This is a genomic window from Pseudactinotalea sp. Z1732 (assembly GCF_049724975.1).
In the GTDB taxonomy this organism is placed as follows: Bacteria; Actinomycetota; Actinomycetes; order Actinomycetales; family Beutenbergiaceae; genus CALKWS01.
On the sequence record NZ_JBMPQC010000001.1, the window covers coordinates 225,206 to 339,076 of the forward strand.

106 protein-coding genes (2 of these 106 only partly in view) are annotated in these 113,871 nt (G+C 69.3%); 40 read left to right on the forward strand and 66 right to left on the reverse strand.

Translation table 11 applies throughout. The annotated features are described in order from the left end of the window. From cas7e to rsgA, 6 genes are all read right to left on the reverse strand, one after another. Positions 1–244 carry the 5' end (the start) of a type I-E CRISPR-associated protein Cas7/Cse4/CasC gene (gene cas7e / locus ACPL7H_RS01110; RefSeq protein ID WP_424795327.1) on the reverse strand. 917 nt of this gene lie to the left of the window's left edge, so only the first 244 of its 1,161 coding nucleotides appear in the window; it begins with the start codon at positions 242–244; its stop codon lies beyond the left edge, outside the window. Continuing rightward, positions 241–942 (reverse strand): type I-E CRISPR-associated protein Cse2/CasB, encoded by a 702-nt coding sequence (gene casB / locus ACPL7H_RS01115; RefSeq protein WP_424795328.1) that lies wholly within the window; start codon positions 940–942, stop codon positions 241–243. Before casB ends, cas7e begins: the two co-directional genes overlap by 4 nt. Further along, positions 939–2,630 carry a type I-E CRISPR-associated protein Cse1/CasA gene (casA, locus tag ACPL7H_RS01120; RefSeq protein ID WP_424795329.1) on the reverse strand — a complete coding sequence of 564 codons (1,692 nt, stop codon included), beginning with the start codon at positions 2,628–2,630 and terminating at the stop codon, positions 939–941. The genes casB and casA overlap by 4 nt, the downstream gene beginning before the upstream one ends. Continuing rightward, on the reverse strand, positions 2,617–5,523 hold the full coding sequence (gene cas3 / locus ACPL7H_RS01125) for a CRISPR-associated helicase Cas3' (RefSeq protein ID WP_424795330.1): 2,907 nt from the start codon (positions 5,521–5,523) through the stop codon (positions 2,617–2,619). Before cas3 ends, casA begins: the two co-directional genes overlap by 14 nt. 326 nt (positions 5,524–5,849) lie before the next feature. Further along, entirely contained in the window at positions 5,850–6,761 is a 912-nt protein-coding gene (locus tag ACPL7H_RS01130) for a cation diffusion facilitator family transporter (RefSeq protein ID WP_424795331.1), read from the reverse strand. Positions 6,762–6,914: 153 nt separating this feature from the next. Continuing rightward, entirely contained in the window at positions 6,915–8,009 is a 1,095-nt protein-coding gene (rsgA, locus tag ACPL7H_RS01135) for a ribosome small subunit-dependent GTPase A (protein ID WP_424795332.1), read from the reverse strand. Positions 8,010–8,537: 528 nt separating this feature from the next. On the opposite strand from rsgA, the gene ACPL7H_RS01140 reads away from it, so the two are divergent. Further along, positions 8,538–10,493: an endo-1,4-beta-xylanase gene (locus ACPL7H_RS01140; RefSeq protein ID WP_424795333.1), complete on the forward strand. Its 1,956-nt coding sequence runs from the start codon at positions 8,538–8,540 to the stop codon at positions 10,491–10,493. Between the two features lie 368 nt (positions 10,494–10,861). On the opposite strand, the gene ACPL7H_RS01145 is transcribed toward ACPL7H_RS01140, so the two are convergent. From ACPL7H_RS01145 to ACPL7H_RS01165, 5 genes are all read right to left on the reverse strand, one after another. After that, positions 10,862–11,560 carry a glycosyltransferase gene (locus ACPL7H_RS01145; protein ID WP_424795334.1) on the reverse strand — a complete coding sequence of 233 codons (699 nt, stop codon included), beginning with the start codon at positions 11,558–11,560 and terminating at the stop codon, positions 10,862–10,864. A gap of 132 nt (positions 11,561–11,692) precedes the next feature. Beyond that, complete coding sequence (locus tag ACPL7H_RS01150) at positions 11,693–13,369, reverse strand: extracellular solute-binding protein (RefSeq protein WP_424795335.1); 1,677 nt, start codon at positions 13,367–13,369, stop codon at positions 11,693–11,695. 67 nt (positions 13,370–13,436) lie between these two features. After that, a complete protein-coding gene (locus tag ACPL7H_RS01155; RefSeq protein WP_424795781.1) occupies positions 13,437–14,327 on the reverse strand; it encodes a carbohydrate ABC transporter permease in 891 nt (296 codons plus the stop codon). A 41-nt stretch (positions 14,328–14,368) separates the two neighbouring features. After that, complete coding sequence (locus ACPL7H_RS01160; protein ID WP_424795782.1) at positions 14,369–15,403, reverse strand: ABC transporter permease; 1,035 nt, start codon at positions 15,401–15,403, stop codon at positions 14,369–14,371. A 14-nt stretch (positions 15,404–15,417) separates the two neighbouring features. Further along, positions 15,418–17,784 carry a glycoside hydrolase family 3 N-terminal domain-containing protein gene (locus ACPL7H_RS01165; RefSeq protein WP_424795336.1) on the reverse strand — a complete coding sequence of 789 codons (2,367 nt, stop codon included), beginning with the start codon at positions 17,782–17,784 and terminating at the stop codon, positions 15,418–15,420. Between the two features lie 179 nt (positions 17,785–17,963). Between ACPL7H_RS01165 and ACPL7H_RS01170 the strand changes: the two genes are divergently transcribed. Both ACPL7H_RS01170 and ACPL7H_RS01175 read left to right on the forward strand, forming a co-directional pair. After that, on the forward strand, positions 17,964–18,995 hold the full coding sequence (locus ACPL7H_RS01170) for a LacI family DNA-binding transcriptional regulator (RefSeq protein WP_424795337.1): 1,032 nt from the start codon (positions 17,964–17,966) through the stop codon (positions 18,993–18,995). Positions 18,996–19,216: 221 nt separating this feature from the next. Next, positions 19,217–20,665, forward strand: a complete 1,449-nt coding sequence (locus ACPL7H_RS01175) for an NAD-dependent malic enzyme (protein ID WP_424795338.1) — start codon at positions 19,217–19,219, stop codon at positions 20,663–20,665. Between the two features lie 78 nt (positions 20,666–20,743). Here ACPL7H_RS01175 and ACPL7H_RS01180 read toward each other — a convergent pair whose 3' ends face one another. Then, positions 20,744–21,160, reverse strand: coding sequence for a hypothetical protein (locus ACPL7H_RS01180; protein ID WP_424795339.1), 417 nt, complete (start codon positions 21,158–21,160; stop codon positions 20,744–20,746). A 168-nt stretch (positions 21,161–21,328) separates the two neighbouring features. Between ACPL7H_RS01180 and ACPL7H_RS01185 the strand changes: the two genes are divergently transcribed. Both ACPL7H_RS01185 and ACPL7H_RS01190 read left to right on the forward strand, forming a co-directional pair. Further along, positions 21,329–22,102, forward strand: a complete 774-nt coding sequence (locus tag ACPL7H_RS01185) for a hypothetical protein (protein ID WP_424795340.1) — start codon at positions 21,329–21,331, stop codon at positions 22,100–22,102. 338 nt (positions 22,103–22,440) lie between these two features. Next, positions 22,441–23,424 (forward strand): hypothetical protein, encoded by a 984-nt coding sequence (locus ACPL7H_RS01190; RefSeq protein WP_424795341.1) that lies wholly within the window; start codon positions 22,441–22,443, stop codon positions 23,422–23,424. A gap of 124 nt (positions 23,425–23,548) precedes the next feature. On the opposite strand, the gene purL is transcribed toward ACPL7H_RS01190, so the two are convergent. Continuing rightward, positions 23,549–25,849: a phosphoribosylformylglycinamidine synthase subunit PurL gene (gene purL, locus ACPL7H_RS01195; protein WP_424795342.1), complete on the reverse strand. Its 2,301-nt coding sequence runs from the start codon at positions 25,847–25,849 to the stop codon at positions 23,549–23,551. A gap of 194 nt (positions 25,850–26,043) precedes the next feature. Between purL and ACPL7H_RS01200 the strand changes: the two genes are divergently transcribed. Together ACPL7H_RS01200 and ACPL7H_RS01205 are read left to right on the forward strand one after the other, a co-directional pair. Then, complete coding sequence (locus ACPL7H_RS01200) at positions 26,044–26,442, forward strand: DUF3054 domain-containing protein (protein WP_424795343.1); 399 nt, start codon at positions 26,044–26,046, stop codon at positions 26,440–26,442. After that, positions 26,439–26,891, forward strand: coding sequence for a spore germination protein GerW family protein (locus ACPL7H_RS01205; protein WP_424795344.1), 453 nt, complete (start codon positions 26,439–26,441; stop codon positions 26,889–26,891). Before ACPL7H_RS01200 ends, ACPL7H_RS01205 begins: the two co-directional genes overlap by 4 nt. 123 nt (positions 26,892–27,014) lie before the next feature. Here the strand turns inward: ACPL7H_RS01205 and ACPL7H_RS01210 are convergent, their stop codons facing one another. The 3 genes from ACPL7H_RS01210 to ACPL7H_RS01220 form a co-directional block, all read right to left on the reverse strand. Further along, a complete protein-coding gene (locus ACPL7H_RS01210; protein ID WP_424795345.1) occupies positions 27,015–28,025 on the reverse strand; it encodes a GDSL-type esterase/lipase family protein in 1,011 nt (336 codons plus the stop codon). Positions 28,026–28,088: 63 nt separating this feature from the next. Next, on the reverse strand, positions 28,089–28,517 hold the full coding sequence (locus ACPL7H_RS01215; protein ID WP_424786902.1) for a VOC family protein: 429 nt from the start codon (positions 28,515–28,517) through the stop codon (positions 28,089–28,091). Between the two features lie 78 nt (positions 28,518–28,595). Further along, positions 28,596–29,783 (reverse strand): pyridoxal phosphate-dependent aminotransferase, encoded by a 1,188-nt coding sequence (locus ACPL7H_RS01220; protein ID WP_424795346.1) that lies wholly within the window; start codon positions 29,781–29,783, stop codon positions 28,596–28,598. A 143-nt stretch (positions 29,784–29,926) separates the two neighbouring features. Between ACPL7H_RS01220 and ACPL7H_RS01225 the strand changes: the two genes are divergently transcribed. Beyond that, positions 29,927–30,802 carry a hypothetical protein gene (locus ACPL7H_RS01225; RefSeq protein WP_424795347.1) on the forward strand — a complete coding sequence of 292 codons (876 nt, stop codon included), beginning with the start codon at positions 29,927–29,929 and terminating at the stop codon, positions 30,800–30,802. Between the two features lie 3 nt (positions 30,803–30,805). Here the strand turns inward: ACPL7H_RS01225 and ACPL7H_RS01230 are convergent, their stop codons facing one another. Continuing rightward, positions 30,806–31,264: a hypothetical protein gene (locus tag ACPL7H_RS01230; protein WP_424795348.1), complete on the reverse strand. Its 459-nt coding sequence runs from the start codon at positions 31,262–31,264 to the stop codon at positions 30,806–30,808. Positions 31,265–31,319: 55 nt separating this feature from the next. Continuing rightward, on the reverse strand, positions 31,320–32,165 hold the full coding sequence (locus ACPL7H_RS01235) for an aldo/keto reductase (protein ID WP_424795349.1): 846 nt from the start codon (positions 32,163–32,165) through the stop codon (positions 31,320–31,322). A gap of 154 nt (positions 32,166–32,319) precedes the next feature. On the opposite strand from ACPL7H_RS01235, the gene ACPL7H_RS01240 reads away from it, so the two are divergent. Then, positions 32,320–33,006, forward strand: coding sequence for a hypothetical protein (locus ACPL7H_RS01240; protein WP_424795350.1), 687 nt, complete (start codon positions 32,320–32,322; stop codon positions 33,004–33,006). A 70-nt stretch (positions 33,007–33,076) separates the two neighbouring features. Beyond that, a complete protein-coding gene (locus ACPL7H_RS01245) occupies positions 33,077–34,099 on the forward strand; it encodes an LLM class flavin-dependent oxidoreductase (protein ID WP_424795351.1) in 1,023 nt (340 codons plus the stop codon). A 342-nt stretch (positions 34,100–34,441) separates the two neighbouring features. Here ACPL7H_RS01245 and ACPL7H_RS01250 read toward each other — a convergent pair whose 3' ends face one another. The 3 genes from ACPL7H_RS01250 to ACPL7H_RS01260 form a co-directional block, all read right to left on the reverse strand. Then, complete coding sequence (locus ACPL7H_RS01250; protein ID WP_424795352.1) at positions 34,442–34,864, reverse strand: hypothetical protein; 423 nt, start codon at positions 34,862–34,864, stop codon at positions 34,442–34,444. 116 nt (positions 34,865–34,980) lie between these two features. After that, complete coding sequence (locus tag ACPL7H_RS01255) at positions 34,981–36,222, reverse strand: NAD(P)H-binding protein (RefSeq protein WP_424795353.1); 1,242 nt, start codon at positions 36,220–36,222, stop codon at positions 34,981–34,983. Further along, the gene (locus ACPL7H_RS01260; protein ID WP_424795354.1) at positions 36,219–37,181 is read right to left on the reverse strand and encodes a zinc-binding dehydrogenase; all 963 of its coding nucleotides are present in this window, start codon (positions 37,179–37,181) and stop codon (positions 36,219–36,221) included. Before ACPL7H_RS01260 ends, ACPL7H_RS01255 begins: the two co-directional genes overlap by 4 nt. A gap of 91 nt (positions 37,182–37,272) precedes the next feature. On the opposite strand from ACPL7H_RS01260, the gene ACPL7H_RS01265 reads away from it, so the two are divergent. Then, entirely contained in the window at positions 37,273–37,896 is a 624-nt protein-coding gene (locus ACPL7H_RS01265; protein ID WP_424795355.1) for a TetR/AcrR family transcriptional regulator, read from the forward strand. A gap of 38 nt (positions 37,897–37,934) precedes the next feature. Here the strand turns inward: ACPL7H_RS01265 and ACPL7H_RS01270 are convergent, their stop codons facing one another. The 12 genes from ACPL7H_RS01270 to ACPL7H_RS01325 are packed head-to-tail and all read right to left on the reverse strand — an operon-like array spanning position 37,935 to position 48,264. Then, entirely contained in the window at positions 37,935–38,657 is a 723-nt protein-coding gene (locus ACPL7H_RS01270) for a DNA alkylation repair protein (protein ID WP_424795356.1), read from the reverse strand. Next, positions 38,650–39,450, reverse strand: coding sequence for a glycosyltransferase family 2 protein (locus ACPL7H_RS01275; RefSeq protein WP_424795357.1), 801 nt, complete (start codon positions 39,448–39,450; stop codon positions 38,650–38,652). The genes ACPL7H_RS01270 and ACPL7H_RS01275 overlap by 8 nt, the downstream gene beginning before the upstream one ends. Then, a complete protein-coding gene (locus tag ACPL7H_RS01280) occupies positions 39,447–40,100 on the reverse strand; it encodes a hypothetical protein (protein ID WP_424795358.1) in 654 nt (217 codons plus the stop codon). The genes ACPL7H_RS01275 and ACPL7H_RS01280 overlap by 4 nt, the downstream gene beginning before the upstream one ends. Continuing rightward, positions 40,093–40,968 carry a prenyltransferase gene (locus tag ACPL7H_RS01285; RefSeq protein WP_424795359.1) on the reverse strand — a complete coding sequence of 292 codons (876 nt, stop codon included), beginning with the start codon at positions 40,966–40,968 and terminating at the stop codon, positions 40,093–40,095. The genes ACPL7H_RS01280 and ACPL7H_RS01285 overlap by 8 nt, the downstream gene beginning before the upstream one ends. A 2-nt stretch (positions 40,969–40,970) precedes the next feature. Further along, on the reverse strand, positions 40,971–41,312 hold the full coding sequence (locus tag ACPL7H_RS01290) for a lycopene cyclase domain-containing protein (RefSeq protein ID WP_424795360.1): 342 nt from the start codon (positions 41,310–41,312) through the stop codon (positions 40,971–40,973). Beyond that, entirely contained in the window at positions 41,309–41,635 is a 327-nt protein-coding gene (locus ACPL7H_RS01295; RefSeq protein ID WP_424786914.1) for a lycopene cyclase domain-containing protein, read from the reverse strand. The genes ACPL7H_RS01290 and ACPL7H_RS01295 overlap by 4 nt, the downstream gene beginning before the upstream one ends. Next, positions 41,632–43,236 (reverse strand): phytoene desaturase family protein, encoded by a 1,605-nt coding sequence (gene crtI / locus ACPL7H_RS01300; RefSeq protein WP_424795361.1) that lies wholly within the window; start codon positions 43,234–43,236, stop codon positions 41,632–41,634. Before crtI ends, ACPL7H_RS01295 begins: the two co-directional genes overlap by 4 nt. Next, positions 43,233–44,102 (reverse strand): phytoene/squalene synthase family protein, encoded by an 870-nt coding sequence (locus tag ACPL7H_RS01305; protein WP_424795362.1) that lies wholly within the window; start codon positions 44,100–44,102, stop codon positions 43,233–43,235. Before ACPL7H_RS01305 ends, crtI begins: the two co-directional genes overlap by 4 nt. Beyond that, positions 44,102–45,298 carry a polyprenyl synthetase family protein gene (locus ACPL7H_RS01310; RefSeq protein ID WP_424795363.1) on the reverse strand — a complete coding sequence of 399 codons (1,197 nt, stop codon included), beginning with the start codon at positions 45,296–45,298 and terminating at the stop codon, positions 44,102–44,104. Before ACPL7H_RS01310 ends, ACPL7H_RS01305 begins: the two co-directional genes overlap by 1 nt. Then, positions 45,295–45,879, reverse strand: a complete 585-nt coding sequence (locus ACPL7H_RS01315; RefSeq protein ID WP_424795364.1) for a tryptophan-rich sensory protein — start codon at positions 45,877–45,879, stop codon at positions 45,295–45,297. The genes ACPL7H_RS01310 and ACPL7H_RS01315 overlap by 4 nt, the downstream gene beginning before the upstream one ends. Further along, complete coding sequence (locus ACPL7H_RS01320; protein ID WP_424795365.1) at positions 45,827–46,081, reverse strand: hypothetical protein; 255 nt, start codon at positions 46,079–46,081, stop codon at positions 45,827–45,829. The genes ACPL7H_RS01315 and ACPL7H_RS01320 overlap by 53 nt, the downstream gene beginning before the upstream one ends. Beyond that, positions 46,078–48,264, reverse strand: coding sequence for an MMPL family transporter (locus tag ACPL7H_RS01325; RefSeq protein WP_424795366.1), 2,187 nt, complete (start codon positions 48,262–48,264; stop codon positions 46,078–46,080). Before ACPL7H_RS01325 ends, ACPL7H_RS01320 begins: the two co-directional genes overlap by 4 nt. A 214-nt stretch (positions 48,265–48,478) precedes the next feature. Between ACPL7H_RS01325 and ACPL7H_RS01330 the strand changes: the two genes are divergently transcribed. The 3 genes from ACPL7H_RS01330 to ACPL7H_RS01340 all read left to right on the forward strand — a co-directional run bounded on the left by ACPL7H_RS01330 (position 48,479) and on the right by ACPL7H_RS01340 (position 51,571). Then, complete coding sequence (locus tag ACPL7H_RS01330; RefSeq protein ID WP_424795367.1) at positions 48,479–48,973, forward strand: MarR family winged helix-turn-helix transcriptional regulator; 495 nt, start codon at positions 48,479–48,481, stop codon at positions 48,971–48,973. Positions 48,974–49,014: 41 nt separating this feature from the next. Then, a complete protein-coding gene (locus ACPL7H_RS01335) occupies positions 49,015–51,048 on the forward strand; it encodes a M13 family metallopeptidase (protein ID WP_424795368.1) in 2,034 nt (677 codons plus the stop codon). Positions 51,049–51,127: 79 nt separating this feature from the next. After that, positions 51,128–51,571, forward strand: a complete 444-nt coding sequence (locus tag ACPL7H_RS01340) for an SRPBCC family protein (RefSeq protein WP_424795783.1) — start codon at positions 51,128–51,130, stop codon at positions 51,569–51,571. 34 nt (positions 51,572–51,605) lie between these two features. Here the strand turns inward: ACPL7H_RS01340 and ACPL7H_RS01345 are convergent, their stop codons facing one another. Further along, positions 51,606–52,739 (reverse strand): winged helix DNA-binding domain-containing protein, encoded by a 1,134-nt coding sequence (locus ACPL7H_RS01345; RefSeq protein ID WP_424795369.1) that lies wholly within the window; start codon positions 52,737–52,739, stop codon positions 51,606–51,608. 140 nt (positions 52,740–52,879) lie between these two features. Between ACPL7H_RS01345 and ACPL7H_RS01350 the strand changes: the two genes are divergently transcribed. Continuing rightward, positions 52,880–54,103, forward strand: coding sequence for a PQQ-dependent sugar dehydrogenase (locus ACPL7H_RS01350; RefSeq protein ID WP_424795370.1), 1,224 nt, complete (start codon positions 52,880–52,882; stop codon positions 54,101–54,103). 87 nt (positions 54,104–54,190) lie between these two features. Here the strand turns inward: ACPL7H_RS01350 and ACPL7H_RS01355 are convergent, their stop codons facing one another. Then, positions 54,191–55,057: an LLM class flavin-dependent oxidoreductase gene (locus tag ACPL7H_RS01355; protein ID WP_424795371.1), complete on the reverse strand. Its 867-nt coding sequence runs from the start codon at positions 55,055–55,057 to the stop codon at positions 54,191–54,193. 360 nt (positions 55,058–55,417) lie between these two features. Here ACPL7H_RS01355 and ACPL7H_RS01360 point away from each other — a divergent pair, with 360 nt between their 5' ends. Next, the gene (locus tag ACPL7H_RS01360; RefSeq protein ID WP_424795372.1) at positions 55,418–56,824 is read left to right on the forward strand and encodes a DUF222 domain-containing protein; all 1,407 of its coding nucleotides are present in this window, start codon (positions 55,418–55,420) and stop codon (positions 56,822–56,824) included. A 22-nt stretch (positions 56,825–56,846) separates the two neighbouring features. Here ACPL7H_RS01360 and ACPL7H_RS01365 read toward each other — a convergent pair whose 3' ends face one another. The 5 genes from ACPL7H_RS01365 to ACPL7H_RS01385 all read right to left on the reverse strand — a co-directional run bounded on the left by ACPL7H_RS01365 (position 56,847) and on the right by ACPL7H_RS01385 (position 62,829). Then, entirely contained in the window at positions 56,847–58,106 is a 1,260-nt protein-coding gene (locus tag ACPL7H_RS01365) for an RNA polymerase sigma factor (RefSeq protein ID WP_424795373.1), read from the reverse strand. Between the two features lie 3 nt (positions 58,107–58,109). Further along, the gene (locus ACPL7H_RS01370) at positions 58,110–58,466 is read right to left on the reverse strand and encodes a YciI family protein (protein WP_424795374.1); all 357 of its coding nucleotides are present in this window, start codon (positions 58,464–58,466) and stop codon (positions 58,110–58,112) included. Between the two features lie 223 nt (positions 58,467–58,689). Then, positions 58,690–59,583: an LLM class flavin-dependent oxidoreductase gene (locus tag ACPL7H_RS01375; protein WP_424795375.1), complete on the reverse strand. Its 894-nt coding sequence runs from the start codon at positions 59,581–59,583 to the stop codon at positions 58,690–58,692. Further along, positions 59,576–62,362: an LLM class flavin-dependent oxidoreductase gene (locus tag ACPL7H_RS01380; protein WP_424795376.1), complete on the reverse strand. Its 2,787-nt coding sequence runs from the start codon at positions 62,360–62,362 to the stop codon at positions 59,576–59,578. The genes ACPL7H_RS01375 and ACPL7H_RS01380 overlap by 8 nt, the downstream gene beginning before the upstream one ends. Positions 62,363–62,406: 44 nt before the next feature. Continuing rightward, positions 62,407–62,829 carry a winged helix-turn-helix transcriptional regulator gene (locus ACPL7H_RS01385; RefSeq protein WP_424795377.1) on the reverse strand — a complete coding sequence of 141 codons (423 nt, stop codon included), beginning with the start codon at positions 62,827–62,829 and terminating at the stop codon, positions 62,407–62,409. 125 nt (positions 62,830–62,954) lie between these two features. Between ACPL7H_RS01385 and ACPL7H_RS01390 the strand changes: the two genes are divergently transcribed. Further along, positions 62,955–63,356 (forward strand): hypothetical protein, encoded by a 402-nt coding sequence (locus ACPL7H_RS01390; protein WP_424795378.1) that lies wholly within the window; start codon positions 62,955–62,957, stop codon positions 63,354–63,356. Further along, positions 63,353–63,745, forward strand: a complete 393-nt coding sequence (locus ACPL7H_RS01395; protein ID WP_424795379.1) for a PPOX class F420-dependent oxidoreductase — start codon at positions 63,353–63,355, stop codon at positions 63,743–63,745. The genes ACPL7H_RS01390 and ACPL7H_RS01395 overlap by 4 nt, the downstream gene beginning before the upstream one ends. A gap of 52 nt (positions 63,746–63,797) precedes the next feature. On the opposite strand, the gene ACPL7H_RS01400 is transcribed toward ACPL7H_RS01395, so the two are convergent. Beyond that, on the reverse strand, positions 63,798–64,043 hold the full coding sequence (locus tag ACPL7H_RS01400) for a WYL domain-containing protein (RefSeq protein WP_424795380.1): 246 nt from the start codon (positions 64,041–64,043) through the stop codon (positions 63,798–63,800). Between ACPL7H_RS01400 and ACPL7H_RS01405 the strand changes: the two genes are divergently transcribed. Together ACPL7H_RS01405 and ACPL7H_RS01410 are read left to right on the forward strand one after the other, a co-directional pair. Further along, positions 64,036–65,004: an HAD family hydrolase gene (locus ACPL7H_RS01405; RefSeq protein ID WP_424795381.1), complete on the forward strand. Its 969-nt coding sequence runs from the start codon at positions 64,036–64,038 to the stop codon at positions 65,002–65,004. The two genes, ACPL7H_RS01400 and ACPL7H_RS01405, sit on opposite strands and share 8 nt — an antisense overlap. Beyond that, on the forward strand, positions 65,001–65,582 hold the full coding sequence (locus ACPL7H_RS01410) for an N-acetyltransferase family protein (protein WP_424795382.1): 582 nt from the start codon (positions 65,001–65,003) through the stop codon (positions 65,580–65,582). The genes ACPL7H_RS01405 and ACPL7H_RS01410 overlap by 4 nt, the downstream gene beginning before the upstream one ends. Positions 65,583–65,705: 123 nt before the next feature. Here ACPL7H_RS01410 and ACPL7H_RS01415 read toward each other — a convergent pair whose 3' ends face one another. The 4 genes from ACPL7H_RS01415 to ACPL7H_RS01430 form a co-directional block, all read right to left on the reverse strand. After that, positions 65,706–67,811, reverse strand: a complete 2,106-nt coding sequence (locus ACPL7H_RS01415) for a RecQ family ATP-dependent DNA helicase (protein ID WP_424795383.1) — start codon at positions 67,809–67,811, stop codon at positions 65,706–65,708. Positions 67,812–67,984: 173 nt separating this feature from the next. Then, positions 67,985–68,446 (reverse strand): VOC family protein, encoded by a 462-nt coding sequence (locus ACPL7H_RS01420; protein ID WP_424795384.1) that lies wholly within the window; start codon positions 68,444–68,446, stop codon positions 67,985–67,987. Between the two features lie 5 nt (positions 68,447–68,451). Then, positions 68,452–69,312: a helix-turn-helix domain-containing protein gene (locus ACPL7H_RS01425; protein ID WP_424795385.1), complete on the reverse strand. Its 861-nt coding sequence runs from the start codon at positions 69,310–69,312 to the stop codon at positions 68,452–68,454. A gap of 89 nt (positions 69,313–69,401) precedes the next feature. Then, positions 69,402–70,133, reverse strand: a complete 732-nt coding sequence (locus ACPL7H_RS01430) for a CDP-alcohol phosphatidyltransferase family protein (RefSeq protein WP_424795386.1) — start codon at positions 70,131–70,133, stop codon at positions 69,402–69,404. 132 nt (positions 70,134–70,265) lie between these two features. On the opposite strand from ACPL7H_RS01430, the gene ACPL7H_RS01435 reads away from it, so the two are divergent. Beyond that, a complete protein-coding gene (locus tag ACPL7H_RS01435; RefSeq protein ID WP_424795387.1) occupies positions 70,266–71,012 on the forward strand; it encodes a class I SAM-dependent methyltransferase in 747 nt (248 codons plus the stop codon). A gap of 191 nt (positions 71,013–71,203) precedes the next feature. Further along, positions 71,204–72,208 (forward strand): DUF2804 domain-containing protein, encoded by a 1,005-nt coding sequence (locus tag ACPL7H_RS01440; RefSeq protein WP_424795388.1) that lies wholly within the window; start codon positions 71,204–71,206, stop codon positions 72,206–72,208. Between the two features lie 29 nt (positions 72,209–72,237). On the opposite strand, the gene ACPL7H_RS01445 is transcribed toward ACPL7H_RS01440, so the two are convergent. The 4 genes from ACPL7H_RS01445 to ACPL7H_RS01460 all read right to left on the reverse strand — a co-directional run bounded on the left by ACPL7H_RS01445 (position 72,238) and on the right by ACPL7H_RS01460 (position 76,827). Next, the gene (locus ACPL7H_RS01445; protein ID WP_424795389.1) at positions 72,238–73,083 is read right to left on the reverse strand and encodes a siderophore-interacting protein; all 846 of its coding nucleotides are present in this window, start codon (positions 73,081–73,083) and stop codon (positions 72,238–72,240) included. 137 nt (positions 73,084–73,220) lie between these two features. Next, positions 73,221–73,790 (reverse strand): DUF4870 domain-containing protein, encoded by a 570-nt coding sequence (locus ACPL7H_RS01450; RefSeq protein WP_424795390.1) that lies wholly within the window; start codon positions 73,788–73,790, stop codon positions 73,221–73,223. A 133-nt stretch (positions 73,791–73,923) separates the two neighbouring features. Continuing rightward, positions 73,924–76,011, reverse strand: coding sequence for an acyl-CoA dehydrogenase (locus ACPL7H_RS01455; RefSeq protein ID WP_424795391.1), 2,088 nt, complete (start codon positions 76,009–76,011; stop codon positions 73,924–73,926). Positions 76,012–76,152: 141 nt separating this feature from the next. Further along, entirely contained in the window at positions 76,153–76,827 is a 675-nt protein-coding gene (locus tag ACPL7H_RS01460) for a TetR/AcrR family transcriptional regulator (protein ID WP_424795392.1), read from the reverse strand. Positions 76,828–76,902: 75 nt separating this feature from the next. Here ACPL7H_RS01460 and ACPL7H_RS01465 point away from each other — a divergent pair, with 75 nt between their 5' ends. The 5 genes from ACPL7H_RS01465 to ACPL7H_RS01485 all read left to right on the forward strand — a co-directional run bounded on the left by ACPL7H_RS01465 (position 76,903) and on the right by ACPL7H_RS01485 (position 82,672). Beyond that, positions 76,903–78,294: an acetyl-CoA C-acetyltransferase gene (locus ACPL7H_RS01465; protein ID WP_424795393.1), complete on the forward strand. Its 1,392-nt coding sequence runs from the start codon at positions 76,903–76,905 to the stop codon at positions 78,292–78,294. Then, positions 78,291–79,640, forward strand: a complete 1,350-nt coding sequence (locus ACPL7H_RS01470) for a 3-oxoacyl-ACP reductase (RefSeq protein ID WP_424795394.1) — start codon at positions 78,291–78,293, stop codon at positions 79,638–79,640. The genes ACPL7H_RS01465 and ACPL7H_RS01470 overlap by 4 nt, the downstream gene beginning before the upstream one ends. Further along, positions 79,613–80,644, forward strand: coding sequence for a MaoC/PaaZ C-terminal domain-containing protein (locus ACPL7H_RS01475; protein ID WP_424795395.1), 1,032 nt, complete (start codon positions 79,613–79,615; stop codon positions 80,642–80,644). The genes ACPL7H_RS01470 and ACPL7H_RS01475 overlap by 28 nt, the downstream gene beginning before the upstream one ends. Before the next feature lie 227 nt (positions 80,645–80,871). Next, complete coding sequence (locus ACPL7H_RS01480) at positions 80,872–81,318, forward strand: META domain-containing protein (protein WP_424795396.1); 447 nt, start codon at positions 80,872–80,874, stop codon at positions 81,316–81,318. Between the two features lie 187 nt (positions 81,319–81,505). After that, on the forward strand, positions 81,506–82,672 hold the full coding sequence (locus ACPL7H_RS01485) for a mandelate racemase/muconate lactonizing enzyme family protein (RefSeq protein WP_424795397.1): 1,167 nt from the start codon (positions 81,506–81,508) through the stop codon (positions 82,670–82,672). 27 nt (positions 82,673–82,699) lie between these two features. Here ACPL7H_RS01485 and ACPL7H_RS01490 read toward each other — a convergent pair whose 3' ends face one another. The 3 genes from ACPL7H_RS01490 to ACPL7H_RS01500 form a co-directional block, all read right to left on the reverse strand. Next, positions 82,700–83,965, reverse strand: coding sequence for an MFS transporter (locus ACPL7H_RS01490; protein ID WP_424795398.1), 1,266 nt, complete (start codon positions 83,963–83,965; stop codon positions 82,700–82,702). A 72-nt stretch (positions 83,966–84,037) separates the two neighbouring features. Further along, a complete protein-coding gene (locus ACPL7H_RS01495) occupies positions 84,038–85,003 on the reverse strand; it encodes a TIGR03885 family FMN-dependent LLM class oxidoreductase (protein WP_424795399.1) in 966 nt (321 codons plus the stop codon). Then, the gene (locus ACPL7H_RS01500) at positions 85,000–86,874 is read right to left on the reverse strand and encodes a glycoside hydrolase family 15 protein (RefSeq protein ID WP_424795400.1); all 1,875 of its coding nucleotides are present in this window, start codon (positions 86,872–86,874) and stop codon (positions 85,000–85,002) included. The genes ACPL7H_RS01495 and ACPL7H_RS01500 overlap by 4 nt, the downstream gene beginning before the upstream one ends. Before the next feature lie 203 nt (positions 86,875–87,077). On the opposite strand from ACPL7H_RS01500, the gene ACPL7H_RS01505 reads away from it, so the two are divergent. From ACPL7H_RS01505 to ACPL7H_RS01525, 5 genes are all read left to right on the forward strand, one after another. Next, a complete protein-coding gene (locus tag ACPL7H_RS01505) occupies positions 87,078–87,509 on the forward strand; it encodes a hypothetical protein (protein ID WP_424795401.1) in 432 nt (143 codons plus the stop codon). Further along, complete coding sequence (locus ACPL7H_RS01510) at positions 87,506–87,817, forward strand: hypothetical protein (protein ID WP_424795402.1); 312 nt, start codon at positions 87,506–87,508, stop codon at positions 87,815–87,817. Before ACPL7H_RS01505 ends, ACPL7H_RS01510 begins: the two co-directional genes overlap by 4 nt. Positions 87,818–87,956: 139 nt before the next feature. After that, complete coding sequence (locus ACPL7H_RS01515) at positions 87,957–88,655, forward strand: GAF and ANTAR domain-containing protein (protein ID WP_424795403.1); 699 nt, start codon at positions 87,957–87,959, stop codon at positions 88,653–88,655. 46 nt (positions 88,656–88,701) lie between these two features. Next, a complete protein-coding gene (locus tag ACPL7H_RS01520; protein WP_424795784.1) occupies positions 88,702–91,701 on the forward strand; it encodes a glycine--tRNA ligase in 3,000 nt (999 codons plus the stop codon). A 24-nt stretch (positions 91,702–91,725) separates the two neighbouring features. Then, entirely contained in the window at positions 91,726–92,451 is a 726-nt protein-coding gene (locus ACPL7H_RS01525; protein WP_424795404.1) for a metal-dependent transcriptional regulator, read from the forward strand. 40 nt (positions 92,452–92,491) lie between these two features. Here ACPL7H_RS01525 and rnhA read toward each other — a convergent pair whose 3' ends face one another. The 4 genes from rnhA to ACPL7H_RS01545 form a co-directional block, all read right to left on the reverse strand. Beyond that, positions 92,492–92,926 carry a ribonuclease HI gene (rnhA, locus tag ACPL7H_RS01530; RefSeq protein ID WP_424795785.1) on the reverse strand — a complete coding sequence of 145 codons (435 nt, stop codon included), beginning with the start codon at positions 92,924–92,926 and terminating at the stop codon, positions 92,492–92,494. An 81-nt stretch (positions 92,927–93,007) separates the two neighbouring features. Continuing rightward, complete coding sequence (purQ, locus tag ACPL7H_RS01535) at positions 93,008–93,682, reverse strand: phosphoribosylformylglycinamidine synthase subunit PurQ (RefSeq protein ID WP_424795405.1); 675 nt, start codon at positions 93,680–93,682, stop codon at positions 93,008–93,010. Further along, positions 93,682–93,936 carry a phosphoribosylformylglycinamidine synthase subunit PurS gene (gene purS / locus ACPL7H_RS01540; RefSeq protein ID WP_424789409.1) on the reverse strand — a complete coding sequence of 85 codons (255 nt, stop codon included), beginning with the start codon at positions 93,934–93,936 and terminating at the stop codon, positions 93,682–93,684. The genes purQ and purS overlap by 1 nt, the downstream gene beginning before the upstream one ends. 37 nt (positions 93,937–93,973) lie before the next feature. Then, positions 93,974–94,867: a phosphoribosylaminoimidazolesuccinocarboxamide synthase gene (locus tag ACPL7H_RS01545; RefSeq protein WP_424795406.1), complete on the reverse strand. Its 894-nt coding sequence runs from the start codon at positions 94,865–94,867 to the stop codon at positions 93,974–93,976. 60 nt (positions 94,868–94,927) lie between these two features. Between ACPL7H_RS01545 and ACPL7H_RS01550 the strand changes: the two genes are divergently transcribed. Further along, a complete protein-coding gene (locus tag ACPL7H_RS01550) occupies positions 94,928–96,097 on the forward strand; it encodes a TNT domain-containing protein (RefSeq protein WP_424795407.1) in 1,170 nt (389 codons plus the stop codon). Positions 96,098–96,103: 6 nt separating this feature from the next. Here the strand turns inward: ACPL7H_RS01550 and purD are convergent, their stop codons facing one another. Then, on the reverse strand, positions 96,104–97,372 hold the full coding sequence (gene purD / locus ACPL7H_RS01555) for a phosphoribosylamine--glycine ligase (RefSeq protein WP_424795408.1): 1,269 nt from the start codon (positions 97,370–97,372) through the stop codon (positions 96,104–96,106). 138 nt (positions 97,373–97,510) lie between these two features. On the opposite strand from purD, the gene ACPL7H_RS01560 reads away from it, so the two are divergent. Next, positions 97,511–99,280: a BCCT family transporter gene (locus ACPL7H_RS01560; RefSeq protein WP_424795409.1), complete on the forward strand. Its 1,770-nt coding sequence runs from the start codon at positions 97,511–97,513 to the stop codon at positions 99,278–99,280. A gap of 47 nt (positions 99,281–99,327) precedes the next feature. On the opposite strand, the gene ACPL7H_RS01565 is transcribed toward ACPL7H_RS01560, so the two are convergent. Together ACPL7H_RS01565 and ACPL7H_RS01570 are read right to left on the reverse strand one after the other, a co-directional pair. Then, positions 99,328–100,614: an adenylosuccinate synthase gene (locus tag ACPL7H_RS01565; protein WP_424795410.1), complete on the reverse strand. Its 1,287-nt coding sequence runs from the start codon at positions 100,612–100,614 to the stop codon at positions 99,328–99,330. Positions 100,615–100,699: 85 nt separating this feature from the next. Further along, positions 100,700–101,110, reverse strand: coding sequence for a DUF3151 domain-containing protein (locus tag ACPL7H_RS01570; protein WP_424795411.1), 411 nt, complete (start codon positions 101,108–101,110; stop codon positions 100,700–100,702). A gap of 68 nt (positions 101,111–101,178) precedes the next feature. On the opposite strand from ACPL7H_RS01570, the gene ACPL7H_RS01575 reads away from it, so the two are divergent. Next, positions 101,179–101,508: an STAS domain-containing protein gene (locus ACPL7H_RS01575; protein ID WP_424795412.1), complete on the forward strand. Its 330-nt coding sequence runs from the start codon at positions 101,179–101,181 to the stop codon at positions 101,506–101,508. A gap of 121 nt (positions 101,509–101,629) precedes the next feature. Here ACPL7H_RS01575 and ACPL7H_RS01580 read toward each other — a convergent pair whose 3' ends face one another. After that, entirely contained in the window at positions 101,630–103,717 is a 2,088-nt protein-coding gene (locus ACPL7H_RS01580) for a SpoIIE family protein phosphatase (protein ID WP_424795413.1), read from the reverse strand. Between the two features lie 108 nt (positions 103,718–103,825). Here ACPL7H_RS01580 and ACPL7H_RS01585 point away from each other — a divergent pair, with 108 nt between their 5' ends. Next, entirely contained in the window at positions 103,826–104,239 is a 414-nt protein-coding gene (locus tag ACPL7H_RS01585) for an STAS domain-containing protein (protein ID WP_424795414.1), read from the forward strand. A 220-nt stretch (positions 104,240–104,459) separates the two neighbouring features. Here ACPL7H_RS01585 and fbaA read toward each other — a convergent pair whose 3' ends face one another. Both fbaA and ACPL7H_RS01595 read right to left on the reverse strand, forming a co-directional pair. Further along, a complete protein-coding gene (fbaA, locus tag ACPL7H_RS01590; RefSeq protein ID WP_424795786.1) occupies positions 104,460–105,482 on the reverse strand; it encodes a class II fructose-bisphosphate aldolase in 1,023 nt (340 codons plus the stop codon). 315 nt (positions 105,483–105,797) lie between these two features. Further along, positions 105,798–106,529: a TrmH family RNA methyltransferase gene (locus ACPL7H_RS01595; protein WP_424795415.1), complete on the reverse strand. Its 732-nt coding sequence runs from the start codon at positions 106,527–106,529 to the stop codon at positions 105,798–105,800. Between the two features lie 582 nt (positions 106,530–107,111). On the opposite strand from ACPL7H_RS01595, the gene ACPL7H_RS01600 reads away from it, so the two are divergent. After that, positions 107,112–107,855 (forward strand): HAD-IIA family hydrolase, encoded by a 744-nt coding sequence (locus tag ACPL7H_RS01600; RefSeq protein WP_424795787.1) that lies wholly within the window; start codon positions 107,112–107,114, stop codon positions 107,853–107,855. Positions 107,856–107,960: 105 nt separating this feature from the next. On the opposite strand, the gene ACPL7H_RS01605 is transcribed toward ACPL7H_RS01600, so the two are convergent. Then, on the reverse strand, positions 107,961–108,887 hold the full coding sequence (locus ACPL7H_RS01605; protein WP_424795416.1) for a LemA family protein: 927 nt from the start codon (positions 108,885–108,887) through the stop codon (positions 107,961–107,963). Between the two features lie 89 nt (positions 108,888–108,976). Then, positions 108,977–109,546 carry an orotate phosphoribosyltransferase gene (gene pyrE, locus ACPL7H_RS01610; protein ID WP_424795417.1) on the reverse strand — a complete coding sequence of 190 codons (570 nt, stop codon included), beginning with the start codon at positions 109,544–109,546 and terminating at the stop codon, positions 108,977–108,979. 39 nt (positions 109,547–109,585) lie between these two features. On the opposite strand from pyrE, the gene ACPL7H_RS01615 reads away from it, so the two are divergent. Further along, complete coding sequence (locus ACPL7H_RS01615; protein WP_424795418.1) at positions 109,586–110,371, forward strand: exodeoxyribonuclease III; 786 nt, start codon at positions 109,586–109,588, stop codon at positions 110,369–110,371. A gap of 130 nt (positions 110,372–110,501) precedes the next feature. Further along, positions 110,502–111,338, forward strand: coding sequence for a hypothetical protein (locus ACPL7H_RS01620; protein ID WP_424795419.1), 837 nt, complete (start codon positions 110,502–110,504; stop codon positions 111,336–111,338). 10 nt (positions 111,339–111,348) lie between these two features. Here the strand turns inward: ACPL7H_RS01620 and ACPL7H_RS01625 are convergent, their stop codons facing one another. Further along, a complete protein-coding gene (locus ACPL7H_RS01625; protein WP_424795420.1) occupies positions 111,349–112,311 on the reverse strand; it encodes a J domain-containing protein in 963 nt (320 codons plus the stop codon). 133 nt (positions 112,312–112,444) lie between these two features. Here ACPL7H_RS01625 and ACPL7H_RS01630 point away from each other — a divergent pair, with 133 nt between their 5' ends. Continuing rightward, on the forward strand, positions 112,445–112,996 hold the full coding sequence (locus tag ACPL7H_RS01630; RefSeq protein ID WP_424795421.1) for a septum formation family protein: 552 nt from the start codon (positions 112,445–112,447) through the stop codon (positions 112,994–112,996). A 24-nt stretch (positions 112,997–113,020) separates the two neighbouring features. Here the strand turns inward: ACPL7H_RS01630 and clpB are convergent, their stop codons facing one another. Then, positions 113,021–113,871 carry the final stretch of an ATP-dependent chaperone ClpB gene (gene clpB / locus ACPL7H_RS01635; RefSeq protein ID WP_424795422.1) on the reverse strand. It continues 1,747 nt past the right edge of the window, so 851 of the gene's 2,598 nt are visible here — the last part of the coding sequence; its start codon lies off the right edge, out of view — the gene reads right to left on this strand; the stop codon is at positions 113,021–113,023.

A 113,871-nucleotide genomic window follows, 5' to 3' on the forward strand; every position in this document is an offset into this window, starting at 1 on the left:
GGTCTGCACGAGCGGATTCGATCCGCCTGGCCACCATCTCCACCACTCGTTTGGTGCGAACACCAAGGTCGCGTTCGTCGAGATCCTGCACAAATTGCGTCCGTGTTGCCCGCTTCCATGCCTGACTCGACACCCGTGCGCGCCGCACACCGCCGTAACGTGCCGTCTTCGGGGACCCGGTATCGTCCCGATTCACACAACTTGGCGGAACGGATTGCAGGATGTGGACATCGATGTAGGTCATGATCGCTCCTCAGTCGTTGCGGTGGTTGGGATGTCTTGCGTGTCGTCATTGGCACGTGGCGAGCGGCTCCGATACTGGCGTGCCCAGCGGAGCCGAACGCCATCACGGCGTGCCGGCGTCCACAAATCGGCTAGATCTTGGGCCAATCGGCCGTAGTCCATGCTCAGCCCGGCGTCCCGGAGCATCATGACAAGGCCCCGTAGGTGATAGGCACCCTCATCGGGCGTTGAGGCAGTGACCAATGCGTCGAACCGTCGGCGCACCCCGGGGGATTCATCACCTGTGCCACCGCCGCGCCGTCGCGCTAGTTCTCGGATAGCACCGCCAAAGGAAACTTGGGTGGAGTGGGCGATGTCCGCCTTTCCCTGCCGATGCAGTGCGAACAAGGTCAGTGCGTGGTGCGCGGCTCGTTCGGCCGGGCTCGGATCGTCCTCTCGGCCAATGAGATTCTCGGGGACGACCCCGATCGTGTCCTCCCACACGTCAGGCAACTGCCCGGGCGCCGTATTGACAGCACGGCGCAATTGCGCGATGCGGGCTACGGCGCGAGGCGAGCCCTTGAGGCTCGCGGCTTGCAGATGCTGAACACGCGCTGCTACGGCAGTTGCCAGCGGCGTGTGCCGCACTGGCCTGGAGGCCCGCGCAGCATCTTCAGGGGCCTCGTCAGGCCCTTCCATAGCGTTCACTGGCGCGGTCATCGACTGACCTCCTTAGTCGTCTTACTGTCAGTTCCGAAGGCCAGTGGCAAGGCCTTCAACAAAGCGTTACCGAACATCGCATCTGCGCGCCCCACATCGATCCGTGCACCGGAAGCGCCATAGCCCTTCCATGCTCTGTCCGGGGCGTTGGCAACGATCTCCTCCCCCAGACCGCGGAGCGTTCGCCAGGCGACCTGGTGCCATGCGCCGACGGCGCGACTCGGGTCGTCCTCGTACTGGAGCAGCGAAGTTCGCAGCCACGTCCGATACTTAGGATCAAGTGCCGCGTACCCGGTTTCGCGCGCCATGTTCCTCGGCCCTTCGAGGGATGAACCAGACGCCCCTGCGGCAGCCGCGACATTGGCAGCGAGGAAGCGGAGTGCATCAACGCCGCTACTCGCAGCCTCTACTGCGTCAAGGGCAACCTTGCGTAATTCCAGCTGATCAGGATCCAGTACTGCGGCAGGGAGATCGAGGCTGTCCTCGACGATCTCGTCAATCACCGACTCCTGGGAGCCATACTCGACGCTGATCGCTCGCAGGTGCACGAGCCCATGCTCCAGCAGGGACGAGTTCCGCAGTTCCGCGACGTGCGCAAGGATCTGGGACCTTGCCGGGCGTTCCTCATCGTTTGGCGCATGATCGTGGATGATGTTGGCCAAGCCGCGCCACAGTGCCGATCCCGGTTGATGCTTACGTGTCATCTGGATCCGCTGTTTGTACTTCGCGGTCTGCGGTTTGGAGTACCGCCAGAGCGTCAACGGCTCACGGCGGATGAGATCCTGGCGCTGCTGCAGCAGGAATCGGTCGGCGTAGGTGATAAGAACGCCGGTGACACCGCCACGGTCCTCTCGGAGCAGGATCTGTCGCGGTTGCCAAGTGAAGAGATCAACGGGTCCGGCTGGCCGGGACGGGCCGAGAGCGTCCACCCTCGCTGGCAGGCCTTCGACGCGGGGAACCGGTCGCTCCCAAGGTGGTAGGTCGCTGGCGAGTGCCTCGTCGTCTTCAGGCAGTGCTGCCCAAAGGTGAAGCATTAGGGTATGCATCAGATTCTCGCCGCGCAGATGGATCCCGCCAAGTTGTCCCGTCCAGGCCACACCCTCGGGATATACCTTCCCGCCCTTGGCGCGGGGGTGGCCCACAACTCCTGTCTTGATCCCGGAGGTGTCGTACGCCTGGGCGTGTACCAGCCAGCGGGCTGCCTCAGCGGCGCTGATCGACCGCAGGCTGCGCGCAGAACGCATTGTTAGGTAGGGCGCCCCGTTCGGAACGTCAACGACGATCTTGCTCAGATCGCTGTAGTCTCCCTTCGCCGTCCGTAGCCCAGGAGTCTGGAAGAACGGCTCGGTAGGATGAAAAAGGTCGAACCGCTCCCGATGGCGATCCAGGTACGCCTGCACCTCAGGGAGTACGCGGTTGTCCCAGTTCGCGACTAGAGCCTCCACGGCACGCGGAACGTCGTCGGCGCTCGTTGGTGTGAACTTCGCAAGCGCCCGATGGAGGACCGCCAGACAAAGGCGCAACAGAACGAACGACTGGGTGGAAACGTCACCGCCGATCGTTCGGACGGACCTCGCTTGGCCAATGGTCTCGGTGAGGGACAATTCACGGACGATTCCCGCTCTGTCCAGAACAGGAACCCATGGCTCATCCAAGAGATTGAAGCCTGACTCACTAATCGCGGTCATAGGTGATCTCCAGTCCGGTGATGGGGTCGTAGGAAGCGAGGAACGGCCCCATCCGGCCCGTTCCATCCGGTCTCAGCAGGAGGATCAGTTGTCCGCCGAGGATGGGGTCTTTCTGCCATGCGGCGTAGTAGTTCACGTTGAGGTCGTCGAGCACTTGGTCGGTATCCCGGGGGTTGTTGGTAGTCCAGCCGGGAATTCGCACCATGCACTTGGCAAGTGCCCTGGTGGTCGCGGGGTCGGGCTGCTGATCGGTCGAGATTCTCCGGTCGTCATTTAGATGCGCCGGCAACCGCAGCCCGTCATCGGCCTGTTCAAGTAACAGGACCTCGAAGCCGCCGTCTGGTTCGCGCACCTGCGGACTGCCGACGGTGTCCGTGTCGGCTTCACTAGCGTTCGCCGCCAGCATGTCGATCAGGGTCCTTCTCTCTCCTGGTGACCGAAGCCGGTATGCGCTTGCGTTGCGCCACCGGATTCCGGTCGTGTTGTGGTGCTCCTCTGCAGCGGCCTCCATGGCTTGTGCCCACTCCTGGGGACCGAGACCTTCCTCCCCATAACAACGCCGGACCAGCTCCGGCACGTCTTGGGGAAGGGTGATAGCGCCGCGGGTGTGCATGACGTGATCAATCAGCGCTGCCGATCTCAAAAGCAAGTGAGTGCCATAGACCCTTGCGCTCCCGCCATCGAGGGACTCGGGGCCCGCCTCCGGGTCGAAGCCGGTCACGAAGCACCGCGGGTGACGGAGCCGTGGTGGGCGGGCATCGCCGCGTTCGTGACGATGCAGACGCCCGATCCTTTGCAGAACGAGGTCGACCGGTGCGAGGTCGGTGACCATGAGGTCGAAGTCAATGTCAAGTGACTGCTCGACTACCTGGGTGGCCACCACGATGCGACCGTCACGGGAATTCGCCTCGGGATTGCCGTCGGTCGGTCCGAACGCAGTGCGTAACCACTCGTCGTTGCGCGCGCGATCGGCGGCGATGAACCTCGAATGAGCAAGGTGGACCCGACTACCGAACCGCTCCCGCAACGCCTCGTAGCGGGCACGCGCTCGGTTGACGGTGTTACAGACGACGACGGCGCAGCCTCCTTCGGACAGTTCGGCCCCCAGGAGGTCGGCAAGGTGTTCGGTGCCGTGCCGCAGCCATGCAAGCGAGACCCGACGTTGAACCCCGGCGGGCGCTGCCTGTTGAGTGACGAAACCTTCGGATAGACAGGTCATGACCGGGTAATCGGTAGTCGCGGGGGCTACCGGCAGTGGCACTTTCGTGTGGCCTGATCGCACCGGAAGGTCAAGATCTGGGTCCAGTGCCTCGGGATTCGGGGGGAGGCCCGCTCGCCGGCCGCGCTCGTAGGCCTGAATCATGGCGGTCCGCTGGCCTGGTGGAAGCGTCGCCGAGAGCGCGACCACCGGGGCGCCGTACCGGCCAAGCCATTCCAGTGCTCGTTCGAGATAGACCATCATCCAGGCGTCGGCTGCATGTACCTCGTCAAGGACCACGACCTGTCGCGCTAGACCTAGATGCCTCAGTACCACGTGCCGGGAGGCGAGCGCCGAGAGCAACTCGTGGTCGATCGTAGCGACCACAGTATCGGCGAGCGCTGCCTTCTTCCGGCCGGAGGTCCAATGGTGAGCGACCGCCTCGGCAGTCACGTGTCGACGTCCTGCCCATAGCGGCACGTCACGCTCGTCTCGGCCGACCTCTGCGGGAACGCCCGAAAATGGTCCGGTCTTGTTGGTTCCTCCGCGGGGCAAGGAACTGAACCGCTCGTTCAGCGGCGCCCCGGAGTGGCGCAATTGGACGGATCGGACGGTAGTGTGCTTCTCATCTGGAACACCGCGCCACCAAGGCAGCACCCTATCGAACATGGCGTCGGTGGTGGCCCTGGTCGGCAAGCCGTAGAAGACGCCAGAGCGGCCGAACCTGCGCGCGAAGACCTCTGCGACGAGTAACGAGGCTTCCGTCTTTCCGGTGCCCATCAATGCCTCGATGATGAGGAGTCCTGGGCCTGGCATCTCTCGTGCGGCCGTGACTGCGCGACGCTGCATGGCGTTGGCCTGGTAGTGCTCGGCATTGACGAACCGGGAGCGGAGCAAGCGTGTTGGCTCTTCTCGGAGGGCTTCATCCGTTGGCTGCCATAGGGGTAGGAGGGACAGTCGCTGCCAGGCCCGGTCAGCACGCGATTGCGAAGATTCTGCGACTTGTTCCGGCATCGGAACCAGCGGGAACTGGCGATCGTTGGAAGCAATCCAGTCCGCCGTGATGACAAGTCCGGTGAGGAGCATCTGGCTGGCATCACTGAGCACGATCTGCCCTACCGCTGAAGTTGCCTCATGGAGGTCGAGATCAGTTAAGACGTGCTGGATCAGGGAAGTTCTGGCTTCCTCCCAATGCCCAACGCCGACTAGCCAGCGCGAGTCCATCACGTCATTAAGTAGTTGCTGTGTCGGTGGAACGCCGTGGTGCCCCCCGATGATGACCGCGAACGCATCAGCACTTCGTCTGCTCGCGCCATACCCGCGGAGCAGATCTCGGACCAGGACGTGGCCTACTACGGAATGCGGTAGGCGTCTGGAATCTGTCACATCCGCCGCGTCGTGCCACCTGAAGCCGTGGGCCTCCATGTGCTCGCGCATGCGCGGGACCTGTCCCGCGAAAGCGCGCGATAGTTTTCCGATGTCGTGCAGGGCGGCGGCGAGTACAGCAATCTGGCGCGCCAAGGTTTGGTCCCCCACGTCGCGCTCAACGACGGCGCGAGGACCCGGCCCGGCCCACTCGTCCCACAGCAGACCAATGGTGCGCCCAGTGTCCGTGAGGTGAGTGAGGAGCGGTAACCACTGCTGCTGCTCACCAAGTTCGACCTTGGGCGCCTTCGCCCAAGCCTGTCGCCACATTTCGACTAGTTGGCGTGCGCTCGGACGGAACGCTCAGTCCGCACGGATTTGTCGAGAACTCGTGACGATGTTCGGATGAATTCGACCTCCCGCATGCAGCGGACATCTTGCGTCCGACCGGACCAGATCTGTGAAACCAACGACGGCCTCCTTGCCTCCGATTTCAATCACGCTAATCGATCAACCTGCCCTTCGTCCTCGTTATGGGGCCATCGATTGCGGCGGGAAGGAATCCCGGGACAGCACTAGGAGTCCTGCTTGCGTGCGAAATGCACTTCCTGACGGAAGATGGCTCTGGCTGGAACCACCTCCCGTGAGGACAGCCCTCAGGGGTGCGTGCCGGTCTCGGTGTGACTGTGGCTGGCCGGTTCGATCTGGATGGTGGAGTGCTGCACATCGAAGTGTCCGCGCATGCAGTCCTGCACCGCGTCGAGCACCCGGCAGAACTGCGTCGGATCCAGCACCTCATCGGTCACCACCACGTGCGCGCTCAGTACCGGGACTCCGGAGGTGATGGTCCAGGCGTGCAGGTCGTGCACGTCCAGCACGCCGTCCACGCTCCTCATGTGCTCACGCACCCGGGTCAGCTCCAGATCCTCCGGGGTGCCTTCCAGCAGCACCCGCCCCACGTCACGCAGCAGCAGGGCCGCGCGCGGGGCGATCATGAGTCCGATCGCCAACGAGGCCACCGCGTCGGCGGCGCTCCACCCGGTCAACGCGATCACCACCGCCGCGGCGATCACCGCAACCGAACCGAGCAGGTCGCCCAGCACCTCCAGGTAGGCCCCGCGCACGTTCAGGCTCTCGGACCTGCCGGCGGACAGCAGGCGGAGCGCGATGAGGTTGGCCACCAACCCGATCACACCGAAGACCAGCATCAGCGGGCCCTGCACCTCGGGAGGCTCGAGCAAACGCCGGATCCCTTCGATGATCACCACCACGGCGATCACCGCAAGCAGCACCCCGTTGATCAGGGCGGCGAACACCTCGGCTCGTTGGAACCCGAAGGTCCACCGTCCGCTCGCGGGGCGCGCCGCCAGCCAGGTGGCGACCAGGGCGATAGCCAGCCCGGCGGAGTCGGTGAGCATGTGGCCGGCGTCGGCGAGGAGGGCGAGGGAACCGGTCAGCACGGCACCGATCACCTCGGCCACCATCACGGTCACGGTGATCACCAGCGCCAACGCGATCCGGGACCGGTACTTCTGACCGGCGGTCACCGGCACGTACTGCTCGGTCATGGCCAGGCTCCGGCCGGCAGCAGCGCCGGTGTGGTCTGCGAGTGGTCGTTGGCCCGGCCCCGGCCACGGGCACCCACCAAGCCGCAGGCGCGCATCGCCATAGGCCGATGCTATCAATCGCAGACGATGACCCGGCCTGCGAACCCGTCCTGGCTACCGCCGCGCACGCGAGCGTGCCTGCCGGGCCGCCTTGCTCCCCCGGCGCCACTGTCGGTTCTGTTCCGCGCCCAGCCGCGCTTCGGCACGCATCGCCTGGCGCTGCGCCTCCCGGCGGAGCGAGCGCCAGGAGTCCAGCCGGCGTTCGGCCAACTCCCCGGACTCCACCGCGGCCTGCACCGCGCAGCCCGGTTCACGGTCATGGGCGCAGTCGGCGAACCGGCATCCGGCGGCGATCGACTCCACATCCTCGAACGTGGAGGCCACCGCGTCCTCGGTGGCCACCAGCCCGATCGAGCGCAGCCCCGGGGTGTCGATCAGCGCCTGTCCAGGTCCCAGCGGCACGAGTTCACGGTGGGTGGTGGTGTGCATTCCGCGCTGGTCCCCGCGCACCCGGCCGGTGCCCATCACCTCCGTACCCGCGAGAGTGTTCACGAGGGTGGACTTACCCGCTCCCGAGGGCCCCACCAGGACCAGCGTGGAGGCGTCGTCCAGAACGGTTCGCAGGTGGTCGATGCCCGCACCCGTGGTGGCACTGAGGGCGAGCACCCTGGCTGTGGGCGCAACCGCGCGCACCTGCTCCACCCAGTAGTCGGCGTCGGCGACCACATCAGCCTTGGTCAGCACCACCACCGGCCGCGCACCGCAGCGGTGAGCGATGGTGAGCAGCCGTTCGATCCGCCCCAGCGCGGGCAGCGGCTCCAACGGCTCCGCGATCAGCACGGTGTCCACATTCGCGGCGATGACCTGCTCGCGGGAGGTGGTATCCGCGCTGTCCCGGACCAACTCGCTGATGCGCGGTGCGATCCGGGCCACCCCCTCGGCAACGTGCAGCCAGTCCCCCACTGCCGGCGCCAGGGGCTCACCGACCACCGCCGGGAGCGTGCCCTCGGGACCGGTACGCCAGATACGACCGGCTGCTGGCTGCGCGGCGTCGTCGTCGGGCGTGTCGTGCGCGATTACGCCGTCGAAGGCAACCTGGGCACCGTCGTCGGGGATCGCGCGGATGGCGCCCTTGTCCACCCGGGTCACGCGCCATCGCGAGGGCGACAGCGTGCCCGGACCACCGGAGGCGGCTTGCTGCTGGTTCATCACCGTTCACAGTACGAACGCCCGCAACGCAATTTGCGGCCATCTCCGGCGATCAGCCGCCCGAATCACCAGGACATCGTCCGTACTGCGCACCGCGGCGAGACCTACGGGAACGAGAGCAGCGGCGCTTCGAAACATTTCGTCGACATTCCGGTGCGCCAGCCGATGCCACACCGTATGCGGCCTTGTTCCTGGGGCAGGGAGTCGCTCAATTCGCCAGAACTAAGGGGTCGAGTTGGTCCAGGTGGCGTGCGGTCGGTCAGAACTTTAACGAAAGTTCCCGAAAGTCATTGACGAGGCACACTCTCCGCCATACCTTCGATGGCACACCGAGGCCCTCCTCGCAGTGGAGTGAGGCGGCCTCGGCTGATCACACCGCACCGTGCGTGCCCGAAGGGCCGATCGCTGCAGAGGGAGTCATCTGTGTCTGCTCAACGACGAAGTGGCAAGATAACCGCGACCACACGGTCGAGTGACCGCACGAGCCGCTCGACCCGTGCTGGTCTTGCTGCGGCTTTAGCGGCGCTGTTGACCGGCACCTCCCTGGTGGGGCTGGCCAACGCGGCGCCGGAGGACGGGTTGCCACCCGCCGGGCAGACCTTCGAGCACTACCCGGCGATGAAGGATGTCTACGAGGACCACTTCCACGTCGGCATCTTCGGCCGGGGCAACGACATGGACGCGTTGGTCTACAACTACGCCTCCTACACACCCGGCAACGAGATGAAGCCCGAGAGCACCCAGCCGGAGAAGGGTGTCTTCACCTTCGATGCGGCCGACGCCGCGATGGCCGAGCACGCGGCGCACAATCCCGACATGCTCTTCTACGGTCACACCCTGACCTGGCACTCGCAAACACCCACCTGGATGTGGGACGCCCCTCCCGCCAGGTACGACCAGCCGGGAGAGTTCGACGCCGACGTCGCGCTCGAGAACATGAACAGCCACATCGAGAACGTCCTCGGATACTACGGCGCGGACCTGCAGGCCATCGACGTGGTCAACGAGGCCGTCGGGACCGCCGACACCGATGACTGGCGCGCCTCCCTGGCGAAGGGCGAGGGCTGGTACATGGCGCTCGGCTCGGACTGGGTCGAGTTGGCCTTCCAGAAGGCCGCGGAGGTCGTCGACGAGAACGGGTGGGACATCAAGCTCGTCTACAACGACTTCGGGCTCAACGACCCGGCCAAGGCCCAGGTGGTCTACGAGATGGTCAAGGAGATCAACGAGCGCAACGTAGGCGTCCGGCCGGACGGGCGACAATTGATCGAGGTGATCGGCATGCAGGGGCACTACGGCCTGAACACCGACATCAGCAACGTCGAGGCGAACATCGAGCTCTTCGCGACGCTCCCCGGCATCGAGATCAACATCACCGAGATGGACGTCGGCGTGCCCCCGGGGGAACTCGACGCGTGGAAGGAGAACAACCAGGGCATGCAGTACGCCCAACTGTTCCAGACATACCGTAAGTTCGCCGCCGGCCCTGCCAACACGACCGGCAACCCTCGCGTGATCACCGCGGTGAAACTCGCCGGGGTCCGGGACGTCGAGACCGGCTGGCGGGGCGGCGAGTTCGCGATGCCCTACGACTACGACGGCCTGGCAAAGCAGGCGCTGCTCGGCATCCTGTGGCCGGAGGAGTTCCTCGCCGCCCACGAGTGGATGGAACCGGACTTCGAAGACGGCTTCGAGCCGGTTGACGGAGTGCACGTCTACGACGTCGGACGGGGCGACGCCTACACCGGCGCCAACATCATCCTGGGCAACGACTCCTCGCAATGGCCGTGGTCGACGGCCGGTGAGGACGGCCTCGTTGCCTTCACACCCGAGCCCGGCGCGAGGTACCGCCTGAGCGTGAACACCACGATCCTGGGAACCAACTCCGTCCGGATTCGCTGGGTCAAGGACAACAGCAACGGCGGGTACACCGAGGCGGACGGCGTGGTGGTCAATGACCACCAGTACGGAGGCGGAGAGGTGGCGGAGCACATCCCGGCCTACTTCACCGGACTGATCAACATGGGCACCTACACCTTGGTCACCGAGATCATGCTGGACGGCGACCAGCCCGAGGAGGGCTTGATCGGCAACATCGCCGTTCGGGGTGGCGGAGGCGGCAGTGCCTACACCATCAACTGGCTCACCGTGGAACGCATCGGGGGCGACGGTGAGGAGGACGAATTCCTCGTGGACTGGCCCGCTGCAGCAGCGGAGGACCCGGTCGATGCGGTGATCACGCTCGCGGGTGCGCTGGAGGAGCACACGCATGCCGGCGCGGTCGATGGCCCGATCTCGCACAGGTTGACGAACGCACTGGAGCAGGCGCAGCGGCACCTGGAGGGCGGGCGCACCGACCCGGACGCGCAGGCCATGGACAGGTTCATCCGGAACCTGGACAGTCCGCAGCGGCCGGACACTCTCACCGACGAGGCCCGCACCGACCTGCGTGAGCAGGCCGAGCGGATCCTCGCGATGCTCTGAGGACCCTGGCTCCTGACGGCACACCCGCACCCCGCACCCGGCACCCCGCACCCCGCCCCGCACCCCGCACCCAGCCGAAGGCGAGGGTTGTGGCCGAGGACGAGCGGTCCAGCACTCGTCCTCGGCGCTCGGGCTCGCCCTCGACCGCTGTGGGCCGGGTCGGCGGGCGGCGGGCCTGCCAAAGCCGGCATCAGTCGGGCGCAGCCCGCGGCGCACGGGGTCGCTCACGTGCCGACAACCCCTGGTGGTCCCGCTGACCCTGCATCGTGTGCAGTCGCCTACTCGGCATCGGGGCCGATTGGTCGGCACTGTCCGGGCCGGCTGGCAGTTTGCTTGAGCACTGGCAACGTGCTTGAGCAAGTGGAGTGTCAGGAGCCGCCGCGGGCGATGAAGTTCGCCTCCACGTGGCTCACCATCGCATCGCAGGTGCGCAGGAGCAGCCACACCAGGATCGGGCTGACCAGCAACAACACCACATCGAAGGTGAAGTAGACGATGCCCGCGGCCACCACCAGCATGGCCAGCAGGCCCAGGGCCACCAGCGGGGTCCTGGCCATGTAGTACACGGCCAGCCGGGCCACGTCGCGGGTGCGCAACGCAAAGAAGGACGTGATCACCAGCGCGTTCAGGGCCCACACCGAGAACAGCACCGCGAGCACCACCAGCACCACCCCGTAGCCTCCCGGTACTCCCGCGTACTCCAGGTTGGCCAGGGTGATGCCGATGATGGTGAGCACGGCGAGCCCGGGGACCCATAGTTTGAGGACCTCGACCACGTTGAGCCGGTAGCCGCGCAGGAATGAGGCCATCGGCGTCAGCGACTCGGCCCGGTACCGGTCCCGCATCGCGAAGAGCCCGGCCGACAGTGCCGGACCAGCCGGAACCAGGCAGAGCGCAACCAGCGGGATGTTGCTCGTCGAGCGATCCAGCAGCATCAGCGGCAATGTGCCCGGAAGGGTGGTCAGGACGAGTAACAAGCCCACGACGAGGAACCAGTAGATCGCGCCGGTGCCGCGGCCGAGGACGCCGTCGCCGGGGTCGCGGGCCGCTGAACGGTCAGAGGTCATGGTCATCCCTGCCAGGTCGGGGTTCGTCTTGGACGCATTCTGCCCCGATGCGAACGGGGCCGGTGGCGATGTGCTGCCACCGGCCCCGTCGTCACCGGGTCACGGAACCTTCGCAAGTACGGCCGAGTAGTCTTACTCGTCGTCCTCGAAGGCGTCCTCGTCCACGTCGCGCTCGACGGCCTCATTGGCAACCTGGACGTAGTTCTCCATCCCGAGGCCCTCGAGTTCGGCCACGTAACTGTCCCACTCGTCGAGTGAGCGCTGGCCGATGATGAAGGCAGCGGTGTTCTGCTGCACGGCGTCACCGAGGGTGTTGGAGGTCAGGGACTGCGTCTCCTGCTCGGCCTCGTCGTAGGGGTAGGGAGGCCCGGGCGGGATCACTTCCTTCTCTCCCATGATGGACAGGAACTCGACCATCTCATCACCGAGCATCGACTGGACCAGGTCCTCGGTCGAACCCTGTGCGGGCATCCAGACACCGTTGTGGAAGCCGTAGTCCACATTCAGTGACTCATCGGCATCGGGGTTGATGCCATGGATGTCGATGTTCTCGTTGAGGATGCGGGTGTCGCCGTCACGCTCGAAGGTCTCACCCTCCACACCCCACTTGGCGAACTCCTGGCCTTCGTCGGAGAAGTACAGCCAGTCGACCAGTTGCAGGGTCGCGACGAGCGTCTCCTTGTCCGCCAGATCGGCGGAGAACATCAGGCCGGATTCCGTCCGGCCTTCGGTGGTGACATTGCCCGCCGGGCCGGCCGGCACCGGGATCATCCGCAGTTCCACATCCGGGTCATCGAAGCCGTCCCGGTAGTTGAGGATTTCCTGGTTGTTGCCTGCGATAGCCGCAGCCTGGCCATTGGTGAACTTCGCGATGGCGGTGTCATCGTCCTGGCTGACCGACTCGGGGTCCAGGACCCCGCGCTCGACCAGGTCGTTGAGGTACGTCAGCAGGTCCCGGTAACCGTCCTGGGCACCGGCGTAGACGTACTGGCCGGCGTCGTGGTCGTAGTTCAGACCATCACCGAAGCCCCAGCCGGCGGAGGTGCCGAAGGAGTCGGCCATGAAACTCACGGTAGCCTCCATCGGGCCGCCACCGCTCCACCGCTCCGTCCAGCCGTAGTCGAGATCATGGTCGTTCATGACCGTCTCGAGCTGGTCGGCGAGTTCGTCGAAGGTCTCGGGGTCCTCGGTGAACCCGGACTCCTCGAACAGATCCTTACGGACCACCAGCGAGTACTGCGGGAAGGGGTTCTCGTGCAGGCCCGGGATCATGTAGTAACGCCCGTCCACCTGACGCTGTTGCTCGATCTCCTCCCACAGGTCCCACTCGTCGGCCTTCTGGGTGAAGTGCGGCATCAGGTCCAGGTAGTCCGAGATCGGCAGGATGGTGCCCGAGCCCACGAACTGGGCCTCGTCCCCGGCGTAGGTCACCGGGATGACGTCCGGGGCGTTACCGCCCGCGATCGCCAGCGAGCGGCCCTCGGCCCAGTCCGACAGCGGCACCACCTGGTTGTTGAAGACGACGTTGTGGCGTTCCTCCATCACGTCGAAGAACATCCAGTCCTCATCGAGCGGGTAGTTCGGATGATCGCGGTACATCACCGAGATCTCCAGCGGCTCATCGGTGGTGGCCACGAACGTGTCACCGACGGAGAAGTCCTCCATCGCGCCCACGTTCTGCGACTCGTCCTCGAGGAGTTCCTCGGCGTCGACGTCGTCGCCGCCACCATCGCCGCAGGCGGCCAGCACCAGGGCTGTGGCAGTCGCGGTCGAGATACCCGCGAGCACCCTTCTTCGTGTATTCCTCATCTTTCCTCCAATGGTGAACGTCGTCGTTCGCGACGATCGAATGCGGACGGACAGTGGGCGGCGGCGCTCACTGCTTGACGGCTCCGAGCATCACGCCGGAGACGAAGTACTTCTGGATGAACGGGTACAGGCACAGGATCGGCAGCATCGTCAGCAACATCGCCACCGCCTGGATGTTGGAGTTGATCTGCGCGCTCTCGGTGCCCAGACCCTCGGTGGACAGTGCGCCGGCCATCAGGTTGCGCAGGTACATGGTGACCGGGTACAGATTCGCGTCATCGAGATAGATGAACGCGAAGAACCACTGGTTCCAGAACGCGACCGCGTAGAACAGGATCATGGTCGCGATCACCGCCTTGGACAGCGGTAACACGATGCGCCACAGCACCCCGTAGGTGTGCAGGCCGTCGATCCGGGCCGCCTCCTCGAGATCGGCTGGGAAGTTCTCGAAGAAGGACTTCATGATCAGCAGGTTGAACGCGCTGATCGCGTTCGGGATCACGATCGCCCACATCGTGTTACGCATCCCCAAGTTGTCCACGAGCACGTAGTTCGGGATCAGGCCGCCGTTGAAGACCATCGTGAACAGCGCGATCGCGATGAAGATGTTGCGGCCTTTGAGGTGCTTCTTGCTGATCGCGTAGGCGAACGTGGTGGTCAGCACCATCGAGATCGCGGTGGCGGTGACGGTGTAGACCACGGTATTGCGGTAGTTGGTCCAGAACCGGCTGTCGCCCATCACCGCCTCGAAGGTGGTGACGTTGAATCCGCGAGGGAACAGGTTCACCTGCCCGCGGGTGATGTAGATCTCGGCGGAGAACGCCTGCGCGATCACGTTGACGAACGGGTACAGCGTGAGGAGGCACACCAGGATCAGGAAGAACGCGTTGAACCACCGGAACACGGTGTAGCCGCGACTGTCCTTGATCTTGGTCGCCTGTTCGTTGACGCCCAGGATCTCATTTGCCCGGCCCTTGGCCTTGACATCGACTGACGTGCTCACCAGAGACTCTCCCCCACCAGACGGCGCGATATCAGGTTCGCGCCCACGATCAAGATGGCGCCGATGATGGCTTCGAAGAAGCCGATGGCCGCGGCGTAGGAGAAGTTCGCTCCCTGCAGCCCCACGCGGTACAGATACGTGGCGATGACATCAGCGGTCGGATACAGCAACGGGTTGTAGAGCAGCAGCACCTTCTCGAAACTGACCGAGAGGAAGTTGCCCATATTTAGGATCAGCAACACCACCATGGTGGGCCGGATCCCCGGCAGGGTTACGTGCCACGTCTGTCGCCACTTACTGGCCCCATCAACCCGGGAGGCCTCGTAGAGCTGTGGATCAATCGTGGTCAGTGCGGCGAGGTACAGGATGGTGCCCCAGCCGACGGTCTGCCAGATCTCCGAGGTGATGAAGATGGTCCGGAACCACTCGGACTGCTGCATGAAGGAGATCGGACCGGCCCCGAACACGTCGAGGATCTGGTTGATCGTGCCGCGTATCGAGACGATCTGGAGCACCATCGCCGCGACCACCACGATGGACATGAAGTGCGGCAGGTAGGAAATGGTCTGCACGGTGCGCTTGAACACCCGCGAACGCAACTCGTTCAGCATCAGCGCCAGGATGATCGGCAGCGGGAAGACGATGGCCAGGCTCAACCCCCCCAGGATGAGGGTGTTCTCGAAGGCGTTCCAGAAGCTGGCATCGCCCAGGATCATCCGGAAGTACCGCAGGCCCACGAACTCGTCACCGAAGATGCTCCCGCCGGGACGGTACCGGCGCACCGCGATCACGTTTCCCGCCATCGGGATGTACCGGAAGATCAGGAACCAGATCACCGGAAGCACCAGCAGGGAGTACAGCCGCCAGTCCTTCTTCAGCGCGATCCGCCACTCGTGCCCGTGCCGGCCCAGCCACGACCGCGGCCCTTCCTTGCGCGGCCCGCCGCTGGGGCCGTCGTCGCCGACTCCGACCCCCACGGCGACGCCGGGCCCCGGGATCTCGCGGCCCGGGGGGATGCCTGCTCCGGGCATGGGCTGAGGCGCGGTCACGACGACACCCCCGCAGTAGCTTCGCCGGGATCGACGACGACGACGGGAGCCAGTTCGCGGTCGTGGCCCACCGTGCGTAGGGCGCCGGTCAGGCCCAGGTCCACCTTGGCGAGGGTCTGGGTGACCGAGCGCCCGATATGCAGGCTGACCTGCCCGGGTTCGACGATCCGCTCACCGGCGAGTCCGGTGAAGGAGGTGAGGTCGGCCGACAGCGTGAAGCGCACCCCAGCGGAGGCTCCGGCATCGAGCGGCACCCGGGCGAAGGCGATCAGGCGGCGCACCGGCTGCGTCACCTGCGCCACATGGTCCTCCAGATAGACCTGGACGACCTCGGTGCCGGGCCGGTCCCCGGTGTTGGCGACGGTCAACTCCACCGTGACCTGCCCGGCCGTGTCCCACTCGGTTCCACCGCCGGCCACTGTCGCCTCACTCCACTCGAAGGAGGTGTAGGTCAGTCCGTGGCCGAAGGGGAAGAGTGCACTGGGGTCGAGGTTGGAGACCGTGGAGGCCTGGCCGAGCGGGGCGGCGAGGTAGGTGCCGGGCTGGCCACCGGGGTCCCGGGGAATGCCCACCGGCAGCCGGCCGGAGGGGTTGATCGTGCCGGTGAGCACCTCGGCGATGGCCCGACCGCCGTGCTGGCCGGGGAAGAAGCCCTGCACGATGGCCGCGACCCGGTCGGCATAGTGTCCCAGCGCGTAAGGGCGGCCGGTCAGTAGCACCAGCACCACCGGGATGCCGGTGGCCAGCATCTCCTCGATCAGTTCGCCCTGGATGCCCGGCAGGGCCAGGTCAGCGGCGTCGCACCCCTCGCCGGAGGTGCCCCGCCCGAAGAGCCCGGCCCGGTCGCCGACGACCACGACGCATGCATCCGCCGCGCGGGCTGCCTCGGCGGCCTCGGCCAGCCCGGAGCGGTCGGTGTCGGTGACGTCGCAGCCTCGGGCGTACCGGACGCTGCCGAGTTCGGCCTCGAGACCGGCCCGCACCGTGGTGATGTCGATGCCGATCTCGTGGTCGGGATGCTGGGCCCCCACGTGCGCCGGGAAGGAGTAGCACCCGAGCATGCTGTAGGGGTCATCGGCCAAGGGGCCGACCACCGCGATCGAGGCGCCTGGTGCCAGCGGCAGGGCGTCGTCGTTGGCCACCAGCACCACCGACTCCCGCGCCATCTCCAGGGCCACCTCGCGGGCCGGCTCCGGGTCGAGGGCCAGCGATTCGGGATCGGCCTGCTCCGGGGCGTAGTCGGCGTCGAGCAGACCGAGTTCGATCTTCTGGATCAGGACCCGCCGTACCGCCCGATCCAGGATGGTCTCGGCGACCCGGCCCTCTGCGAGGGCATGGGCGAGCGGATCGCCGTAGGCGTCGATGGTGGGCAGTTCCACGTCCACGCCCGCGGTCAGGGCAAGAGCGGCAGCGTGCGATCCGTCGGCCGCCACCCGGTGCAACCGCTCGAGGAAGCGGACGCCGAAGTAGTCGGCCACCACGGTGCCCTCGAAGCCGAGGGTGTCGCGGAGCAGGTCGGTCAGCAACCAGGTGTCCGCCGCCGAGGGCACGCCGTCGATGTCCGTGTAGGAGTGCATGACCGAACGGGCCCCGCCCAGGCGCAACGCCGTCTCGAACGGGGGAAGAAGGACGTCGGCGAACTCGCGGGTGCCGATCGAGACGGGGGCCAGGTTCCGCCCGGCCCGCGACGCCGAATAGCCCACGAAGTGCTTCAGGGTGGCCACGATCCCGGTCGACTCCAGGCCGCGGACGTAGGAGGCGCCCACCATCCCCACCAGGAAGGGGTCCTCGCTGATCGTCTCCTCGGTGCGGCCCCACCGGTAGTCCCGGGTCACGTCGAGCACGGGCGAGAGACCTTGGTGCACGCCGGCGGCCCGCATGGTCTGCCCGATCAGGGTGGCCATCTGTTCCACCCGCTCGAGGTTGAACGAGGCGCCCCAGGACAGCGGGATCGGGAAGGCGGTGGCCTGCCAGGCGGCGAAGCCGGCCAGGCACTCCTCGTGCACCTGGGCCGGAATGCCGAACCGGTTGGCGGCCATCACCTCACGCTGGGAGTGGGCAAGCGAGCGAGCGCCCAGCGCCGGCTCCACCGGTGCGGTTCCGTAGGGCCGGCTGAGTTGGCCCAGACCGTCGGCGATCACGGCCTCCCACTCCAGGCCCTGGGGCATGTCCGACTGGTTCGGAGCCACCCCGGCTCCCGAGGCGTCCGCACCGACCCACAGCCCCACGATCTGACCGAGCTTCTCCGACTGGGTCATCTCGGCGAGAAGACCATCGGCGCGCTCCGCCGGTGTGCGGGTGCGGTCACGCCAAGGCGGCACCTGCGACTCAGCGGTGCGTTCGGCGCTTATGTCCGTCGTCATCGGCTCCGGTCCACTTCGTTGTGCTTACACTCTGATCGAAACTTTCGTGGAAGCATCGAAAGTTGCTTGGTGCGACCTTAAGCGGATGTGCCCGAGCTCGTCAAACAACGTTTCGGTAACGGCATGGTCATGGTGATACCCTGAAGCCGAAACTTTCGCATCGGAGCAATAGGGGAACGATGAGCAACGAGGCCATGGCGGCCCAGAAGCCCAGGGCAACGATCGCCTCGATCGCGGCGGAGATCGGTGTCTCGGTGCCGACCGTGTCCAAGGTGCTGAACGGCCGTCCCGACGTCGCCAGCCAGACCCGCGCGAAGGTCGAGGAAGCGCTTGAGCGCCACCAGTACCGGCGACGCCGCTCCGGCCACCGAACCAGCCCGGCCCTACTGGACCTGGTGTTCCACGAGCTCGACTCGGCCTGGTCGGTGGAGATCATTCGCGGGGTGGAGGCCGTGGCCGCCGCGCGCCAGATCGGGGTGGTGCTTTCTGAACTGGGTGGTGAGCACCGGCCCAAGCAGGAATGGCTCGATGCCGTCCTGGCACGCCGCCCGGCCGGGGTGCTCTTCGTGCTCTCCGGCGTGGAGGCCGCGCAGCGATATCAGTTGGAGTCGCGATCGATCCCGTTCCTGGTGCTGGATACCGATGGCGAGCCACCGGTCGGCATCCCCACGGTCGGGTCGAACAACTGGAGCGGTGGACTGTCCGCCTCCCGGCACCTGCTCGGCCTGGGGCACCGCAGCCTGGCGGTGATCTCCGGACCCAAGGACGTCTTGTGCAGCAGGGCCCGGGTGGACGGATTCCGCAGTGCTCACGACGAGGCCGGCGTGAGCGTGAACCCGGAGTTCATCCGGTACGGGCCGTTCCACGTCCGCGCCGGCTACGAGCACGGGCGTGACTTGCTGGACCGGCCGGACCGGCCCACAGCCATCTTCGCCGGCTCCGACATGCAAGCCCTCGGCGTGCTACGCGCGGCTCACGAACTGGGCCTGCGGGTGCCCCAGGACCTGTCGATCGTGGGATACGACGATGTCACGGTGAGCCAGTGGATCGAGCCGGCGCTGACCACGGTGCACCAGCCACTCCGGGAGATGGCGGCAACCGCCACCCGGATGCTGCTGCAGCTGGCCGACGGGCAGACCCTGGCCCACCAGCGCATCGAACTTGCCACTGAACTCGTCGTGCGCCGCTCGACCGCTCCCCCGCCCTCCTGAACCGGCGACGCCGCCGCCCTGACCTGGCGACACCGCACCGAGGCCTGCCCGTACGATCATTCATTGCCGATCTGTACAAGTCGGAACACCCCGCCGGATGAACGTGTACGGCTGCTAGCACTACGGCAGAATGGACCGTGCCCCGCCACTGCGGGGCGATGGTGCCCCTGCGGGTGGTGGCGAGACCGCGAGGTGGCGAGTTCCGGTGAAGGTGGATGTCGATGAGTGCTCCCAGTGTCAGTTACTCCATAACGGTGCGGCTGGACCTGCCCGCCATACCCACGGCGGTGAGCCTGTTGACCACCGCGGTGGAGAAGGCCGGCGGTGTGGTGACCGCGGTGGACGTGTCGGCCTCCGGACCCGATCGCCTGCAGGTCGACCTGACCTGTGCGACCGGCGGCGAGAGCGACGCCCGCAAGGTCGTGGACACCCTCGGCGAGGTCGAGGGTGTGCGGATCGGCCGGGTCTCGGACCGTACGTTCCTCGCCCACCTGGGTGGGAAGATCCAGATCGAACCGAAGATGCAGATTCGGCACCGCGACGACCTCTCCCTCGTGTACACCCCCGGCGTGGGGCGGGTGAGCCAGCAGATCGCTGCGCATCCCGAGGACGCCTCCCGCCTGACGATCAAGCGCAACACCGTCGCCGTGGTCTCCGACGGCTCGGCGATCCTGGGGTTGGGCAACCTCGGGCCGCTGGCCGCGTTGCCGGTGATGGAGGGCAAGGCCGCCCTGTTCAAGCAGTTCGGGGGCATTGACGCCTTCCCGCTGTGCCTGGACACCCAGGACGTCGACGAGATCGTCCGGACCGTCAAGGCGGTCGCCCCGGTCTTCGCCGGGATCAATCTGGAGGACATCTCCGCGCCCCGGTGCTTCGAGATCGAGGACCGGTTGCGCAAGGAACTGGACATCCCCGTCTTCCATGATGACCAGCACGGCACCGCGATCGTTGCTCTGGGCGCCCTGACCAATGCGTTGAAGGTGGTCGGGAAGAAGCTCGAGGACGTCCGGATCGTCCAGGCCGGCGCCGGCGCCGCCGGATCGGCGATCCTGCGGCTGCTGCTTGCCGCCGGCGCCACCGATGTGGTGGTCGCCGACGTGGCCGGCATCGTGCACGCAGACCGGGACAACCTCGATCCCTCGCTGGAGTGGGTCGCCGAGGCGACCAACAAGCGGGATCTGAAGGGCACGCTGTCCGAAGCACTGGTCGATGCCGATGTGTTCATCGGGGTCTCGGCACCGGACCTGGTCTCCGAGGATGACGTGAAATCGATGGCGGAGGGGGCGATCGTGTTCGCGATGGCCAACCCGATGCCGGAGATCGACCCGGTGATCGCCACCAGGCACGCCGCCGTGGTGGCGACCGGCCGCAGCGATTTCGCCAACCAGATCAACAACGTCCTGGCATTCCCGGGGGTCTTCCGCGGACTGATCGACGCCCGTTCCACGCGGATCACCGACGAGATGCTCATCGCCGCCGCCCACGCGGTGGCCGATGTGGTCACCGCCGACGAACTCAACGCCACCTACATCGTGCCCAGTGTGTTTCACAGCGATCTGCACACCACGGTGGCAAAGGCGGTTCAGGCGGTCGCCGAGCGCGACGCCGCGAGCCTGTCCTCACAGGATGAGCACCCCAACCCCATCGAGCTGGAGTTCAAGAAGGACTGAGTCCATCCCGCCCCAGCCGGTCGGTCGGTAGGCAGGGCGGAGCGTCAGACCTGCGGGGTCAGGCCAGGACGGGCGGTGTCACCACGTCCACCCACGACCACACAGTTCGAGTTCGCGCCGGGCCCGTTCGGCATCGGCCTTCGGACCAGCGGGAACCGACCGGACCGACAGACCGGCGAGTGCGCAGGCATCGGCGAGCATGGAGTCGTAGGCCCAGAGCGTCGTTCGCCAGTGGTGCTGCCGCGCGAACATGTCCGGGTCGGAGTCGATTCGCCGCAGGATCGCCGTCAGTGTGGTCAGCCGCATCTGCATCTCCAGCACCCGGAACACCTCGCGCGCTTCGGCCTCCTCTGCTCGCCGACGAGCCCACGGCCACCAGTTCTCGATCCACTCCCGCAGATCGCGTCGGTCGGTGGCGTACTCGACGGCAGCCCGGGGACGCCGGGGCCGGATCATCATCGGGGCCCCGCTCAGCGAATCCAACAGCCACTTCATCGAGCGCCTCACCCTCAGTATCCATTCTCCCAGGGATGTCGCGGTTCTGCCAGGTGGATAAGCGCGCAACGGCCACAGCGGGTGGGCTGCGCCGACCTCCGTCCTCCGTTCCCGCCGTGCCGGCCCCGACGTGCCGGTGCCAGACTGGACGCCATGTACCCAGCAGGGATGATCAACCCCGACTCGGACCGCCGCGAGGGAGTCAGTTGCGCCGGCGTGTACACCGCGGCCGATCGCGAGCGCGTCGTGGAGGTCCTGGCGTCGCTGGGCTTCAGCGGCTGGATCGGTCCGGCTCAGGGCCGGTGGGTGCTGGTGGTCGCGGAGAACCCGTTGGGCAAGGTCGCCGCTGGCAAACGGACGATCGACGAGGTGGGGCGGGACCTGGCCGCGACCACCGGCACCCTTGCGCTCGTTGCTCAGATCCGGCGGGACGAGGCCCTTCGGCTGTGGCTCTACGACGGCGACCAGCGCGTAGCGACGGTCGACACCAACCCGCCCGAGCCCGACTACGGTGCGGGGCCCGGGCAGGACGAGTTCGGCGGGGCCGTGACGCTGGATGAGTTCGGTGAGCCGATGCTGGACGAGTTCGGTGAACCTGTCGGGATGGCGATGTTCGAAGACGACTCGGACGGGTTGACTTACGCCCCCCTCGCACAGGCGCTGGACGTGCCGGAGGTCTCTGAGGAACTCACCGAGTTGCTGGAGGACGAGCTCAGCGAGGACGAGAGCGAGTCCGAACGGCTCACCGCCATGGCTCGGCTCCTGGGGCTGCCCACCTGGCTGGTCTCGGCGACGTCGCTGCCCAAGGACATCTGGGGCGGCCCTCGCCGGGAGGAGATGATCCGCCTCCAGGTCGGGCGGCAGGGCGCCGCCGGGGCGCTGCGCGGCTTCGTGACTCGCCGCACCACCCGCCGCCCGCCTGCGCGCCCGGAGCGACGTTAGTACCGGCCCCCAGCACCCCGAAGCCGACCGCACCCCTCCCAGCACCCCGACGGCAACCGCGCCCCCACCAAGCACCCCGACGGCGAGCCCCGGCGCCGAGAGCGAGCCCAACAGGTATCGCCGTGGGCGGCCACGATCGCCCTGGGCGGCCTGGGCGGCCTCGGCGGCCTGGGCGGCCTCGGCGGCCCCGGCGCCCCTGGCAGGCGGTGCAACCTTGGGCAGCCGCCTGGCCTCGCCGTCGCGGGGCTCGGAGAGGTTTCTCCACAGCCGCTCCTGGCTATCCACACAGTCGCACCGGGCGCTCACCGCACAGCGGGGTCTCCGGACACCATGTCGCGATGGTCGCCAACACCCCCCGGATCCGGTTTACCTCCGATTACCCGCCCGGCGCGGTCGACCGGCTCCGCCGGCAAGGCGTACTGGTCAGGGTCCGACGAGGCGCGTACGCCGAGGCCGACGCGTACGAGCAGGGTCGCGTGAGCGAGCTGCTGGCACGGTGCAGTGCAGTCCACCGGTCACTCCGGACCACCTTCGCCTTCAGCCACGAGACGGCCGCCGCACTGCACGGGATTCCGACGTGGTTGGAGCGTACGGACACGGTGCACATCCTGCAGACGTCTCACGCCGCCGGGAACCGTGCCCGCGACGTCATCCGCCACCGGGTTGTGGAGATGCCCGAGGCGGACCTCGTACGGACCCGGGGCCTACCGGTGACCGGGCTGGACCGCACCTGCGTGGACTGCGCGCGTACCCAGCGACCCGGCCTAGCGCTCACCACAGCGGATGCGATCCTTCGCCGTATCGCGGGGACCACCCGGTTCGACTGGCCGGCATCGTCCGCCCGTGAAGCGCAGATCCGAGCCGCTTGGCTGAACAGGGTGGCGGACTCGGGGCCGGTCCGGGGAGTGGTACGGGCTCGCGCGGTGCTCAGCCATGCCGACGGCCGATCCGAATCGGCGGCCGAGTCGCTGGTTCGCTGGATCGTGCTGTCCGCAGGGTTCACCGCACCCGACCTTCAGGTAGCGGTCGCCACGGAGTTGGGCACGTTCTATCCGGACCTGTTGTGGTCCGGTGCCCACGTTCATAGCGAGTGGCAGATGGTCGGACTGGAGTACGACGGGGTCGCCAAGTACACCCAAGGCAGCGACGTCTACGACGAGAAGCGCCGCGAGGACGCCCTGCGGTCGGTCGGATGCCTCATCGTGCGCGCCACTCGCGCCGACCTGAGTGATTCCCGTCGCCTGATCACCGATCTGCGCCGCCACGTGCGCGCCTGCACGAGCCTGCCGCCCGAACGCCGCGGCCTACGCGAAGCGGCCTAAGCCCGGCCGATCACCGAGGACGAGCCTCGGCCCCGAGAGCGAGCCCTACAGGTATCGCCCTGGGCGGCAACTATCGCCCTCAGCGCCCCGGGGCTGCGCACCGGCCGGAGGGGGATCGGGCGGGTCAACCGAAGATGGCCGGCAGAGTGGCGTGGTGGGCCTGCTCCAACTCGGCAATGGACAGACTGAACTGTCCGGCCAGATCCAGCCCCACGCCGTCGTCGCTCACACCCAGGCGCAGCACCGGCACGCCGTGCTGGGCGGCCAGGTCGATCACCGCATCGGCCTCGGTGGTGGCCACCAGCGCCCGGGCGGTGGACTCGGAGAACAGTGCCGTGGCCGCATCCACGCCGTCGCGCTCCAGCAGCGGCGCCAGGTCGAGCCGTGCCCCGACCCCGAAGCGAAGCACCGACTCGGTCAGCGACTGGATCAGCCCGCCCTGGGACAGGTCGTGGCTGGCGCTGACCAGACCCCGGCCCACACCGGCGATCAACACCCGGGCCAGCGCCTGCTCGGCGTCCAGGTTCACCGCCGGCGGCAGCCCGCCCAGGTGGGAGTGCACCACATCGGCCCACACCGACCCGGACAACTCGGTCGCGGTGGTGCCCAGCAGCAGGATCTCCTGCCCGGCCTCGGACCAGCCCGAGGGGACCACCGCGCCCACGTCGTCCAGGAGCCCGAGCACCCCGACCACCGGCGTGGGATGGATCGAAGCGTCGATGTGCCCCGGTGGCAGATCCGCGGACTTGGTGGAGTTGTACAGCGAGACGTTGCCTCCGGTCACCGGGATGCCCAGGGCCAGGCACGCATCGGCAAGCCCGGTGATGGAGCGCACCAGTTGCCACATCGCGTCGGAGTCCTCCGGCGAGCCGAAGTTCAGGCAGTCGGTCACCGCCAGCGGCTGCGCGCCCACGGTGGCCACGTTCCGGTAGGCCTCGGCCAGGGCATGTTGGGCGCCCACGTAGGGATCGAGTTTGCTGAACCGCCCGTTGGCGTCGGTGGCCAGGGCCACCCCGAGCCCACTGGACTCGTCCACGCGCACCACACCCGCGTCGTCGGGCTGGGCCAGGGCGGTGTTGCCCTGCACGTACCGGTCGTACTGGTCGGTGACCCAGGACTTGCTCGCCAGGTTCGCGCTGGAGAGCACCGCCAGCACCTGCTCGCGCAGTTCGTCCACGGCGGCCGGCCGGACCAGCGCCTCGGCGACGTCGGCGTTCAGCCCCGCCTGCCACGTCGGTTCGGCATAGGGCCGGTCGTACACCGGGCCGTCATGGGCCACGGTGCGCGGGTCCACGTCCACGATCCGCTCACCGTCGTGGTCGATGATGAGGCGTCCGGTGCCGGTGACCTCCCCGATCACGGCGGCCTCGACGTCCCAGCGCTCGGTGATGGCCAGGAACTGCTCCAGTTTCTCCGGAGCCACCACCGCCATCATCCGCTCCTGGGACTCGCTCATCAGGATCTCACCGGCCGTCAGGGTCGGGTCACGCAGCAGCACGTTCTCCAGGTCCACGTGCATGCCGCCGTCCCCGTTGGAGGCCAGTTCGGAGGTGGCACAGGAGATCCCGGCGGCTCCCAGGTCCTGGATACCCTCGACCACCCGGGCGGCGAAGAGTTCCAGGCAGCACTCGATCAGGACCTTCTCCATGAAGGGGTCACCCACCTGCACGCTCGGGCGCTTGGCGCGCTTGTCCGCATCGAAGGTGGCGCTGGACAGGATCGAAGCGCCCCCGATCCCGTCGCCGCCGGTGCGGGCCCCGAACAGCACCACCTTGTTGCCCACGCCCTCGGCGTTGGCCAGGTGGATGTCCTCGTGCCGCAGCACCCCCACGGCCAGTGCGTTGACGAGCGGGTTGCGCTGGTAGGCGGCGTCGAACACCGTCTCGCCGCCGATGTTGGGCAGTCCCAGGGAGTTGCCGTAACCGCCGATGCCGGAGACCACGCCGTGCACCATCCGCTGGGTGTCGGGGTGGTCGGGCGCACCGAAGCGGAGTTGGTCCATCACCGCGACCGGCCGTGCGCCCATGGAGATGATGTCGCGCACGATGCCGCCCACACCGGTGGCCGCGCCCTGGTATGGCTCGACGTAACTGGGGCTGTTGTGCGACTCCACCTTGAACGTCACCGCCCAGCCCTCGCCGATGTCGACCACGCCGGCGTTCTGCCCGATCCCGACGAGCAGCCGCGCTCGCATCTCCTCGCTGGTTTTGGCACCGAACTGCGACAGGTGCTTCTTGGAGGACTTGTAGGAGCAGTGCTCGGACCACATCACCGAGTACATCGCCAGTTCCGCGGCGGTGGGCCGCCGGCCGAGGAGTTCGCGGATCTCGGCGTACTCCTCGGTGTTCAAGCCGAGTTCGGCATAGGGCTGGGTTGCCTCAGGGGTGGCCTCGGCATGGGCGACGGTGTCGGCGGTGTGCGTCAACGAAGGGTCCTCTACGTGGCTCGGGGCAACGTAACGTAATCTACCCTCGTCCGCCTGCGGGATCGCACGACGGCGGAGCCCGGCTCGCCGAACGGCGGCGGACGACGGCGGAGCCCGGGCAAGCGGGCGGGCCCGCGGCCGCCCAATCGGCTGGATCGGTGTACACCGGGCACCTCGCGGGTGAGGATGGAGGTATGCGCCTCGTCAGCATCGCCCTGGATCTGTTGGTGGTGCTCGCATTCGCGGTGGCCGGGCGGGCCAGCCACTACGACACGGTCACACCCACCGGTGTGCTGCAGACAGCCTGGCCCTTCGCCGTCGGGGTGCTGGTTGCCTGGGTGATCGCCGGGCGCACCCGGTGGGCGCTGCGCAGCCTGCGCTCGGGCCTGCTGATCTGGCCGATCACGTTGGCCCTCGGCATGGGGCTACGGTTGTTGAGTGGCGAGGGTACGGCACTGGCGTTCGTCCTGGTCGCCACCGGTGTGCTGGGACTGGGCCTGCTCGGGTGGCGCGTCGTTGCGGCACTCCTGGTCCCGCGGGCACCGGGGGCGCGTCACGTATCGGAATCGGACTCCACTGGAGGAATCACATGAGCGAGCAGGAATCACGCGATCACGTTGAGCAGGGTCAATCCCTCGGGGATGCGAACCTTCCCGTCGAGGCCGCCCGCGACACCCAGAATGTGCGCCGCGCCTTCGGTGAGGCGTACCAGGCCGATGGTGCCACGATCATCCCGGTGGCCAAGGTGATGGGTGGCGGTGGCATGGGCTTCGGCTCCGGGGGCGGCGACACCACCCACGCCCAGCACGCCGAGGGCTCCGGAGGCGGCGGCGGCTTCGGCACCCGCGTCAAGCCGTTGGGGGTCTATTCGGTCCGGGACGGGCAGGTCAAGTGGGAGCCGGCCATCGACGTCAACCGCGCGATCATCGGCGGACAGGCCCTGGTCACGGTGCTGATCGTGGCGTGGGCGTGCGTGCGGCGCGCGCGGCACAAGGCCCGCCGCTGGGACTACCTCTCGGCACGCGCGGCCGCCCGCGGCTGAGCACCACTCAGTCTCCGCGGGTCAGTTCGCCGGTGCACGGCTCGCAGACCACCGGCTGAGGTCGGTGGCCGGAACACCGGTTCGGGCGCCCTAGCCTGCCGGCGCACCGGTTCGGGCGCCGCCCTAAGGTGCCGCGGCGGTGAGCGAACCGAGAACCGGCGCCAGACGCTGGGCCATCAACTCATAACCCTCACCGTCGGGGTGCAGACCGTCGGGCAACAGGTGTGCCTCGTGCAAGCCCAGGACCTCCAAGCCGTCGACCAGGTGGACATCGTCATCGTCGGTCTGCAGCACCTGCACCACCTCGGTGATGTCGGCGCGCATCTGCTCCAGCGTCATCCCGGCGTGGTTGGGCGTGGCCTCCCGCTCCGGGCTGGCGATCGGGGTGATCACCGCGATCGGTGCGTTCGGGTGGGCGTCGCGGACCTGTTCGATGAAACCGGAGACGTGCGGGGCGAAGGAGCGTTCGTTGAACGTCGAACCGCCGTAGATGTTGATGCCCAGGCACAGCGCGATCAGGTCGGCCGGGACCGCGGCGATGGTGCGGGCGGCGATCGGGTCCAGGTGGCACTGGCCCGAATATCCCAGGCAGGTCAGATCCCAGCCGTGGGACTGCGCCACCAGCGCCGGCCAGGTGCGGCTGGGTCCGTAGGCGGCCGAGCACAGCGTGATCGAACTGCCGTAGGTGGTCAGGCGCCGCCCGGGTTCGATCCGCTCCACCACCTCCGCATCATGGAGTTCCAACTCCCCGATGCGGGTCGGTCCGGCCTGCGGGAGCCACACCTGCACCTCATGTGCGCCGGGGGGCAGTGAGACCCGGACGTCGCTCACACCCACCGGAAGGTCCATCCGGGCGTGCAGTTCGCCGTCGACCACCACATCCAGCAGCGCCGCGCGCTCGGTGGAGGAATACTCGATCGGCAGCCGCAACGCGCGGGCGTCGGTGCGGAACTCCGCCCGCACCCCGGTGGGCATCCGGGCGACCTCCAGCAGGGTGGGCGCATGGGCCCGCGCGGTCCGCTCCGGCAGCACCCGCCAGGGTTGCCACCACTGCGCTTCCGGCACCCAGCCCACCGCCCCGGGCCAGAACGGACTGTCGACGGAGGGACGCAGGATGCCGGCTTCGGTGCTCACGACCGGCCATCCTAGCCAGGCCGGGCGCGCGGGTGAGACCAGATCCGTCCCGTGCGGTCGGGGCTAGGACCCGGTGCCGGGCAGCACCAACTGGCCGATCGGTCCGGGGTTCACCGCGATCTCCCAGCGGTATCCGTCGGGATCGGCGAAGTAGCCGGAGTATCCGCCCCATTCCCGTCGCACCGCGTCCTGGATCGGGTCGGCGCCCAGTCCACGAGCGCGCGCGAGGATGGCGTCGACCTCCTCGGGGGTGGCCACGTTGTGCGCCAGCGTGATCGGCGGGGCACCCGCACCCCGGGCGATCGGACCGACCTCGGCCTCGAACGCACCGGCATCCCACAGGCTCAGCACCAGGTGCCGGCCGGTCCGGATCATCAGGACCTCTCCGGGCACGTCCACTTCCGCCCGCCAGCCGAGCCCGTCCAGGTAGAAGGCTCGGGTGGCATCGAGGTCACGCACCGCCAGGGTGATGAAGCTGATCCGTTGGTCCATGACGCACACGATGCCACGGACCACCGACAACACCCCGGGAGCGGCGGCGCGCCGAGCGCAACCGCCGCGCCCCCGGGCTCACCGGTTCTGGAAGCGCTCGATCCTGCGGACCGCCTCGGTCAGCTCCTCCGGTTCGCCCGCGAAGGACAGCCGCACGAACTGGTCGCCGTTCTCACGGTCGAAGTCCACACCCGGGGTGATCGCCACACCATCGGTCTCCAGCAACTGCGCGCACCAGTCCACCGACGAGGTGTAGCGCCCCATCCCCTCGGCCAGCCCGGCCCAGAGGTAGAAGGCCCCGTCCGCCGAGGCCACCGGTCCCCACCCGAGCCTGGGCAGTTCGGACAGCAGGGCCTCCCGGCTGCGGCTCATCTTGGCCACCCGGGCCTCGGCCTCGGCGTAGGCCGCATCACTGAACGCTCCGAACGCGGCAGCCTGCGCCGGTGCGGGCGGGCAGAGGGCGACGTTGCCGGCCAGGCCCGCGACGGCGTCGAGCAGGTCCGGCGGCACCAGCGCCCAGCCCAGTCGCCACCCGGTCATCCCCCAGTACTTGGAGAAGGAGGAGATCACCACCGACGTGGGCTGCGGGCTCACGTCCCAGGCGCACACGCCGTGAGCGTCGGGACCCCCGGCCCCGGAGTAGGTGATGCCGTGGTAGATCTCATCGCTGATCAGGCGCACGTCGTTGGCGCTGCACCAGGCATCCAGCGCGGTCAGCCGCGCCCGGTCGATCATGGTGCCGGTGGGGTTGGCCGGGGAGGCAAGCATCAGCCCGTCGATCCTGCCGTGGGCGGCCAGCACGTCGTCGAGCATCTGTGTGGTGGGCTGGAAGCCAACCTCCGGCCCACAGTCCAGGTCCACCACGTCGCAGCCCAGCACCCTCAGGATGTTCCCGTAGGCGGGGTAGCCGGGCCGCACCAGCACGACGACGTCCCCTGGGTCGAACGCGGCCAGGAACGTCAGCATGAACGCACCGGAGGAGCCGGTGGTGACCACCACCTGCTCGGCATCGACCTCCATGCCGTACCAGCGCCGGTAGTGCCCGGCGATGGCCCGGCGCAGCTCCTGCAATCCCATCGGGGAGGTGTAACCGAAGTCCTGGGGGCTGACGGCGGCGTGCTCGCGCACCGCCTGCAGGGCGCCTCCGGAGGGTTCCCCGGCGCACAGGTTGATCACGTCCCGGCCCTGAGCGCGCAACCTGGCCACCTGGTCCAGCAGCATCATGACCTGGAAGGAGGGTACGGCTGATCGGGTGGAGGCTCGCATGCTCACACGGTACCCACGCATCGGCCGTGGGGCCCCCGCTCCAGGGGGCGCGAGGCCCGCGCTCGAGGGCTGTCGCCGCGTACCCGTGACGACGGGGGCCGGCTGTGCCAGGCTGGGCCGCATCAGGGAGGAAGGAGGGGGAGGTGGCCTCCGTCCGGTCCGCGCCGTCCCATCGCCACGAGATGCAGGCGACCTACCGGTACCTGCGCCTGGCCATCATCCTGCTCACCGCGCTGCTGCTGCTGAGTGTGGCCCTGCAGATCGGGGCGGACGACGGCGAGGTCCTCGCCTCGGTCAGTGCCTACTACTACACCCCCGCCCGGGACGTCTTCGTGGCCAGCCTGTGCGCGATCGGCACCTGCCTGATCATCCACCGCGGTCGTAGCGACACCGAGGACGTGCTGTTGAACTTCGCCGGTTACCTCAGCTTCATCGTCGCGTTCGTGCCGACCAGCCCGGCCCACGCCGTGGGCGAGGGCGGCTCCCGCCTGCCCGATGACCTCACCCAGGCCCTGACGCAGAACACCTGGGCCGTGCTGGCGGTGGTCCTGGTGGCCTTCATCCTGGAGCTCGTGGTGGTGCCGCAGCGGGAGCGGCACCTGCACAGCCGGGGCGGCCGCATCGTGCTGATCGCCGGCCTGCTGGCGTACCTGGGCCTGGCGGGGGTGTTCATGTTCGCCCGCGACACCTTCCTGGCCTACGGTCACGGTGCCGCCGCGATCATCCTGTTCATCTGCGTGGTGGCCCTGGTGGGGATCAACGCCACGGCGTTGTCCCGTGCGCGCGCGGCCAACGGGATCGGGCGCCGCCGCCGGTGGGCGAACTGGTACTCCTTCGGCTTCGTGCTGATGATCGTGACCGTGGGAGTGGTGCTCGGCCCGGTGCGGGTGGTGCTGCCGCAGTGGGTGTTCGTGCTCGAGGCCGCCTTGATCCTGCAGTTCATGGCCTTCTGGGTGACCCAGACCGTCGAGCGCTGGCACGCCCCGACCCGCCGCGCAGACTCCCTGGTGCCGGGCTGATCCTCACGGGTCCAGCACCAGGAACATCCCACCCATCAGCGGCCCCAGCGTGAGCAGCGACAGGATCGCGGTAATGAGACCGATCGCGCGCTGGCGCCCGACGCTCAGATCCTGGGCGCCGACTTCGTGCAGCCGCCCGTCCCGCCGGTAGAGCTCGAAGTCGTGGTGCAACTCCCCCAGCCGGCTTCCCTTGCCCGGTATCGCGTCCAGCACCAGCGGGGCCAGGGACATCGCTCCCACTCCGAGCACCATCAACCGCACGTGCGCCCCCACCCCGCGATCGGTCATCTGCACCAGTACCACCGCAACGATCACGGCGAACGCGAACACCGTGCCGTACACCAGGAGGGCACGCTTGGGCGTTCGCACCATCCTGAGCAACCAGGGCACGTACGTCGGCCCCAACGCCCATCGCGCACCGATCCCCCAGGCCGTCCAGACGATCAAGTAGATGAAGAGCATGCCTGGTGTGACGCGTATAGACCGGCACTGGCGTCAGCGTCCCGATCCTGCCCGGTCACATCTCCTCGTGGGTGTTCGGGTCGCCCCCGAACCGGCGCCCGTCGGCACGGGTGAGCGCGCTGATCGCGGTGACCTCCTCCTCGGTGAGGGCGAATCCGGCCAGGTCCAGGTTCTGGGCCTGGCGGCCGGGGTCACCGGACTTCGGCAGCGGCTGTGCGCCCAGGTGAAGGTGCCATCGCAGGATCACCTGCCCCGGGCTGACGTCGTGACGCTCAGCGGCTGCGGCGATCGCGGGCGCGTCGAAGGGCACCGTGCCCTTGCCCAGCGGGCTCCAGGACTGGGTCAGCACCCCGCGTCCGACGTGATCGGTGCGCATCTGCTCCTGGGTGAAGTAGGGGTGCATCTCGATCTGGTTCAGTGCCGGGGTCACTCCGGTGGCGTCGATGATCCGGTCCAGGTGCCCGGTGGTGAAGTTGGAGACGCCGATGGAGCGCACGAGTTCACGCTCACGCACCTCGACCAGCGCCTCCCACGCCTGGACGTACAAACCCTGGCTCGGGTTGGGCCAGTGGATCAGCACCACGTCCAGGTAGTCCAGGCCCAGGGTGCGCAGTGAGTCCTCCACGCTCCGCACGGCCTTGTCCTTGGCATGATCACGTCCGGGCACCTTGGTGGCCACGAGCACATCGGCGCGGTCCAGGTCGCTGCTACGCACGGCCTTGCCCACCTCGGCCTCGTTGCCGTAGTTCACCGCGGTGTCCACGTACCGGTACCCGGCCTCCAAGGCGCTGCGAAAGGCGTTCAGGCCGTCCTCGCCGCGAAGCCCGCTGGTGCCGAACCCGACGGCGGGCAGTCGGTTGCCGTCATTGAGCGGGAAGTCCGCCAGTCCTGGTGAGTCCATGTCGGCTACGGTAGCGGGCCCGCCGCCGCATCGCGCTTCCTGCCCCACCGCGGTCCCCTGCGACCCTCCGCCGCCCCCGGCGCACGTGGCGCACGCGGCGCAGGCGCTGAGAAACTCCTGGAGCGATCGCGCCGGCAATGGCACGATCTAGGAGATGGAGAGCCTGCCCGACTTCTGGTTGCCCCGGCCGGAGGGGGCCACTGCCAGCAGCCGGGAGCGGTTCGAGGCGCTGTGGGAGCACGCACTCAGCCGGGGACCGGCCGATCCGGTGCCCTATCGGCTGGCGGAACCGAAGTGGCAGTTCCTCTGCCACATCGCTGACCACGCCGACGTCGTCCTGCATGGCTCACAGGATCCGGCGATCGAACTGTTCGAACCACGCAAGGCCGACGACGTCATCGAGTTCGGTGACCGCGAGGCCGTCTATGCCGCCACCGACGGGATCTGGCCGATGTACTACGCGATCCTCGATCGGGCACGGAACCCGATGTCCCTGACGAATGCCTGCATCCGCATCCAGGGCCCTTCCGGGGAGTGGAGCGATCCCTACTACTACTTCTCCATCACCGACGCCGCCCTGGTCCGCCGGCCCTGGCGGACCGGCACGGTGTACGTGCTTCCCGGTGAGACCTTCACCGTCCAGCCCCCGATGGCGGGAGCCCTCGGCACCGTCCAGCCGGCACAGGCGGCCAGCGCAGTGCCGGTACGACCACTGGCCAAGGTCACCGTGAACCCGGAGGACTTCCCGTTCCTCCACCAGATCCGCGGTCACGACGACCGGGTCCTCCAGGAACGCGCCACCAAGGATCCCAACGGCTTTCCCTGGCTGACCGACCCGTGAGCCCCGCCTGCTCCCGGCCCCACGCGCACCGAGCGCGGAATACCTGCGCCCGCCAGGCGTTGCCGCCAACGTGAAGAACATCGGATTCCTCTCGTTCGGCCACTGGACCCCGCACCCGCAATCGAAGACCCAGTCGGCGTCCGACGCCCTGCTGCAGTCGATCGACCTGGCCGTCGCCGCGGAGGAGGCCGGGGCCGACGGCGCCTACTTCCGGGTGCACCACTACGCCCGCCAGCTGGCCTCCCCGTTTCCGCTGCTGGCCGCCATCGGGGCACGGACCAGCCGCATCGAGATCGGCACCGGCGTGATCGACATGCGGTACGAGAACCCGATGTACATGGCCGAGGACGCCGGGGCGGCGGACCTCATCGCCGGCGGTCGGCTGCAACTGGGCATCAGCCGCGGATCCCCGGAGCAGGTGATCGAGGGGTGGCGCTACTTCGGATATCAACCCCCGGAGGGTAAGACCGATGCGGACATGGCCAGGATGCACACCGAGGTGCTGCTGCAGGTGCTGACCGGTGAGGGCTTTGCCGAACCGAACCCCAGGCCGATGTTTCCCAACCCGCCCGGACTGTTGCGTATCGAGCCGCACTCACCCGGGCTGCGGCAGCGGATCTGGTGGGGCGCCGGATCCAACGCCACAGCCGAATGGGCCGCCGAACTCGGAATGAACCTGATGAGTTCCACCCTGAAGGACGATGAGGACGGCCGTCCCTTCCACGTCCAGCAGGCCGCGCAGATCGAGGCCTTCCGCGCCTCCTGGGCCCACGCCGGGCACGAGTTCGAACCACGGGTCTCGGTCAGCCGGAGCATCATCCCGATCGTGGACGGTACCGACGCCCACTACTTCGGCGGTGAGCGTTCCAGCAAGGACCAGGTCGGCATGATCGACGCCAGCACCCAGGCGATCTTCGGTCGGTCCTACGCCGATGAGCCCGACGCCCTGGTCGAGCAACTTCGCCAGGACGAGGCCGTCGCTGCCGCCGACACCCTGCTCATCACGGTCCCCAACCAACTGGGCGTGGAGTACAACACCCGCATCATCGAGAACCTGCTCACCCACGTCGCCCCGGGCCTGGGCTGGCGCTGACCGCGACCGAGCGAACGGCGTCCCTCGGCGAGCCGAGAGACGGAGGCATCAGGTGCCCGCGGTTCTCGCCTCACGTCAGACGTCGTCGCGCCACGTGAGCGCACATGTTGAACGGTGGCAGCAACGTCGTCTGCGGGCCACGGACGTGTCAGCGCGGGAGGCGAGCAGTGGCCAGCCCCTGCCGCAGGTCTCTCGTGGGGACGGCAGGTACGTGGAGCTCAACAAGGTCCAGTGTCTCCTGGAGTAGCGCGATGACGGCTTCACATGCCGCGACGGGCTCTTCGCTGCAGACCTGTCGAAGCCGATCGAGGGAAGCGACCGGCAGGTACTCGAACCGTGTCATCACCCGGTGTGCCCACTTGAATCTCGCAGAGTGGGCAAACGGACCTCGTCGGTGTAGGGGCTGCGCGCGCGCCAGGTCCGCACGAGCTCCTGGCCAGTGACGGCACGACCCTCATGGATGGCCGACAACCGCATCTGGTCACGCTGGATGTACTTGCCACCACGACCCAGGACGGCGTCGATCTCGGTGCAGGCGAAGTTGCTGACCGTAGTCGGTATGCCGTCGACGGTGAAGTCTTCGGACCACTCCGCGTCCTCGGGGTCGTAGTCCCACACGGTGGGCAGGGTCCCGCCGGACCCGCGGATGGCGGCGAGCCGGTCCTGGTCCTGGGGTGGGTCGGCCCAGTACACATCGATCTCGATGTCGGAGAACTCGTCGTGGCGTCCGCGTCCCACACTGCCGGCCACGACGGTGGCGCTCACCTTCGGGTTGTGCGCGTAATTGCTTGCCACTCGTTCGGCCGAGTTCCATAGATCCACGCTCTGACCTTTCCATGTGACTGACGTCCTCGGGGACAGCAGTCGCGGCGCCGTCCGTGCTAAGGATTCAGGTAGTAGAAGACCTCCTCGCGCACGATCCTGCTGCTGGCTACGGCGCAAACGGACATCTTGACGATGCGGAACCGTTCACCCGTCTGGCGATCTCTCATGCCAAACGTGAAGCGAATCGCGAAACGGTCGCCCCCCACCAGGGGGTCGTCCACCTGAACCGATTCCATGTCCGCACCCTCGACCTGGCGTTGGGCGTTCTCCGCGATCGCCGGCAGGCCCCGTACCTCACGTTCGACGCCACCGTCCTCCAAGGGCGCGACACGGACGACGTCCTCGGCCAGCAGCCTGCCGGCATCCTCGAGTCTGCCGGTACGGAACGCCTCGGCGTACCGGTGTCCCACCTCGTGCGTGGTGAGTCGTTCGAAGTCGACGCGGTGCAGGCGCACCCAATCCTGGAAGGGCCGAGCCGCCCGTCCCAGGATCTCCTCGATGCCGGTGGTGACCGGTTCGGGACGATCCACCAGTGTCCTCCAGTACCCGAGTGCCTGGTCGGCGAAATCGGCGCCCAGCACCGCCGCGTACTCCTCACGTGCTTCGTCCGGGTCGCGGTGCTCCACACTCAGATCGCGCCCGATGACGTCGCCGATCACGGCGATCTGCTCGCGCTGGGTCATGGTCTGCGGGCCGGTGAGGGAGAAGGCTCGACCGGCCAGTGACGGATCCAGCAGCGCCTTGACTGCGGCCTCAGCCAGATCACGCTGGTCCACGATGGACCGCCCTGCGTCGGGGTGGACCACGCGCACGGTGTCGCCAGTCCGGATCTGCTCGGCCCACTCCAGGGTGTTGGCGGCGAACCCGCCGGCACGCAAGAAGGTCCACGTGCTCGGCGAGCGCTCGAGTGCACGTTCGACCTCGGCGTAGACCCCGGGCTGGACCGCACTTCCCACACCGCCATCGTGGTGCAGGTTCGCGGCCGACAGGTAGACGACGTGCCGCACACTCTCGGTCAGCGCGTCGATCACAGGTGGTATCACAGTCGAGTCGTCGCCGGTCCAGATGAGGAAGGCGGCGTGGGCTCCACGTGCCGCCTCCCGGACAGCGCCGGCGTCCTGCAACGTCCCCTCGATCATGGCCACCTCGGCGGGGAGCCCCGCGGTCAGGGGGTGCCGGACCAATGCTCGTACGGCCACGTCGGCTGCGAGCAGCCCGTCGACGACGTGCCGTCCCGTGCGGCCGGTGGCACCGACGACGAGAACGGTTTGCGGAGGAATGCTGTCGCGCCGGCTCATGGGATCAGCACCGACTTCCCGACGACGCGACGTGCCTCGATCGCCGCATGGGCTTCGGCGGCCCGCTCGAGGGGCCGCTTCTGCCCGAGGACCGGGCGGACCGATCCTGCGGCCAGATGATGCAGCGCTTCTCCGGCATAGCGGTGTGCGTCCTCGTCCGTGAACTCCTCGTCCAGGCCGATCACCCGGAGGTCGCGCTCGGCAGCGAGTGCCTCGATATCGGCCATGTCGCCGGACGCTGCACCGTAGGAGAAGAATCGCCCGCCCCGTCGCAGCAGGCTCGCCGCCTGCTCGCCCAGGGGCCCGCCGGCGCCGTCGAAGACGACATCGACCTGACCGATCCCATCGGCCCAACCCGGCTGGCCGTAGTCGACGGCTGCGGTCGCCCCTCGCTCGCGGGCGAGGTCGACCTTCTGCCGGCCGCGGGCGGCCGCGGTGACGTCGACGCCGGCGGCGGTCAGCAACGGCACCAGCCAGATGCCAATTCCCCCACTGGCGGCCGTGATCAACGCCCTATCACCCGGCGACATTCCGGAGCGGTCAACCCTGCTGACGCCCATGGCACCGTCGTTCAGGACGGCCAAGGCTTCAGCGGAATCGATTCCGGCGGGGATCCGCAGGGCGCGGTCGATACTCGCTGCAGCGAACTCGGCGTAGCCGCCGCCCCGGTACGAGCCCACGGCCGAGGTACTGGTCACCACCCGGGCGCCTCTCCAGTTGTCCTTCACCCCGTCCCCGGTCTCGGTGACGGTGCCCGCGATCCCCACGCCCGGGATGAACGGCGGTTCAACCGTGAAGAAGTCTCGTCCCCAGCCACTTCGCAATTGGGTGTCGAGGAAGAGGATCTCCGCTGCTTCGACCTCGATGACCACCTCGCCGGGTCCCGGTGTCGGTCGCGGGGACTCACGGACTTCTAGGACTTCCGGACCTCCGAAAGCGGTCACGTGCACGCTGCGCATAGGGCTATCACTCCTGGGACTTGTATCGGACTGACTTTGTCCGCTTTAAGGTAACACACACCGGACTAGAATTGTCCGTTAGTGTTGCCCCATGGTTCCCCGCCGCGGACGCCAGGCCGAAGCGCGTCGCAACGACATCCTCGTGCTCGAGGCCGCACTGGACGTGTTCAGCCGTGACCCCGCTGCCCCGATGTCGGCCGTCGCGCAAAGGGCCGGCGTCGGTCAGGCGACGCTTTATCGGCGCTACCCCGCCAAAGAGGCGTTACTCGTGGCGGTGGCCCGGCAAGGACTGCAGTCCATCACCGATCAGGTGCGCTCGGCCCTGGCAGATCCGGACCCCTGGAGCGGGCTGGCTGCCTTCCTGACCTGGTACGCGAACTCCGGCACCCTGCGAATGGGGAGCCTGCTGGGCACCTTCACCCCGCCCGAGGACCTCTACGAACTCGCGCACCGGGGGAACCTGGCGATGCAGGAGCTCGTCGACCGCGCTATCGCAACGGGCCGGGTCAGATCTGACGTCACCGGTGCCGACCTCACCCTGATCGCGACGCAGATCGCGGCGCTCGGCGCCGCCGATGCCGAGCGCACCACGACCCTGCGGCAACGCTACGTCGACCTCGCGCTGCAGGCCCTGGCGCTCACCGAGGCACCTGCGTTGACCGGCCCGGCCCCGGATGCTGCCGAACTCGAGGCACCCTGGCACGAACAGTCCTGAGTCGACTCGCCAGGGGGCCACGGCGCGCCCGTGTGCTTTCAGGTACGGGCCAGGTGCTTACTCGCCTCCCGCACGCTCAGTGGACTGAGCCGGTCGCGATGCTCGGCAAGGAACGCCTGCACCCAGGCGGCGTCGGTCTTGGCGTACTCACGCAGGGCCCAGCCCACCGCTTTACGGACGAAGAACTCCCCGCCGTGCCGGGACCCGGTCAGGTTCGCCTCCAGGCAGTGTGAAAGCAGGTCGGTGTCGGTGGCGGCCTTGGCGCGCAACTGCGCCAGGATTGCCGACCTACGCACCCACATGTCGTCGTCATCCGCCCAGTCCCGCAGTACCGGGGCCACCACATGCGGTTCGCGTTGCAGCACCTCCCCGAGCAGGTGGGAGGCGATCTCGTCGACGTGATCCCACCAGGCTCCGGTGCCGATCATGTGCCGCAGCAGCGGCAGCGTCGCCGTGGTGCGGAAGGCCCGGTAGCGGGGCTGGCGGGCCAGGGCGGTGGCCGCGTAGCGCTCTTCCCGGTGGGTGGCCCCGTCCCACAGCGCCCGCACGGTGGCCTCCCACTGTGCGTCGGTGGTGATCGGGTGCGCGCCGGCGAGGTCGCGCACGATCCGGCGTACCTGAGCCATCGCCACCCCGTGGAACGGCAGCGCCGACTTCATGTACCGCTGCTGAGCGACGGCCCGCGCGGGGTCGGCGGCGCGGGCCAACTGCGCCCGCACTGCCACAACCAGGTCGGTGCGGGCCGGCCCCTGCTCAGTCATGGAATCCCTGCCCGCGCTGCGCCGTGGGGTGCGGGGCCAGCGGCCGGCCGCGCCCCGGCCCGAGAACATGGGTGATCCTGCGTGCCCAGCGCTGCCAGGGGGGCGCGATGGCCCAGTTCACCGAGAGGGTCCGGAAGGCGCGGGCGAAGCGGCGCCGCATCTGTGCCCGGCCGCGCAACGCCCGGGCCGACACCCCTATCACCAGGGACCGGTCCAAGCGGATCGTCCGCTCCGGACCCAGGGCGAAGGCGAGGTCGAGATCATCGTGCACCTCGGCGTCGTCGTCATGGACGCGGTCCCGCACCTGCCGCCAGGTACTGCTGTGCAGGGCCATGTTCGAGCCCCATAGCGGGCGGTGCCCCAGAGCGGCGTGGCACAACAGGTAGTAGGCGCCCAGGTAGAGCCCGGCCACCACCCGACCGCTCCGGGGCAGTTCGTAGAACCGGCCCACTCCGGTGACCGCGTCCCAGCGCGTACCGGACATCAGTGCGCTCACCTGCTCCACCCACCTCGGCCCGGGGATCGAATCGGCGTCCAGCCGGGCCAGGATCTCCCCGCGGGCCGCGTCGTACCCGGCACTGGCAGCCTGCGGAATGCCGACGCGCCGCTCGGTCACCACCCGGGCCCCGTACTGCCTGGCGACCTCGGCGGTTCGGTCCTCGGATGCGTTGTCGACCACCACGACCTCCAGCGGTGGCATGCTCTGCCGGTCCAGCGCCCGCAGGCACCGGGCCAGGGCGGGTGCGTCGTTACGCGCGGGGATCACCACGCTGACGGTTCGGAGCCGGTTCATCCCTCGTTCTCCGTTCGGCGCCCGGCCAGGGCGATCCCGGCGATAGCCGAGCCCAGGAGCGCCGCGGCCAGATCACCCACGGTGTCTCCCGGCTCGATCTGCACCCGCTGGTCGACGTAGACGTGCCCGAACCATTCCGCGATCTCCCACACCACCGCCATGACCGCACCCACTCCGGTGGTGGTGATCACCAGCCCCCACCGACCCCGCCGGTGCTGCTTCGAGGACGTCATCCGGGCACGGTGCAGCGCCAGCCCCGCGGCGCCGGCGAGCAGCCCGTTGAGGACCAGGTGCACGAGGATGTCCAACCACCAGATCCGCTCGTACAGGTGCAGCACGCTCGCCCACGCGGCCCCCTGCGCCGCCAGCGCCGCGGCTACCTGCAGCGGCGCGGGCAACTGCAGCACCCGCATCGCCGTCATGCCGCCCAGCACCAGTGCGAACACCGCCACACCGACCCAGTCGTAGCGGGTGGCGACGAGCAGGCCGGCCACACCGAGCACCGCGACCAGGTGAACGGCTATCCGGCCGGTGGGACTGCCCGGGACCGTCAACAGCCGCACTCCCGTCGGCTTGCGGGTCGCGGGGTCCCCGGCCGGGGCCCGCGACGCGGCACGTGACGCAGATCGTCCGATGGGCACCTCAGCCACCCCACCCGATCCAGATCAGCAACTGGGTGAGCAGGAACCCGGTCACCAGGTTCAGGCCCAGGAATCGTCGCCAGCCGGCATTGGCGGTCTCGCACTGTTGGTCGGGCAGCGACCGGAACGGCGCGATGCTCGCCAGGTAGGGCAGCGCGAGCAGACCGGCCAGCATCGCCGGCCAGCCGGCGCCCAGCAGCAACAACCCGCTGACGGCGTACAACGCCATCGCCAGCCGTACCGTGCGCGCGGCACCCAGCCAGGTGGCGATCGAGGCGATCCCCGCCTGCCGGTCGGCGGTGACGTCCTGCACCGCCCCGAAGGCCTGGGAGGCCACGCCCCAGACGAAGAACGCCGCCAGCGCTATCAGCGCGGTCCTGGTCGGGTCACCCCCGGCGAGCACCAGGCCGAAGACCGCCGGGGACACGAAGTGGGTGCTGGAGGTCATCGAGTCCAGCACCGGGCGTTCCTTGGAGCGCATCGGTGGCGCCGAGTAGGCCACCACCGCGAACACGCTCACCGCCAGCACCGCGGCGGAGGCGAGGGTGCCCATCAGCAGCAGCGCGATCAGGAACGGCACGTTCGTCACCAGTGCGGCCCCGATGGTCAGGCGGTGCCACCGGCGGTCCAGCACCACCCCCTCGACGCCGCCCTTGCGGGGGTTGCGCAGATCCGACTCGTAGTCGAACACGTCGTTGATGCCGTACATGGCCAGGTTGTACGGGATCAGGAAGTACAGCGCGCCCACCACGAACGCCACATCGACTCCACCGCCGGCCAGCAGGTACGCGGCTCCGAAGGGGTAGGCGGTATTGATCCAACTCAACGGGCGGGAGGAACCGAGGAGCTGGGCCAGGGCGCCGGGTCTGCCGGCCACGGTCACGACTCCTCCTCCTGCTGCGCCGCGTTCGACGGTCGTGCGGTCCGGCGGCGAGGTCCGAGCAGGGACCACACCGCCGGCAGCAGCAGTGCGGCGACGACCGGCCACGCCAGGTCCTCCACCGGCGCGAGCAGCACATAGACACCGATCAGGTGGGCCTCGTCGTAGCGGAACAGGTCCGCATAGATCATCAGCGAGTCGAACACGATGGTCAACGCGATCAGGACCACCGCGGTCAGCGCCGTCGCCGCCCACCACCGACCACCACGACGGCGCCCGGCCACGAGTGCCGTGAGCGCGGACAACAGCATGACCGCGATCGCCAGAACGGGATAGGTCACGGCTGCTCCTGCCGCCGGAGCACCAGGGTGATCAAGGCGTGCACCACGAGCGTGAGGTAGCACAGGAACACGATGAAGAAGAGTTCCTCCAGAGGCAGTTCGGGGGCCAGCAGGATGCCGGTCATCGCCGGGCTGTCACCCTTGTGGTAGAACCCGGCGGCAATGGCCACCACATCCCAGATCAGGAAGACACCAGCGCCGATGCCCAGGGTGAGCAGTCCGCGGCGAGCATCGGCCCAGAAAACCAGCCGGAAGCGGTGGTCCAGGAGCGCCATGCAGCCGATCACCCCGAGCAGGGCGGCCAGGTAGGCCAGTGCGATCATCGCACCATCCCGCGAGCCGGCATCTCGCCGGCGATCCGCTCGGCCACGGTCTCGGCGCTGATCAGACACATCGGCAGCCCGATCCCGGGAACGGTACCCGCGCCCGCCAGGTAGAGCCCGCGCACCCGGGTCGAGGCGTTCGAGGCCCGGAAGAACGCGCTCTGGCCCAGAGTATGGGCCGGACCGAGCATGCTCCCTCGCCACGCGTTCAGATCCTCGGCGAAGTCCCCCGGCCCCGCGGTGCGCCGCACCACGATGCGCGCGGCCAGGTCCGCGATGCCAGTGTGGTCGGCGAGCATGGCGATGGCCTCGTCGGCGATCCGCTCCACCGGCGGGTCGCCCTGCCCGTCCAGGCCGCCGCGGCCGATGCCCGGGTCGGCCGGCACCGGGACCAGGATGAAGATGTTCTCGCCATCGGGCGGTGCCACCGAGGGGTCGGTACGGGAGGGGGTGCACACGTAGGCCGACGCCGGGCTGGGCACCCGGCCGGTACGGATGTCGCGGAAGTTCCGCGCCCAGTCCGCGGTGAACAGCAGCGTGTGGTGGGTCAGTTGCGGCAGCCGGCCGCGCACCCCGAGGTAGACCAGCACGCCACCGGGCCCGGGATCATGACGACGCCACCACCGCTGCGAGTGGTCGCGCAGGTGCGCCGGGAGCAGTGCGTGCTCGACGTGGTGCAGGTCGGTGGCGGCCACCACCACGTCCGCACGATGGTGCCGGGTGCGGCCCTCGCGGTTCCGGTAGGTCACCCCGGTCGCACGTGCGCGGCGCCGGCGACCGGGCAGTGCCTCGGTGCTGATGGCGGTGACGGTGGCTCCGGTGTGCACCCGGGCGCCCTGCTCGTGCGCCAGGTCCTCGATCACCCGGATGAGTTCGGTGAACCCACCCTGGGGATACCGCACCCCTCCGGTCAGGTCCAGGGCGCTCATCAGGTGGTACATACTCGGCGTCCGGTCCGGGGAGGAACCCAGGAACACCGCCGGGTAACCCAGGATCTGGCGCAGCCGCCGGTCCTGGAACCTGCTGGCGATGTGGCTCTGCAGGGACCGCAGCAGCAGCGGCGCGAGCCGGTGTGCCTGCTTCAGCACCGCACCCCTGAGCAGGTCGGTCCGGGACGTGAAGCTGGTGTAGAGGAAGTGCGCCAACGCCATCTGATAGGTGTGTTGAGCCGAGCGCAGATAGTCGCGCAACCGGGTGCCGGAACCGGCCTCGATCGCCTCGAAGGTCGCCACATTCCGGTCCACGTCGGCGACGATGTCGACCTGCTGCTCATGTCCCTCGAAGAACACCCGGTAGGCCGGGTCCAGGGGCACCACATCCAGCCGCGAACCCATCGAGGTGCCCATCCGGGAGAAGAAGCGCTCGAACACCTCCGGCATCAGGAGCCAGGACGGTCCGGTGTCGAACCGGAACCCGTCGGCCTGCCAACTGCCTGCCCGGCCACCCACCTGATCCTGTTGTTCCAGCAGGTCCACCCGGAACCCGTCCCGCGCCAGCAGGGCCGCGGTGGCCAGGCCTGCGATACCACCACCGACGACGACGGCGCTGCGGCCCCGCACATCCGGCGTGGGTGGGGTGGGGGCCGGCAGCGCATCGGTCATCGCCGCCCTCCACTGAGCACCGCGCGGGCTACGAGGCGCGCCTTGACCGGATCGGGGACGCGCACCCGGACGCTGCGCAACCGCGCGGCCGGGGTGCTGCGCAGACGCCCGGACAACTCGGCGAACAGGGAGTGGGCGGCCCGGACCGCGCGCCTGCTGCCGGCAGGCAACTGACGCAGGGCCGCATCGGCCGCGCGCAGGTCGGCATCGATCTCGTCGAGCAACTCATCCCGGTGGCTGTCGTCGAAGGCGGCCGGGTCCAGTCCGGGGAAGTAGGTGCGGCCCAGGTCGCTGTGGTCCTGGGCCAGGTCCCGCAGGAAGTTCACCTTCTGGAATGCCGCGCCGAGGCGGATGGCCCCGGGGGACAGCCGCGCGTAGGCTTCCTCATCCCCGGCGGTGAACACCCGCAGGCACATCAACCCCACCACCTCGGCCGATCCGTGCACATACTCGGCGAAACTGGTCTCATCGTGCTCGCTGGTGGTCAGATCAGTGCGCATGGAGGCGAAGAACGGGGTGATCAGTTCGGGCCCGATGCCGTACCGCCGTGCCGTGCGGGCGAACGCGTGCACGACCAGGTTAGCGCTCCGGGGACCGCCGCACGCCCGCCGGGTCTCGGCCTCCAGTGCGTCCAGGAGTACGCGGCGATCAGGACCGGGCCAGTCGGGGTCGGGGTCATCGACGATCTCGTCGGCGAGCCGCACCAGGGCGTAGATGTTGCGCACATGCTCACGGTCAGGCTGAGGCAGCATCCGGCAGGCCCACCCGAACGAGGTGGAATAGGACTGGATCAGCACCGCAGCGCTGCGACTGGCCACCACGTCGTAGGTGCCGGTAGCGGCGGCGTGCGAACGGGTCCGAGCCATTACGCGGCTCGCTCGGTGATCAGGCGCACCCAGCCCTGCAGCAACGGGCCGATCGGCAGATCGGCCACTCGCGCACGGGCTTCGGCCGCCAGGTTCTGCGCCAGCTCCTCCACGTAGGCCCGCGACCCGGACTGCTCCAGCAGGGCGCGCACCTGGGCGGCGGCGTCGGGGGACGCTGACCCCAGGTATGGCCGGATCCTCGGCCAGAAGGTGGTGGTCCGGGCATGGGCGATCAGGGGAGTGCACTTGCCCCCGCGCAGATCCGTCAGGACGCTCTTGCCGATGGTGGCCTCGTCCCCGAACATGCCATCGAGGTCATCGTGCAACTGGTACGTCACCCCGAGCAGACGCCCGAACTCCACCAAGGGCGGCTCATACTCTTCGACCCCGGCGAGGACGGATGCCAACTGCAGGGGCAGTTCGAAGGAGTACACCGCCGTCTTCTGATACTCCATGTCGACCGCGTCGGCGATCTCGGCATCGGCGTCCATACTCAACCGCACGTCGGTCAGTTCACCGGCAGCACTCAGGTGCAGGGCGCGGTCGAGCAGGTCCAGCATCCGCGCCACGGTCGGCTGGGATGCTCCGCAGAGCGCCAGCACCCGGACCGCCCCGGTGAGTGCGAGATCGCCGGCGAGGATGGCGGCGGTCTCGCCATAATGGGTAGCCCGGTCATGGTCATACCCACGCGCCCTGGAGTCGTCGGCGAAGATCCCCGTCACGTTCGGCCGACCGCGCCGCACGGTGTCCCCGTCGATGACGTCGTCGTGGATCACCAGGGCGCTATGCAGCAACTCCAGGGCAGCGCCGACCTCGGCGGCGGCGCGTTCATCGTCGCCGCCCAGGGCCAGATAGACACTGTGGAACAGGGCTGGTCGTAACCCCTTCCCACCGGAGGCCACGTCGGCCAGCGCGGACCACAACTGCTGGTGATCCGGCCCGGCGGCGTGTCGCGCCCCGGCATCGAAGAACCGGGCCAAAGCGGTCTTGGTCGCCGATCCCGCGGCCGCCGCGGCCGCGGCGACATCGCCGTCGTCCGCGGTGCAGGCGGTGTGGGCATCAGCGCCGGTGCCTTGGTCATCGGCGCAGTCGTTCTGCGCGCCGGCCGGACGGAGACCGGCGCCGGGCTCACCCGCAGGGCCGGACCCGGCTCCGGTCTGGGCGTCCACGTCGGTGGCCGGCACCGAGGCGGTCATGTCGGTGCCCGTTCCGCCCGCAGCCTCAGTCCGAGAGTGCTCAGGGCCACCACGGCGGCGGCCACACCGGCTACCACCGCAACGCCCATGGAGTAGGGCTCGTCCGTGCGAGCAACAGCGATCCAGGCCAGTCCCCAGGTCAACGTCGCCGCCACCGCGAGCCGGCCCCGGCCGACCACGGCGAGAACCACCCCGATGGCGGCCACCACCACCAGGACCGCCACCGCCCACACCTCGGGGTAGCCGCCCCCGGTGAATCCGGCACCCGCGAGCGCGGCCGCGATGTTGGCGCAGGTGGCCACGCTCACCCAGCCCAGGTAGAGACCCACGGTTCCGTCGGCCACCACGGCCTCCACCGTGCTCCTCGGGCGGGCGCTGAGCAGTTTGGCGTAGGTCCGGGCCAGCACCACCAACAGGACCGCGATCACCACAACGCTGACCCAGATCAGGTCTGCCTGGACGGACAGGATCCAGGCCGCGTTCAGCAGCAACGAGAGCGCAACCCACCAGCCGATCCCACGCGGATCGCTACTGTCCCACCACTGCCACAGCGTGTAGGCGCCCAGCGCGATGTAGATCAACGTCCACACCGAGAAGGCCGGTGAGGCCGGTGCCAGATGGGTGGCGTCGGTCGGACAGCAGCCCGCCGGCAGCCTCGGAGATCGGTGTGCCACCGAAGACTCCGACCCCGATCATCGACCCCACCAGGCAGATCACGTAACTGACGGTGACGCCGATCCGGCGCACCAGATGGGCCGAAGATCCGTGGGCGGTACGACTCATCCGCTACTCCCCTGCAGGGCCGGCTTCCTCTCCGAGCGCTCCCGTGCCTCATCGCGGGGAATCCGGGATCCCCACGGCCACCAGGTGGCGCGACCGACGTCATACACAATGCCTGAAACCAACAGGCTGCGCACGATGAACGTATCGATCAGGACACCCACCGCGACGATGAAGGCCAACTGGACCAGGAACAACAACGGGATCACCACCAGGGCGCTGAAGGTGGCCGCGAGCACCACGCCGGCGGAGGTGATCACCCCGCCGGTCATCGTCAGCCCGCGGCGGACCCCGGCCCTGGTGCCGTGGGTCAGGGACTCCTCCCGCACCCGGGTCATCAGGAAGATCGAGTAGTCGATGCTCAGGGCGACCAGGAAGATGAACCCGTACAGGGGCACCGACGCATCCGCTCCGGGGAAGTCGAAGACGTGGTTGAAGAAGATCGCGGCGAGACCCATCGTGGCGGCAAAGGAGAGCACGTTCGCGGCCAGGATCAGCAGCGGTGCCACGATCGAACGCAGCAGCATCACCAGCATCACGAAGATCACAGCCAGTACCAGCGGCACGATGGTGCGGATGTCCTGCGACGCGGTCTCCTGGGTGTCCAGCCGTTCCGCGGCCGCCCCTCCCACGAGTGCGCTTTCGTCGACCTGCTGCACCTCGCTGCGCACCTGGCCCGCCACCTTGGTGGCTTCCTGGCTCTCCGCGGTAGCGGTCGTGGACGCCTCGATCCGGACCAGGCCGTCCACCACCACCGCGTCGCCGTCGTCGTCGGTGAGGACGTCGGCTTCACCGATGCCTTCCACCGAGCGCACCTGCTCCAGCACGTCCTCGGCGTTGTCCTGTTCGACGAGGACGAGAACGGGATCGACCTGACCGGCGTCGAAGTGCTCGGCCAGCACCTGCTCGCCGGTGACGGACTCGACGTCCTCGAGGAACACGTCCGCCTCCCCGGTGCCCTCGGCCTGCAACGTGGGCAGGAACGCGGCGAGACCGAGCAGCACCACGGCGGTGCCGGCCCAGATCACGCGCGGGCGGCGGGACACCAGTGCCGCCACCCGGCCCCACAGCCCTGCACCTCTGTCCACGGCGGCCAGGGCGTCGGGGGTGAACGCGGGGGTCTTCGGCCAGAAGATGCCACGGGAGCGACGCCCACCGATCAGCAGGATGGCCGGCAGCAGGGTCAGCGCGCCGAGCATGGCCGCGGCGATCCCGATCGCGCCCACCGGGCCGAGGCTGGCGTTGGAACTCAGGTCGGACAGCAGCAGACACAACAACCCGGCGATCACGGTGCCGGCGCTGGCCACGATCGGGGGTACCGAAGCCTTCCACGCGATGCGCATCGCCGCTGCCGGCTCGGCATTGCGGGTCAGTTCCTCCCGGTACCGGGCCACCACCAGCAGTGCGTAGTCGGTGGCCGCCCCGATCACCAGGATCGCCAGAATGCCCTGACTCTGCCCGTTCAGCACCAGCAGGCCGGACTCGGCCAGTGGCTTGACCACCAGCGCCGACCCGGCCAGCGCGAACACCGAGGTGATCAGCACGGCGAAGGGAAGGATCGGAGAGCGGTAGACCAGCACCAGGATGATGAATACCACCACGAGGGCCACCACCAGCAACACGCCGTCGATCCCGGCGAAGGCACCCACAAGGTCGACCACGAAACCCGCTGGGCCGGTCACCCAGGCCTGCAGGCCTTCGTCCGGCAGGGTCTCGGCTGCCATGGTGCGCAATTCCTGCACCACGACCTCACTGACCCGGTCCCCGGAGCCGGAGAACAGTTCGTCGGCCTCGTCCTCGGCGATCGGGACCGGCAACAGCAGCGCCTCGCCGTCCTCGGCGGGCACCACGACGACCTGTCCATCCACGTAGTCACCCAGGGCCGCCCCGCCGGGCAGTTCCCGCTCCGGGATCGCCTCCGCCAGTTCCTGGGCGGCGGCCATCTGCTCCTCGGTGATCTCGCCGCCGCCGTCGTCCGGGATCGCTACGAGCAGCGCCGGGAGGGTCTCGTTGTCGATGAACTCGGTAGCGAGTTCGCCGGCGCGGGTGGACTCCGCGGACTCCGGCAGGAAGGAGGCCTGGTCGTTCTCCTGGACCTGGGACAGGTTGCCCTGGGCTATGCCGCCAAAGGCGCCGATGGCGAGCCAGGCGCCGAGGACGACGACGAGAGTGAGTGCGCGCAGCACCGCTGAGCGGGTACTTTTGCCCCGATGCCGGGCACTCCCCGTTCGATTACTAAGCATGCTTAGTAATATCGTTCCTGGACAGGTACCGTGCAAGTCATGGCGACAAGTCCTTTCGTGACGTCGCCCACATCACCAGCCCGCCAGGACGCCGGCGGGCCGGGACCAGCCAGGATCGAGACGTGAGGCGAGTGAGCGGCACAGAGGTGATCGGAACGTGAGCGGTCAGGAGTCGGTACCGACAGGCGCCTCGGAGCACACCGCGGCCTACTCCTCCCCCGAGTCGTGGCCCACCGGGCGGTTGCTGTCCGCTGCGGCCCGCAGGGTCGAGCGCCGGTGGGATGAGTACCTCGCGCACTGGCACCTCACGCACGCCTCGGTCCCGGTGCTGGCCGTGCTGGTGCGCGGAGCGCTGTCCCAGCGTGAGATCGCCGCCCAGATGCACGTCACCGAACAAACGCTGGGCCGCGTGCTGCCGGGGTTGGAGCGCCACGGCTATCTCACCCGGGAACCACACCGGATGGATCGGCGCCGGCGCTTGGCGACCTTGACCCAGAAGGGCCGGGAGGCGCTGGAAGCACTGCAGGACACTCAGGCGGTGGAGAGCCTGATCGGGAAGAGCCTGGACCCGGCCGAGATCGCGCAACTGCGTGAACTGCTGATGAAGATGCTGACCGATCTGCCCCTGCCCGAGCAGCGTGACCGGGTCTGATCCGGCGTCACCGAACCCTCAAATCCACGTATCGTCCAGGCATGACGACAAACCAGTTCGACACCACCGCCACCACCACGCCGTTCGAGCGCGCGATGGATACCTCGGTGCGACCGCAGGACGACCTGTACGGCTTCATCAACGGCACCTATGTCCGCGAGCACGAGATCCCCGCCGACCGCGCCCGCGACGGCGCCTTCATGGTGCTGCGCGACCTGTCCGAGGCGCGCGTGCGGGAGATCATCACCGCGGCGGCCGACACGCAGGCCGGCGAGGACACCGACGAGGACACCGCCTCCGGTGAGGCCGCCCAGTTCGGCGGGCTGTACTCCTCGTTCATGAGCACCGAACGGATCGAGGCGCTCGGAACCGCCCCGCTGCGGGCAGACCTGGAACTGTTCACCGCCGCCACCGATTCCGAGGCACTGGCGCGAGCGATGGGTGCACTCAAGGCCACCGGCATCACCGGGGCGATCCGGCTGGGCATCGACACCGACCTCAACAACCCCGACCGCTACATCGTCATGCTGTCGCAGGCCGGCCTGGGACTGCCCGATGAGTCCTACTACCGCGAGGAGACCCACGCACCGGTGCGCAGCGCCTACGTGGCCCACGTGGCCACCATGCTGGAGTTGTCCGGGCTGGTCACCGCCGAGGAGGCCGCCGGTGCCGCGCAGCGCGTGATGGACGTGGAGACCCGGCTGGCCGCCGGGCACTGGGACCGGGTCAAGACGCGGGAGGCTCACCTGCTGAACAACCCGCGCACCTGGAACCAGATCGTCGAGTCCGCCCCCGGCTTCCCGTGGGAGACGTGGCGAACCGCCCTGGGCTTTCCCGAGGATGCCCTTGCCGAGACCATCGTCGGGATGCCGTCCTACCTCACCCACCTGGGCACGGTGTGGGAGGAGACCGACGTCAGTTCCCTGCGGCTGTGGCTGCTGTGGCACGTCGTCTCCAGCCGGGCTCCCTACCTGCCTGCCGCCTTCGTGGAGGAGAACTTCGACTTCTACGGTCGTACCCTCACCGGCGCCGAGGAGCTCCGCGAACGCTGGAAGCGGGGCGTGGCGCTGGTCGAGGGCGCGATGGGTGAGGCCGTGGGCAAGGTGTACGTCGAGCGTCACTTCCCGCCCGCGCACAAGGCTGCGATGCAGGAGCTCGTGGCGAACCTGATCGAGGCCTACCGACAGTCCATCGCCGAGTTGGACTGGATGAGCGAGGAGACCAAGGCGCGGGCCCTGGAGAAGTTGGACGGCTTCACCCCGAAGATCGGCTACCCGGACTCCTGGCGCGACTACGCCCGGCTGGAGATCGACCCGACCGACCTGCTCGGCAACGTGCGGCGCGCGCAGCGCTTCGAAACCGATCGCAACACGGCGAAGCTCGGCAAGCCGGTCGACCGCGACGAGTGGTTCATGCCGCCGCAGATGGTCAACGCCTACTACCACCCGACCAGGAACGAGATCGTCTTCCCGGCCGCGATCCTGCAGCCACCGTTCTTCGATCCCGAGGCCGATATCGCCTGGAACTACGGCGGCATCGGCGCGGTGATCGGCCATGAGATCGGGCACGGTTTCGACGACCAGGGCAGCAAGTACGACGGCACCGGCCGGCTGCGGAACTGGTGGACGGAGCAGGACCGCACCGAGTTCGACAAGCGCACCCGGGCACTCATCTCCCAGTACGACGAGTTCTCCCCGGCGCAGCTGGACGGCACCCACCACGTGAACGGGGCTCTGACGGTCGGGGAGAACATCGGTGACCTGGGCGGATTGTCGATCGCGATCAAGGCCTACGAGATCGCGCTGCGCAAGGCGGGCCGCTCCGGTCTCGACGATGCACCGGTGATCGACGGGCTGACCGGTCTGCAGCGCGTGTTCTACTCCTGGGGCCGGATCTGGCAGCAGAAGGCCCGCGATGCCGAGGTCATCCGGCTGCTGTCGATCGACCCGCACTCCCCCAACGAGTTCCGCTGCAACGGCGTGGTACGCAACCTGGACACCTTCGCCCGGGCCTTCGACGTCCAACCCGGGGACGCGCTCTACCTGCCACCCGAGGAGCGGGTGCGGATCTGGTGACCACCAGCGGTCCGCCAAGTGGCGGGGCCTCTCCCGCGTTGTTATGAAAGGAAGCACCGCACACAACTAGGAGGACGAGATCGAAGAGTCCATCGAGGTCGACGTACCGGTTTCTGTCGCGTACAACCAGTGGACCCAGTTCGAGGACTTCCCCCACTTCATGGATGGGGTCGACTCGATCACCCAGGTCACCGACACCAAGAACCACTGGGTCGTCACCGTTGGTGGGACCACGCGGGAGTTCGACACCGAGATCACCGAGCAGCACCCGGACGAGCGGATCGCCTGGCGCACGGTGGACAGCGAGCCCTACCACGCCGGTGTCGTCACGTTCCACAAGTTGAGCGAGACCACCACCCGGGTGATGATCCAGCTCGAGTGGAAGCCGCAGGACGCCAAGGAGAAGGCTGGCGCTGCTGTCGGGGCCGACGACCGTCAGGTCAAGGCCGACGCGAAGCGGTTCAAGGAGTTCATCGAGAAGCGCGGCACCGCCACCGGTAGCTGGCGCGGCGACGTGGACTGACCGGGCGCGGCGAGCGAGCACCCCGCCCGGGGATTCACTCGCCGAAGACCCGCACCTGCTCCGCGGGCAGTTTCGCCCACCAGTTCCGGTAGCGGCCGTAGACCACCGGATCGCGGTCGGCGACGAAGTCCGCGAGCGCAACCGCCTCCTGTTCGATGCCGGCCCAGTCGGCCTCGGACAGGGGGTGGAACGTCGTGACCTCCACGGCGCCGTCCACCGCGCGCCAGACCCCCGCCACCTGTCCGTCCACCAGCACAGCCGGCAGCGTGTCGCCGTTGCGGCGGATCACATGCCCGCGGTACTCGGGCGGGATGATGCGTGAGCGGTCGGAGTAGGCCAGTAGCACCGAGTCCCACATCGGCAGCAGTCGTGGCGGGGCGGGCGTGTCCTCCTCGGGCAGTGGCGCGCCCTCCACGTCCAGCAACTCCACCCCGTCCGGGCCCTGGCGCCCGATGAGTTCATCCGTCATCGTCTCGACCACCCGCCGCGCCCGTGTCACCTGGATCAGCGCGTACTGCGCTACGTCATGCACCCGCGCCGGACCGAAGGACTGCAGGTAGCGGCGCACCAGATGCTGGGCGGCCTCATCCGGATCGGCCGACGACGACGGATGCGGGCTGGCCACGTAGGCCGGCCTGGCGCCGAACGACCACGGCCCTCCGGTAGGGGTGTGCACGATCGGGGCGTAATGGCGTAGCGCCCACCACAGTTGCGGGTGGGCGAGGTCGGCGGCCACCTGCTCCCCGGTGCGCGGCTCGGCGAGCAACTCGCCCAGGTGACCGGCGACGTCGTCGGCCATCTGCGGGGTGAGCCCCTCGCCGGTGAACCGCGCATCGCCCAGCCGCGCCCCGCGCAAGGTCGGTTGCATCGCGCGGTGCAGCAACGGGTAGTCCTCGGCGTGCACCGCGTGCAGCGTGATGCGCATCAGCGTGGCCTTGACGATGCGGTGCGAGGTGAAGGCGGTGTCGAGATCCGCGGGGTCGAAGTCAGCCAACCGGTTCCACAGGGCGAGGTAGGGCGAGGGGGCCGATTGGGACTGGACCGCGGTGATGGCGCGGACTCCCTCGGCCACGTCCAGGGGTGCCCGGCGCAGCAGCAACTGGCGGGCCAGGGTCGCCCGGTTCAGCGCCCGGGCGGTCAGGTGCTTGTCCGGGCGCGCGTGGTCCATACGGGTACGGTAGCGCCGACCACCCACACCCGGGCTGAGCAACGGTGGCGACCCGCACGACTGCGCTCGCCCGAGCCTCGTGGCTTCTGTTGCGGTGCGAACAGGCACTGTTAGCGTCGAGAAGTATGCGCTGCGCACTCATGGTCACGGGAGTTGCACTGCTGCTCGCCGGGTGCGCTGCGGACGATCCGGACACGCCTGAGGATCCGGCCACCACTGCGGAGCCGCAGACCACTGAGGAGCAAGAGGACACGGCCCACGTCGAGGAGCCGGCCGACGGCGAGGAGTCGGCCGACGGCGAGGAGTCACCGGGGGCGGAGGATACCCGCGACGACGACGACGCAGCGGTGGCGGAGTTCGAGGCCGTGGAGCACGATCAGTTCGAGAACCCGTGGGCGCTGGAGTTCCTGCCGGGCACCGACCTGCTGCTCGTGACCGAGCGCACCGGCGCCGTGCAGATACGAGATCAGGAGTCCGGTGAGGTCAGGCCGGTCAGCGGCGTGCCCGAGGTCGTCCCCGCGGGGCAAGGCGGTATGCACGACGTCATCGTCGGCCCGGACTTCGAGCGGGACCAGATCATCTACCTCAGCTGGGTGCGCGTCGCCGACGGCGGTAGCCAGGGGGTGGTCGGACGGGCACACCTCGACGCTGACCGCGCCGCCCTGGAGGATCTCGAGGTGATCTGGGAACAGGACCCGGCGTCCGGCAACGGCCACTTCGCGCTCCGGATGGTGGTCCTCGACGACTCCCTGTACATCACCTCCGGGGACCGGCAGGAGCTGCAACCCGCTCAGGACATGGGCACCAACCTCGGCACCATCGTGCGCCTGACGCTGGAGGGTGATCCTGCCCCCGGCAACCCCTTCGCCGATGACGGCGGCGTCGCGGCGCAGTTCTGGACCACCGGGCACCGCAACCCGCTGGGCATCGACCTGGACTCTCAGGGCAACCTCTGGTCCTCGGAGATGGGGCCGGCCGGCGGCGATGAACTGAACCTGATCGTCAAGGGCGCCAACTATGGCTGGCCGGAGGTGTCGATGGGTGAGCACTACGACGGCACCGCGATCCCCGATCACGCCGAGGGCGATGGCTTCGAGGCACCGAAGGCCTACTGGGTGCCGGCGATCTCGCCCGGGAACCTGATGATCTATGCCGGCGACCTGTTCACCGGATGGGCCGACAGCGCGCTGCTGGGCGGCCTCTCGGGGGAGAACCTGGTGCGTGTGGAGTTGGACGGCGAGAACGCCGAGCAGGTGGATGAGTGGGAGATGGGTGATCGGATCCGCGCCCTGGCCGAGGCTCCCGATGGCGCGATCTGGCTCGCCACCGACGGTGGCGAGCTGATGGAGTTGCGCCCGGACTAGAGCCGCTCAGCAGGCACGAGCGCACCGCCGGTTCTCCGGCTGTGGCCTCGGTGAGTCGACTGGCGCCGCTCAGTTGACTGGCCCCGCTCAGTCGATGAGGCGGGCGACCTCCCCGGTGGCACGGAGGAACGCGTGCAGGTCGGGCTCACCGTCCACGGGCGAGAGGATGACCGCGTCGGCACCGGCTTCGGCGAAGCGTCGCACCGCGGCCGCCACGTCGTCGGGCTCGCCCCACACGCCCCGGTTGTCGTCGGTGCCGGCCTCGCCCAGCGCGGCGGCAACCCGCTCCCGGGCGCCGTCGCCGAAGGCGGTGTCGACGTAGGCCACCACCACCGCATCGCCGTCACGTCCGGCGGCGGTGCGCCCGTCGGCAATCAGGCGGGCCCGCTCACCCACCTCGGCGACGGAGAGTCCGGAGACGAGGACCGCACCGTCGGCGACCTCCCCGGTCAGTGCCAACGTCTTGGGTCCCACGCCTGCGGCGTAGACGGGTGGTGCGGCCTCCAACGGCCACTCGAGCCGCACCTTGCCGAGGGTGACGTAGCGGCCGGCCACGGTCACCTCCTCCCCGGCCAGCAACGACCGCAGCACCGTGATGTACTCGCGCATGAGCGTCAGCGGGGAGGCAGCGTGCGCGCCGGCCTGTTTCATCCACGGGAGCACGCCGTGGCCCAGGCCGGGGTAGAACCGGCCGGGAAAGGTCCGCTCGATCGTCGCGATCTCCATCGCGGTCACCGCCACGTTGCGCAGCGGGATCGGTGCGATCCCCAGGCCGATCCGCAGGCGCTCGGTCCACGCCAGGGCGGCGGCGACCGAGGCGTAGGCCGACTCACGGAAGCAGTCCTCCCAGAGCCAGAGCTCGGGAACGCCGGCGGCTTCGGCGGCCTCGACCGCCCCTCGCAGCGCCTCGGGTGGATTGTGGTGCGGGTTGAATATCGCGCCGACCCGAGTCATCGCACACCCCCCTGCGGGCGCGCCGGTGCGCGCTGGTCGATCTCGGCGCCGAAGGGCGGGGGATTCGTCGAATTGGCCATGGTTCGAGTCTCCCACGGGCGCGCCGGGTAGCGGGCGCTCACTGCCACGCCCTGCAGTCGCTCATGTCGCGGGCCGCAGACGCCCGGCCGTCGGACCTGTACTCACCCACGCACTCACCCAGAAGACCCCACTGCCACGCCCTGTAGGCGCCCGCCCCCCCGGCCACCGCCGCCATGACCCGCAGGCACCAACCGTTACCTACCATCAGGCACCAGTGCCATGTGACACGAATCGGAGTAAACCGTTGACTCGAACGGGCGTTCTAGGTAGTGTAGGTTCATGGCCGTACACCCGCTCCCGAGCATCTCCCCGACCCAGGAGGTGCACGCCGCGCTGGATGGGTTGTCGCGGCTGGATCCGGGCGGGCTCAGCGCTGCCGGGCAGAGCCAGTTGCTGGTAGACCTGAGGCGGATCGAGTCGCGGGTTCGGGCCTACAAGCTCAAGGTGCTCAACGCGGCGGAGAAGGCCAACACCGCGCGCAAGTCCGGTCATGCCGATACCGCCTCCTGGGCGGCCAAGCACACCAACGACGACGGTCGGGACACCAGCCGCCAGACCAAACTCGCCACCCGCCTCAGCGACCGCGGCCCCACCCAACGCGCACTCGACGACGGGGACATCTCCCCCGACCACGCCGAGATCATCGTGGGAGCAGGCGAAAAACTCCCCGACGGGCTGACCACCACCGAGCGGGCCCGGGTCGAAGAAGACCTGGTCGACAAAGCCAAGCACATGCCGCCTTCGGTGTTGCGCCAGCGAGCACGGCGACAGTTGGAAGCGCTGAAGAAGGACCGGGAGAGCATCGACGCCCACGAAGATGGCCAGATCGCCGATGAAGAGCAACAGGCCCGCGCTCACACCCGGTTGACCATCCGGGACAACCACGACGGCACCGTCACCGGCCACTTCACCCTGCCTGTCTTCCACGGCCACCTGCTGCGCAAGATCATCCACACGATGACCGCACCACGCCGCACGAGCCGCAGCGACAGCAACGGCGCAGGTGGCGCTGCTGGCGCTGGCGCTGCTGGCGCTGGCGGTGCTGGCGGTGCTGGAGGACACTTTGGGGGGAGAAACGGCGCAGACGCGAGTGGTTCCCAGGGCAGCGGCGGGGCCGGCAGCGTCGTGGAGGATCTGTCCGGGCTTCCCGATCCGGGCCGGGTGGCCCAGGGCCGGCGCACCGACTGGGCCAACGCCCACGGCCTGGCCCTGGCAGAACTGATCGAACACCTACCCACCGACCACCTCAGCCCGAAGACCGCCGCCACGATCGTCGTCACCCTCGACGAGCAGGTGCTCCGCGGACGCATCGCTGCGGCCGGACTGGACACCGGAGAGAAGATCTCCGCCGCCCGAGCGCGGCAACTGGCCTGCAACTCCGGCCTGGTGCCCCTCGTGCTGGGCGGTCAATCCCAGCCACTGGACCTCGGGCGCGGCAACCGACTCTTCACCGAAAGCCAACGCACCGCCCTAGCCACCCAGCACACCGCGTGTGCCGCGCACGGATGCCAACGGCCCTACGCCTGGTGCGAACTCCACCACGCCATCCCCTGGTCCGAGCACGGACCCACCAACCTCGACAATGCCGTCCCCCTGTGCCACCGCCACCACCGAATGGCACACGACGACGACTACCACCACACCCGAACTCCCGCCGGCGAGTACGCATTCACCATGCGCCACTAGGCGCACCATGCGTAGTGGCACGTCATGCTCTGCTCACCAGGACTAGCCGGGCCCGGATGTGGTCTCGCTCGGCGCCGTCGGGACAGGCCTCGATCGCCTCGAGGTATGCCTGACGAGCGGCCTCGGCCTGTCCACCGCGGTGCAGCAACTCGGCGCGCACGAGCGCCACACGATGATGGCCGGGCAGTTCGTCGGCGGCGGCACGCAGAATCGCCAGGCCGGCCATCGCCCCCGATGCCTCGCCCACCGCGACAGCACGGTTGAGCCGCACGATCGGTGATCCGGTGAGTGCCTCCAGTCGGGTGTAGGCGCGCACGATTCCCGCCCAGTCGGTGTCAGCAGCGCGGGTGGCCGTCGCGTGGAAGGCCGCGATCAGGGCCTGCAGGCGCAACTCCTCCGCCAGGCCATCGGTCGGGGACAGGGCGGTGAGCCGGTCCAAGCCCGCCGCGATCTCGGCGCCGTGCCACCGGGACCGGTCCTGATCAGCCAGGCGCACTAGGGCACCCTCCGGACTGACCCGCGCATCGCGGCGGGCGTGCTGCAACCGCACCAGCGCGACCAGGGCCTCCAGCACCGGACGGCCGGGCAGCAGGTCAGTAGCCAGATCGGCGAGCCGTACCACCTCCCCTGCCTGCTGCGCACGGACAACGTCGTGGCCGCCTCCGGGCGCATATCCGGCGGTGAATGCCAGGTAGATCGCCCGGGCCACGTCATCGAGCCGATCCGGCCAGACGTTTCGGTCGGGGATCGCGAACGCGATCCCGCTGCCGGCCAGACGCTTCTTCGCGCGGGTCAGCCGTGCCGCCATCGTGGCTGACGGCACCAGGAACAACCGTGCGATCTCGGCAGTGGGCACACCGAGCACGAACCGAAGCGCGAGCGCCGGGCGGACCTCCTCGGCCAGGGCCGGGTGGGTAGCCATGAACAGCAGCGGCAGGCGCTCATCGACGGCCGAAGCGACCGTGGCAGACGACGTTACCCCTCCCGGAGCGGCCGCATCCTCCGGGCCGGGCTGCACGTCGTCGTCGGCTATCAGGTGGGCTTTGCTCCGGATGGTGCGCTCATGCCGCAGCGCATCGAGCACCCGGCGATGGGCGGTGGTACGCAGCCACCCGGGCGGGTTGTGCGGCACGCCGGCTGCGGGCCACTGGGAAGCGGCCTGCGCGAAGGCCTCTGCGAGCGCGTCCTCGACGAGGTCGGCGCGATTGAATCGCGCCATCAGGTGGCCCAGCAGCAGGCCCCAATGGCTGTGCCAGAGGTCGTCGAGGACGCGCTGCGGCACGGGTCAGTACGGGTCCACGACCGGTGAGATCTGGATGTCATACGGCGGGAGGTGGCCGAGCAGTTCCACCAGGACGTCCAGGTCCGGTGCCTCGATCAGGAAGAACCCGCCCAAGCCCTCCAGGGCCTCGGCATAGGGGCCCTCGGTGAGCGTGACGGCGCCGGCTCGGGTGCGCATCACGGTGGCGTCGGCTTGGCCGTCCGAGAGAGCCTCCCCGGCGAGGATTTCCACGCCCACGCGAGCGCCGCACGCCTCGTCGAACTCGCCGAACCTGCCCATCAACGCGCCCTGCTCCTCCGGGCTCAAGGTGTCCCACGCGGGCACGTCACCGTCGCCGATCAGCATCACTAGGTACTTCATCATCGTCCTTTCGATGGTGACGGCGATGGTGCCGTCACCATCATGTCGCGCGAGGACAGCAGAAATCGACAGTCCGGCAAAGATTCGCGGCCGAGGTCACCGATCTGGTCGCCCCGCGGGGCCGCTCCGACGCCCCTGTTGCCGGGGCTATAGCACGTGCGTCGTGAACCGGCGCAGACGAGGTCGCGTGCGGGCCGGGTGGGACCCGGCGGAGGCGGGCGGCTCAGCGCTCGGCAGCCACCAATTCCCGCACCGCCGGGGCCACCTCGTGAGCGAACGCCTCGGTGGTGGCCGAATCATCGGAAGCCAGGAAGTACCCGGTGATGCCGTGCCTCAGGGTCATCTCGGTCAGTTCCTTGGCCCACTGATCCGGCGGACCCTGCAGGAAACCTCCCGACTGGGCGGCGAACCTGCCCCCGATGTTCAAGAACCTCCGGACCGCTGCCGGTTCGCGCCCGGCTGCCGCAGCGCCGTCGTCGATGTTCATGTTCATCCGGACCAGGTCCTCGGCGCCGTTCTTCAGGTACTGCCACGAGGGGATCCACCCGTCGGCCACCCGGCCGGTCATCCGCAGGATTCGTGGGCCGTACGCCCCGATCCAAATACCCACGTCATGGGCGGGGGCCGGGCCACGCTTGGCGCCATCGACCTGGTAGTGCTTGCCCTCGACCACGAAACGCCCGCGTTCGGAGGCGTTCCAGATGCCACGGATGATCTCGATGGCCTCCTCCAGGGCCTCGATCGACTCCCCCGGGCTTCGTCGCGGGCCGCCCATGGCCTCGATCGCGTCCCAGAACCCGCCCGCACCCAGACCCAGTTCGATCCGGCCACCGGAGAGTTGGTCCAGGGTCGCGATCGCCCGGGCCAGGACCGCCGGCGGACGCAGCGGCAGGTTCGTCACGTTCGCCGTCAGGTGCACCCGTTCGGTCTTGGCCGCCGCGTAGGCGAGCAGGGTGGAGGTGTCGTGGAATCGGCCCTGGTAGGGGTGGTCCTGGAAACTCACCAGGTCCAATCCCGCGCGGTCGGCCACGATCGCCTGCTCCACCGGATGCTGGGGCGGTGAGTTCGTGGGAGTCACGAAGGTGCCGAAGAGTAGGTCGTGGCCGTAGTCAGTCATGAGTGCCTCCTGGTCGGTCGGCGTGATTGGTTGGGATCGCGTGAGCGGATGGGGTCGTATCAGCAGATGGGACCGCCTCAGCAGGTGGGACCGCCTCAGCAGGTGGGGTCCCGTCAGCGGGTGGGATCGCGAAGTTGTCGCGGAACACTTGGTGGGGATCCAGTTCCGCCTTCAACCTACGCAGCCTGGCCAGCCCCTGCTCCCCGAACGCGTCCACCAGTCGCTGCGAACTCCGGTCGGTTTCGAAACTGAGGTACACCCCCGACAGGTGCTCGCGCAGGTCCTCCCAGTGCCTATCCACCCGTTGGGCGTTGCTACCCATCACGGTCAGATGCATCACGGCGTCCCGGTGTACGAACGCCGTGGCCTCGGCGGGCATGTCCCCGATCGCACCACCCATGGTGCGCAACTGGAACCAGCCGATCGTGCCGGAGTCCAGCAACCGCGCGGCAGCCTTGGTGAACTCAGGAGTGACCTGGTTCAGCAGCCCGGACCTGGACACTGGGTCGCCGCGGCCCTGGTGGGGCGCCTCGGGGAACATGTTCATCACCGCGGCATAGGGGGCGATGACGACCTGCTGCTGGATCATGGTGGGAATCTGGGCGAAGGGTTGCAGGTGTTCGATCACCACATCGGGATCGTCGGAGTCGACCATCGCCATCACCTGCGCGGTGGCGCTGCCGCCCCGGGGCGGGCCCATGAGGAGGAACGCGGTGGTCTGCCGTGGGGCGCTGGTGGCCGCGTCGGCGAAAGCCTGCAGGAACTGCGCCACGTCACCCGCGGCAAAGCCCAGCTGGGCCCAGCCGACCTGATCGACCGGCGAGGCGGTGATCTCCACCGAGGTGACGATGCCGAGGTTGGCCCCGGCGCCGCGCACGGCCCAGAACACCTCGGGGTTCTCCTCCTCGCTCGCCCGGAGCCGGGTGCCGTCGGCCACGATCAGATCCGCCGCGCGTAGGTTGTCGATCGTCAGGCCGTGGTGGCGGGAGAGGAAACCCAGGCCGCCGGCGGTGACCAGCCCGCCCACGCCCACGCCGCCGTAGTCACCCGAACCGATCGACCAGCCATAGGGTTGCAGCGCGCTGGCCACATCCCGCCACCGGGCGCCAGGTCCCAGGCGCACCAGCCTGCTGGCCTCATCGACCACCTCGACCGCGTTCATCAGTCCCACGTCGAGCACCAGGCCGCCGATGTTCGTCGACCGCCCCGAGATGCCGTGCCCGCCGCTGCGGATACCCAGTTCCAGGTGCGGGTTGCGCCGGGCGTAGGCCACGGCGTCGCTCACCTGCTCGATGGTCTCCGGGCGCAGGATCAGGCCCGGACTGCCGCCGCGCAGGTAGTTCGACTTCAGCCGGCCGTAGGCGGCGTCCCCCGGTTCGACGGCGGTGTGCACCAGTGACTCTGGCACGCCCTCGTAGTCGATGCCCGGGTGTCGCTTGGCGCGCACGCCTGCGCGCCGGATCCGCTGGGAGCCCAGGCCCGGCAGGGCCTCGGCGACGGTTGCGCGAACCGCCGGTGCGGTGTGGGTGGAGAAGTGCTCGAGATCAGCGGAGGACGACGCACCGCCCGCCCGAGCCAGCAGCCCGCTCACGCCTTCGTCGACGACGAGGCGCACGAGGTCCTCGGTGCTCATCCTGGTGCGGTGGACGGTCCGGCGAACCGGAACCACTGGTTCGGCCTGGTCACTGCGGTCCGCAGGAACGGACTCATCGCCGAGCGCGGACCGGTCGACAGACGCGGACTGGCCGAGGGACGCGGACTGGTCGACGAACGCGGGCTGGTCGACGAACGCGGCCTGGTCGACGAACGCGGCCTGGTCGACGAACGCGGCCTGGTCGACGAACGCGGACTGGTCGACGAACGCGGACTGGTCGACGAACGCGGGCTGGTCAGTCACGGCGGGCAGTACCACCAGCCGCCGGATCTCGCGAGGATCCCGGTCATGGCTGGCGGCGGCCTCGTCGATGATGGCGTTCAGTCGCGCCAGAGCGGCTGGTCCGCCGGCTGCCTCCAGGTCCAGCACCAAGCCATCGGCGAGTGCACCGGCCAGTCTTGCCGCGCGCTCATCCGAGCCGGTCAACCACACCGGGACCTCCCGGTCCAGGGAGGGGCCGGGCTGGGCGCCGGTGACGCTGTGGTGACGGCCGGGGTAAGTGGCGGCATCGGTGCTAGTGTCGGCCATGGCGCGCAGCACCCCCATCGCCTCGGTCAGCGGGGTGTCGCCCGCCTCCGTGGTCGCAGCCTCGGTGGGCGTGACACCTGCGGGTTCTGCGTCGGTGGGCACGACCTGGACCCGCGCCGCATCGGCGGAAGTTCCGGCAGACGCCACAGCACCTGCGAGCGCCATGGCGGCGCGGTCGCCGGAGAGCAGGCTCAGGCTGCCTGCCGCGCGGGCCAGCACTGACGGCGGCCGGTACCCGGGCGATAAGCCGGTGACGGCCAAGGCGATGCGCTCGGTACGCGCGGCTGCCCACGTGGCCAGCGTCCATGGGTCCGGGCCTGCTGCTGCCGAGGCTCCGTCGTCGTCTATCATCATTCTCGCCGCGGTTCCCTCGCCGGGTGCTGCCACTGCTGACGCGTCGTCGTCGTCCATCCAACTCGCAGCGGCCACGTCATCGCTACCCGCGCCCGCCGCGCCGCCACTCATCTCGCGTGCGGCGAAGGCCGCCAGGTCTAGTCCGGCCTGTTCTGCGCGCACGGCCAGGTCAGCCGCTTCCTGCGCGGTGGACTCGGCGTCGATAAGTACGCCGAACTGCACCGCATGGCCGTAGTTGGGCATGGTCGATCTCCTCGCAGTTGTTCCTTGGCGCAGGTGTGCGCGCGTCAGGCGGGTGTCAGGTCGCGTTCACGCAGGTGCTGCTGCGTGCGCTCCTGGGCATCGGGTCCGCCGGCTTGCAGGTCCTGCACCACCTGGCACAGGGCGTCGTCGACGTCCAGGTGCCGCGCCCCCCACCCCCCAATCGCGGTGAGGACCGGGACCAGATCGACGCCGCGCTCGGTCAGGTCGTACCGCACCCTGTTCCGGCTGCCGGGCACCGACGTCCGCCGCAACACACCCGCGGCCACGAGGCGCTTGAGCCGGTCGCTGAGGATGTTGGTGGCGATGCCCTCCTGGGACCCGGCGTGCAACTCGGCGAATGTGTGCCGGTCGGCGAACATCACGTCGCGGATCACCAACAGGCTCCACCGATCCCCGAGCAGTTCCACGGTCATATTGATCGGGCAACCGGATCGTTTCTCAGCCATTGCGACACCTCCACAGCACCCGCGTCACACCTCGCCGGCGCCTCACTTGCGTAATGCAAGTGATGCTACTACTTTCAGTTCCACTTGCAATGCACAAGTAATGCAGCCCACGAATCGGAGGTGCCATGCGAGTCGTCGTCCAGTACCGAGCAGGACAGGTCCCCGAGCAGGAGGCCGAGGCCAACGAGCACGCGCTGTGGGTGTGGGTGGGCCGTCTCCGGGCCCGCCCCGAACACGAGCAGACGATCGCGCTCGGCGGTGGGCGCACCTTCGGCGGGGACGACGACACCCCCGACCACGAAGGCACCCCCGTCCATGAAGGCGGCCCTCACCGCGAAGGCACCCCCGACCATGAAGGCGGCCCCGAGCACGGCGGCGCCGAGTACGACGGCGATCTGTTCGGGATCTCGGTGCTGCAGGTGGACTCCCTCGACGCCGCCGCCGATCTGCTCCGGGACTGGCCCGAACTCCGCTACGGCGGTCGTCTCGAGGTCCTCGCCGAACTGGCCCCGGGAGCCGGTTCGTGAAGCACACCCTGCCGCAGCAGGTTCGCACACTCCTGGAGGCGCCGAACCTCGCTCATTTCGCCACGGTGATGCCCGATGGCCGGCCCACCAGCGTCCCGCTGTGGGTGGGCCTGGAGGACGAGCGGCTCGCGGTCCTGACCATCCCCGACTCGATCAAGGATCGCAACATCCGGCGCGATCCCCGCGTGGCGTTGTCGCTGACCCCGCAGGAGAACCCGTTTCAGATGGCCAGCATCCGGGGCCGGGTGGTGGAGCGGATCGACGACGAGCGGGCGTGGCCGATCATCGACCGGATCGCCCGCAAGTACACCGGGGAGGATTATCCGGAGCGCAGTAACAGGATCGTGTTCCTGATCGAGCCCGAGGTCGCCTGGTCCGCCTCGTTCTGACCCACCGGGCCCTCAGCCCGTTGCGGCACCCGTTGCGTGACCGGGTCGGCCCTCACCGCGCCAGCGCCCGGGCACATCGCTGCGCCAACCCTGCGAGCGCGGTGACCAGTTCGGCGGGGGCCTCGAGAAGCTCGAAGTCGACGTCGATGGTCGTGATCATCCACGCCAAGTCCCGCCCCGACGGAGCCCCCACGTGGAGTACGCAGCGGTCCGGACCATCCGGATCGACCGTGCCCATCCCGGGCCACCACTCTCGCTCTGCAGCCCGGGCGCCCGGATAAGGTGTCCGGGTGACCATCCGCCTGATCGCCACCGATCTGGACGGCACCCTGCTCGATCCCCAGCAGCAGGTCACTGCCCGCACCCGCAGCGCCCTGGACGCTGCCCGGGCCGCCGGGATCGAGGTGGTCCCGGTGACGGCTCGCCAGCCCGTCGGCCTTCGCCTGATCGCCGAGCAGGCAGGGTTCGACGGGTGGGCGTTGTGCGGGAACGGGGCGCTCGGGGTGCATCTGGGTACCGGGGAGCACCTGTTCGAAGCCCAACTCTCCGTCCCCGCCCAGCGGCAACTCGCCGAAGCGCTCCTGCAGCGGCTGCCCGAGGCGGTGTTCGTCAGTGTGCGTGAGGGCGGTGAGACGTTCGTCGCCCAGGAGGGGTACGCGGATCTGGCTGATTTCAACGACCACAAGCGCGACCCGGACTCGATGGTCGCGCACACGGTGGACCAGGTGCTGGACCAGCCCAGCCTGAAGTTCATCGTGCGCCATCCGGGCACCGACAATGACGAACTGGTCGCCACCATCCGCGGCCTGGGTCTGTCCGGTTTCGAAGTCACCCACTCCGGCGCGCCGTTCGTGGAGGTGCTCGCCGAGGGCGTCACGAAGGCCTGGGGCTTGGCCCGGCTGTGCACCCACTTGGGTATCGCGCCGGATGAGGTCCTCGCTTTCGGCGATGCCCCCAATGACGCCGAAATGCTCGCTTGGGCCGGCCACGGGGTGGCGATGGCCGACGCTGCACCGGAAACCCTAGCCGTGGCCGATCAGGTCACCGGCACCAACATCGACGACGGAGTGGCCGACGTGATCGAGGCGCTCACGCAGGCCCCCGCGACGCACCCCGATCGCGCTATGCAACCCGACCAGGCCGCCCGCACCACGCAACCCGAGCACCCCGGCCGCACCACGCAACCCGACCACCCCGGCCGCACCACGCAACCCGACCACCCCGGTGGCGGACAACGACCAGGAGCACCCCTTCGATGACCAGTGACCAGATCTCGCCCGAAGAACCGCAGCCCCGCCTTGGCTCCCTCAACATTGGCGATGAGGAGGTCATCCTCACTCGCGCGGCTACTTCGGACGTGCCGGCGATCGTGGCGCTGCTGGCCGACGATGTGCTCGGCCAGGGCCGCGAGCATGCCGGTAACGACCCCCGCTATGCCGAGGCGTTCGAGGCGATCGACGCCGACCCGAACCAGGTCCTGCTGGTCGCCCGGGCGGGAACCGAGATGGCCGCGACCGCCCAGTTGACGTTCATTCCGGGGCTCTCCCGTGGGGGTGCGCTCCGCGCCCAGGTGGAGGCGGTACGGGTGGCTACGCGATACCGCGGTGCGGGACTCGGTGAGGCCCTCTTCCGGTGGATAGCCACCTACGCCGCCGACCGGGGTGCGGCGTTGATGCAACTCACCTCCGACCGCAGCCGCACCGATGCTGTGCGGTTCTACGAGCGCCTCGGTTTCGTCGCCTCGCACCTCGGAATGAAGCTGCCACTGCACGCCAGCGGGCCGAGGGCGAGCACTGCGGCGGAGGGCGAGCCTCACCAGACTCTCCCTCGGCCGTAGGGCTCGTCCCCGGTGCAGACCGGGCGGTGCGGTAGGCCGGTGGGGCCGGCGGGGTGCAGACCGGGCGGTGCGGTGGGGCCGGCGGGGCGCGGACGCATGCGGGGCGGGGCCGGCCCGACGGCGTCAGCCTTCGGCGGCGAGCGCCAGCGGCAGCACCGCCTCCGCCCCGGCCAGGCGCAGTTCGCGGGACGCCACCGTCACGGTCCAGCGGGAGTCGACCAGGTCGTCCACCAGCAGCACCGGTCCGTGCAGGTCTGCCAGGTGCGCGCGCAGATCAGCCCCGACACCGAACCGGTCCCAGACCCCCGCGAGCCGGAAGGCGCTGTTGCCGCCGGGTCCACCGGTAGGCCCGCCGTCGACCAACTCCAGGGTGCCCAGGACCGGCAACCGCCCCCGGTCGCCGATGTGCCGGGCCACCGAGTCGATCAGCACCGGACGGGTGCGCGAAGGCATCACCACCACACCGGCCGGTCGGCGGTCCCAGTCCCACTCGGCGAGCACCTGCACCACTGCCGCCAGGACGCCGTCGGGGGCTGCGCCGTCGTCGGCCTTCAGGACCTCCCGCAGCCGCTGCCCCCAGCCCAGGTCCGACAACCGCGCCACGACGCGCCCGCGCTGCATCGTCTCGCCCGGGTCGATCTTGCCCTTGACATCCACCCCGAGCCGGCCCATCCCGGAGGGCCACTGCGCCCGCGGTTCGATCGGCACCCCCGCCCGGGCCAACTGCCCGGTGGCAGCCTGCACGGCTTCGGCCGGCACCTCGACGGGGTACCAGGGGCCGGCGCACACGTCACACCTGCCGCACGGGGCCGCAGTCGCGTCATCGAGTGATCGCTGCAGGAACTCCATCCGGCAGGAGTTCCCGGCCAGATACTCCACCATCAGGCCCTGCTCGCGCTCACGGGCCTGGGCCACCCGCTCATAGCGCTGCGCGTCGTAGGTCCAGGGCTGCCCGGTGGCGGCCCAGCCCCCGGGGACCCGCTCCACGGCACCCTCCACATCGAGGACCTTCAGCAACAGTTCCAGCCGGGTCCGGCGCACATCCACCAAGGTCTCCAGCGCCACGGTGGTCATCGGGCCCGAGGCGCGACCCAGTTCGGCCAGCACCGCATCGGCCTGGGCCTGGCGGGGCATCGCGGCGGAGGCGAAGTAGGCCCAGATGTCGCGGTCCTCGGCACCGGGGAGCAACAGCACGTCGGCACGTTCGGTGGCCCGCCCGGCCCGGCCCACCTGCTGGTAGTAGGCCACTGGTGAACTGGGTGCGCCCAGGTGCACCACGAACCCCAGATCCGGTTTGTCGAACCCCATGCCCAGAGCACTGGTGGCGACCAGGGCCTTGACCTGGTTGTCCCGCAACGCCTGCTCCAACTCCTCCCGCTCCGCCGGGTCGGTGCGGCCGGTGTAGGGGCGCACCTGGTGCCCGGCCGCGCGCAGGGTCTCGGTCAGATCCTGCGCGGCCGAGACGGTCAGGGTGTAGATGATGCCGCTGCCGGGCAGGTCGTCCAGGTGTGCGGCCAACCACGCCACTCGCTGCGCCGGGCCCTCCAGGCGGAGTACGCCCAGCCGCAGGGAGGACCGCGCCAGCGGACCGCGGATGGTGCTGACCTGCCGGGGCGTGCCATCGGCGCCGGTGCCCAGTTGCTCGACCACATCGGTCACCACGCGCTCATTGGCGGTGGCGGTGGTGGCCAGCACCGGCGTGTCGGCCGGGAGCCCGGCGAGCATGGTGCGGATGCGGCGGTAGTCGGGGCGGAAGTCGTGGCCCCAGTCGCTGATGCAGTGCGCCTCATCGACCACCAGCAGCCCGCAGCGCCTTGTCAGTTCGGGCAGTTGCTCGGTGCGGAACCGCGGGTTGTTCAACCGTTCCGGGCTGACCAACAGCACATCCACGGCATCGGCATCCAGTTGCTCGCGGACCTGGCCCCACTCGGTGGCGTTGGCGGAGTTGATGGTCACCGCGTTGATGCCGGCGCGCGACGCAGCGGCGATCTGGTCGCGCATCAGCGCCAGCAGCGGGGAGACGATCACCGTGGGCCCGGCACCGTCGGCCCGCCGCAGCGCGGTGGCGACGAAGTAGACCGCGGACTTGCCCCACCCGGTGCGCTGGACCACCAGCACCCGCTCGCGCCGATCGACGAGTGCCTCGATGGCCTCGTACTGGCCCTCTCGGAAGTCGGCCTCGGGGTGACCGACGAGTTGGCGCAGCGCGGCTGTGGCTTGTTCCCTCATGCCCCCACGGTAGGTCCCGGTACGGACACCGCGCCCACGGGCATCCTTGTCCCGCCCGAGTTCGAGCCTCGCGGCTCAAGTCGAGTGTTCGGACAATCGACCTCGGCCATCGGACTCGAACTCGACGCCCCTGGCGGATCGGCCGCGGGGGCGGTGAGGAGTCCGGTGCCGGCTCAGGCCCCGCTGGGTTCGCCGCGGTAGGTGCCGATGGACCAGTAGTTGCCCTCCGGGTCGGCGACGGCGAAGGTGTGTGAACCGTAGTCGGTGTCGGTGAGGGGCTCGATGATCGAAGCACCGGCTTCCTGGCAGCGCTGGTGGATCTCCCCGACGCGGTCGGTGACCAGGTAGATCCCGGCGGTGCCCGGTTCGCGCTGCCAGGGGGTGCCGGCGATCACGCTGCCGAGCATCACGCCGCCGCCCTCGGGCCAGGTCAACTGGGCGTGGTGCACGGTGGGCCCGTCGGCGTAGACCGCGGTGCGTTCGAACCCGAAGGTGGTGACCAGGAAGTCGATGAGGCCGAGGGCGTCGTGGCACTTCAGGGTCGGCCACACGTTCGGGGCGGGCGGGGATGCCGGCGAGGTAGTGGACTCGGCCGGCGAGGTAGTGGACTCGGCAGAAATTTCGGTGGTCTTCATAGCGGTCAGCCTTCCGCACGCACGTGTGCCCCGGCTTGGACATATTGGTGCTCCTGACGCAGCCACTGGGTGGGACTGGTCCCGGTGTACTGCTGGAAGTCACGCACCAGGTGGGATTGATCGGCGTAGCCGCAGGCGTGCGCCACCTGCGCGAGTGTCATCGACGGGCTCACCGCCACGTGTTGCACCACCATCCGCCGTGCCCGGGTGAACCGGATCAGCCGGGCGATCGCCTTGGGCGCCATGCCCACCTCCCGCTGGAAGAGTGTGGTCAGTTGGCGCTGGCTGAGCGCCACGTGCGCGGCCAGGTTGCGCATCGAACCGGCGCCCCGGGTGCGGGACATCCACCGCCAGGCTTCGCCCACCTCCGGGCGCACCTCTTCGGCCCGGCGCTCCTGCAACTGCTCACGCAGGTAATCGCCCACGACGGCGAAGGCCTGCGGTCCCAGCGGCATGTCCTGGAGCCGTCGGAGCGTCCGGGCGGCGCCCGGGCCGAGCACGTCGCTGCCTTCGAGTGCGAGCCGGTCCAGTTCCCGGGCCGGTACCCCCAGCAGCGAGCGGGCCGCCAGTGGATGCACGGCCATCTGGATGCCGGCCTGCTCACCGGGTTCGACGACGTAGGCGGGGTTGGTGTGCAGCCGGCTGATCAGCACCTGCGCACGCTCGGCGCCCGGCCCGGTGGCCTGCCCCGCACTCGCGCCGACCTCGATGGGGCCCCGGGTGGAGAAGATGAACGTCAACGACGGCGCCGGGATCCCCAGGTGGAGCCCGGGTTCGACCCCGGCATGGTGGTAGCCCACGGCACTGAGTACCCCCGGCGCCAGGGCGGCGACCGGTTCGTAGTGCAGCGAGGCCGATGTGCCCACGTGCCGATTATCCTGCGCCGTCAAGGGCGTCGACCAGCCCTGCTGCAGCCCGGCCCGCGGGGCGCTCCGCAGGGCAGTCCCGAGATCAGTTATCGACGACGCAGCACGGTGAGCACCACGCTCAACCCGGCGTAGTAGCCCAGGTAGACCACCGAGGCCACCACCGCCCAACCGGACGGATCGGGGTAGGTCGCCACGATCAGCGCGTACAGGCCCAGCCAGATCGCGGTGGCCACCATCGTCACCCGCCACAACACCTGGGTGCGGGAGGGGTAGAGATAGCAGATCGGGATGAACGCCGCAACGCTGAGCGTGATCAGGATCGCTGCCGTGGCGGCTGCGCTCAGGTCGAGCACCACGACGTAGAAGGCCACCACGTTCCAGTAACTGGGGAAGCCGCGGAAGTAGTGGTCGGGCGTCTTGGCGTCGGTGCGGCAGAACTGGTAGCAGGAGGCGAGCAGGACCACGGCCACCACCGCCCACCCGGCGGCTCCACCAGGTAGGTAGCCGGCCGACCAGAGCAGCACCATCGGGGCGAAGGCGTAGGTGAGGAAGTCCACGATGTTGTCCAACAGCGCACCGTCGAACCTGGGCAGCACCTGGGCCACCCGGAGGCGCCTGGCCATGAACCCGTCGGTACCGTCGATCACCATCGCGGCCAGGAACAGCCACAGCACCAGCTGGACCTGCCCGGCATAGGCGAAGTGCACCATGGCGAAGCCGAGCAGCGCGCCGATGGCGGTGAACAGGTGCACCGCCACGCCGGCCAGGCGCTGCGATGCCGAGGCCCTCTCGAGGGGGGTGGTGGCGGTGGTGTTCACCGGGCCACGGTACCCGGGGCGACCCAGCCGCAGCGCCACTTCGACGCACGCACCCGCCTCAGCCTGTCCTCGGCAGGACTGTCGGGTGAAAAGTCGTCGACGACGACCGGTCGCCCTGGCATGCTCGTGACGATGCGCAGCCAGTACTGGACCGAAGCGGCAGCCGCCGGGTACGACCACCCGGACTCTCCGATGTTCTCCGCCGAGGTGCTCGATCCCACCGTGGGCTTCCTGGCCGACTTGGCCGGTCGGACCGGCGGCGGGAGGGCCCTGGAGTTCGCCATCGGCACCGGGCGGGTGGCGGTCCCGCTGTGGCGGCGGGGACTCGAGGTGCACGGCATCGACACCTCCGAGCCGATGATCGCCCGGTTGCGCACCAAGGCCTCCGATCAGGACATTCCGGTGACCGTCGGGGACATGTCCACCACCCGGGTGTCCGGGGTGTTCGACCTGGTGTACCTGGTCTACAACACCATCTCCAACCTGCTCACCCAGGAGGCGCAGGTGGACTGTTTCCGCAATGCCGCGGCGCATCTACTCCCGGGCGGTCACTTCGTGATCGAACTGGGCGTCCCACCGCTGCGGTGGCTGCCGCCGGGCGCGGCTGCGGTGCCGTTCGAGGTGACCGAGCGGCACGTAGGGCTGGACACCATCGACCCGCTCTCCCAACGGATGACCTCTCATCACTTCACCCAAGGTGACGACGGCAGGTATCGCTACGGTCCCAGCGAGCATCGCTACGCCTGGCCCGCCGAGTTGGATCTGATGGCCCGTCTGGCCGGCATGGAACTGGTCGAGCGCGTGGCCGACTTCCAACGCGCGCCGTTCACCGCCGAGTCCACCTCGCACGTCTCGGTCTGGCGCCGCCCCACCCCGTAGTGCGGGAACAGGGTCGCGCAGGCCTGCGGGCCAGGCGAGCGTGTACGCGCAGGCGAGCGGGCCAGGCGAGCGGGCCCAGGTGTGCGCGCAGCGTGCGTGCCACGTGCAGGCGTGCGGGCCGGGCATGCGCGCAAGGGACGAATCAGGCGCGCCGGGTGCGGCCCAGGCACAAAGGGCGCCATGATGGGCCCGTGCTGCCCGAGATCGTCCGCCCGGTGGACCTGTGTCTTCCCTCAGGTGCGCTCAACCCTGCCGCCCTGGGGTGGAGCCGACGCGCACTGCACCGGGCGAACCTGCGCACGGTGCCACTGAGTTCACGGGCAGCCACCTGGAGCCGCACAAAGCGGCGCGAGCACTGGGGCATCAACACCCCCGACCACCTCATCGCCCTGACAGTGAACTCCCTGAACTACGCCGCCGCCCACCAGGTGTGGATCCTGGACCGCAGCGACGGCACGGTGATCGAGGAGTCGGCGATCGTACCGCTGGCCCGCCACGTGGAACTGCCCGAAACCGCCTTCGGCGGACCGGTGCGCGCGCTCACCCGTGACCTGGCGATCGCGGTGGACACCGAGGACGGCAGCACCCGGCTACGGGCGAAGACTCCCCGGGTGCGGCTGGACCTGCACGTGCCCATGCCACCGGAGTCCCTGGGTGTGGTGATCCCGTGGAGCGATCGGCAGTTCCAGTACACGCTGAAGTCCTCGGCGCTGCCGGTCAGCGGCCGACTCGAGATCGATGACGCCGATACCACCGTCGGCCCTGAGGCCTGGGCCAATATCGATCACGGACGCGGCCGCTGGCCCTACGCCACCAATTACACCAGCGCGGTCGCGTCCGGCTCGGTCGCGGGGGTCCGCACCGGGCTGCACCTTGGCGGGTTGTGGACCGAGGGCACCGGCTCCACCGAGAACGCCTTGATCATCGACTCCCGCGTGCACTACCTGCCCGAGGAGACGGTCTGGGCCTTCGATGCCGACTCCCCCACCGGCACGTGGTCGATCGAGGGCGACCGGGTCGAGGCGACACTGGAACCCTTTCAGCACGGCTCCACCTCGACCAACCTGGGCATCGTGGCGACCACCACCACCGGGGTGTGCGGCACCTGGCGCGGGTGGGCGGCCGACGACGACGGGGGCCGCCATCGCCTCGACGGCCTGGTCGGGTGGGCGGAGTTCACCAGCAACCGCTGGTAGTGCCCTTCACCGGGTCAGCCGATACCGGGTCACGCGACGCCGACGCCTGCGTGGGCCGCCTCATCGGCCTCGACAGCGGCCTTCCACTCCGCCTTGGCGGCCCGCCAGGCCTCGTCGTCCAGCCCGCGGCGCCAGTATCCCGAGGCGGACAGGTCCTCCTTGGGCACATGCTTCTCGAAGCGTAGGTAGGAGCGGATCTCCCGCACGAACGTGGCGTCGCCGTGCACGAACGCGTGCACCCGGCCGGCGGGGAAGTCCAGGGACCGCACCACCTCGCACAACTCGATCCCCGGTGCCCGGGCAGAGGTCTCCCGGTGGATCCAGCGCACCTGCACGCCGGCGGGGATCGTGAGGCGCTGTTCCTCGGCGGCGTTGGCCACCTCGATGACTGCGTAGCCACGGGCGTCGGTCGGTAGCGCTTCACTCGCAGCGGCGATTGCCGGCAGCGCGCTCTCATCGCCGACGAGCAGGTGCCAGTCGGCGTGGGGGTCGGGCCGGTAGTCGCCGCCGGGTCCGAAGAACTGCACCTGGTCCCCGGGTTGGACCTGCACGGACCAGGGGCCGGCGATCCCCTTGTCGCCGTGCACCACCACATCAACGGTCATGAGGCCGCGCCCGGCATCCCAATGGCGGACGGTGTAGGTGCGCATCACGGGCCACAGCGCGGGCTCCAGGCCCTCCTTGACCTCATCGGGGTGGAACGGGGAGACCAGGCCGGATTCCGGGCGAGGCAACACGAGTTTGATGTAGGTATCGGTGTAGCCCGGGTACTCGACCGGCAGGGCCCCACCACCCGGAGCGCTGAGGACCACCCGCACCATCGAGGGGGTCAGTTGCTCCTTGCGAACAACCTCGGCATAGGTCAGGCGTCGCACGCGCGCCACAGAACACGTCCAATCATCCGGGGAATTAGATAAGGCAACCCTAACCTAATTCGCCGGGGACTGGGCGATGGGGGCCCGGTGGCCGCCGGCCGGTCAGGGCGCGGAGGCGGCCACCGCCGCGGATCGGCCTACTTGTCCGCCCACTTCTCGGCCATGGAACCGATGATCGGCAGTGTGAAGTGCACCAGGTTGTAGCCCCGGATCGCCAGCAGGATCCATACCGCCAGCACGGCCAGGCCCAGGAGCGGGAAGAGCACGAGAGTCACCAGCCCGAAGGGGCTGAAGATCATCGTCAGCGCGAGTTCCACGATCCACAGCACCGCCCAGGCCGCGAAGACCACGATGTTGAACAGGATCGACTGAGCAGCGTGGAACCTGACCTCGCGGTGACGCTGAGTCAGGTACATGATCAGCCCCCCGATCCAGGTGAAGTAGGCGAGCAGACCGCCGATCTTCGGGTCGAGGCTCTCGACGCCAGCGCCCGCCTGCCCGCCCGCCTGCGGCCCACCCGGGGGCGCCCCGTACTGCGGCCCACCCTGAGGCGCCCCGTACTGCGGCTGGCCCTGCCCGGGTGCACCGTCCTGGGGCCCGCCCTGTTCCGGGTGCTCGTGCTGGGGTATTCCCTGGGGCGGGACACCGTGCTGGGATACACCCTGCTCGGGCTGGTTCGCCGCAGACCGGTAATCGGACGTCGTCATCGATATCTCCTCTGGCTGTCAGACTGAGTGGCAGCAGGGCAGACCCCCGACGACCACGGCACTTGCGTGCAGGCCAGACAGCCTTGCGGAACCGGCTGTGGACGATCTGTGGGTCAGGTTTCAAGCGCGTCCATCAAGCGGTGGTCAGTTCCTTGTCGGTGACCGATCCACGGGGCACGTGCTTCTCCAGTGTGGGCTCGGAGCCACTGGCCCGCTGGGCGCGGTAGTAGTCACGTGCCTCCTCCTGACGCCTGCCCTCGGCATCGGTTCCGATCGGGGCGCCGATCATCTCCGGGCTGTACCCGAACGACTCCACCAGGTCGCCGGCATAGGCGCGCAACCGCGGCAGGAGGCGGTTGATGTAGGAGGTCACGGTGCGGGCCCGTTGGGTGGAGATGCGGCCGTTGAGCAGGTACCAGTCCAGGTTCTCCTCGATCAGCGTCAGGCCGAACAGATCACGCAACCAGGTCAGCACCTTCTTCGTGCCGGGGTCGGCGATCCCGGCCAACGCCTCAGTGAAGGCCTCCCACTGCAGAAGTTCACCGTGGGCACGGGCGGCCTGGATCAGTTCGTCCTGGTGGGCGTTGAACAGTTCGAACGCGGTGGCCGCATCGGCCTCACGGGTATCCTTCAACTCCATCGCCACCCGCTCCACGAGTGACTCCACGCGATCCTCCAGCAGTTCCCGCTGCATATCGGGGTCGCGCAGTTCGGTGGCCGAACGCGCCTTGGAACCCCAGTCCCGGATGGACTGCTGCACCCGGCGCAGCGGCGTGCGGTGCAAGGTCATGTCCGCAGCCTGATCGGCCACGTACCGCACTGCACCGGCCACATCCATCTTGGCCATCTCCCGGCCGAAGTCGGTGAGCAGGCGCTTACCCACCAGTTGCAGCAGCACGTTGTTGTCGCCCTCGAATGTCACGTAGACATCGAAATCCGCGTGCAGGCCGGTGAACCGGTTCTCCGCCATGTACCCGGCGCCGCCACAGGCCTCCCTGCTGGTCTGGATCACGTCCAGCGCCAGCCAGGTGGCCAAGGGCTTGGAGGCCGCAGCCAGGGTCTCCAGATCCTGCCGGTCGGCGTCGGTGTCGTGTTCCCCGGAGAAGACCCCGTGGTAACGGTCGGAGAGCTGGTGGTGCATGAACTGGGCGGCGTAGACCTTCGCCAGTCGTGGCAGTAGCCTGCGCTGGTGGCGCTGGTAGTCCATGAGCACCACTTCGTCGTGCTCATCCGGGCCGGTGAACTGGCGGCGCTGGTTGCCGTACCGCACCGCGGTGGCCAAGGAAATCTTCGCCGCCGTCAGCGCCGAACCGCCCAGCGAGACCCGCCCCTGCACCAAGGTGCCGAGCATGGTGAAGAACCGCCGGCCGGGGCTGCTGACCGAGGAGGTGTAGGTTCCGTCGGCGGCGACGTCGCCGTACCGATTCAACAGGTTCCGGCGCGGAACGCGCACCTGGTCAAAGGCCAGCATGCCGTTGTCCACCCCCAGCAGACCGCCCTTGTGCCCGTTGTCCCGGCCGCGCACCCCGGGCAGGAACTCACCGGCGGATCCGTCCTCGTTCCGGGTGCGCAACGGGACGTAGAAGGCGTGCACACCGTGATTGACGCCCTGGGTGATCAACTGTGCGAACACCACGCCGGCCACCCCGTGCAGGGCGGCGTTGCCGATGTAGTTCTTCCACGCCGCCTCGAACGGGGTGTGGATGATGAACTCCTCCGCCTGCTCGTCGTAGGTGGCCGTGGTGCTGATCGCGGCGACGTCGGAGCCGTGCCCGGTCTCGGTCATCGCGAAGCAACCCGGCACCTCCAGCTCCACGATGCCCGGCAGGAACGTGTCGTGGTGGTACTCGGTGCCCAGGTGCAGCACCGCGGAACCGAACAGACCCCACTGCACCCCGGCCTTGATCTGCAACGACGGGTCGTGCACGGCCAGTTCCTCGAAGCCGGCCACATTGCCCCCGGGCAGTGGCCGACTTCCGTCCGCCCCCGGGAAACCGCGCCGGGGCATGCCGATGTCCACCAGCGCTCGGCACTGCTCCAGAATGCGCTCGCGGTGCTCGGCCATGCTGAGACCGGGCACGCGGGCGAACCGTTCGTCGGTGTACAGATCCCGGATGGCGCGGCGCTGGGTCTTCCAGCGTCCATCCAGCAGATCCGCCAGCACCGCGGTATCGATGGTCACCTCGGGGCCGGTTCCATTGGTGCGTGAAGTGCGTGGCATCGAATTCTCCATAGGGTCAACGCCGGTCCGGGCGTCTGGGTCGGTGCGAGAGGTATGTCAGGGCTTGAACGGGCGGGGTGTCAGGGGCTTGAACGGGCGGTCAACGGGTGCGGGGCTGTAGGCGAGTGCACGGTAGGCGGGCTAGTTGGGCCTAGGGGCGCTGGTGTCGGCCGGGTCGCCGGGCACGGTGGCGGTCCCGAGCCAGATCCAGTCGGCGACGAGATCGATGAGCACCTGCGGCTCCAACCGCTGCTCCGCATCCGCTGCGAGCCACTGCTCCCCGGTGCCGCGCACGAAGCCCACCACCCCGGCCGCCCACGGCACGGCGAACCGCAGGTCGGAGCCGGACTCGGCGAGAACCTGGCGCAGCAGGCGTGCGATATAACGCTGCACCTGAGCCATGAAGGTGGAGATCGTGCCGGCCTGCTCGATCTGGGTGACGAACCGGTACACGTTCGGCGACCTGGCGAGCATCGACACATACACCTCGATCATCGCCCGCAGCCGTTCCCGGGGCGACCCCCCACCCTCTGCCGCCGCACCGAACGCCTGGGCCATCTCGGCCAGCACCATCTCGCCGACCGCGGCCTGCAGGCCCGCCTTGTCCTTGAAGTAGCGGTACACGATGGACTTGGAGGTCCCCATGGCCCCGGCCATCTCATCCATCGACAGATCCGGACCCTGATGGTGCACCGCGCGGCGGGCCGACCGGCACAGATCATCATGGCGCCGGGCCCGATGGCTGTTCCAGCGCGTGGAACGACCGTCGCCCGCTGGCGGGGCGGCCGCAGAGGTGGTTACAGTGACGTCACTCACGCAACCGAGAGTATCAGGTACCGTGGGTACCGGACACATTCCGGACTCTGTCCACTCCACCACGCAGAGGAACTCATGGCAGACAAGCCCCGAACCAGCAACCGCGGCCAGAAGCAGACCTCCCCGGGCGCCGGCTCCGGCGCCGAGGCAGCCCCAGGCGCCGGCCGTCACCGCGCAGCGATCATCGGCGCCAACCGCATCCCGTTCGGCAAGGCCGGCGGCGCCTACGCCAGCGCCGGCAACCTGGACATGCTCACCGCAGCCCTGGACGGGCTGGTGGCCCGGTACCGCTTGCAGGGCGAACGCCTGGGCGACGTGGCCGGGGGGGCGGTGCTCAAGCACTCCCGCGACTTCAACCTCACCCGGGAAGCGGTGCTCGGCACCACGCTGTCCCCCCAGACCCCGGCCTTCGACCTGCAGCGCGCCTGCGCCACGTCCGTGGAGGCGGTCGCGGCGATCGCGAACAAGATCACCCTGGGCCAGATCACCTCCGGCATCGCCGCGGGCGTGGACTCCACCTCCGACGCCCCGATCGTGGTCAGCGACCGCCTGCGCAAGACGCTGCTGCGGCTGTCCCGGGCCAAAACGGTGCCGCAGCGGCTCAAACTCGTGGGACAGCTCCGCCCCAGCGACCTGGCCCCGGTGGCGCCGAACGTGAACGAACCGCGCACCGGGCTGTCCATGGGCGAGCACCAGGCGATCACCACCCGCCAGTGGAAGATCACCCGGGAGGCCCAGGACGCGATCGCGCTGGCCTCCCACCAGAACCTGGCCAAGGCGTACGAGGAGGGCTTCTTCGACGACCTGATCACCCCCTACCGCGGCCTGGTACGCGACCAGTCGCTGCGCGCGGACACCTCCGCGGACAAGCTCGCCGCCCTCAAGCCCGTGTTCGGCACCAAGGGTGAGCACGCCGCCGAGGCCTCGATGACCGCCGGCAACTCCACCCCGCTGTCCGACGGCGCCGCCGCGGTGCTGCTCGGCACACCGGAGTGGGCCGCCGAGCGCGGGCTGCCGGTGCTGGCGCACGTGATCGACGCCGAGACGGCCAGTGTGGACTTCGCCCACGGCGAGGACGGGCTGCTGATGGGCGGTGCCTACGCGGTACCGCGCCTGCTGCACCGCAACGGACTGAGCTTGGCGGACTTCGCCTTCGTGGAGATCCATGAGGCCTTCGCCTCCGTGGTGGCCACCACCAGCGCCGCTTGGGCCGATGAGGACTTCTGCACCTCCAAGGTCGGGGTGCCCAGCCCCGGCCAGGTGGATCCGGCCACGTTGAACGTGACCGGCTCCTCCCTCGCCGCCGGACACCCGTTCGCCGCCACCGGCGCCCGGATCGTGGGCAACCTGGCCGCCCTGCTCGCCCAGCACCGCGAGGCCAACCCCGAGGGCCCGCCGGCTCGCGGCCTGATCTCGGTCTGCGCCGCCGGCGGGCAGGCCATGGCGATGATCCTGGAGGCAGCGTGAGCGACACCTACCTGAACCTGGTGAACTCCGGACTCACCAAGAAGATCGCCAAGCAGTTCGGCCTGCCCCGCCCGGCCAGGTTGCGTCGCACCGACCCGAAGTCGATCGACGCCCCGCTGGTCACCGGACCGGTGGTGGTGCTGGGCACCGGAGCCGACGCCGACACCCTGGCCACCACCCTGCTGGACTGGGAACTGGATGTGCGCCGGACCATGCGCGGCGGCCGCGTCGGAGCCCTGGTGCTGATGCTCACCGAACTGACCGCACCCGAAGACGCCGCCGAGGTGGTGGACCAGGCAGGTCCGCTGATGAAAGCCCTGGGGCCCTCGGGCCGGGTGGTGGTGCTCACTCGGGCAGCCACCGAGCAGGACTCCCCCGCCCGCGCGGCCGCCCTGGCCGGGGTCGAGGGTCTGTGGCGCTCGGTGGCCAAGGAAGTGCGCTACGGAGCCACCGCCAACGCCGTCGTGCTGCGCGATGGGGTGGGTGTGGACGCACCCGCCGCGCTCGGAGCGGTGCGGTTCCTGCTCTCGGCGCGCTCGGCGTTCGTCTCCGGCCAGGGCCTCCAGGTGAGCAGCGACGCCGGGACGCTCCCGGCCGACTGGACGAAGCCGCTGGCCGGCAAGGTCGCGGTGGTCACCGGCGCGGCACGCGGGATCGGGGCGCAGATCGCCCGGGTACTGCACCGTGAGGGCGCCCAGGTGGTCGGGGTGGACGTCCCCGCCGCCGGGGAGAGCCTGGCCTCGGTGATGAACGAGGTCGGGGGCACCGCCATCCAGGCCGACATCACCGACGAGACGACCCCGGCCCGGCTGATCGAGCGGGTACGTGAGCGCTACGGACGCCTGGACGTGCTGGTGCACAACGCCGGCATCACCCGGGACAAACTGCTGGCGAACATGACCCCGGACCGCTGGCGGTCGGTGGTGGCGGTGAACCTGCGCGCGCAGGCGCAGATGAACGAGGCCCTGCTTGCCACCCCGGACCTGTCACCCGATGGCCTGCGGATCATCTCCCTGGCCTCCACCTCCGGGATCGCCGGGAACCGCGGGCAGAGCAACTACGCCTTCACCAAGGCCGGGGTGATCGGGATGACCCGGTCCCTGGCGCCGCTGCTGGCCGAGCACTCCGGCACCGCCAACGCGGTGGCCCCGGGCTTCATCGAGACCGAGATGACCGCGCGCATTCCCGCGCTGCAGCGCCAGGTCGCCAGACGGTTGAACTCCCTGCAACAGGGCGGAAAGCCGGTCGACGTGGCCGAGGCCGTGTCCTTCCTGGCCTCGCCCCAGTCCGCCGGCATCAACGGCCAGACGCTGCGGGTGTGCGGACAGCACCTGATGGGGGCCTGATGCGCGAGCAGGTGCTGGACCAGGTGCCCTCGCTGGGGTCGTTGTACGCCCGTGCCCTGGGGCGTACCGCCCGGGCCGCGGCGCCGGGAATGCTCTCCGGCGGCCCCTCGCCCACCACGCTGCCCCAGGTCTGCTACACGGTGCCGCGGGTGCCGGTGGACCACGCACACCTGGCCGAGTACCAGCACCTGCTCGGGGAGGCAGGCACCGACGAACTGCCGGCCGGATACGTGCACGTGCTCGGCTTCCCGCTCGCGATGAACCTGATGGTGCGCGCGGACTTCCCGCTGCCGGTACTGGGCATGGTGCACGTGGCCAACAGGGTGGAGCAGTTCCACCCGCTGAGCACCACCGACACGCTGCGGGTGCAGGCCCGCGCGCAGGGGTTGCGCGCGCACCGCTCCGGCACCCAGGTGGACCTAGTAGTGGAGGTGGCTGCCCAGGAGGGCCCGGAAGTGGCCTGGCGCGGGGTCTCGACCTACCTGGCCAAGGGCACCACGTTGCCCGGTCTGGCGCTGGCCGAACCGGTGAAGGCCGGCCAGGATGGCTCCACCGGCTCTGGCGAGGCGGTCGACGACGGCGACTCCGGCGCCGCCGGCAGCGGACACTCCCGTGGTGGTGCCGGTGGGAACGACGCCGGCGGCCGGGGCGTGCTGCCCGAGGCCACCGCGGTATGGCGCCTGACGCCCAGGACCGGACGGCGCTATGCCGCGGTCTCCGGGGACCGCAACCCGATCCACATGTCCGCCCTGAGCGCCAGGGCCTTCGGTTTCCCGCGGGCCATCGCGCACGGGATGTACACCGCGGCGCGGGCACTGGCGGCGGTCGGCCCGGCCCGCGGGCCGGCGTTCACCTGGCAGATCGACTTCGCCAAGCCGGTGCTGCTGCCCTCGACGGTCTCCTTCGGGCAGGCCCGAACCGATTCCGGTACCTACACCTACGCCGGCTGGAAGGCCGGCAGCGACCGGGTCCACTTCACCGGATCGGTCCGGCCGCTTCCCTGAGGGGGCCCCGGCAGCGGATCGGGCAGGTCCTCCCGCTCCCGCTGCCACCCGGGCCCAGCTGAAACACCGGGGCCCGGTTGCCGCATCCGGGCCCCGCTGCAACACCCGGGCGGGACGTGACCCGGTGCGGGAGTGCCCGCGCATGCGCCACGGCCCCGCTGCAACACCCGGGCGGGACGTGACACAGGCAAGGCATCGACCACTGTTCCTGAACGGAAGGGCCACCGATGCACCGCTTTCCCGGCCGCGCCGTCGCGGCACTGTTCGCGCTCGTCGCGCTCACCCTGACCGCCTGCGACACCGCAGGTGGGGCGGCGGGCCCCGACCCCGCGGCCGACGGCGACTGGATCTTGGTCTCCGGTCACGGCCCCGACGGTGAGATCGAGGTGGTCTCCGGCCACGAACCCACGCTGACCGTCGACGGCTTCGAGGTCTCCGGCCACGGCGGCTGCAACCACTTCGGAACAGCCACCGCCGAGGGCGAGGAGGACCAGCAGCCCGATCAGTGGCCCACCGAGTTCGTCAGCACCATGATGGCGTGCGATCCGCCCGAGGTGATGGACCAGGAGTCACAGCTCCTGACCGCCATGCGGCAGATCCAGGACGTGCAGGCCGACGGCGATGAACTGGTTCTGACCGGGCCGGACACCGAACTCCGGTTCGAGCGCGTCTGACCCTCTTCTCGGCGCGGACCACCGCGCGGACTTCCGGGGTTGCGGAGTAGCCGATGCCCGCGAGCGCGGAGTAGCGGATGCCCGGGGACCGGCACCCGGGGAGCAAACGACGGCAAATCCGGCCACGGCCGGCCGGACCGCGGGCGAGAATAGGTGGACCTGAGCCAGCCAACGACAAGGGAACCCCGTGCGAATCGTCGACGTCCGCGAGCGGACCTTTCCGATCTCCTCACCGATCCGCAACGCCTTTATCGACTTCTCCACGATGACGTTGAGTCTGGTCGCGGTCATCACCGACGTGATGCGCGAGGGCAAGCCGGTGGTGGGCTTCGGCTTCAACTCCAACGGCCGCTACGGCCAGGGCGCCCTTCTGGGCGAGCGATTCATCCCCCGGTTGCAGGCCGCCGACCCAGTCGACCTGGTGGACGAGGCAGGGACGAACCTCGATCCGCACAAGATCTGGAAGATCCTGATGGCCAACGAGAAGCCCGGCGGGCACGGCGAACGCTCCGTTGCGGTGGGCACCCTGGACATGGCCGTCTGGGACGCCGTGGCCAAGATCGCCGAACGGCCGCTGTACGACCTGCTCGCCCAGCGCTACGGCAACGGCACCGCCGACCGGGAGGTATTCGTCTACGCCGCGGGCGGCTACTACTACCCGGACAAGGACACCACCGCCCTGGCCGAGGAGATGCGCTCCTACCTCGACCGTGGCTACACCGTGGTGAAGATGAAGATCGGTGGGGCGAGCCTGGATGAGGACCTACGCCGCATCGAGGCTGCGAGCGAGGTGCTGGGCCCTGGGCAGCGACTGGCCGTCGATGCCAACGGACGCTTCGACACTCGCACCGCCTTGGCCTACGCACGGGCAATGGCCGACTTCGACCTGTTCTGGTTCGAGGAAGCCGGCGACCCGTTGGACTACGCCCTGCAGTCGGAGTTGGCGAAGGACTACTCCGGCCCACTGGCCACCGGCGAGAACCTCTTTTCCGTGCAGGATGCCCGGAACCTGATCCGATACGGCGGGATGCGACCCGACCTCGACTGGCTGCAGTTCGACTGCGCGCTGTCCTACGGACTGGTGGAGTACCTGCGCATCCTGGACATGCTGGGCGAGCACGGCTGGTCGCCGTCCCGGTGCATCCCCCACGGGGGGCACCAGATGTCCCTGAACATCGCGGCCGGGCTCGGGCTGGGCGGGAACGAGGCCTACCCCGACCTCTTTCAACCCTTCGGCGGGTTCCCCGACGGGATCGAGGTCACCGACGGTCATGTCACCTTGCCGGAACTGCCCGGCATCGGTTTCGAGGGCAAGTCGGACCTGGCCACGGTGATGGCGGACCTGGCGCGCTGAGCGTCCGAGTCCGAGTGTCCGGGTCTCCTACCGCGGCCCCGGGTCCGGGCCGTCGTGGCCCGGGCCCCCGTGGTCCGGGCCGTCGGAGGGCTCGCCTCCTTCCGGGTGTTCCAGGGTCTCGCGGGCGAACAACCAGCCCAGGCCGGCCAGCAGCATGATCATCCCGGAGACACCGAACGCCGCACCGAAGCCGAACTGGTCCGCGAGCGCCCCGGCCAGCACCGGCCCGATGATCGCGCCGGTGTCCATGGCCATCTGGAAGCCCGCCAGCACCTTGCCTCCGGACCGCTGGTTCCCGATGATGTCGGCGATCGCGGCCTGCTGGGCCGGATTGAGCAGGCCGGCGCCCACTCCGGCCAGTGCCGAGACGGCGAGCACCACCAGAAGGTTGTCCGAGAGCCCCAGCACCGCGGTGAATGCCCCGCTCACGGCGATACCGGTGAGGATCAGGGGTTTGCGGCCCCGAACGTCGGCCTGCCTGCCTGCGATGTTCAGCGCCACCGCGTTCCCGGCCGCGAACACCGCCAGCGCCAGCCCGGCTGCCCAGGGCCCGGCCTCCAGGGCGGCGGCGGCGAACAGCGGCAGCAGCGCCACCCGCACCCCGAAGTTCGCCCAGCCGTTGGCGAATCCGGATGCGAGCGCGGCCCGGTAGGCGCTGTCCCGGATCGCCTCGCCGAACTGCATCGGCGGGCTGGCATCGCGGGAGCGGGCCGAGCCGGTCCCGGTGGCCGGGAGCAGCCGCCACACCACGACCACCGCGAACATCAGCATCACCGCGTACACCACGAACGGCACGCGCAGCCCGAACTCGGCGAGGAAGCCGCCGATCACCGGGCCCCCGATATTGCCGAGCAGGAAGGCCGTGGCGTAGGTGGAGGAGGCACGTCCGCGTGCGGTGGGCGGGGCCAGCCGCACGATCAACCCCATCGCCGAGACGGTGAACATCGTGGAACCGATGCCACCCAGGCCACGGAAGATGAGCAACTGGGTGTAGTTCTGCGCGAAGGCGGTCAGCAGGCTGGAGATCGCCACGATGACCAGCCCGGCCATGTAGATACGCCGTTCCCCCAGCTTCGTGATGAGCGCGCCTCCGGCAGGGGCGAACAGCAACCGGGCCAGGGAGAACACGCTGACCACGAAGGACGCCGCAGCCACGGACACATCGAAGGACCGGGCGAATTGTGGCAGCACCGGGGCCACCAGGCCGTAGCCCAACGCAATGAGCAACGCCGCGCCGGCCAGGACCCAGATCTCCCTGGGCAGCCGGGGGCGGTGCAAGGACGCCTCTGACATACCTCCGCCAGTATCACCCACTTCCCGGCCGCGGCGTCACCGCCCCCAAGACCAGGTCGCGGGCACAGCGCCTCAGCGGCTCCGCAGTGCCGGCAGCAACTCCTGCTCGGCCAGTTCCAGGAAGGGTTGCTGGTCCTGGGCCACGTGGTGCAGATAGATCCGGTCGAAGCCCAGGTCCTCGTAGGCACGCAGACGCTCCACCAGGTCCGGTACCGAGTCGGTGATGATCACGCCACCGGCGATCTCCTCATCCGGAACGTGCTCCCCCGCCATGTCGAGGTATTCCGGGATGGGCAGGTCATGCTGCAACGGCACCGGCAGGGCATGATTTCGCCACTGGTCCCGGGCGATCCGGCGGGCTTGCACCATGGACTCAGCGATGCACACGTGCACCTGCACCGACAACGGCCCCAGGCCACCGGCACCGCGGTAGGCGTCGATGATCTGCCGCACCGAGTCGGCGTCATCATTGATCGTGATGAGCCCATCGGCCCAGCCGGCCCCGCGGGCGGCGGTGCCGGGGCTGAGCGCCGGGGCGATCAGGTCCGGCGGGGTGTCGGGCAGGGAGTAGATTCGCGCACGGTCGACGACGACGTGCCCGCTGTGGGTGACCTCCTCACCTTCGTGCAGGGCCCGGATGATGCCGACGCACTCTTCCAGCCGCTGCTGGCGGTGGTCCTTCCCGGGCCAGGCCTCGCCGGTGATGTGCTCGTTCATGTTCTGTCCGGTGCCGAGCGCCACCCAGAACCTGCCGGGGAACATCTGGGCCAGGGTGGCGCTGGCCTGGGCGATGATCGCGGGGTGGTAACGCTGTCCGGGTGCACAGACGGTGCCGAAGTCGAAGTCGGTGGTCGCCAGCGCCGCTCCCAGCCACGCCCAGGCGAATCCGGAGTGATGCTGGCGCACCGACCAGGGCGCGAAGTGGTCCGAACACATCGCCATCTCGAATCCGGCCCGCTCGGCCCGCTGCACGTCCCGGAGCAACTGGGCCGGGGAGATCTGCTCGTGCGAGGCGTGGAATCCGTACGCGGTCGTCATCGGTCCTCCGCGGCGGCCTGGATCGCGTCGGCGGCCCGGATCAGGCCCATATGGCTGAATGCCTGGGGGAAGTTGCCGGCCTGGCGCCCGGTTTCGGGGTCGTACTGCTCAGCGAGCAGACCCAGATCGCTGGCCTGGGCCACCATGTGGTCCATCACCTCCCGAGCGCGGTCCAGCCGCCCGGAGTTGGCGTACTGCTCCACCAGCCAGAAGGTGCACATCACGAACGGGTACTCCTCGCCCTCGAGCCCGTCCATCCCCGCCTCGGTCCGGTACCGGTACACCAGGCCCTCGGAGGTGACCAGATCCTGTTCGATCCGCTCGACCGTGCCGAGCATGCGTGGGTCGTCGTAGGCGAGGTACCCGGTGTGGGGCAGTTGCAGTAGGGAGGCGTCCACCTCGGTGTTGTCATAGGTCTGGGTGTAGGCGTTCAACTCGGCGTCGAAGCCGTGCTCCTCGATCTCATCCGCCAACCGATCACGCAGGTCGCGCCACCGCTCGGCGGGCCCGTCGTACCCGTGCTCCTCCACCGCGCGCAGGCCACGGTCGAACGCCGCCCACATCATCGCGCGCCCGTGAGTGAAGTAGTGGGTGTCCCCGCGCATCTCCCAGATGCCGTGGTCCTGCCGGTCGAAGTTGGCCTCGCAATAGGCCAGCAGGCTCTTCTGCAGGCCCCAGGTGTACTCATTCTCGGCCACGCCGGCTTCGCGCAGTTCGTGCAGTGCGATCATCACCTCGCCCACCACGTCCGCCTGGTACTGGTCCGCTGCCCCGTTACCCACGCGCACCGGGCGGGAGTTCTCGTATCCGTCCAGGTGCTCCAACTCGGTCTCGGTCAGTTCGCGTTCCCCGCCCAGCCCATACATGATCTTGACCTCATCGGCGTCCCCGGCGACCGCGCGCAGCAACCAGTCCCGCCACAACGTGGCACCTCGGGTCAAGCCGTGCGCGATCGCGACCTCGATGGTCAGGGCGGCGTCGCGCAACCAGGTGTAGCGGTAGTCCCAGTTGCGCCCGCCACCGAAGTACTCCGGCAACGAGGCGGTGGGGGCCGCGACGATCCCGCCGGTGTCCAGGTGGGTCAGCGCCCGCAGCACCAGCAGCGAACGCAGCACCAGGTCCTGGTGGTCTGAGTCCACCTGCAAGTGGCTGGCCCAGTCCGTCCAGAACCGCACGGTGCTGGCCAGGGCCCGGTCGGCATCGGGTGGCTCCGGCACGTCCCGATAGGAACTGAACCAGGTCAGGTCCCAGTCCAGTACGTCCCCGGCGTCCAGGTTGAACGATCCGACCAGTCGTGGGGCGCGCCGGCCCTCCGCCGGCTGCGTGCCGGGGTGCTCCGCTACCGACGCGGCACTGCCGTCGTCGTCCTCCCCGCCGCCGTCGCCGTTGCCGGGCCAGTGCAGCATCGGGCCGGTGATCAGGATCGCGTCCGGCCCTGCCAGGGCCAGCAGGCAACGCTCCTGGCCGTCCCGCTCGATCTCCCTGGTCCAGGGCGTGGCGCGGGCGTAGTCGAACCGCAGGCGCAGGTCGTGCTCCACCCGGACCTGCCCCTCCAGACACTCCACCCGGCGCACCAGGTCACCCTGGGAGGTGCTGGGCGGGAGGAAGTCGGTGACCCGGACACGCCCGGTCCGGCTGCGCCACACGGTCTCCAGGACGAACGTCTGCGGCAGGTATCGCCGCTCGACCACCTCCCCGTCCGGCACCGAGAGCTTCCAACGACCGTCCTCGGCATCGCCCAGGATGGCCGAGAACACCGCCGGGGAGTCGAACCTGGGCAGGCACAGCCAGTCGATGCTGCCGTCCCGGGACACCAGCGGTCCGGTGCGCAGATCGGACAGGAGGGCGTAGTGCTCAAGGGGCGTGCTCATCGCTTCGTTCCTACCGCAGTCGGGGCGGTCGCGCATGTGCAACCGACCACCCGCCCGGACGGGCAGGCGCACGCCCAGCGCTTGCGAACCACCGTCGGTGTGCTTACCCTGCCACCACGGCATCGCTCGAGGACGTGCGATCCCCACCCCAGACCCCGGTGGACCTACTGACCTATCAGGCAGCGGACTACCGGAGGCGTGGCATGGGAGTAGCGACCAGCAGGATCGGCAGTTCCACGTTCACCGACCGGATCCATCGGGAGTTCGACGCCTACGGCGCCGAGCACGTCGGACTCATCTACGCCTCCGCCGACTTCAGCGCCGAACGCGTTCCGCGGCAGGTCGTCGCCGTGACCGTACGCGACATCGCGCAGCGGCTGCGCGCGGACATCCCTGAGTGCGGATGGATCGACGTGCACGACGAACGCGTCCGGCTGCTGGTGCGGGGCTCGACGACGGACCTGATCCGCTACACCGAGCGAACGCATCGTTGCTTGAGCCGGATCCGCCACATGGAGGGTTCGGCCCCCTTTACCGTCCAGGTCACCCTGGCTATCGCCGCTCCCGGCGAGCAACCCGAGGCACTGATTCACCGGGCGCTCGGCACCCTGGACGTCGTGCAGGTGATCCGGTGAGCCAGGAGCACGGGGCGATCGAACTGACGGTGACCGGGTCCGGGCACGCAACCATCCGGCTGCGAGGTGACCTGGATTGTCTGGTGGCCGACCAGGGTCACGAGGTCCTCATGGCGAATGCCTGTCGACTACTGGTTGAGGTCGATGCCAGCGACATGCGGTTCATCGACGCGTGCGGCCTGACCGCGGTGCTCCGCCTCGTGGAGACGTCCCGGTCCCGGCCGCGCTTGACCGACCCTCCTGCGACCCTTCGATTCCTGCTGGACGTGGCGCAGCGGTGGGACTTGTTCGAACCGATGCCACGGTGAGCCAGCCGCCTCATCGGGGCACGTGCAGCGGTGGGTGCTAATGTGGTACCTGAGTTATCGATGGGTCATCGCAGCCCGAACCTTCGCGCATCAAGCCCGGACGGTACTGCACCGTGCCCCCCGAGGATTGGGACGCGGCGTGCTAGCGACGCTCTCGAGCTTCCTGCGTTCTCTGCTGACGCCCTATGACATCTCCGACGCACTGGATGACCTGACCATGACGGTTCAGGAGGAGTTGGACCTGGTCGGCGCCGGAGTCTCCATCGCCCGCGACGTCTCCAGCGCCCGCGGCGCAGAACTGCGGTTCGCCACGGCCAATCCCAGCGCCCTGGTGGAGCTGGAGACGTACCAGGAGGATGAGCAGGCCGGACCGTGTGTGGAGGCATTCCGCTGCCGCAGCACAGTAGCCATCGACGACCTGCGTGAGCATGCTGATCGCTGGCCCCGCTACTGCTCGATAGCCGTTGAGATGGGCATCACGTCCGTTGCCGGCATCCCGATGAAGGTCGGGGACCGCACGATCGGCGCTCTGAACGCCTACGCCGTCGACCGGCGCTGGAGCGATCAGGACCTGAGCGTGGCCACGATCTTCGCCGATGCCGCTTCGGTGTACCTGGTCAACTCCGTCGCCTATGACCGCCAACGCACCATAAACACCCAACTTCAGGAGGCCCTCTCCTCGCGGATCGTCATCGAGCAGGCCAAAGGCATAATCGCCGAGACCCACGGGGCAGGCGTGGACGAGGCATTCGAGCTCATCCGCCGTCACGCCCGGGGCACCCGATCCAGTCTCCGGGAGGTGGCTGAGCAGGTCGTCCACCGCCGACTCCGGTTGTGAGCGCCGCTCGCGGCTGCGGACTCGGTAGCCTAGAGCGGTGCTGACCATGCAAGACGCGATCCGCGCGCTCACCGAGTACTGGACCTCCCACGGCTGCCTGATCACGCAGCCGTACAACACCGAGGTCGGGGCCGGGACGATGAACCCGGCCACCGTGCTGCGGGTGCTGGGTCCCGAGCCGTGGAACGTGGCGTACGTCGAGCCGTCGGTTCGCCCGGATGATTCCCGGTACGGGCAGAACCCGAACCGGTTGCAGACCCACACCCAGTTCCAGGTGATCCTCAAGCCGGAGCCGGCCAACCCCCAGGAGCTCTACCTCGGCTCCCTGGAGGCGCTTGGCATCGACCTGCGCGCCCACGACGTGCGGTTCGTGGAGGACAACTGGCAACAGCCCGCGATCGGCGCCTGGGGACTGGGCTGGGAGGTGTGGTTGGACGGACTGGAGATCACCCAGTTCACCTACTTCCAGCAGGTCGGCGGGCAGAACCTGGACCCGGTACCGGTGGAACTTACCTACGGGCTGGAGCGGATCCTGATGGCGGTGCAGGGCGTGGACCACTTCGCCGACCTCGCCTACGCCCCCGGCATCAGCTACGGCGAGGCGTTCGGGCAGACCGAGTACGAGATGTCCCGGTACTACCTCGACGAGGCCGACGTGGCCACGAACCAGTCGCTGTACGAGCACTACGTGTCCGAGGCCAAGCGGATGATCGAGGCGCGCCTGCCGGTGCCCGGGCACACCTACCTGCTGAAGTCCTCCCACGCCTTCAACGTGTTGGACGCGCGCGGAGCGATCTCCACCACCGAGCGCGCCAAGGCCTTCGGCACCATGCGCCGCCTGGCCCGGGAGATCTCGGCACTGTGGGTGGACCGGCGTGAGGAGTTGGGCTTCCCGCTGCTGAAGGACACCGCGCCTGATCCGGTTCAGCTGCCTGCCGTCGACCAGGAGGCACTGCCCGCGCAGGCGCAGGTGTTCGCCCTCGAGATCGGGGTGGAGGAGCTGCCCCCGAACGTGGTGGATGAGTCGGTCGAGGCGGTCGGAGCCGCGGTGCGGGAGGCGCTGGGCGCCTCCCGCCTGGAGCACGGGGACGTGCACGTGGATGCCACCCCGCGCCGGATCGTGGTGACGGTCGACGACGTCGCTGCCCGTGAGGCCGACGCCGTGCAGTGGCGTAAGGGGCCCAAGTGGGCCGCCGCCTTCGATGACTCCGGCGCCCCGTCCAAGGCGCTGCGAGGATTCATGCGCGGCCAGGGGGTGGAGCCGGCCGACGTGCAGGAGGCCGAGATCGGGGGGAACACCCACGCCGCGGTGCGGGTGAACGTGCCCGGACGCGGGGTGCTGGACGTGCTCGGGCCTCTGGTCACCCAGGTGGTCACCGGGCTGCGGGCGGACAAGAACATGCGCTGGTCCGACCCGGAGCTGAGTTACTCCCGCGCGATCCGCTGGCTGGTGGCGCTGTGGGGGCCCGTGGTGGTGCCGGCCGCGGCCTCGCGCCTGGTGGCCGGGCGCACCACGCACGTGCACCGGCTCGATGTCCAGCCCGCCGTCGATATCGCGAGCGCCGAGGAGTTGCGCCCAGCGCTGGCCGAGCGTGGCATCGAGCTCTCGGTGACCCGGCGGCGCGAGCAGGTGCTCGCCCGGGCCCAGGAATTGGCTGCCGAGGTCGGTGGGCACATCGATGCCGAGGCGACGGCGGGACTGGTAGCCGAGATCGCGAACCTGGTGGAGACCCCGGTGGGGATCCGAGGGGACTTCGCGGCCCGCTACCTGGAGTTGCCCGAGCAGGTACTCACCACCGTGATGGCGACCCACCAGCGGTACCTACCGGTGCGCGACGCCGACGGAGCGCTGCTGCCACACTTCATCACCATGGCCAACGGCGCCTGCGATGAGGCCGCAGTGGCCCGCGGGAACGAGTCGGTGCTGCGCGCCCGCTACGAGGACGCCCTGTTCTTCTGGAACACCGATCTGGAGTCGGGCGACCTGGACGCCTTCGTCCCCGGGCTCGACAAACTCACCTTCGCCGACGGTCTCGGCTCGGTGGGCCTGCGCGCCCGCCGGATCGCCGACGTGGCCACGGTGCTGGGCCAGCTCGTGCACGTGACCGATGCGGACCGGACCACGCTGAACCGAGCCGGTGAACTCATCAAGTTCGACCTGGCCACCCAGATGGTGATCGAGATGAGTTCCCTGGCCGGGTTCGTGGCCGGGGAGTACGCCCGGCGCACCGGGGAGTCCGAGGCGGTGGCCACCGCACTGGTCGAGACCGAGCAGCCGCGCACCAGCGCCGATGCCACCCCGGAAACCGTGCCCGGGGTGCTACTGGCGCTCGCCGACCGAGCGGATCTGTTGGTGGGTCTGCTGGCCACCGGCGCCAAGGCCACCGGATCCTCCGACCCGTTCGGGTTGCGCCGGGCCGCACTGGGCATCGTGCGGATCCTGCGCTCCCTGCACCAGGCGCCCTTCGTCGAGGCCCTGACCTTGCGCACCGTGCTGCAGGCTGCGGCCGACCGGTTGCGCGCGCAGGACGTCGCCGCCGGCCCCGAGCAGGTGCAGACCGCCGCGGAGTTCGCCGAGTCCCGCTTCGCCCAGCTGCTGCGCGACGAAGGCATCCGCGCCGAGCTGGTCACCGCCGTCGGGCCGGCGATGGACCGCCCGGCCCGGGTGGATCAGACGCTGGCGGAGTTGGACGCCCTGCTGGACCGGGCCGACTTCGCCGCCCTGGTGGCGGTGGTGCAGCGCATCAACCGGATCGTGCCGCCGGGCACAGCGGCCCGACCGGCCTCGGACCTGCTCACCGAGAAGGCCGAGCTCGCGCTGCGGGACACGCTGGCCGCGCTCCCGCCCTCGTCATCCCTGACCGGGTTCACCGACGACTCGGCCGACCTGGTCGCTTCGGTGAACACCTTCTTCGACGCGATCCTGGTGATGGCACCGCAGGAGGAGCTGCGCCAGGCTCGCTTGGGGTTGCTGGCCGCGGTGGCCGAACGGGTGCCCGGGGACGTGGACTGGGCGGGCCTGGACACGGCACTGTCGGTGCGCTGAGGAACGCTGGGACAGCGAGCCGCCGTGCATATCGACTCCCTGACCAGGATGGCGCAGGACTACCTGCGCACCATCTTCAAGGTGCAGGAATGGCATCCCGGGCCGGTGGCGGTGAACGAACTCGCCGAGCGGATGGGGGTGGCCGCCTCCACCGCCTCGGGGAACGTGCGCAAACTCGTAGCCGACGGACTGGTGGCGCACAAACCCTACGGCGGGGTGGAACTGACCCCGGCGGGGCGCCGCGCCGCGGTGCAGATGGCCCGCCGGCACCGGCTGCTGGAGACGTTCCTGGTGGAGCGGCTGGGCTACTCCTGGGACGAGGTGCACGACGAGGCCGAACACCTGGAGCACGCCGCCTCGGACACCTTCATCGAACGCATCGAGGCGGACCTGGGCTTTCCCACCCACGATCCGCACGGGGACGCGATCCCGGACCGGGACGGGGTGATGGTGGCCACCAGCGCCCGGATGCTCTCGGAGGTGGAGTCCGGCGCATGCGGAACGATCGCGCGCATCAGCGACGACGACCCGGCGGTACTGCGCTACCTGACCGGGCACGGCATCGAGGTCGGCACCCACCTGCGGGTGCACGACCGGCAGGAGGGCGCCGGGGTGATGCGGATCGTGGCTGAGCCGCTCCGCGCGGCGGGCGGGGACGACAAGCCGGCGGAGCGGACCGACCTGGGCATGGTCGCCGCCCGGACGATCTGGCTCGCGGCCGACAGCCATCGAGCGAGCATCAGACCCTGAGTCCGGCGCGCGTCCGGACGTGGCTGTCGGCTGCCGGCGGTCAGGCGCCGGACTGTGCGCGCAGGTCCTCGATCGCCAGGTTCGCCAACTCGTCGGCACGTTCGTTGCCCGGGTCGCCGGAGTGGCCCTTCACCCAGATCCAGCGCACCTGGTGGCGGGCCACCTGCTCATCCAGGGCGCGCCACAACTCGGAGTTCTTCACCGGCTTCTTCGCCGCGGTCCGCCAGCCGTTGCGCTTCCAACCGGCGATCCACTCCTGCATGCCCTTCATCACGTAGACCGAGTCGACGTGCAGGTGCACCCGGCACGTGGTCTTCAGCGCCGAGAGTCCCTCGATCACCGCGGTCAGTTCCATCTGGTTGTTGGTGGTCACCGGCTCGCTGCCCCGGAGTTCCCTCGAGTGCGGTCCGGAGCGCATCAGCACGCCCCACCCGCCGATGCCGGGGTTGCCCTTGCACGCCCCGTCGGTCCACATGTGCACCTCGGGCAGGTCGGCACCGCCGGAGTCATCGCCGAAGCCGTCGCCGGGCGCACCGGTGGTCTGTGCGTGCCCCACTCAGGCAGTCTCCAGCAGCCCCGACAGCGCGGAGGTGAACAACCCCAGCCCGTCGGTGCCCGGCCCGAACCCATCCTCCACCGCGTGCTCGGGGTGGGGCATCAGGCCCACCACGTTCCCGCGGGCGTTGGTGATGCCGGCGATGTCGCGCCGGGACCCGTTCGGGTTGCCGAGGTAGCGGAACACCACCCGGCCCTCGCCCTCGAGCTCATCCAGGGTGGCCTCGTCGGCGATGAACTGTCCGTCCTGGTTCTTCAGCGGCACGGTGATCTCCGCGCCCGGGCTGAACGTGGAGGTCCACGCGGTGTTGGTGTTCTCCACCCGCAGCCGCTGATCCCGGCACAGGAACGTCAGGTCGGTGTTCTTCACCATCGCCCCGGCCAACAGGTGCGCCTCGCACAGGATCTGGAAGCCGTTGCAGATGCCCAGCACCGGCAGCCCGGCCCGGGCCCCGTCGATCACCGAACCCATCAAGGGCGCGAACCGGGAGATCGCCCCGGCGCGTAGGTAGTCCCCGTAGGAGAACCCCCCGGGCAGCACCACCGCGTCCACCCCGGCCAGGTCGTCGTCGCCGTGCCACAACCGCACCGGCTCCCCGCCGGCCAGGCGGACCGCCCGGGCGGCGTCGCGATCATCGAGACTTCCCGGGAACGTGACGACGCCGATGCGGCCCATCAGTCCTGCTCCAGCACATGCACCGAGACCACGTCCTCGATCACCGGGTTGGACAGCATGTCCGTGGCGGCGGTGCGGGCCCGGGCCAGGATGTCCTCGGTGACCTCACCGTCCACCTCGAGTTCGAACCGCTTGCCCTGGCGCACACCGCTGAAGCCGTCGATGCCGACCCGGGACAACGCCCCGGCCACGGCCTTGCCCTGCGGGTCCAGGATCTCCGGTTTGGGCATGACCTCGACGACGACACGTGCCATGAATGCAACTCCTTGCGTGTGGGCTCCGGGGTCGATCCTATCCCGCGGTGAAGGCCCGCCCGGTGACGCGCTCGTAGGCGTGCAGGTACCGCCGGCGGGTGCGTTCGACGACGTCCTCGGGCAGCGGCGGCGGGGCCTCGGTGCCGGCCCGGTCCCACCCGGATTCGGGGGAGGTGAGCCAGTCGCGGACGTACTGCTTGTCGAAACTGGGCTGGGGGCGCCCAGGCTCGTGGTGCTCGGCGGGCCAGTACCGGGAGGAGTCGGGGGTGAGCACCTCATCGCCGAGCACCAGGGCACCGCTGCCGGGGTCCCGCCCGAACTCCAGTTTGGTGTCGGCCAGGATCACCCCGCGCCCGGCGGCGATCCCCTCGGCGTGGGTGTACACCGCCAGGGTGACGTCGCGCAGCCGTGCGGCGTCGTCGTCGCCGATGAGGCGGGCGACCTGGCCGAAGGTGACGTTCTCATCGTGTTCCCCGACCTGGGCCTTGGTAGCCGGGGTGAAGATCGGCTCGGGGAGTTTCGAACCGTCCACCAACGCCTCGGGCAGTTCGATACCGCACACGGTGCCGTCGCGGGTGTACTCGGCCAGGCCCGAACCGGTCAGGTAGCCCCGGGCCACGCACTCCACCGGGAACATCTGCAGGCGCCGGCAGATCATCGCCCGGCCCGCCACCGCGGCCGGCACCTCCACCGAGATCACGTGGTTCGGCACCAGCGTGGCCAGCCGCTCGAACCACCACAGGCTCAGCGCCGTCAGCACCGCCCCCTTGTCCGGGATCGTCGAGGTCAGCACGTGGTCATAGGCGCTGATCCGGTCACTGGCCACCACCAGCACCCGGTCGGGGGGCCCGGAGATGGGTTCATACAGGTCTCGGACCTTGCCGGAGTAGACGTGGCGCCAGCCGGGCAGGTCAGGGGCGTTGGTGTGCACCCCTTTAGTCAATCACCCCCAGGTGTGCATCGACAGGTCACGGCCGATGATAATGCGGTCATGACCCCTGCAGACCTGCCCGACGGCGAACGCGAACTCGCGGAGTCGGTCATCGGGCACCTGCGGGTCGCCGCCGAGCACGCGGGGGGCGTGGGCGCGGCTGCGCATACCGAGGGCGGACAGGCCGACGACGACGGGGCCTCCCCCCGTACGGTAGTGCACCTGGAGTGGTCCCAGGCAGGCACCCACCACAGCGGCCGACTCCTGGTGGGCACCGAGCAGAGCGCGGCCCGGGTGCCGGTCCCCGAGCCGGTCACGGTGCAGATGGCACAGTTGCGGGCGCTGATGGCCCGGCCCGGCACCGGGACATGGCTGTCGGCGGTGGTGCGCCTCACCGGCGGACAGCCGTCGCTGCACTTCAACTACACCCAGCGCCCGTACTGGAACTCCCCCGGTGGCTCCATGCTGGGGCGTCCCGGCGGCACGCCGGTACCGGATGAGGCGCGCTGGGCCGCGGACCTGCGCCGCTACCCCCGCGATCGCAACCACCTGCTGCCATGGCTGGCCGTGCAGGTGGTCGCCGGCGATGAGACCGCCCGGTTGCGCCAGGCCCTGGATCGGGCGGGTTTCCCCGCCGGCGGGGTGGCCCTGCCCGGCAGCGACGTGGCACCCTTCGAGGGCACCGTGACGCTGGTGCGTCACTCCAGCGCGCACTACTCGTTGCAGATCATCGACTACGGACAGCACGAGTTCATCGCCGAGTACTCCACCGAAGAACTGGGCTGCCGGGCGGTGTGGGACTACGTGCACCAGCCGCTGCCGGCGCCCACGCCGGTGTCCCGGGCCGAACTCGCCGAGCGCGCCCGGGCCGCCCAGTCCGCCTACGCCGAGCTGCGCGGTCGGCTGGAGCGCGCCGGACCGGGTGGGATCATCACCAACCTGGCCGCCGGGGTGCCGTTCGACCGGATCGGGGTGCTGGACGGGCTGTACTTCTTCCCCTGGCAGACGCCCTGGCCGCACCGGTCCCTGCCGGAGGGCGCGGGCGGGCCCGGCGCCGGCCAGGTGGTCCTGATGGCCGCGGCGCCGGTAGAGGTCCAGGCCGAGATCGTGCCGCCCTGGTTCGATCAGCCCGGCGGCGGGATCCGGTTCCGCGTCGAGGGCGCCCGGCACCAGGGGTTGCGGGACCTGGTCCGCACCGGGGTGCTACTGCAGGTCCAGCCGGTCGACTGAGTGGGCTCAGCCCACCGGCAGTCGCTCCGGGGCGGCGATGTCGGTGCGAAACAGACACCCCTCCAGATCGATCCGGGTCATGGCCTCATAGGCCCGCTGGCGCGCCACGGCCAGGTCCGCACCGGTCCCCACCACGGACAGCACCCGGCCCCCCGCGGAGACCAGCGCGCCGGCGTCGTCGGTCACGGTACCGGCGTGCAGCACGTGCACGCCCGGAACCTGTTCGGCCTCGGCCACGCCGTTGATCGCCGAACCGAGGGTGGGCCCCTCCGGGTAACCCGGGCAGGCCAGCACCACCGTGACAGCGGCCTCCTCGGACCAGCGCAGCGGCGGGATCCGGTCCAGGGTGCCGGTCGCGGTGGCGTGCAGCACCGTGGCCAGCGGGGAGTCCAGCCGGGCCAGGACCACCTGGGTCTCGGGGTCACCGAAGCGGGCGTTGAACTCGATCACGCGGATCCCGCGCGAGGTCATCGCCAGGCCGCAGTAGAGCAAGCCGACGAAGGGGGTGCCGCGGCGCGCCAGTTCATCGACCGCGGGCTGGGCGACCCGCTCCACCACCTGCTCCACCAGGTCCGCGGGCGCCCAAGGCAGCGGGGAGTAGGCCCCCATGCCGCCGGTGTTCGGCCCGGCGTCGCCGTCGCCCAGCCGTTTGAAGTCCTGCGCGGGCGCAAGCGGCACCACGGTCCTGCCGTCGGACAGACAGAACAGGGAGATCTCCGGACCGTCCAGGAACTCCTCCACCACGATCGCCCCGCCCGGCTTGCCCAGGCAACCCTGCGCGTGGGCGAGCGCCGCGAGACGGTCACCGGTGACCACCACCCCCTTGCCGGCGGCCAGTCCGTCGTCCTTGATCACGTGCGGGGCGCCGAAGTCCGCCATCGCGGCCTCCACCTCGGCGGCGGTCATGCACACGTGTGCCATCGCGGTGGGCACCCCGGCGTCAGCCATGACCTGTTTGGCGAACGCCTTCGACCCCTCCAGCCGTGCCGCCTCCTTGCCGGGGCCGAACACGGCGATCCCGGCCTCGCGCACCGCATCGGCGACGCCGGCCACCAGCGGGGCCTCCGGCCCGATCACCACCAGGTCCACACCGAGTTCCGTGGCCAGTCGCGCCACCGCAGAGCCGTCGAGCATATCCACCTCGAACGTGGTGGCCACCTGCGCGATCCCCGGATTGCCCGGCGCGGCGAACACCTCGGACACCGACGGGTCGTTGCGCAACGCCCGGCCGAGAGCATGTTCGCGGGCACCGGCGCCGATGAGCAGAATCTTCACGGTCGTCAAGACTACCCGCCCTGGCCCGGGTCGTCCCGCACCGGTCCGGCCCGGGCCCGCGCTCCCTGGGATCGCAGTCCTGGACGAACCCGATACGGTCGGTGACGGACCGATGCAGGCGACAAGAAGGGCACAACGATGTCAACCTCGCCCCCAGCCACGGTCGGCGGCGAACCGGAGATCCAGGCGCCGGTTCACGACCCGGACCGACCGTGGTACACCTCCGTGCAACCCCGGGTGTTCCTCCCCGCGATGGGCATCATCCTGGCGTTCGTGCTCTGGGCCGTCCTGGCCCCGCTGAGCGCCGGGGAGACGCTCGGCAACGTCCGGGAAGTGGTCATCCAGGGAGTGGGTTGGTACTACGCCCTGGTCGTGACGGCGTTCGTGGTGTTCTCGCTGTGGGTGGGATTGAGCCACTACGGGGACATCAAACTCGGGCGCGACGACGAGAAGGCCGAATTCACCCTGCCCACCTGGCTGGCGATGCTGTTCGCCGCCGGTATGGGCATCGGGCTGGTGTTCTGGGGCGTGGCCGAACCCCTCAACCACTTCGCCGACACCGCCAGCTATCCGATCTTCGGTGCGCCCGAGGACAATCCCGCCGAGGCGGCCGAGGCCTCCCTGGCGGTCACGTTCCTGCACTGGGGCCTGCACCCCTGGGCGATCTACGTCGTCGTCGGTCTCGCGGTGGCCTACGCAGTGCACGTCAAGCGCCGCCCGATCTCGTTGCGGTGGACCTTGCAGCCCTTGCTGGGTGACCGGGTCCGGGGCTGGACGGGTGATGCGATCGACGTGATCGCCGTCGTCGGCACCATCTTCGGGGTGGCAACGTCCCTGGGCCTGGGCGTGATGCAGATCGCCGCGGGCCTGACGTTCCTGGACGTACTCGACGCCGATTCCTCACTCGCACTGGTCTACGTGGTGCTGATCGGGATCATCACCGCCGCTGCGATCGTCTCCGTGGTCACCGGGGTGAAGAAGGGCATCAAGTGGCTCTCCCGCATCAACATGGGGATGGCCCTGGGCCTGCTGACCTTCGTGTTCGTGTTCGGGCCCACGCTGTTCTTCCTGCGCCAGTACATCGAGGGCATCGGCGCCTACGTCGCCTCGTTCATCGATCTGAGTTTCAACACCGCCGCGTCCATCGGACCCGCGGCCCTGGAGTGGCAAGGCTGGTGGACCGCCTTCTACTGGGGCTGGTGGATCTCCTGGGCGCCCTTCGTGGGGGTCTTCATCGCCCGCATCTCCCGCGGCCGAACCGTGCGCGAGTTCGTGCTCGGGGTGCTGCTTGTCCCCGCGCTGTTCTCCATCCTCTGGTTCACCGTGCTCGGCGGCGGGGCGGTGCTGCGGGAACGGCTCGAGGGCGGTCTGGTCACCGACGGGGCGGTGGACACCGAAGGGGTGCTCTTCACCTTCCTGCAGGGCTTCCCCGGTGGCACGGTGGTCGCGGGCCTGGTCATCCTGCTGATCACGCTGTTCTTCATCACCTCCTCCGACTCCGGCTCCCTCGTGGTGGACATGCTCGCCTCCGGAGGGATGGTGGAGCCGCCCAGCTGGAGCCGGGTGCTGTGGTCGGTGATCGAGGGGCTCGTGGCCATGGCGCTGCTGCTGGCGGGGCTGGCGGCGGCCGCAGGTGATCCCGAACTCGAGGAGTCGGCACTCGGGGCGTTGCAGGACGTGGCGATCATCATCGCGCTGCCCTTCTCGGTGGTGATGATCCTGATGGTGTTCTCGATCGTGCGGGAGTTCCGGGCCCAGCGAGAGCAGACACTGCGCATCCAGCGCCGCATGGTGCGCCGCGAACTCACCCAGGAGGTCTCCGAGACGCTGCTCGAGGAAGGTCTGGTGAACGCGCCTCGTAGCCGCCGGTTCGGGCGACGGCGCGGCGCCGACCGGCCCGAGTTCTGAACGCAACGGGCCGTGGGAGCGGGCGGTCACGGCGTGCAGGGCCGGGCTCAGCCCAGGAGGTCGTGACGCACGATGGTGGCCTCCCGGTCCGGTCCCACCCCCACGGCGGAGATGCGGGTGCCCGACATCTCCTCCAGGGCCAGCACGTAGCGCTGGGCGTTCTCCGGTAGTTCCGCGAAGGTGCGGGCGGTGCTGATGTCCTCGATCCAGCCGTCCAACTCCTCATACACCGGAGTGGCGTGGTGGAAGTCGGACTGGTTCACCGGCATCTCGGTGTGCCGCACCCCGTCGACGTCATAGGCCACGCAGACCGGCACCTTCTCCAGGCCGGTCAGCACGTCGAGTTTGGTCAGCACCAGGTCGGTCAGCCCGTTGACGCGGGAGGAGTACCGGGCGATGACCGCGTCGTACCAGCCGGTGCGTCGCGGGCGGCCCGTGGTGACCCCGAACTCACCACCGGTCTTGCGCAGGTACTCCCCGTCGTCGTCGTGCAGTTCGGTGGGGAAGGGGCCCTCGCCCACCCGGGTGGTGTAGGCCTTGATGACCCCGACGATCCGGTCGATGCGGGTGGGGCCGATACCGGCGCCGGTGCACACCCCGCCGGCGGTGGCCGAGGAGGAGGTCACGAACGGATAGGTGCCGTGGTCCACGTCCAGCATGGTGGCCTGCCCAGCCTCGAACACCACCGTCCGGCCGGCGTCCAGGGCCTGGTTCAGTACCAGTGAGGTGTCGGCCACCATCGGGCGCACCCGCTCGGCGTGGGCGAGGAGTTCATCGACCACCTCGTCGATCTCCGCGGCTCGGCGGTTGTAGATCTTCACCAGGATCTGGTTCTTCTGGTCCAGGGCGCCCTCGACCTTCTCGCGCAGGATCTTGGCGTCGAACAGGTCGGAGACACGGATGCCCACGCGGTTCATCTTGTCGGCGTAGGTCGGCCCGATGCCGCGTCCGGTGGTGCCGATCTGGCGTTTGCCCAGGAACCGTTCGGTGACCTTGTCCATGGTGCGGTTGTAGGAGGGGATGACGTGTGCCGAGGAGGAGACCAGCAGTTTGGAGGTGTCCACACCGCGGGCGTTCAGTCCCTCGAGTTCATCGAACAGGACCTCCAGGTCCACCACGACGCCGTTCCCGATCACCGGGGTGCAGCCCGGTGACAGGATGCCCGAGGGCAGCAGGTGCAGCGCGTACTTCTCCGCACCGACCACCACGGTGTGCCCGGCGTTGTTGCCGCCATTGAACTTCACCACGTAGTCCACGCGCGAACCGAGTTGGTCGGTCGCCTTCCCCTTACCCTCGTCGCCCCATTGAGCGCCGAGCACCACCACTGCGGGCATCGATTGTCCCTTTCGTTCATGTTCCGGCCGCCGAGCCGGTCGCTGGACCGGTTCCGATGGGTGCGACCGGTAGCAGGTTAGTGGTTCACAGTTCCAGTGCAGCCGGGTCGGAGTCGGTGGCGAAGGTGCGGCACCGCTGGGCCTCCTCGTCCTCCCCGATCCGCTCAGCGGCGGTGGCCAGCGCCACCAGCGCCATCAGGAAGCCCTGGTTGGGTTCGTGGGTGGCCGGGATCGGCCCGTGCCCGCGCCATCCGGCCCGGCGCAGCGCATCCAGGCCGCGGTGGTAGCCGGTGCGGGCGAAGGCGTAGGCGGCGACCGTCTCACCGGCTGCCAGGGCCTCGCGAGCCAGCAGCGCCCAGGGGTAGGAGGCCGCCGGGTACTCCGCGGCGACCTGCACCGGCGGGGTGCCGGCAGCCACGGCCGCGCGGGCGGGCACATCGGGGTGGTCCTGGGGCAGGTAAGTGGGCTCGGGCCCACCGAGCAGATTCTCACGCATGGGATCAGTCTCCCATCACCCCGGCTCCGGATGCGGGTCGTCGCGCTCGGACCTACTCTGAAACCCTCATGGCACCACCCGCTGAGCACCTGACGGTACGTGCCGATCACGGCACCACGGTCCTCACCGTGAGTGGGGACCTGGATCTGCGCTGCCGCGCCGAGGCCGAAGCCGTCCTCGATCGCCTTCAGGTCGACGGAGCCGACGATGTGATCGTGGACCTGGCCGATCTGGAGTTCATGGACTCCACCGGGGTGAGCACCCTGTTGAAGTTGGCGCACGCGGTGCGCCGACGGGCCGGGCGGATCCGGTTGCGCAACGCTTCCTCCCGGGACATGTTCCTGCTTGATGTGCGTGGCGGATTGGGCCTGTTCGACCTGGCCAAGAAGCGACGCTGAGACGACCCCGCGCAGCACCGGTCAGGGGCCTCGCGGTGCGGCTCGCCGACCGGTTGACGGCTCAGGCACGAGCAGCGACGCCGAGCCGGCGTGGCGTGGCCGGCGTAGCTGGTCAGGCCGGCTACAGCCCCCGCTGCTCCGGGGCCGGGTCGATCCGGGCCCACACCACCTTGCCGGCACCGGAGGGCCGCCAGCCCCAGTCGGCGAGCCGGGCCACGATGTGCATCCCGTATCCGCCCACCCGGGCCGGGTGCACCTCCAGCGGGACCGGCGGCATCGGGTTCTCATCGGCGACCTCCACCCGTACGCCCTCACCGGTGTCCACCAGATTCACCATCACCGGCCCACTGCCGTGCAGCACCGCGTTGGCGACGAGTTCGGAGACCACCAGTTCCACCGACTCGGCCACCGCCAGGTCCCACGCCTGGCAGGTCTTCTGAGCGGCCTTGCGGGCCAGTCGGACCGACTCCTTCACCCCGGGGAACCGCCAATGCCGCACCCGGACCGGAGCGGGGCTCTCCTCCACCGGTTCCGGAACGCGCATCACCACCACGGCCACATCATCCTCGGGGGATTCGGCGAGTTCGCGAACGAGGAGTTCCCCGACCATCGCCGCATCGCGGGCCTCGGCCCGATCGAGCACCTCGGTCAGTACACCCAGGCCCTGGGGCAGCGGACGGTCGCGACGCTCGACAAGACCGTCGGTATAGAGCACCAGCACGTCCCCGGGCCGCAGGCGCTCGGTCGCGCTCTGGCGCGTGGTGGCCCCGAAGCCGACCAGCCTGCCGCCGGCCCCATCGAGTTGCCGCACCTCACCATCGCTGATCAGCAAGCCCGGTAGGTGCCCGGCACGGCTGTACCGCAACTCCCAGTCACCGCCGCCGTCAATCGGGGTGAGGATGGAGTAGGTCAGCGAGGCCACCCGGCCGATCCGCATTGAGTCCACGATCCGGTCCACCCGGGAAAGGACCTCACCGGGGTCATGCAGGTCCGCGGCGAAAGCCCGCACCACCGAACGCAACTGTCCCATCGCCGCGGCGGCCTCGATATCGTGCCCGGCCACGTCTCCGATCACCAGCACCACCGCGTCATCGGGCAGGCTCATCACGTCATACCAGTCACCGCCTACCTGGGCGTGCTCCGAACTGGGGGCGTAGTAGGTCCACACGTCCAGCGCACTGATCGGGTCGGACTCGGGCAGCATCGCCCGCTGCAGGGTCTCGACCAGTTGGTGCTCGCCCTGGTGCAGCTCGGCGTTGTCCAGGGCCATCCCCACCCGCCGGGCGCACAGGTAGAGCACCGTCTGCAGTTCCTCGCTGTGCTCGACCTCACCGTGCGGCACCGCCGTCATCAAACCCAGCGTGCGGCCCCGACCCAGCAGCGGAAAGACGTGCACCCGGCCATCGCGTGCGTCCTCGGGCAACTGCCGGCGGACCAGATCGATCAGTTGGGCGGCCGCCGAACCAGACGGGTGCCGCCCGTCCAGCGGGAGGTTCAGCGACTCGATCCGCTCCCGCGACAGCAGGCGTGCCACCGGGTCGGCCAGGTCGGCGCTGGTGCGCCCGCGGGCCACCCCCACGTGGCGTACCCGCACGTGCTCGGTGATGTCCTCCGACATCCGCAACAGGCCGTCGTCGACGACGAAACCGCACCAGATGTGCATCCGGCGCCCGACCATCCTGGCAATGGCACTCAGGGCCATCGGTTCGTCGAAGTCGACCAGGATCTCCGAGATCTTGGCCACCACCTCCAGCGCCCGGCGGGAGTGGTGCTCGGGCAGCAACTGCTCAGCAGTGGTGGCGGCCTGGCGCTGAACGAAGATCAGCCGCCGTGCCTCCCCGGTCTCCGGGTCGTGCCGGACCGTGAGCGTGACGGGGACGTCCAGGTCCTCCCCGTCCGTGGTGCGGATCGGTAGGGACGTGTGCAAGGGGTCCGACTGCGGGCCCACTTCGTCAACCTGCTCGGCGATCACGGCACGGTACCCCGGGCGCAGGATGCCCTCCCCGAGTGCCTGCGCTCGCTGCAGGGTGTACCCGGTCACCTCGGTGAATGCCTCGTTCACCCAGACCGCTCGGAACGCGCCTCCGTGCCGGTCCCAGACACCGATAGCGAAATCGCCCTCCAGCAGGGCCCGGACGGCGTCCTCCCGAGCCGTGGCCTGCACCATCTCGACAGATTCGGTAGCCTCGGAGGTTGCATCGGGTCCCATCGTGGGAGGGCTCCTTGTCTCGCATGTCACGACATGGTCTGATCCGTGGTACGCACCGATCGCGTCCGTTCCGCACCCGTTCGACCGAACCGCACCTGGAGGCTGACCTTGGCCGACGTTAACAGTGGCGAGGAGCACCCGCGCGGTGAGCGCGGCAGTGTGCACACGCTGCTCGAGTCCGACCGTACCCGCATCGTGCTCAGCGGTGAGGTCGATGTCTCCGTCAGCGCCGAACTGACCGACGCCGTCGCCGAGGCCGAGGCGGCCGGAGTGCCCACCCAGGTGGATGCCAGGCACGTGACCTTCATCGACTCCTCCGGGGTCGCGCTGCTGGCCCGCCTGGCCAGCCGTACTCCGGGCCGGGTGCAGATCCTCAACCCCCCGGAAGTGCTGACGTTCCTGCTGGAGGTCACCCGGATCGGGGAGTTGGTCGAGGTGGTCGACACCAGTGGGGACGATCACGGCGGCGCCATCCCGTTGCCCCGCCGGCCCGACGACGACCCACCGGATGCCATCGCCTGACCGCCGCCCGCAGGCGTCCCGTCCCTCCGCCGTCGCCGATGTCCCATCCCGCCACAGCGTCGCCCCACCTCATCGCCGAGACCAGTCGGGTGCGGCAAACCGGCGCCGCATCCCCCCGTTCGCACGGGCAGTTCACCGGTCTCACAGGTCTTGGGCACAGCGCAACGGCGCGGCGCCCCGGGTGTGTCCCCGGCACACCGCGCCGTCATGACGCGCCGGCTCAGTTGAGCTTCTGGCCCGCCGAACGCAACTCCTGGCAGGCCTGCACGATCCGATCGGCCATACCGGCCTCGGCGAGCTTGCCCCAGGCGCGCGGGTCGTAGGCCTTCTTGTTACCCACGTCGCCGTCGACCTTCAGCACACCGTCGTAGTTGTGGAACATGTGCGTCACCACCGGACGGGTGAAGGCGTACTGGGTGTCGGTGTCGATGTTCATCTTGATCACCCCGTGGTCCACCGCGGTGGCGATCTCCTCGGCGGTCGAGCCCGAGCCGCCGTGGAACACCAGGTCGAACGGCTTGTCCCGACCGACCTCGGCACCAACCGCCTGCTGGATCTCACCGAGGAGTTCCGGACGTAGTTTGACGTGGCCGGGCTTGTACACCCCGTGCACGTTGCCGAAGGTCAGGGCGGTCATGTAGCGACCCTTCTCCCCGATCCCCAGCGCCCGCACGGTGGCCAGGCCGTCCTCCACGGTGGTGTAGAGCTTCTCGTTGATCTCGTGGGCGACGCCGTCCTCCTCGCCGCCGACCACGCCGACCTCGATCTCCAGGATGATGTTCGCCGCCTGCGCCTTCTCCAGGAGCTCGGAGGCGATCTGCAGGTTCTCATCCAGCGGCACCGCCGAGCCGTCCCACATGTGCGACTGGAAGGAGGGCAGGCCACCATCGGCAACCTGCTTGGCCTCGATCTCCATCAGCGGGCGAACCCAGGAGTCCAGGTTCTCCTTGGCGCAGTGGTCGGTGTGCAGGGCGATGGTGACCGGGTAGTTCTTGGCGACCTCGTGGGCGTAGGCGGCCATCGCCAGCGAACCGGCCACCCTGTCCTTGATGGTGGATCCGGAGGCGTACTCGGCACCGCCCACCGACACCTGGATGATGCCGTCGCTCTCTGCCTCGGCGAACCCACGCAGGGCCGCGGTCAGGGTCTGGGAGGAGGTCACGTTCACCGCGGGGTAGGCGAACGAGCCCGCCTTGGCGCGGTCGATCATCTCCGCGTACACCTCAGGGGTGGCAATACCCATTGCTATCTCCTGTTCGTCTGCGATTCTCATCTGGGCGCCCCGGGGGGACGCGCGTCTGCGCCGGGCGAAGCACCAGCCGCTCCAGTCTTCCACGGATCGGCCCCGATGCCGGATTCGGGATGAAGACGAGGGCCGGCCGTGGCCGGGCTGAGGGCCGACGACGACGCAACCGCCGGGCGCGATGCGACCTCCGACGCTGGGTGCTGGACGGGACAGGGCGGCGGTGCGGCGCCGGGAGTAACGCGACGTCGGCAGCGCGGCGGGGGTGTGCCGGACGGAGGCGCGGTAGTAGGCGTCGGAGCGCTCCGGCGACGTCTACTGCTGGGGCTCGGGCACCCGGGCGTGCTGCAGGGCCCAGTGGTACATCGCCACCGCGGCTGCGGCGCCGGCGTTGATGGAGCGGGTGGAGCCATACTGGGTGATGTGCACGATCTCGGTGCTGGCCCGTTGCGCGGCCGGACTCAGGCCGGCCTGTTCCTCACCGAACAGCAGCACGCACTCCCGCGGGAGCCTCCGGTGCTCCAGCGGCACCGAGCCGGGCAGGTTGTCGATGCCGATGACGGGCAGAGTCCGTTCGGCGGCCCAGGCCACCAGGTGCTCGATGTCGGGGTGATGGTGGACGTGCTGGTACCGGTCGGTCACCATGGCGCCGCGACGGTTCCACCGTCGTCGACCCACGATATGGACGGCGGCGGCCCCGAAGGCGTTCGCACTGCGCACCACCGAGCCGATGTTGAAGTCCCGGCCCCAGTTCTCGATGGCCACGTGGAAGCCGTGGCGGGTGGTGTCCAGGTCCGCCACGATCGCCTCCAGGCGCCAGTACCGGTAGGCATCGACGACGTTGCGCCGGTCCCCGCGGGCGAGCAGGTCGGGGTCGTAGTGGTCCCCCTCCGGCCAGGCATCAGGTCCTCCCGGCCACGGCCCGACGCCCTGTTCGACCGGCGGCCCCAACTCGGCGTCGGGGTGCTCCGGCTGCGCTCGGCGCTGCCCCTCGGGCCGGTGCTCCGGCTGCACCTCGGTTTCGCGTCCCGGCTCTGCACCGGTCACGGGCACGCCTCCGGGGCCGCCTGCATCGGTCGGCCCATACCCCTGGTCCTGGTCGTGCTCCACCACCCCAGTATCCCCGCTCCCCGGCCTCCATTCGCGCCCCGCCCCGGTCACCTCCCCGCCCCGGGTCGCCTCCCCCGCCCCGCTCACCTCCCCCGCCCCGGCATCCAACGCGCCGGAACCATCCAATTGGTCAGTTAGGGTGACCGGTGGGCTCGTTCAGCCGCTACAACCGACCGATTGGATGGTTGTGGCGCGGGGGCGGGGCGGGCGGTGGCGCGGGGCCGGGCGGAAGCGTGGCGGGGGCGGGGCGGGCGGTGGCGCGGGGCCGGGCGGAAGCGTGGCGGGGCCGAGGGCAACCGGGCGGGCATGCCTGCGGGGCCGAGGGCAACCGGGCGGGCATGAGCGGGAGCGGGGGTGGGCGGAGGCGGGCGTGTGTGCGTGCGCATCGCGCGCCGTGGCGGGCTCGCTAGGCTGGGGCAAGAAGCCGGAAGCGGTCACTCAGCGCGCAGCGAGGACCTGGCCGGCCCGATCTGAGAGGCGAGCGCGGTGGGTGAACGGATTTCGAACTGGCTGACCGACATGGACGGCGTGCTGGTCCATGAGGAGCACGCTCTGCCGGGTGCTGCGGAGTTCATCGCCGCGCTGCGGGACAAGGACATCCCGTTCCAGATCCTCACCAACAACTCGATCTTCACCCCGCGGGATCTGGCCGCGCGGCTGCGCGCCACCGGGATCGAGGTGGAGGAGACCCACATCTGGACCTCGGCGCTGGCCACCGCCACCTTCCTGGCCGACCAGATCCCCGAGGGCAGCGCGTACGCCATCGGCGAGGCCGGGCTGACCACGGCGCTGTACGAGAAGGGCTACACCCTCACCGACACCGACCCGGACTTCGTGGTGCTCGGGGAGACGCGCACCTACTCCTTCGAGGCGATCACGCGGGCGATCCGGCTGGTCAGCTCCGGGTCACGGTTCATCGCCACGAACCCCGACGTGACCGGACCCTCCGGGCAGGGACCGATCCCGGCCACCGGATCGGTGGCGGCGATGATCACCGCGGCCACCGGGCGCGAGCCCTACTTCGTGGGCAAGCCGAACCCGGTGATGATCCGGACCGCGCTGAACCGGATCGATGCCCACTCCGAGCACACCGCGATGATCGGGGACCGGATGGATACCGACATCGTGGCGGGGATGGAGGCCGGTTTGCGTACCTTCCTGGTGCTGTCCGGCTCCACTCGGCCCGAGGAGATCGAACGCTTCCCCTACCGGCCCAGCGAGGTGCACGACGACATCGCGGCGCTACTGGAACGGCTCGGGTAACCCAGCCTCGCATACCCCCGGTCACCCGGCTCGCGGGGCACCGTCGTCAGCCGGCGCGGTCCGCCTTCAGCCCGCGGTGCAGGTCGACCCGCAGTGCAGGTCAGGTCAGCCCTGGGTTGGGGGCGGTGAGTTCGGGTAGCCGCCCGAACCGGGCTGGCCCTGGTCCGGGTGCTGCCCGCCGGGCTGCGGCGGTTGACCCGGCTGCGGGGGTTGACCCGGCTGCGGGGGCTGCCCGCCCGGCTGCGACGGTTGGCCGGGCGCCTGACCGTGCCCACCGTGCCCACCGTGCTGACCCGGCTGACCCGCGTGTGGGGGCGGCGCTTGCTGACCTTGCTGGAAGTAGCCGGGCCGGCCACCGCCCTGACCGGGCTGGAATGCTCCGGGCTGACCGCCGTGAGAGGGCTGTGCCAGGCCACCCTGCTGCTGGGGCGCCTGGCCCTGCCCGTAGCCACCCAGGTTGCCCTGGGAATCAGAGAACGAGACGTTCGGTACCGCCCGCACCGCGGGGTTGTTGGCCTCGAAGTACTCAGCGCGCACGAAGTTGAACATGCCGGCGATGATGTTGGAGGGGAACACCTCCACCTTGGTGTTCAGCGTGCGCACGTTGGCGTTGTAGAAGCGGCGCCCGGCGGCGATCCGGTCCTCGGTGTTGGTCAGTTCGTTCTGCAACTGCAGGAAGTTCTCTGCGGCACGCAGTTGCGGGTAGTTCTCCGCCACCGCGAACAGGCGGCCCAGGGCGTTGGACAGGATGTCCTCCTGCGCGGCCTGCTGGCCCGGGGAGGCTCCCGGTGTGGCGGCCTGCGCGCGAGCCTGGGTGACTTCCTCGAACACCGATCGCTCGTGCACGGCGTAGCCCTTGACCGTCTCCACCAGGTTGGGGATGAGGTCATAACGCCGGTGCAGTTCGACGTCGATCTGGCGCCACGCCTCCTGCACCAGGTTCCGCAGGCGCACCAGCCGGTTGTACATCGTGATCGCCCAGATCACCAGGATGACGACGATCACGAGCAGTAGCACGAGTACGAATTCCACCGTGGCCCACCTCCTGGGTGTCCCGAGTGGAGAAACGGTTCCCCCACCCCTTCCGGTCCATCACCCGAGGGCGCGAACCGGGATCGAGTCTAACGGGTGGTCAATCCGAGATCCTCGGCCGAGAGCAGCCAGACGTACGGTAGCCCGGCCCGCTCCATCGCCTCCCGAGCCCCGGTGTCCCGGTCCACCACGGTCGCCACGCCGACCACCTGCGCGCCGTGCTCACGGGCTACCCGAGCGGCGAACAACGGCGAGTTCCCGGTGGTGGAGGTGTCCTCCAGGATCACAACCCGCCGGCCGCCGACATCGGGCCCCTCCACCTGCCTGCGCATTCCATGCCCCTTGGCTTCCTTACGCACCAGGAACGCATCCAGGGACAGGCCCCGGCTGGCCGCGGCGTGCTGCACGGCCGAAACCACCGGGTCAGCGCCCATCGTGGGCCCGCCCACGGCGTCCACCTCAGCCACACCCATCCCGGCCTCCTCCAACCGGTCCAGCAGCAGGTGCCCGATCAGCGGGGCGGCTTCGTGATGCAGGGTGGCCCGGCGCATGTCCACGTAGTAGTCGGCCTTCTTGCCGCTGCTGAGCGTGACCTCACCGTGCACCACTGCCAGGTCCGCCACGAGTTCGATCAGCCGGTCCAGGGGAGAGGTGTTCACGCGATCCAGGGTATCGGCCCTGGCGATACGGTGATCGGCATGAGAATCGCCACCTGGAACGTCAACTCCATCCGGTCCCGGCTCGACCGGGTCACCGCCTGGCTGCAACGCACCGGCGCCGACGTGCTGGCGATGCAGGAGACCAAGGTCGCCGACGCGAAGTTCCCGGTGATGGACTTCGAGGCGATCGGCTACGAGGTGGCCTTCCACGGCCTGAACCAGTGGAACGGCGTCGCGATCGCCTCTCGCGTGGGCCTGGCGGACGTGCAGACCCACTTCGCCGAGCAGCCCACCTGGGGCGACCCCCCGGCCGCCGAGGCCCGGGCGCTCGGCGCCACCTGCGGCGGCGTGCGCGTCTGGAGCCTGTACGTGCCCAACGGGCGCACCCTGGTGGACCCGCACTACCTGTACAAACTGGACTGGCTCGCGGCACTTCGGCACCAGGCCGCCACCTGGCTGGAACAGGATGGCGACGCGCGGATCGCACTCCTGGGGGACTTCAACGTCGCACCGCTGGACGAGGACGTCTGGGACACCGCCGTCTTCGAGGGCGCCACCCACGTCTCCCCACCGGAGCGGGACGCCTTCGCATCACTGCAGGAGGCCGGGTTCGTCGAGGTCACCCGCGCCCACACCCCCGGCGCCTACACCTACTGGGACTACCAGCGCCTGCGCTTTCCCCGCAACGAGGGCATGCGCATCGACTTCGCCCTGGCCTCTCCCGCCCTGGCCGAGAGGGTGCTGGGCGCCGCCATCGACCGCGATGAACGCAAGGGCAAGGGCGCCTCGGACCATGTGCCGGTGATCATCGAGGTGGATGCCTGACCGGGGCGGGCGCGCATGAACCGGCACGCCTGACCGGGGCGGGCGCGCATGACCGGCGCGCCTGACCGACCTCCCCCGGACAGGCACACCGCGTGAGCCAGCGGGCGCGACCGGCGTTTAGGGTGTCTCCATGACCGAGCCGCCCCAGCCGCCACCGGGCAAGCCGTCCCGCGCCCAGCGGCGGCAGAAGCGCTGGGAAGCACCCCCGGGAGCACCGCCGGTGCCCACGGTGCCCACGGGTCCGGCCGGCTCACCCACCGCCGAACCCGCCGCCTCGCCCGGCCAGAGCCCCTACGGTCAGCGATCCGCACCTCCGCCGATGCAGGAGTCCAGTGGCAACTACGGCCACTTCACCTTCCCGCAGATGCCCAAGGCGAAGTTGGAGCCGCGCGCCGTGCTCGGCCTGATCACCTCGGTGCTGGGCCTGCCCGGACTGGTGCTGGGCCTGCTGGCCCGCCCCCGCGTCAAGGGCGGACGACGACGCAGCCCGGCGCTGGCAATGAGCGCCATCGTGCTGGGGGCGCTGTTCACGGTCGGATGGATCCTGACCGTGATCACCTTGGCACTCACCGGCACGTTCGACCGCCTCACCGAGACCCCCCAGGCCGGTGACACCGACACCCCGCGCACGATCGCCTCGGCCACCCTGGCCGAAGGCAACTGCATACTCACGCTGCCCCCGGCCCGCCCGGTGGGTGATGTGCGGGTGGTGCCCTGCGCGCAGACCCACATCGCCCAGGTGATCTCGGTCCACACCCTGGACGGTGACTTTCCCGGGCAGGAGGAGTTGGAGACCCAGGCCGACCAGGTCTGCACCGACCAGGTCGAGGCGTTGCCCACCGACGAGGTCCAGGTGATGCCGTGGTACCTGATTCCCAGCGGCGAGGGTTGGCAAGAGGGCAACACCCAGCTGATGTGTCTTGCCCGTGGTGCCACCGGGCCGTTCGAGGGCGACCTGCTGAACTGACCGTCCTGGCTCAGACGAAGTGGATCGACCGGTGCAGCCGCGTGCGCCAGTCGAAGAGCACGTCCGCCTCCAGCCCGGGCACCCCCGGGACGCCGGTGCGCAGCAGTGCGGCGATCGCGCTGCTGCGCACCACCATCCGCCGCAGCCGCCGCGAGCGCCCCACCACCGCGGTGTCGGCCTCCAGGTGCCCATCGGGCAGCACCACCACCAGCGCGGTGAAGTGCAGCCCCCAGGAGCGCGCTGCCCGGAGCCGGCCGGCCAGGTCCTTCATCGGCCGCTCCCGCTCGGCCAGCCCTTCGCTGTGCAGGTCGCGGGTGCCCGGCCGCACCGGAGCGCCCCAGTCCTCGGACTGGATCGCGAACAACCCGGTGGGCCCCAGCGCGATGTGATCGATCTTAGTGTGCCCGGCGGCGGCGGCCGAACGGGGGCTTCTGGTCGTGGCCACGTCATGCCAGACGGTGAACGCCGAGCCCAGGTCGGCCAGCGCTTTGGCGGTGGCCTCCTCGGCGACCGCATCGGCCAGCAGGTGGCGGATCTCCCGGGGTGCGCGCCGCACCAGGGCGGGCTCGTAGGGGTCGGTCAGGTCCACGCCGCGCCCGACCCATTCGCGGACCAGCGTCAGGTACTGCTGGCGGGACCACCCCCCGGGGTGCCCGTGGGATCGGGCCCGCGCCGGTGCCGAACGCGAGGCCGAGGATCGCCCCGCAGTACCGGCGGCCCAGACCCGCTGCTCCGGTTCCGGCCCGGCAGCGGGTGAACTCCGCCGTCGTTGGTCATGCACGGCGCGCAACCGCGGGCTGCTCACCTGCGCCCAGGCCGCCTGCACGGCCGCGAAAACCTCAGGGTCCCCGCCCAGATCGGGATGGGACTGGCGCATCATGCGGCGGTAGGCGCGCTTGAGTTCGGCATCGGAGGCCTGCGCGGACACCCCGAGCACCTCATAGGCGCTTCTGCCCATGAGTCGATCGGACATGCCAGCAACCTCCGGGAGACGGACCAGCACACCTTAACCCGCGTGGGCACCCATTCCATCGCCCCGTCCCCGCGGCCGCCGGGATGACGCCGCGCTGCCGCCGTGGCAGCACCGGCCGATAGGGTGCGTGACCATGAGCACGTCGCCGCACGCACCCGGGCGCACCGAGGGACGACGTCGAGCGCGGATCGCCGCGGCGGTCGTGGCGGTCGTGGCGGTGCTCGCCCTGGCGGCGGTCGCCGGCATCATGATCTCCCGTAGCGGGCAGGACGAACTCGCACCCGGTGACACCGATACCGCGGTCGATGTGCCCGAGACGCGGTTGGCCCTGGGGGCGTGCCTGGAGTCGTTGGAGTACGTGCACGACGATCTGTTGCGCCAGGTCCCGTGCGCGGCGCCGCACCAGGCCGAGGTGGTGGCCACCGAGGAGATCACCGACGCGGAGTTCGACAGTCGCTACGCCTACGCCCGGCAGGCCGAGGAGCACTGCCTGCCGGTCTCCTACCAGGTGGTTCCGGAGGAGGTCGACACCGCGGCGCTGCGCACCCACACCGTCTCCCCCACCTCCGATTCCTGGGAGGAGGGGGATCGCATGATGCGGTGCCTGCTCACGGTTGAGCCGGACCATCACCTGACCGGCAGTTTCACGGCCGGGGACGTGGAGTTACACACGGAAGCGCTGTGAGGTCCGACCGATCGTCCGCCGTGGTCAGTCGCTGGTGAGCACCAGGCCAGCGCTCGTCTCCTGCGCGCGATCGACCGTGACGCGATCCCCGTCCACCGTCTCCCCGGCCAGCAGCAACTTCGCCAGGGGGTCCCCGATCTCACGCTGGATGAGCCGGCGCAGCGGCCGGGCCCCGTAGGCGGGATCGTAGCCCTCCAGGGCCAGCCACTCCCGCGCCGCGGGGGTCACCTCCAACTGCAGCCGGCGGTCGGCCAAACGGTCCGCCAGGTGACGCACCTGCAGGTCCACGATGGTGCCGAGTTCATCGATGGTCAGGGCGTCGAAGACGACGATCTCATCGAGACGGTTGAGGAACTCGGGCTTGAACGAGGCCCGCACGGCGGTCATCACCGATTCCTTCTTCGCCGCCGGGTCCAGGGACGGGTCCACCAGGAACTGCGATCCCAGGTTGGAGGTGAGCACCAGGATGGTGTTGCGGAAGTCCACCGTGCGGCCCTGACCGTCGGTCAGGCGCCCGTCGTCGAGCACCTGCAGCAGGATGTCGAAGACCTCCGGGTGGGCCTTCTCCACCTCATCGAGCAGCACCACCGAGTAGGGCCGGCGCCGCACCGCCTCGGTGAGCTGACCACCCTCCTCATAGCCCACGTACCCGGGCGGGGCACCGACCAGGCGGGCCACGGAGTGCTTCTCGGAGTACTCGCTCATGTCGATGCGCACGATGGCGCGCTCGTCGTCGAAGAGGAAGTCCGCCAGGGACTTGGCCATTTCGGTCTTACCCACACCTGTGGGTCCGAGAAACAGGAACGAACCGGTGGGCCGGTCGGGGTCGGCCACCCCGGCGCGGGAACGGCGCACCGCATCGGAGACGGCTCCGA

What these genes read in the sequence shown, in the direction of transcription:
- ACPL7H_RS01565 (WP_424795410.1), bottom strand. Translation starts at nt 100,614, where the DNA reads ATGCCCGCAGTGGTGGTGCTCGGCGCTCAATGGGGCGACGAGGGTAAG.
- ACPL7H_RS01345 (WP_424795369.1), bottom strand. Translation starts at nt 52,739, where the DNA reads ATGGACCACGCGCGCCCGGACAAGCACCTGACCGCCCGGGCGCTGAAC.
- ACPL7H_RS01130 (WP_424795331.1), bottom strand. Translation starts at nt 6,761, where the DNA reads ATGACCGAGCAGTACGTGCCGGTGACCGCCGGTCAGAAGTACCGGTCC.
- ACPL7H_RS01265 (WP_424795355.1), top strand. Translation starts at nt 37,273, where the DNA reads ATGGTTCCCCGCCGCGGACGCCAGGCCGAAGCGCGTCGCAACGACATC.
- ACPL7H_RS01500 (WP_424795400.1), bottom strand. Translation starts at nt 86,874, where the DNA reads ATGAGCACGCCCCTTGAGCACTACGCCCTCCTGTCCGATCTGCGCACC.
- ACPL7H_RS01375 (WP_424795375.1), bottom strand. Translation starts at nt 59,583, where the DNA reads ATGACTGACTACGGCCACGACCTACTCTTCGGCACCTTCGTGACTCCC.
- ACPL7H_RS01295 (WP_424786914.1), bottom strand. Translation starts at nt 41,635, where the DNA reads ATGATCGCACTGGCCTACCTGGCCGCCCTGCTCGGGGTGATCGGCTGC.
- ACPL7H_RS01150 (WP_424795335.1), bottom strand. Translation starts at nt 13,369, where the DNA reads ATGAGGAATACACGAAGAAGGGTGCTCGCGGGTATCTCGACCGCGACT.
- ACPL7H_RS01180 (WP_424795339.1), bottom strand. Translation starts at nt 21,160, where the DNA reads ATGAAGTGGCTGTTGGATTCGCTGAGCGGGGCCCCGATGATGATCCGG.
- ACPL7H_RS01335 (WP_424795368.1), top strand. Translation starts at nt 49,015, where the DNA reads ATGACGACAAACCAGTTCGACACCACCGCCACCACCACGCCGTTCGAG.
- ACPL7H_RS01385 (WP_424795377.1), bottom strand. Translation starts at nt 62,829, where the DNA reads ATGGCTGAGAAACGATCCGGTTGCCCGATCAATATGACCGTGGAACTG.
- ACPL7H_RS01550 (WP_424795407.1), top strand. Translation starts at nt 94,928, where the DNA reads ATGACCCCTGCAGACCTGCCCGACGGCGAACGCGAACTCGCGGAGTCG.
- ACPL7H_RS01260 (WP_424795354.1), bottom strand. Translation starts at nt 37,181, where the DNA reads ATGCGCAGCGTGCACGTGACCGCTTTCGGAGGTCCGGAAGTCCTAGAA.
- ACPL7H_RS01600 (WP_424795787.1), top strand. Translation starts at nt 107,112, where the DNA reads ATGGACGGCGTGCTGGTCCATGAGGAGCACGCTCTGCCGGGTGCTGCG.
- casB (WP_424795328.1), bottom strand. Translation starts at nt 942, where the DNA reads ATGACCGCGCCAGTGAACGCTATGGAAGGGCCTGACGAGGCCCCTGAA.
- ACPL7H_RS01620 (WP_424795419.1), top strand. Translation starts at nt 110,502, where the DNA reads ATGACCGAGCCGCCCCAGCCGCCACCGGGCAAGCCGTCCCGCGCCCAG.
- rnhA (WP_424795785.1), bottom strand. Translation starts at nt 92,926, where the DNA reads ATGTGGACCGACGGGGCGTGCAAGGGCAACCCCGGCATCGGCGGGTGG.
- ACPL7H_RS01230 (WP_424795348.1), bottom strand. Translation starts at nt 31,264, where the DNA reads ATGCTCTTCATCTACTTGATCGTCTGGACGGCCTGGGGGATCGGTGCG.
- ACPL7H_RS01240 (WP_424795350.1), top strand. Translation starts at nt 32,320, where the DNA reads ATGGAGAGCCTGCCCGACTTCTGGTTGCCCCGGCCGGAGGGGGCCACT.
- ACPL7H_RS01505 (WP_424795401.1), top strand. Translation starts at nt 87,078, where the DNA reads ATGGGAGTAGCGACCAGCAGGATCGGCAGTTCCACGTTCACCGACCGG.
- purQ (WP_424795405.1), bottom strand. Translation starts at nt 93,682, where the DNA reads ATGGGCCGCATCGGCGTCGTCACGTTCCCGGGAAGTCTCGATGATCGC.
- ACPL7H_RS01205 (WP_424795344.1), top strand. Translation starts at nt 26,439, where the DNA reads ATGAGCGAGCAGGAATCACGCGATCACGTTGAGCAGGGTCAATCCCTC.
- ACPL7H_RS01420 (WP_424795384.1), bottom strand. Translation starts at nt 68,446, where the DNA reads ATGAAGACCACCGAAATTTCTGCCGAGTCCACTACCTCGCCGGCCGAG.
- ACPL7H_RS01615 (WP_424795418.1), top strand. Translation starts at nt 109,586, where the DNA reads ATGAGAATCGCCACCTGGAACGTCAACTCCATCCGGTCCCGGCTCGAC.
- ACPL7H_RS01400 (WP_424795380.1), bottom strand. Translation starts at nt 64,043, where the DNA reads ATGGTCACCCGGACACCTTATCCGGGCGCCCGGGCTGCAGAGCGAGAG.
- ACPL7H_RS01575 (WP_424795412.1), top strand. Translation starts at nt 101,179, where the DNA reads ATGGCACCACCCGCTGAGCACCTGACGGTACGTGCCGATCACGGCACC.
- ACPL7H_RS01355 (WP_424795371.1), bottom strand. Translation starts at nt 55,057, where the DNA reads ATGACTCGGGTCGGCGCGATATTCAACCCGCACCACAATCCACCCGAG.
- crtI (WP_424795361.1), bottom strand. Translation starts at nt 43,236, where the DNA reads ATGACCGATGCGCTGCCGGCCCCCACCCCACCCACGCCGGATGTGCGG.
- ACPL7H_RS01410 (WP_424795382.1), top strand. Translation starts at nt 65,001, where the DNA reads ATGACCAGTGACCAGATCTCGCCCGAAGAACCGCAGCCCCGCCTTGGC.
- ACPL7H_RS01190 (WP_424795341.1), top strand. Translation starts at nt 22,441, where the DNA reads ATGGTCGCCAACACCCCCCGGATCCGGTTTACCTCCGATTACCCGCCC.
- fbaA (WP_424795786.1), bottom strand. Translation starts at nt 105,482, where the DNA reads ATGGGTATTGCCACCCCTGAGGTGTACGCGGAGATGATCGACCGCGCC.
- ACPL7H_RS01200 (WP_424795343.1), top strand. Translation starts at nt 26,044, where the DNA reads ATGCGCCTCGTCAGCATCGCCCTGGATCTGTTGGTGGTGCTCGCATTC.
- ACPL7H_RS01165 (WP_424795336.1), bottom strand. Translation starts at nt 17,784, where the DNA reads ATGACGACGGACATAAGCGCCGAACGCACCGCTGAGTCGCAGGTGCCG.
- ACPL7H_RS01370 (WP_424795374.1), bottom strand. Translation starts at nt 58,466, where the DNA reads ATGAAGTACCTAGTGATGCTGATCGGCGACGGTGACGTGCCCGCGTGG.
- ACPL7H_RS01220 (WP_424795346.1), bottom strand. Translation starts at nt 29,783, where the DNA reads ATGCGAGCCTCCACCCGATCAGCCGTACCCTCCTTCCAGGTCATGATG.
- ACPL7H_RS01350 (WP_424795370.1), top strand. Translation starts at nt 52,880, where the DNA reads ATGGTCACGGGAGTTGCACTGCTGCTCGCCGGGTGCGCTGCGGACGAT.
- ACPL7H_RS01520 (WP_424795784.1), top strand. Translation starts at nt 88,702, where the DNA reads ATGCAAGACGCGATCCGCGCGCTCACCGAGTACTGGACCTCCCACGGC.
- ACPL7H_RS01380 (WP_424795376.1), bottom strand. Translation starts at nt 62,362, where the DNA reads ATGCCCAACTACGGCCATGCGGTGCAGTTCGGCGTACTTATCGACGCC.
- ACPL7H_RS01270 (WP_424795356.1), bottom strand. Translation starts at nt 38,657, where the DNA reads ATGACTGAGCAGGGGCCGGCCCGCACCGACCTGGTTGTGGCAGTGCGG.
- ACPL7H_RS01450 (WP_424795390.1), bottom strand. Translation starts at nt 73,790, where the DNA reads ATGACGACGTCCGATTACCGGTCTGCGGCGAACCAGCCCGAGCAGGGT.
- ACPL7H_RS01160 (WP_424795782.1), bottom strand. Translation starts at nt 15,403, where the DNA reads ATGCCCGGAGCAGGCATCCCCCCGGGCCGCGAGATCCCGGGGCCCGGC.
- ACPL7H_RS01435 (WP_424795387.1), top strand. Translation starts at nt 70,266, where the DNA reads ATGCGCAGCCAGTACTGGACCGAAGCGGCAGCCGCCGGGTACGACCAC.
- ACPL7H_RS01415 (WP_424795383.1), bottom strand. Translation starts at nt 67,811, where the DNA reads ATGAGGGAACAAGCCACAGCCGCGCTGCGCCAACTCGTCGGTCACCCC.
- ACPL7H_RS01465 (WP_424795393.1), top strand. Translation starts at nt 76,903, where the DNA reads ATGGCAGACAAGCCCCGAACCAGCAACCGCGGCCAGAAGCAGACCTCC.
- ACPL7H_RS01480 (WP_424795396.1), top strand. Translation starts at nt 80,872, where the DNA reads ATGCACCGCTTTCCCGGCCGCGCCGTCGCGGCACTGTTCGCGCTCGTC.
- ACPL7H_RS01215 (WP_424786902.1), bottom strand. Translation starts at nt 28,517, where the DNA reads ATGGACCAACGGATCAGCTTCATCACCCTGGCGGTGCGTGACCTCGAT.
- ACPL7H_RS01630 (WP_424795421.1), top strand. Translation starts at nt 112,445, where the DNA reads ATGAGCACGTCGCCGCACGCACCCGGGCGCACCGAGGGACGACGTCGA.
- purS (WP_424789409.1), bottom strand. Translation starts at nt 93,936, where the DNA reads ATGGCACGTGTCGTCGTCGAGGTCATGCCCAAACCGGAGATCCTGGAC.
- cas3 (WP_424795330.1), bottom strand. Translation starts at nt 5,523, where the DNA reads ATGTGGCGACAGGCTTGGGCGAAGGCGCCCAAGGTCGAACTTGGTGAG.
- ACPL7H_RS01360 (WP_424795372.1), top strand. Translation starts at nt 55,418, where the DNA reads ATGGCCGTACACCCGCTCCCGAGCATCTCCCCGACCCAGGAGGTGCAC.
- ACPL7H_RS01560 (WP_424795409.1), top strand. Translation starts at nt 97,511, where the DNA reads ATGTCAACCTCGCCCCCAGCCACGGTCGGCGGCGAACCGGAGATCCAG.
- ACPL7H_RS01490 (WP_424795398.1), bottom strand. Translation starts at nt 83,965, where the DNA reads ATGTCAGAGGCGTCCTTGCACCGCCCCCGGCTGCCCAGGGAGATCTGG.
- ACPL7H_RS01170 (WP_424795337.1), top strand. Translation starts at nt 17,964, where the DNA reads ATGAGCAACGAGGCCATGGCGGCCCAGAAGCCCAGGGCAACGATCGCC.
- ACPL7H_RS01625 (WP_424795420.1), bottom strand. Translation starts at nt 112,311, where the DNA reads ATGTCCGATCGACTCATGGGCAGAAGCGCCTATGAGGTGCTCGGGGTG.
- ACPL7H_RS01255 (WP_424795353.1), bottom strand. Translation starts at nt 36,222, where the DNA reads ATGAGCCGGCGCGACAGCATTCCTCCGCAAACCGTTCTCGTCGTCGGT.
- ACPL7H_RS01185 (WP_424795340.1), top strand. Translation starts at nt 21,329, where the DNA reads ATGATCAACCCCGACTCGGACCGCCGCGAGGGAGTCAGTTGCGCCGGC.
- ACPL7H_RS01175 (WP_424795338.1), top strand. Translation starts at nt 19,217, where the DNA reads ATGAGTGCTCCCAGTGTCAGTTACTCCATAACGGTGCGGCTGGACCTG.
- ACPL7H_RS01570 (WP_424795411.1), bottom strand. Translation starts at nt 101,110, where the DNA reads ATGCGTGAGAATCTGCTCGGTGGGCCCGAGCCCACTTACCTGCCCCAG.
- ACPL7H_RS01145 (WP_424795334.1), bottom strand. Translation starts at nt 11,560, where the DNA reads ATGACCTCTGACCGTTCAGCGGCCCGCGACCCCGGCGACGGCGTCCTC.
- ACPL7H_RS01495 (WP_424795399.1), bottom strand. Translation starts at nt 85,003, where the DNA reads ATGACGACCGCGTACGGATTCCACGCCTCGCACGAGCAGATCTCCCCG.
- ACPL7H_RS01310 (WP_424795363.1), bottom strand. Translation starts at nt 45,298, where the DNA reads ATGACCGCCTCGGTGCCGGCCACCGACGTGGACGCCCAGACCGGAGCC.
- rsgA (WP_424795332.1), bottom strand. Translation starts at nt 8,009, where the DNA reads ATGAACCAGCAGCAAGCCGCCTCCGGTGGTCCGGGCACGCTGTCGCCC.
- ACPL7H_RS01320 (WP_424795365.1), bottom strand. Translation starts at nt 46,081, where the DNA reads ATGAGTCGTACCGCCCACGGATCTTCGGCCCATCTGGTGCGCCGGATC.
- ACPL7H_RS01235 (WP_424795349.1), bottom strand. Translation starts at nt 32,165, where the DNA reads ATGGACTCACCAGGACTGGCGGACTTCCCGCTCAATGACGGCAACCGA.
- ACPL7H_RS01275 (WP_424795357.1), bottom strand. Translation starts at nt 39,450, where the DNA reads ATGAACCGGCTCCGAACCGTCAGCGTGGTGATCCCCGCGCGTAACGAC.
- ACPL7H_RS01580 (WP_424795413.1), bottom strand. Translation starts at nt 103,717, where the DNA reads ATGGGACCCGATGCAACCTCCGAGGCTACCGAATCTGTCGAGATGGTG.
- ACPL7H_RS01390 (WP_424795378.1), top strand. Translation starts at nt 62,955, where the DNA reads ATGCGAGTCGTCGTCCAGTACCGAGCAGGACAGGTCCCCGAGCAGGAG.
- ACPL7H_RS01455 (WP_424795391.1), bottom strand. Translation starts at nt 76,011, where the DNA reads ATGCCACGCACTTCACGCACCAATGGAACCGGCCCCGAGGTGACCATC.
- ACPL7H_RS01305 (WP_424795362.1), bottom strand. Translation starts at nt 44,102, where the DNA reads ATGGCTCGGACCCGTTCGCACGCCGCCGCTACCGGCACCTACGACGTG.
- casA (WP_424795329.1), bottom strand. Translation starts at nt 2,630, where the DNA reads ATGACCGCGATTAGTGAGTCAGGCTTCAATCTCTTGGATGAGCCATGG.